Source organism: Curtobacterium sp. MCJR17_043, from assembly GCF_003224315.2.
In the GTDB taxonomy this organism is placed as follows: domain Bacteria; phylum Actinomycetota; class Actinomycetes; order Actinomycetales; family Microbacteriaceae; genus Curtobacterium.
On record NZ_CP126259.1, the window covers coordinates 3197919 to 3307813 of the forward strand.

76 protein-coding genes, 3 tRNA genes, 1 rRNA gene and 36 pseudogenes (1 of these 116 only partly in view) are annotated in these 109895 nt (G+C 71.9%); 39 read left to right on the forward strand and 77 right to left on the reverse strand.

The annotated features are described in order from the left end of the window. From DEJ15_RS16600 to infC, 16 genes and pseudogenes are all read right to left on the reverse strand, one after another. Positions 1–1328 (reverse strand): 16S ribosomal RNA (locus DEJ15_RS16600) (it extends 196 nt beyond the left edge of the window). Positions 1329–1924: 596 nt separating this feature from the next. Next, complete coding sequence (gene tyrS, locus DEJ15_RS16605) at positions 1925–3238, reverse strand: tyrosine--tRNA ligase (RefSeq protein ID WP_110824037.1); 1314 nt, start codon at positions 3236–3238, stop codon at positions 1925–1927. Then, a complete protein-coding gene (locus DEJ15_RS16610; protein ID WP_284175303.1) occupies positions 3208–3984 on the reverse strand; it encodes a DNA-3-methyladenine glycosylase in 777 nt (258 codons plus the stop codon). Before DEJ15_RS16610 ends, tyrS begins: the two co-directional genes overlap by 31 nt. Before the next feature lie 3 nt (positions 3985–3987). Further along, complete coding sequence (argH, locus tag DEJ15_RS16615) at positions 3988–5460, reverse strand: argininosuccinate lyase (RefSeq protein ID WP_284175304.1); 1473 nt, start codon at positions 5458–5460, stop codon at positions 3988–3990. A 179-nt stretch (positions 5461–5639) separates the two neighbouring features. Beyond that, positions 5640–6836, reverse strand: a complete 1197-nt coding sequence (locus DEJ15_RS16620; protein ID WP_110824039.1) for an argininosuccinate synthase — start codon at positions 6834–6836, stop codon at positions 5640–5642. 130 nt (positions 6837–6966) lie between these two features. Beyond that, positions 6967–7878: pseudogene (argF, locus tag DEJ15_RS16625) on the reverse strand (ornithine carbamoyltransferase); the annotation flags it as partial. Then, a pseudogene (locus DEJ15_RS16630) lies at positions 7875–9048 on the reverse strand (acetylornithine transaminase). The pseudogenes DEJ15_RS16630 and argF, both read right to left, overlap by 4 nt. Before the next feature lie 50 nt (positions 9049–9098). Beyond that, a complete protein-coding gene (gene argB, locus DEJ15_RS16635; protein ID WP_258366018.1) occupies positions 9099–10175 on the reverse strand; it encodes an acetylglutamate kinase in 1077 nt (358 codons plus the stop codon). Continuing rightward, a pseudogene (gene argJ, locus DEJ15_RS16640) lies at positions 10175–11336 on the reverse strand (bifunctional glutamate N-acetyltransferase/amino-acid acetyltransferase ArgJ). The gene argB and the pseudogene argJ overlap by 1 nt, the downstream one beginning before the upstream one ends. A 56-nt stretch (positions 11337–11392) precedes the next feature. Then, positions 11393–12491, reverse strand: a pseudogene (locus DEJ15_RS16645) (N-acetyl-gamma-glutamyl-phosphate reductase). Between the two features lie 73 nt (positions 12492–12564). Beyond that, positions 12565–15057, reverse strand: a complete 2493-nt coding sequence (gene pheT / locus DEJ15_RS16650; RefSeq protein WP_110824042.1) for a phenylalanine--tRNA ligase subunit beta — start codon at positions 15055–15057, stop codon at positions 12565–12567. Next, positions 15057–16097 carry a phenylalanine--tRNA ligase subunit alpha gene (gene pheS / locus DEJ15_RS16655; protein ID WP_110824424.1) on the reverse strand — a complete coding sequence of 347 codons (1041 nt, stop codon included), beginning with the start codon at positions 16095–16097 and terminating at the stop codon, positions 15057–15059. The genes pheT and pheS overlap by 1 nt, the downstream gene beginning before the upstream one ends. A 60-nt stretch (positions 16098–16157) precedes the next feature. Further along, positions 16158–16976, reverse strand: coding sequence for a TrmH family RNA methyltransferase (locus DEJ15_RS16660; RefSeq protein ID WP_284175305.1), 819 nt, complete (start codon positions 16974–16976; stop codon positions 16158–16160). A 134-nt stretch (positions 16977–17110) separates the two neighbouring features. Further along, positions 17111–17494, reverse strand: coding sequence for a 50S ribosomal protein L20 (gene rplT, locus DEJ15_RS16665; protein ID WP_110824044.1), 384 nt, complete (start codon positions 17492–17494; stop codon positions 17111–17113). Positions 17495–17523: 29 nt separating this feature from the next. Beyond that, positions 17524–17718 (reverse strand): 50S ribosomal protein L35, encoded by a 195-nt coding sequence (rpmI, locus tag DEJ15_RS16670; protein ID WP_110824045.1) that lies wholly within the window; start codon positions 17716–17718, stop codon positions 17524–17526. Between the two features lie 60 nt (positions 17719–17778). Then, positions 17779–18451: pseudogene (gene infC / locus DEJ15_RS16675) on the reverse strand (translation initiation factor IF-3). Positions 18452–18729: 278 nt separating this feature from the next. Between infC and DEJ15_RS16680 the strand changes: the two are divergent. Then, positions 18730–19110, forward strand: coding sequence for a DUF1844 domain-containing protein (locus DEJ15_RS16680; RefSeq protein ID WP_110824047.1), 381 nt, complete (start codon positions 18730–18732; stop codon positions 19108–19110). Positions 19111–19221: 111 nt separating this feature from the next. Here DEJ15_RS16680 and DEJ15_RS16685 read toward each other — a convergent pair whose 3' ends face one another. Next, positions 19222–20490, reverse strand: a complete 1269-nt coding sequence (locus DEJ15_RS16685) for a maltokinase N-terminal cap-like domain-containing protein (protein ID WP_284175306.1) — start codon at positions 20488–20490, stop codon at positions 19222–19224. An 865-nt stretch (positions 20491–21355) separates the two neighbouring features. On the opposite strand from DEJ15_RS16685, the pseudogene DEJ15_RS19805 reads away from it, so the two are divergent. Next, a pseudogene (locus DEJ15_RS19805) lies at positions 21356–21583 on the forward strand (glycoside hydrolase family 2); the annotation flags it as partial. Between the two features lie 358 nt (positions 21584–21941). Further along, positions 21942–22082: pseudogene (locus DEJ15_RS19120) on the forward strand (hypothetical protein); the annotation flags it as partial. Positions 22083–22675: 593 nt separating this feature from the next. Here DEJ15_RS19120 and DEJ15_RS16695 read toward each other — a convergent pair. Beyond that, a complete protein-coding gene (locus DEJ15_RS16695) occupies positions 22676–23527 on the reverse strand; it encodes an alpha/beta fold hydrolase (protein ID WP_110824050.1) in 852 nt (283 codons plus the stop codon). Between the two features lie 772 nt (positions 23528–24299). Between DEJ15_RS16695 and DEJ15_RS16700 the strand changes: the two genes are divergently transcribed. Continuing rightward, complete coding sequence (locus DEJ15_RS16700; protein WP_284175307.1) at positions 24300–24896, forward strand: hypothetical protein; 597 nt, start codon at positions 24300–24302, stop codon at positions 24894–24896. 42 nt (positions 24897–24938) lie between these two features. On the opposite strand, the gene DEJ15_RS16705 is transcribed toward DEJ15_RS16700, so the two are convergent. The 8 genes and pseudogenes from DEJ15_RS16705 to galU form a co-directional block, all read right to left on the reverse strand. Further along, positions 24939–25739 carry a CPBP family intramembrane glutamic endopeptidase gene (locus DEJ15_RS16705; protein ID WP_110824051.1) on the reverse strand — a complete coding sequence of 267 codons (801 nt, stop codon included), beginning with the start codon at positions 25737–25739 and terminating at the stop codon, positions 24939–24941. 84 nt (positions 25740–25823) lie between these two features. Further along, positions 25824–26894: an amidase domain-containing protein gene (locus DEJ15_RS16710; RefSeq protein ID WP_110824052.1), complete on the reverse strand. Its 1071-nt coding sequence runs from the start codon at positions 26892–26894 to the stop codon at positions 25824–25826. A 92-nt stretch (positions 26895–26986) separates the two neighbouring features. Next, a pseudogene (locus DEJ15_RS16715) lies at positions 26987–27410 on the reverse strand (VOC family protein). Between the two features lie 61 nt (positions 27411–27471). Beyond that, complete coding sequence (locus tag DEJ15_RS16720; protein WP_110824054.1) at positions 27472–28299, reverse strand: glycoside hydrolase family 25 domain-containing protein; 828 nt, start codon at positions 28297–28299, stop codon at positions 27472–27474. Between the two features lie 248 nt (positions 28300–28547). Then, positions 28548–28620, reverse strand: a tRNA-Ala gene (locus DEJ15_RS16725). A gap of 139 nt (positions 28621–28759) precedes the next feature. Further along, complete coding sequence (locus DEJ15_RS16730; RefSeq protein ID WP_284175308.1) at positions 28760–29290, reverse strand: hypothetical protein; 531 nt, start codon at positions 29288–29290, stop codon at positions 28760–28762. A gap of 704 nt (positions 29291–29994) precedes the next feature. Beyond that, the gene (locus DEJ15_RS16735; protein WP_502866128.1) at positions 29995–30570 is read right to left on the reverse strand and encodes a GNAT family N-acetyltransferase; all 576 of its coding nucleotides are present in this window, start codon (positions 30568–30570) and stop codon (positions 29995–29997) included. Between the two features lie 174 nt (positions 30571–30744). Next, positions 30745–31635 (reverse strand): UTP--glucose-1-phosphate uridylyltransferase GalU, encoded by an 891-nt coding sequence (galU, locus tag DEJ15_RS16740; RefSeq protein ID WP_110824057.1) that lies wholly within the window; start codon positions 31633–31635, stop codon positions 30745–30747. Positions 31636–31738: 103 nt separating this feature from the next. Here galU and DEJ15_RS16745 point away from each other — a divergent pair. Beyond that, a pseudogene (locus DEJ15_RS16745) lies at positions 31739–32324 on the forward strand (5-formyltetrahydrofolate cyclo-ligase). A gap of 1 nt (position 32325) precedes the next feature. Continuing rightward, a pseudogene (locus tag DEJ15_RS19125) lies at positions 32326–32418 on the forward strand (FmdB family zinc ribbon protein); the annotation flags it as partial. 62 nt (positions 32419–32480) lie between these two features. Here DEJ15_RS19125 and DEJ15_RS19130 read toward each other — a convergent pair. After that, positions 32481–32735 carry a hypothetical protein gene (locus DEJ15_RS19130; RefSeq protein ID WP_349814951.1) on the reverse strand — a complete coding sequence of 85 codons (255 nt, stop codon included), beginning with the start codon at positions 32733–32735 and terminating at the stop codon, positions 32481–32483. Positions 32736–32771: 36 nt separating this feature from the next. Between DEJ15_RS19130 and mscL the strand changes: the two genes are divergently transcribed. After that, positions 32772–33275: a large conductance mechanosensitive channel protein MscL gene (mscL, locus tag DEJ15_RS16755; protein ID WP_110824060.1), complete on the forward strand. Its 504-nt coding sequence runs from the start codon at positions 32772–32774 to the stop codon at positions 33273–33275. Between the two features lie 18 nt (positions 33276–33293). On the opposite strand, the gene DEJ15_RS16760 is transcribed toward mscL, so the two are convergent. Beyond that, the gene (locus tag DEJ15_RS16760; protein WP_284175309.1) at positions 33294–33902 is read right to left on the reverse strand and encodes a CDP-alcohol phosphatidyltransferase family protein; all 609 of its coding nucleotides are present in this window, start codon (positions 33900–33902) and stop codon (positions 33294–33296) included. 433 nt (positions 33903–34335) lie between these two features. Then, positions 34336–38036, reverse strand: a pseudogene (locus tag DEJ15_RS19810) (AAA family ATPase). Between the two features lie 234 nt (positions 38037–38270). On the opposite strand from DEJ15_RS19810, the pseudogene DEJ15_RS16770 reads away from it, so the two are divergent. Both DEJ15_RS16770 and DEJ15_RS16775 read left to right on the forward strand, forming a co-directional pair. Beyond that, a pseudogene (locus tag DEJ15_RS16770) lies at positions 38271–39145 on the forward strand (HpcH/HpaI aldolase/citrate lyase family protein). Between the two features lie 563 nt (positions 39146–39708). After that, entirely contained in the window at positions 39709–40590 is an 882-nt protein-coding gene (locus tag DEJ15_RS16775; protein WP_110824066.1) for an aldo/keto reductase, read from the forward strand. Positions 40591–40690: 100 nt separating this feature from the next. Here the strand turns inward: DEJ15_RS16775 and DEJ15_RS16780 are convergent, their stop codons facing one another. Then, entirely contained in the window at positions 40691–41194 is a 504-nt protein-coding gene (locus tag DEJ15_RS16780) for a hypothetical protein (RefSeq protein ID WP_110824067.1), read from the reverse strand. Between the two features lie 155 nt (positions 41195–41349). Between DEJ15_RS16780 and DEJ15_RS16785 the strand changes: the two are divergent. Next, positions 41350–42330, forward strand: a pseudogene (locus DEJ15_RS16785) (NAD(P)H-quinone oxidoreductase). A 38-nt stretch (positions 42331–42368) separates the two neighbouring features. On the opposite strand, the gene DEJ15_RS16790 reads toward DEJ15_RS16785, so the two are convergent. The 10 genes and pseudogenes from DEJ15_RS16790 to DEJ15_RS16830 all read right to left on the reverse strand — a co-directional run bounded on the left by DEJ15_RS16790 (position 42369) and on the right by DEJ15_RS16830 (position 49917). Continuing rightward, positions 42369–43115: an amino acid ABC transporter ATP-binding protein gene (locus DEJ15_RS16790; protein ID WP_110824069.1), complete on the reverse strand. Its 747-nt coding sequence runs from the start codon at positions 43113–43115 to the stop codon at positions 42369–42371. After that, a pseudogene (locus DEJ15_RS16795) lies at positions 43112–44009 on the reverse strand (amino acid ABC transporter permease). Before DEJ15_RS16795 ends, DEJ15_RS16790 begins: the two are co-directional and overlap by 4 nt. Positions 44010–44016: 7 nt before the next feature. Further along, entirely contained in the window at positions 44017–44712 is a 696-nt protein-coding gene (locus DEJ15_RS16800) for an ABC transporter substrate-binding protein (RefSeq protein WP_349814909.1), read from the reverse strand. A gap of 237 nt (positions 44713–44949) precedes the next feature. Next, the gene (locus DEJ15_RS16805; RefSeq protein WP_110824072.1) at positions 44950–45192 is read right to left on the reverse strand and encodes a hypothetical protein; all 243 of its coding nucleotides are present in this window, start codon (positions 45190–45192) and stop codon (positions 44950–44952) included. Between the two features lie 86 nt (positions 45193–45278). Further along, positions 45279–46415 carry a cupin domain-containing protein gene (locus DEJ15_RS16810; protein ID WP_284175310.1) on the reverse strand — a complete coding sequence of 379 codons (1137 nt, stop codon included), beginning with the start codon at positions 46413–46415 and terminating at the stop codon, positions 45279–45281. A 79-nt stretch (positions 46416–46494) separates the two neighbouring features. Continuing rightward, a complete protein-coding gene (locus tag DEJ15_RS16815; RefSeq protein WP_284175311.1) occupies positions 46495–47001 on the reverse strand; it encodes an amidohydrolase family protein in 507 nt (168 codons plus the stop codon). 168 nt (positions 47002–47169) lie between these two features. Further along, a pseudogene (locus tag DEJ15_RS16820) lies at positions 47170–47817 on the reverse strand (Rossmann-fold NAD(P)-binding domain-containing protein); the annotation flags it as partial. A 295-nt stretch (positions 47818–48112) separates the two neighbouring features. After that, positions 48113–48787 (reverse strand): annotated as a pseudogene (locus DEJ15_RS19145) (adenosylhomocysteinase); the annotation flags it as partial. Beyond that, positions 48714–48911: a hypothetical protein gene (locus DEJ15_RS16825; protein WP_284175312.1), complete on the reverse strand. Its 198-nt coding sequence runs from the start codon at positions 48909–48911 to the stop codon at positions 48714–48716. The gene DEJ15_RS16825 and the pseudogene DEJ15_RS19145, both read right to left, overlap by 74 nt. A gap of 94 nt (positions 48912–49005) precedes the next feature. Further along, a complete protein-coding gene (locus tag DEJ15_RS16830; protein ID WP_284175313.1) occupies positions 49006–49917 on the reverse strand; it encodes a PrsW family glutamic-type intramembrane protease in 912 nt (303 codons plus the stop codon). Positions 49918–50087: 170 nt separating this feature from the next. Between DEJ15_RS16830 and DEJ15_RS16835 the strand changes: the two genes are divergently transcribed. From DEJ15_RS16835 to DEJ15_RS16845, 3 genes are all read left to right on the forward strand, one after another. Then, positions 50088–50351 (forward strand): glutaredoxin family protein, encoded by a 264-nt coding sequence (locus DEJ15_RS16835; RefSeq protein ID WP_110824075.1) that lies wholly within the window; start codon positions 50088–50090, stop codon positions 50349–50351. Between the two features lie 117 nt (positions 50352–50468). Next, positions 50469–50747, forward strand: a complete 279-nt coding sequence (locus DEJ15_RS16840; protein ID WP_110824076.1) for a GlsB/YeaQ/YmgE family stress response membrane protein — start codon at positions 50469–50471, stop codon at positions 50745–50747. A 315-nt stretch (positions 50748–51062) separates the two neighbouring features. After that, positions 51063–51296, forward strand: a complete 234-nt coding sequence (locus DEJ15_RS16845) for a hypothetical protein (RefSeq protein ID WP_284175314.1) — start codon at positions 51063–51065, stop codon at positions 51294–51296. Positions 51297–51375: 79 nt separating this feature from the next. Here DEJ15_RS16845 and nadE read toward each other — a convergent pair whose 3' ends face one another. Next, on the reverse strand, positions 51376–52197 hold the full coding sequence (nadE, locus tag DEJ15_RS16850) for an NAD(+) synthase (RefSeq protein WP_110824078.1): 822 nt from the start codon (positions 52195–52197) through the stop codon (positions 51376–51378). On the opposite strand from nadE, the pseudogene DEJ15_RS19815 reads away from it, so the two are divergent. Beyond that, positions 52175–52669: pseudogene (locus DEJ15_RS19815) on the forward strand (hypothetical protein); the annotation flags it as partial. The gene nadE and the pseudogene DEJ15_RS19815 overlap by 23 nt on opposite strands. 223 nt (positions 52670–52892) lie before the next feature. Continuing rightward, complete coding sequence (locus DEJ15_RS19820) at positions 52893–53237, forward strand: DMT family transporter (RefSeq protein ID WP_502866129.1); 345 nt, start codon at positions 52893–52895, stop codon at positions 53235–53237. Between the two features lie 476 nt (positions 53238–53713). Here DEJ15_RS19820 and DEJ15_RS16860 read toward each other — a convergent pair. From DEJ15_RS16860 to DEJ15_RS16870, 3 genes are all read right to left on the reverse strand, one after another. Beyond that, positions 53714–53786: transfer RNA gene (locus tag DEJ15_RS16860), tRNA-Arg, on the reverse strand. 85 nt (positions 53787–53871) lie between these two features. Beyond that, positions 53872–54366 (reverse strand): HNH endonuclease, encoded by a 495-nt coding sequence (locus DEJ15_RS16865; protein ID WP_110824428.1) that lies wholly within the window; start codon positions 54364–54366, stop codon positions 53872–53874. Between the two features lie 433 nt (positions 54367–54799). Beyond that, on the reverse strand, positions 54800–55084 hold the full coding sequence (locus tag DEJ15_RS16870) for a C40 family peptidase (RefSeq protein ID WP_284175315.1): 285 nt from the start codon (positions 55082–55084) through the stop codon (positions 54800–54802). Positions 55085–55104: 20 nt separating this feature from the next. On the opposite strand from DEJ15_RS16870, the gene DEJ15_RS16875 reads away from it, so the two are divergent. Continuing rightward, entirely contained in the window at positions 55105–55236 is a 132-nt protein-coding gene (locus DEJ15_RS16875) for a hypothetical protein (RefSeq protein WP_284175316.1), read from the forward strand. 1116 nt (positions 55237–56352) lie between these two features. Here DEJ15_RS16875 and DEJ15_RS16880 read toward each other — a convergent pair. The 4 genes and pseudogenes from DEJ15_RS16880 to DEJ15_RS16895 all read right to left on the reverse strand — a co-directional run bounded on the left by DEJ15_RS16880 (position 56353) and on the right by DEJ15_RS16895 (position 58349). Further along, positions 56353–56895: a hypothetical protein gene (locus DEJ15_RS16880; protein WP_110824081.1), complete on the reverse strand. Its 543-nt coding sequence runs from the start codon at positions 56893–56895 to the stop codon at positions 56353–56355. Continuing rightward, positions 56892–57359, reverse strand: coding sequence for a hypothetical protein (locus DEJ15_RS16885; RefSeq protein ID WP_110824082.1), 468 nt, complete (start codon positions 57357–57359; stop codon positions 56892–56894). Before DEJ15_RS16885 ends, DEJ15_RS16880 begins: the two co-directional genes overlap by 4 nt. A gap of 103 nt (positions 57360–57462) precedes the next feature. Next, positions 57463–57600, reverse strand: coding sequence for a hypothetical protein (locus tag DEJ15_RS16890; RefSeq protein ID WP_181419630.1), 138 nt, complete (start codon positions 57598–57600; stop codon positions 57463–57465). A 52-nt stretch (positions 57601–57652) separates the two neighbouring features. Further along, positions 57653–58349 (reverse strand): annotated as a pseudogene (locus tag DEJ15_RS16895) (iron-dependent transcriptional repressor DtxR). A 173-nt stretch (positions 58350–58522) separates the two neighbouring features. On the opposite strand from DEJ15_RS16895, the pseudogene serC reads away from it, so the two are divergent. Then, a pseudogene (gene serC, locus DEJ15_RS16900) lies at positions 58523–59642 on the forward strand (phosphoserine transaminase). A 91-nt stretch (positions 59643–59733) separates the two neighbouring features. On the opposite strand, the gene DEJ15_RS16905 reads toward serC, so the two are convergent. Further along, entirely contained in the window at positions 59734–60216 is a 483-nt protein-coding gene (locus tag DEJ15_RS16905) for a DUF3027 domain-containing protein (RefSeq protein ID WP_284175317.1), read from the reverse strand. A gap of 132 nt (positions 60217–60348) precedes the next feature. Further along, entirely contained in the window at positions 60349–60726 is a 378-nt protein-coding gene (locus tag DEJ15_RS16910; protein WP_110824086.1) for a cold-shock protein, read from the reverse strand. A 143-nt stretch (positions 60727–60869) separates the two neighbouring features. On the opposite strand from DEJ15_RS16910, the gene DEJ15_RS16915 reads away from it, so the two are divergent. The 6 genes and pseudogenes from DEJ15_RS16915 (at position 60870) to DEJ15_RS16940 (ending at position 68386) form a co-directional block, all read left to right on the forward strand. After that, entirely contained in the window at positions 60870–61082 is a 213-nt protein-coding gene (locus DEJ15_RS16915; RefSeq protein WP_110824087.1) for a hypothetical protein, read from the forward strand. A gap of 28 nt (positions 61083–61110) precedes the next feature. Beyond that, positions 61111–61389, forward strand: coding sequence for a hypothetical protein (locus tag DEJ15_RS16920; RefSeq protein ID WP_284175318.1), 279 nt, complete (start codon positions 61111–61113; stop codon positions 61387–61389). A 299-nt stretch (positions 61390–61688) separates the two neighbouring features. Beyond that, positions 61689–62945 carry a helicase-associated domain-containing protein gene (locus DEJ15_RS16925; protein ID WP_284175319.1) on the forward strand — a complete coding sequence of 419 codons (1257 nt, stop codon included), beginning with the start codon at positions 61689–61691 and terminating at the stop codon, positions 62943–62945. A gap of 11 nt (positions 62946–62956) precedes the next feature. Beyond that, positions 62957–64655, forward strand: a pseudogene (locus tag DEJ15_RS16930) (DNA repair helicase XPB). Positions 64656–64735: 80 nt separating this feature from the next. Further along, positions 64736–65432: pseudogene (locus DEJ15_RS16935) on the forward strand (response regulator transcription factor). Between the two features lie 83 nt (positions 65433–65515). Next, the gene (locus DEJ15_RS16940) at positions 65516–68386 is read left to right on the forward strand and encodes a sensor histidine kinase (RefSeq protein ID WP_284175320.1); all 2871 of its coding nucleotides are present in this window, start codon (positions 65516–65518) and stop codon (positions 68384–68386) included. A 208-nt stretch (positions 68387–68594) separates the two neighbouring features. Here the strand turns inward: DEJ15_RS16940 and groL are convergent. The 5 genes and pseudogenes from groL to DEJ15_RS16965 form a co-directional block, all read right to left on the reverse strand. Beyond that, positions 68595–70218, reverse strand: a pseudogene (groL, locus tag DEJ15_RS16945) (chaperonin GroEL). Positions 70219–70430: 212 nt separating this feature from the next. After that, a pseudogene (locus tag DEJ15_RS16950) lies at positions 70431–70635 on the reverse strand (cold-shock protein). A gap of 259 nt (positions 70636–70894) precedes the next feature. Next, a complete protein-coding gene (locus DEJ15_RS16955; protein WP_284175321.1) occupies positions 70895–71398 on the reverse strand; it encodes a LytR C-terminal domain-containing protein in 504 nt (167 codons plus the stop codon). 136 nt (positions 71399–71534) lie between these two features. Then, positions 71535–71789, reverse strand: a pseudogene (locus DEJ15_RS16960) (DUF3263 domain-containing protein); the annotation flags it as partial. Positions 71790–71920: 131 nt separating this feature from the next. Further along, complete coding sequence (locus DEJ15_RS16965; protein WP_284175322.1) at positions 71921–73417, reverse strand: GNAT family N-acetyltransferase; 1497 nt, start codon at positions 73415–73417, stop codon at positions 71921–71923. A gap of 203 nt (positions 73418–73620) precedes the next feature. On the opposite strand from DEJ15_RS16965, the gene msrB reads away from it, so the two are divergent. Both msrB and DEJ15_RS16975 read left to right on the forward strand, forming a co-directional pair. Next, complete coding sequence (gene msrB, locus DEJ15_RS16970) at positions 73621–74022, forward strand: peptide-methionine (R)-S-oxide reductase MsrB (RefSeq protein WP_110824098.1); 402 nt, start codon at positions 73621–73623, stop codon at positions 74020–74022. Between the two features lie 71 nt (positions 74023–74093). Further along, positions 74094–74169, forward strand: a tRNA-Thr gene (locus DEJ15_RS16975). 115 nt (positions 74170–74284) lie between these two features. Here the strand turns inward: DEJ15_RS16975 and DEJ15_RS16980 are convergent. The 3 genes and pseudogenes from DEJ15_RS16980 to DEJ15_RS16990 all read right to left on the reverse strand — a co-directional run bounded on the left by DEJ15_RS16980 (position 74285) and on the right by DEJ15_RS16990 (position 77912). Next, positions 74285–75877: an ArnT family glycosyltransferase gene (locus tag DEJ15_RS16980; RefSeq protein WP_110824099.1), complete on the reverse strand. Its 1593-nt coding sequence runs from the start codon at positions 75875–75877 to the stop codon at positions 74285–74287. Positions 75878–76016: 139 nt separating this feature from the next. Beyond that, positions 76017–77049: pseudogene (locus DEJ15_RS16985) on the reverse strand (aldo/keto reductase). An 83-nt stretch (positions 77050–77132) separates the two neighbouring features. After that, positions 77133–77912: an alpha/beta fold hydrolase gene (locus DEJ15_RS16990; RefSeq protein WP_110824101.1), complete on the reverse strand. Its 780-nt coding sequence runs from the start codon at positions 77910–77912 to the stop codon at positions 77133–77135. Positions 77913–78017: 105 nt separating this feature from the next. Between DEJ15_RS16990 and DEJ15_RS16995 the strand changes: the two are divergent. From DEJ15_RS16995 to ypfJ, 3 genes and pseudogenes are all read left to right on the forward strand, one after another. Further along, a pseudogene (locus DEJ15_RS16995) lies at positions 78018–78374 on the forward strand (NAD(P)H-hydrate epimerase); the annotation flags it as partial. A 130-nt stretch (positions 78375–78504) separates the two neighbouring features. Next, entirely contained in the window at positions 78505–78714 is a 210-nt protein-coding gene (locus tag DEJ15_RS17000; RefSeq protein WP_284176249.1) for an NAD(P)H-hydrate epimerase, read from the forward strand. A 103-nt stretch (positions 78715–78817) separates the two neighbouring features. Continuing rightward, positions 78818–79711: a KPN_02809 family neutral zinc metallopeptidase gene (ypfJ, locus tag DEJ15_RS17005; RefSeq protein ID WP_110824103.1), complete on the forward strand. Its 894-nt coding sequence runs from the start codon at positions 78818–78820 to the stop codon at positions 79709–79711. Between the two features lie 261 nt (positions 79712–79972). Here ypfJ and DEJ15_RS19150 read toward each other — a convergent pair. Then, positions 79973–80527 (reverse strand): annotated as a pseudogene (locus DEJ15_RS19150) (DsbA family protein); the annotation flags it as partial. Between DEJ15_RS19150 and DEJ15_RS17015 the strand changes: the two are divergent. The 3 genes and pseudogenes from DEJ15_RS17015 to DEJ15_RS17025 all read left to right on the forward strand — a co-directional run bounded on the left by DEJ15_RS17015 (position 80418) and on the right by DEJ15_RS17025 (position 83548). After that, a complete protein-coding gene (locus DEJ15_RS17015) occupies positions 80418–80678 on the forward strand; it encodes a hypothetical protein (RefSeq protein WP_284175324.1) in 261 nt (86 codons plus the stop codon). The pseudogene DEJ15_RS19150 and the gene DEJ15_RS17015 overlap by 110 nt on opposite strands. Before the next feature lie 335 nt (positions 80679–81013). Beyond that, entirely contained in the window at positions 81014–82114 is a 1101-nt protein-coding gene (locus DEJ15_RS17020) for an ABC transporter ATP-binding protein (RefSeq protein WP_110824105.1), read from the forward strand. 158 nt (positions 82115–82272) lie between these two features. Beyond that, positions 82273–83548 (forward strand): annotated as a pseudogene (locus DEJ15_RS17025) (DUF4032 domain-containing protein). A gap of 233 nt (positions 83549–83781) precedes the next feature. On the opposite strand, the gene rlmB reads toward DEJ15_RS17025, so the two are convergent. From rlmB to DEJ15_RS17045, 6 genes and pseudogenes are all read right to left on the reverse strand, one after another. Continuing rightward, complete coding sequence (gene rlmB / locus DEJ15_RS17030) at positions 83782–84801, reverse strand: 23S rRNA (guanosine(2251)-2'-O)-methyltransferase RlmB (protein ID WP_110824107.1); 1020 nt, start codon at positions 84799–84801, stop codon at positions 83782–83784. Between the two features lie 28 nt (positions 84802–84829). Then, on the reverse strand, positions 84830–85057 hold the full coding sequence (locus DEJ15_RS19825) for a CysS/YqeB C-terminal domain-containing protein (RefSeq protein ID WP_502866177.1): 228 nt from the start codon (positions 85055–85057) through the stop codon (positions 84830–84832). Then, positions 85049–85592 (reverse strand): annotated as a pseudogene (locus tag DEJ15_RS19830) (DALR domain-containing protein); the annotation flags it as partial. The pseudogene DEJ15_RS19830 and the gene DEJ15_RS19825, both read right to left, overlap by 9 nt. A 59-nt stretch (positions 85593–85651) precedes the next feature. Beyond that, positions 85652–86242 (reverse strand): annotated as a pseudogene (locus DEJ15_RS19165) (cysteine--tRNA ligase); the annotation flags it as partial. A gap of 64 nt (positions 86243–86306) precedes the next feature. After that, positions 86307–87482 carry a 2-C-methyl-D-erythritol 4-phosphate cytidylyltransferase gene (gene ispD / locus DEJ15_RS17040; protein ID WP_110824109.1) on the reverse strand — a complete coding sequence of 392 codons (1176 nt, stop codon included), beginning with the start codon at positions 87480–87482 and terminating at the stop codon, positions 86307–86309. Between the two features lie 51 nt (positions 87483–87533). Beyond that, positions 87534–88017: pseudogene (locus DEJ15_RS17045) on the reverse strand (CarD family transcriptional regulator). A gap of 185 nt (positions 88018–88202) precedes the next feature. Between DEJ15_RS17045 and DEJ15_RS17050 the strand changes: the two are divergent. After that, positions 88203–88793, forward strand: a complete 591-nt coding sequence (locus tag DEJ15_RS17050) for a hypothetical protein (RefSeq protein ID WP_284175325.1) — start codon at positions 88203–88205, stop codon at positions 88791–88793. A gap of 74 nt (positions 88794–88867) precedes the next feature. On the opposite strand, the pseudogene DEJ15_RS17055 reads toward DEJ15_RS17050, so the two are convergent. After that, positions 88868–89549: pseudogene (locus DEJ15_RS17055) on the reverse strand (response regulator). Further along, positions 89546–90714 (reverse strand): annotated as a pseudogene (locus DEJ15_RS17060) (sensor histidine kinase). Before DEJ15_RS17060 ends, DEJ15_RS17055 begins: the two co-directional pseudogenes overlap by 4 nt. Before the next feature lie 147 nt (positions 90715–90861). Here DEJ15_RS17060 and phoU point away from each other — a divergent pair. Both phoU and DEJ15_RS17070 read left to right on the forward strand, forming a co-directional pair. Continuing rightward, positions 90862–91533, forward strand: coding sequence for a phosphate signaling complex protein PhoU (gene phoU / locus DEJ15_RS17065; protein ID WP_110824113.1), 672 nt, complete (start codon positions 90862–90864; stop codon positions 91531–91533). A 119-nt stretch (positions 91534–91652) separates the two neighbouring features. Further along, a complete protein-coding gene (locus DEJ15_RS17070; protein ID WP_110824114.1) occupies positions 91653–92195 on the forward strand; it encodes a P-loop nucleotide/nucleoside kinase family protein in 543 nt (180 codons plus the stop codon). Between the two features lie 71 nt (positions 92196–92266). Here the strand turns inward: DEJ15_RS17070 and DEJ15_RS17075 are convergent, their stop codons facing one another. After that, positions 92267–93013 carry a phosphoglyceromutase gene (locus tag DEJ15_RS17075; RefSeq protein WP_110824115.1) on the reverse strand — a complete coding sequence of 249 codons (747 nt, stop codon included), beginning with the start codon at positions 93011–93013 and terminating at the stop codon, positions 92267–92269. Between the two features lie 43 nt (positions 93014–93056). Between DEJ15_RS17075 and DEJ15_RS17080 the strand changes: the two genes are divergently transcribed. Beyond that, positions 93057–93845, forward strand: a complete 789-nt coding sequence (locus DEJ15_RS17080) for a class I SAM-dependent methyltransferase (RefSeq protein WP_110824116.1) — start codon at positions 93057–93059, stop codon at positions 93843–93845. Positions 93846–93991: 146 nt separating this feature from the next. Here DEJ15_RS17080 and ygfZ read toward each other — a convergent pair. The 3 genes and pseudogenes from ygfZ to DEJ15_RS17095 form a co-directional block, all read right to left on the reverse strand. After that, positions 93992–95070 (reverse strand): annotated as a pseudogene (gene ygfZ / locus DEJ15_RS17085) (CAF17-like 4Fe-4S cluster assembly/insertion protein YgfZ). Further along, positions 95070–95672: a heme-binding beta-barrel domain-containing protein gene (locus tag DEJ15_RS17090; protein WP_110824118.1), complete on the reverse strand. Its 603-nt coding sequence runs from the start codon at positions 95670–95672 to the stop codon at positions 95070–95072. Before DEJ15_RS17090 ends, ygfZ begins: the two are co-directional and overlap by 1 nt. Positions 95673–95825: 153 nt before the next feature. Beyond that, positions 95826–96131, reverse strand: coding sequence for a hypothetical protein (locus DEJ15_RS17095; protein WP_110824119.1), 306 nt, complete (start codon positions 96129–96131; stop codon positions 95826–95828). A 98-nt stretch (positions 96132–96229) separates the two neighbouring features. On the opposite strand from DEJ15_RS17095, the pseudogene DEJ15_RS17100 reads away from it, so the two are divergent. The 4 genes and pseudogenes from DEJ15_RS17100 to DEJ15_RS17115 all read left to right on the forward strand — a co-directional run bounded on the left by DEJ15_RS17100 (position 96230) and on the right by DEJ15_RS17115 (position 99927). Next, a pseudogene (locus DEJ15_RS17100) lies at positions 96230–96911 on the forward strand (response regulator transcription factor). 78 nt (positions 96912–96989) lie between these two features. Then, complete coding sequence (gene mshD, locus DEJ15_RS17105; protein WP_284175327.1) at positions 96990–97754, forward strand: mycothiol synthase; 765 nt, start codon at positions 96990–96992, stop codon at positions 97752–97754. Between the two features lie 7 nt (positions 97755–97761). Continuing rightward, on the forward strand, positions 97762–99279 hold the full coding sequence (locus DEJ15_RS17110; protein WP_284175328.1) for a serine/threonine-protein kinase: 1518 nt from the start codon (positions 97762–97764) through the stop codon (positions 99277–99279). Positions 99280–99753: 474 nt separating this feature from the next. Next, positions 99754–99927, forward strand: coding sequence for a hypothetical protein (locus tag DEJ15_RS17115; protein WP_284175329.1), 174 nt, complete (start codon positions 99754–99756; stop codon positions 99925–99927). Positions 99928–100219: 292 nt separating this feature from the next. Here DEJ15_RS17115 and DEJ15_RS17120 read toward each other — a convergent pair whose 3' ends face one another. The 6 genes and pseudogenes from DEJ15_RS17120 to DEJ15_RS17145 form a co-directional block, all read right to left on the reverse strand. After that, a complete protein-coding gene (locus DEJ15_RS17120) occupies positions 100220–102562 on the reverse strand; it encodes an FtsK/SpoIIIE domain-containing protein (RefSeq protein ID WP_284176250.1) in 2343 nt (780 codons plus the stop codon). Next, positions 102448–103869 carry a hypothetical protein gene (locus DEJ15_RS17125; RefSeq protein WP_284176329.1) on the reverse strand — a complete coding sequence of 474 codons (1422 nt, stop codon included), beginning with the start codon at positions 103867–103869 and terminating at the stop codon, positions 102448–102450. The genes DEJ15_RS17120 and DEJ15_RS17125 overlap by 115 nt, the downstream gene beginning before the upstream one ends. Positions 103870–104127: 258 nt before the next feature. After that, positions 104128–104463: pseudogene (locus DEJ15_RS19170) on the reverse strand (hypothetical protein); the annotation flags it as partial. Between the two features lie 153 nt (positions 104464–104616). Beyond that, entirely contained in the window at positions 104617–105237 is a 621-nt protein-coding gene (locus DEJ15_RS17135) for a hypothetical protein (RefSeq protein ID WP_284175330.1), read from the reverse strand. A 170-nt stretch (positions 105238–105407) separates the two neighbouring features. Then, positions 105408–108656: a hypothetical protein gene (locus tag DEJ15_RS17140; RefSeq protein WP_284175331.1), complete on the reverse strand. Its 3249-nt coding sequence runs from the start codon at positions 108654–108656 to the stop codon at positions 105408–105410. A 654-nt stretch (positions 108657–109310) separates the two neighbouring features. Further along, positions 109311–109622, reverse strand: a complete 312-nt coding sequence (locus DEJ15_RS17145; RefSeq protein ID WP_284175332.1) for a hypothetical protein — start codon at positions 109620–109622, stop codon at positions 109311–109313. Positions 109623–109895: the final 273 nt, after the last annotated feature.

A 109895-nucleotide genomic window follows, 5' to 3' on the forward strand; every position in this document is an offset into this window, starting at 1 on the left:
ACTAGCGACTCCGACTTCATGAGGTCGAGTTGCAGACCTCAATCCGAACTGAGACCGGCTTTTTGGGATTCGCTCCACCTTACGGTATCGCAGCCCTTTGTACCGGCCATTGTAGCATGCGTGAAGCCCAAGACATAAGGGGCATGATGATTTGACGTCATCCCCACCTTCCTCCGAGTTGACCCCGGCAGTCTCCTATGAGTCCCCGGCATAACCCGCTGGCAACATAGAACGAGGGTTGCGCTCGTTGCGGGACTTAACCCAACATCTCACGACACGAGCTGACGACAACCATGCACCACCTGTACACCGACCACAAGGGGGGCGACCATCTCTGGCCGTTTCCGGTGTATGTCAAGCCTTGGTAAGGTTCTTCGCGTTGCATCGAATTAATCCGCATGCTCCGCCGCTTGTGCGGGCCCCCGTCAATTCCTTTGAGTTTTAGCCTTGCGGCCGTACTCCCCAGGCGGGGCGCTTAATGCGTTAGCTACGACACAGAAACCGTGGAAAGGTCCCTACATCTAGCGCCCAACGTTTACGGCATGGACTACCAGGGTATCTAATCCTGTTCGCTCCCCATGCTTTCGCTCCTCAGCGTCAGTTACGGCCCAGAGATCTGCCTTCGCCATCGGTGTTCCTCCTGATATCTGCGCATTCCACCGCTACACCAGGAATTCCAATCTCCCCCTACCGCACTCTAGTCTGCCCGTACCCACTGCAAGCCCGAGGTTGAGCCTCGGGATTTCACAGCAGACGCGACAAACCGCCTACGAGCTCTTTACGCCCAATAATTCCGGACAACGCTTGCACCCTACGTATTACCGCGGCTGCTGGCACGTAGTTAGCCGGTGCTTTTTCTGCAGGTACCGTCACTTTCGCTTCTTCCCTACTAAAAGAGGTTTACAACCCGAAGGCCGTCATCCCTCACGCGGCGTTGCTGCATCAGGCTTTCGCCCATTGTGCAATATTCCCCACTGCTGCCTCCCGTAGGAGTCTGGGCCGTGTCTCAGTCCCAGTGTGGCCGGTCACCCTCTCAGGCCGGCTACCCGTCGTCGCCTTGGTGAGCCATTACCTCACCAACAAGCTGATAGGCCGCGAGTCCATCCCCAACCAAAAAATCTTTCCACCACCAGGCCATGCGACCAGTAGTCATATCCAGTATTAGACGTCGTTTCCAACGCTTATCCCAGAGTCAGGGGCAGGTTACTCACGTGTTACTCACCCGTTCGCCACTAATCACAGGAGCAAGCTCCTGATCATCGTTCGACTTGCATGTGTTAAGCACGCCGCCAGCGTTCGTCCTGAGCCAGGATCAAACTCTCCGTAAAAAATTACAACCAACACCGAAGTGCCAGCGAGTTGATCTTGACTGTTGACTGTCTACTGACAATCTTCAATCCAAAAGGAATTGCTTCATGACCCGACCGGTAAAAAACCGACCAGGCACGAGGTCAATAAAATTGGCATTGACAATGTGCACGCTGTTGAGTTCTCAAGGACCAGACGCACTCCCCACTCCACACCACCAGGATGCTTCGCCAGAGAGGCTGTCGCTCTCGATCCCACCGATGTCGTCGAACCCGCCAACACAAACCGTGCAGTCAGATCCAGTGGCTCATCCCGAAGGAGAGAACCGGTGGAGTAGTCATCCTAAGCGTCGAAGCGACCCAGCACAAGGCCAGATCTGAACTCCAGTGGAGGATGGTCCCGCTTGAGGGCCGACGTGCTCTGGGCTTCCGCTCCAGCCGCTCCGCCGCACCTTTGGGGTGACGAGGGATTACTTTACGCAGCCCCCCACACCCACCACCAACCCACCCCACATCCCGGGCGTGTCGCACCATGCAACACCGGTGCCGCTCGGCGGGACGCCGAACGCCCGGCCCCTTTCGGGACCGGGCGCCGGGAGTGGTCGGGACCGGCTGCGTCAGCCGAGCGTGACGCCGGCCAGCGTCTTCTTCCCGCGACGGAGGATGAGCACGCCACCCGGCATGGCCAGGGACGCCAGCGTCGCGGCAGCGTCCTCGGCACGCTCGTTGTTGACGTAGACGCCACCCTGGTCGACCGCACGCCGTGCTTCACCGAGGGACTTGACGAGTCCGGTCTCCACGAGGGCTCGCGCCACATCGGCATCCCCGCCCAGCGACACCGTCCCGGGCAGCTCGGCGATCGCGGCGCGCAGGGTGTCGGCGTCGAGCGCGGTCAGGTCGCCGTTCCCGAACAGCGCCGCCGACGCGTCGATCGCAGCCTGTGTCGCGGCCTCCCCGTGGACCAGGGCGGTGACCTCGAATGCGAGGGTGCGCTGGGCCTCCCGGCGGAACGGCTCGTCGGCGACGGCCTGCTCGAGGCGCTCCACCTCGGCGCGGGACAGGAACGTGAACTCGCGCAGGCGCGCGACCACGTCGGCGTCCGCCGTGTTGAGCCAGAACTGGTAGAAGGCGTACGGCGAGGTCATCGTGCCGTCGAGCCAGATCGCGTTGCCCTCGCTCTTGCCGAACTTCGTGCCGTCCGAGTTCGTGATGAGCGGCGTCCCCAGCGCGTGCGCGGACACGCCCTCGGTCCGACGGATGAGTTCCGTGCCCGAGGTGAGGTTGCCCCACTGGTCAGAGCCTCCGGTCTGCAGCGTGCACCCGTACTGGCGGTAGAGCTCGCGGAAGTCCAGGCCCTGCAGGATCTGGTAGCTGAACTCGGTGTAGCTGATGCCGGCGTCCGAGTTCAGCCGGGCGGCGACGGCGTCCTTCTTGAGCATCGAGTTGACGCGGAAGTACTTGCCGATGTCACGCAGGAAGTCGATCGCGGACAGCGGCGCGGTCCAGTCCAGGTTGTCCACCAGCCGGACGCCGTTGTCACCGTCGGCGCTGAGGAACCGGGACACCTGGCCCTGCAGCCGTCCCACCCACTCCTCGACGGTCTCGCGGGTGTTGAGCGTGCGCTCGGCCGTGGGACGCGGGTCCCCGATGAGACCGGTCGACCCGCCGACGAGCGCGAGCGGCTTGTGCCCGGCCAGCTGCAGTCGACGCATGGTCAGCAGCTGGAGCAGGTTCCCGCAGTGCAGCGACGGGGCGGTCGGGTCGAACCCGCAGTAGTAGGTCACCGGTCCGGCGTCGAGGGCCTCTTGCAGTGCGGTCTCGTCGGTGGAGACGTGCACCAGACCACGCCAGCGCAGTTCGTCCCACACCGAGGCGAAGGTGGGGTCGTTCTGCTGGCGCGTCAGGACGTCGGGATCGGTATCACTGGACACCCCGTCATCGTACCGGCGTGCTCGGCGACCCCCTCAGCCGATCGCGCCCTTGTGCCGGCGGTACGCCGACACGGTCGGGTCCCCCCGGCAGCCAGAACCGCCACGGGAACGCCGCTCCCCCCGGCCACCCCGCCCACGCCGGTCCGCGGACCGCTCGCGACCAGGCCGCCGGACAGGAGGTCGTCGACGACCTGCGCCACCGGGGCGGAGGCGAGCCGGGCTTCCAGGGCGGGAGCCAACCGCAGCGTGTACGGACCGGAACCGTCGAGGACCGAGGTGCCGTCGTCCGCACCGAGGACCGCGCCGAGCGCGACGCCGAGGTTCCCCGGTCCGCGCGCGAGCGCCACGTCGGCCACGGTGGGTCCGCGACGCTCGCGGGCGACGTCGGTGCCCGCCACCACCGCAGCCCCGCGGAGCAGGGACCCGGACGACTGGCCGGCGGGGCCGCTCACGACGTTCACGCACGTGTGGATGCCGTACGACCGGTAGGCGTACAGCGTCCCGGGCGGACCGAAGAGGTGCCGGTTGCGCGCTGTCATGCCGCGGTGTCCGTGCGAACCCGGGTCGACCGCGCCCGAGTAGGCCTCGACCTCGGTGATCCGCAGGGTCACGCCCTTGCCCGTGATCGTCGCGCCGAGGAGCGCTGGTGCGCACACCGGCGCGGGCTCGCGCAGCAGCGCGAGCAGCGCATCCGACGGCGTCGGCGTCGGCGTCGGCGTCGGCGTCGGCGTCTGCTCAGGGGACACGGTTCACCGGGTGAAGGGCGTCCCGGCCGCGATCTCCCGGACGGACCGGGTCAGGGCGGCGAGTTGCTCGGCGACCCGCTCGGGTGCCGTGCCGCCGACGCCCCGACGGGACGCGACGCTGCCCTCGATCGTGAGGACCGTGCGGACCTCCGGGGTCAGGTGCTCCGAGACCGCGGCGTACTCCGCGTCCGTCGGGTCGTCGAGGTCGATGCCGCGCTCCTCGCAGTACCGGACGAGCGCGCCCGAGACCTCGTGCGCGTCACGGAACGGGACACCCTGTCGGACCAGCCACTCCGCGACGTCGGTCGCCAGGGAGAACCCCTGCGGTGCGAGCTCCGCCATCCGGGCGGTGTCGAAGGACAGGGTCGCGATCATGCCGGTGAAGGCGGGGAGCAGGACCTCGAGCGTCGCGACCGAGTCGAAGACGGGCTCCTTGTCCTCCTGCAGGTCGCGGTTGTACGCGAGCGGCAGGCCCTTGAGGGTGGCGAGGAGGCCGGTCAGGTTGCCGATCAGCCGACCGGACTTGCCGCGTGCGAGCTCGGCGATGTCCGGGTTCTTCTTCTGCGGCATGATGCTCGACCCGGTCGAGAAGCCGTCGTGGAGCCGAACGAAGCCGAACTCCTTCGTGTTCCAGAGGACGACCTCCTCCGCCAGGCGGGAGACGTCGATGCCGATCTGGGCGAGGACGAAGGCGAACTCGGCGACGACGTCCCGAGCGGCGGTCGCGTCGATCGAGTTGTCGGCGGGCCGGTCGAAGCCCAGCTCCTGCGCGATGGCGGCCGGGTCGAGTCCGAGCGAGCTGCCCGCCAGCGCACCGGCGCCGTAGGGGCTGACACTCGCGCGGCCCGCCCAGTCGCGGAGCCGCTCGAGGTCCCGCACGAGGGGCCAGGCGTGCGCGAGCAGGTGGTGCGCGAGCAGGACCGGCTGCGCGTGCTGCAGGTGCGTCCGGCCGGGCATGATGGCGCCCTCGTGTTCGGACGCCTGCTGGCTGATCGCGTCGACGAGGTCGATGACCATCCGGCCGATCCGACGGCCGTGGTCGAGCATGTGCATCCGGCCGAGGGTCGCGATCTGGTCGTTGCGGCTGCGGCCGGCGCGGAGCTTCCCGCCCAGCTCCGGGCCGACGTCGGCGATGAGCAGGCGCTCGAGTGCGCCGTGCACGTCCTCGTCGGACTCGTCCGGCTGCAGGGAGCCGTCGGCGTGCGCGTCCTCGAGCCGGTCGAGGCCGGCGAGCATCCGCTCGAGTTCGTCGGCCGTCAGGTACCCCGCCACCTGCAGCGCCCGGGCGTGCGCGCGGGAGCCGGCGATGTCGTAGGGCGCCAGCTGCCAGTCGAAGTGCGTCGACTTCGACAGGGCGGCGAGTTCCGCGCTCGGACCGTCCGCGAACCGGCCACCCCACAGGGCGCCCGTGTTCGTCGCGTCGGTCTTGCTGCTGCTGTCGTCCGGCCGGGAGGCTCGGGGGGGGGCGTCCGTCATGAGGGTCCTGCGTCGTCTCGGGTCGGGTTGGTGGGGGGGGGTCGGGGGGTCGGTGCGGTCCGGGGTCCGCGCGGTCCGGGCGGCGCGCCTGCCGGGCCGACGGCGACGGGACGGGCGCGTGCCGCGCCTCCCGTCCGGCGAGGACGGCGGGACCGACCGGTCCCGCCGCCCTCGGTCGGTCAGTTCGCCAGGTCGCGGCGGGCGGAGATCTTGCTCGGCAGCGACCACAGTTCGATGAAGCCCTTGGAGAGCGACTGGTCGAACGTGTCACCGGTGTCGTACGTGGCGAGGTCGAAGTCGTAGAGGCTCTGCTCGGAGCGACGACCGGTCACCGTGGCACGACCGCCGTGGAGCTGCATGCGGATGTCGCCGGACACGTACTCCTGCGTCGAGTCGATGAAGGCGTCGAGGCTGCGCTTCAACCCACCGAACCACAGGCCGTCGTAGACCAGGTCGGCCCACTCCGACTCGACACCGCGCTTGTAACGGTTGACGTCGCGCTCGAGGGTCAGGCTCTCGAGCTCCTCGTGCGCGGCGATGAGCGCCATCGCGGCCGGGGCCTCGTAGACCTCGCGCGACTTGATGCCGACCAGGCGGTCCTCGACGACGTCGATGCGGCCGACGCCGTGCTTGCCGGCGAGGGCGTTGAGTTCCTGCACGACGCGCAGGACGCTGAAGCGCTGACCGTCGATCGCGACCGGCACACCCTGCTCGAACGTGATCGTGACCTCGTCGGCCTCACGGTCGACGGCGGGGTCCTGCGTGTACGCGTACAGGTCCTCGATCGGGGCGTTCCACGGGTCCTCGAGGAACCCGGTCTCCACCGCGCGACCCCAGACGTTCTGGTCGATCGAGTACGGCGACTTCTTGCTCTGCAGGATCGGCAGGTCGTGCTCCTGCGCGTAGACGATCGCCTTGTCACGGGTCAGCGCGAGGTCACGGACCGGGGCGACGCTCGTCAGGTCGGGGGCGATCGCGGCCACGGCGGCCTCGAAGCGCACCTGGTCGTTGCCCTTGCCGGTGCAGCCGTGCGCGACGCTGTCCGCGCCGAGCTGCTTCGCCGTGGTGGCGAGGTGCTTCGCGATGAGCGGCCGGCTCAGCGCCGAGACGAGCGGGTAGCGCTTCTGGTAGAGCGCGTTGGCCTTGAGGGCCGGGACGAGGTAGTCGTCCGCGAACTCGTCCTTGGCGTCGATGACGACCGACTCCACCGCGCCGCAGTCGAGCGCGCGCTGACGGATGGCGTCCATGTCCTCGCCGCCCTGGCCGACGTCGACGGCCAGCGCCACGACCTCCTTGCCGGTGGCGTCCTTGAGCCAACCGATCCCGACGGAGGTGTCGAGCCCTCCTGAGTACGCGAGTACGACGCGGTCTGCCATGGGTTCTCTCCTGTGTGGTGGTGGTTGTCAGTTGCCGGGGGGTCGCCACGTCTGCGGCGGTCGCCCCGTCTGCGGCGGTCGCCCCGTCTGCGGCGGTCGCCCCGTCTGCGGCGGTCGGGGCGTTGGCGGCGAGGAGCCAGGCGAGCAGGGCCTTCTGGGCGTGCAGGCGGTTCTCCGCCTCGTCCCAGATGATGCTGCGCGGCCCGTCGATGACCTCGGCGGTGACCTCGTAGCCGCGGTCGGCGGGCAGGCAGTGCATGAACACGGCGTCGTCCGCGGCGTGCGCGAGCAGGTCGTCGTCGACGCGGTACCCGGCGAAGGTGGCGAGCCGCTGCTGCTTCTCGTCCTCCTTGCCCATCGAGACCCAGGTGTCGGTCACGACGACGTCGGCACCGGCCACCGCGGCGACCGGGTCGGTCACGACGAGCACGGACCCGCCGGTCTCGGCGGCGCGGTGCTCCGCGTCCGTCACGACCTGCGGTGCGGGCGAGAACTCGACCGGCGACGCGACACGCACGTGCATCCCGGCCGTCGCGCAGGCGAGCAGGTACGACTGCGCCATGTTGCTCGCGCCGTCGCCGACGAACGCGATGGTCTGCCCGGCCAACGCGCCGCGGTGCTCGCGGATGGTGAGCAGGTCGGCGAGGAGCTGGCACGGGTGGAAGTCGTCGGACAGCGCGTTGACGACCGGCACCGTGGTGCTCGCCGCCATCTCCTCGAGCCCGGCCTGGCCGTAGGTGCGCCAGACGATCGCCGACACCATGCGCTCGAGCACGCGGGCGGTGTCGGTCGGGGTCTCCTTGCCGCCGAGCTGGCTGTTCGCGGTCGAGATGATGAGCGGGCTGCCGCCGAGGTCGCTGATGCCGACGTGGAAGGACACCCGGGTGCGGGTGGACGACTTGTCGAAGATCACGGCGACGCTCTGCGGACCGGCGAGGGGCTTGGCGCCCCACCGGTCGCGCTTCATCTCGACGGCGAGGTCGAGGATCGCGGACTGCTCGGCCTGCGTGAGGTCGTCGTCCCGGAGGAAGTGGCGGGTCATGCGGAGGTCTCCTGGTCGGCGCCCTCGACGGCCGCCATGCTCTGGGCGAGGATCGCGAGGAACGCGTCGATCTCGGCGTCGGACACGATGAGCGGCGGCGCGATGCGCAGGCTCGACTCGTTCGGTGCGTTGATGATGAGGCCGCGCTCGAGCGCGGCTGCCGAGACCGCGGCGGCGACCGGGCGACGGAGGCCGACACCGATGAGCAGGCCGCTCCCCCCGGACCTCCTCCACCAGGTCGGAGCCGAGTGCGGTGATCCCGGTGCGGATGCGCTCACCCTTGACGACCGCACCGGCCACCAGGTCCGCGCGCTCGATCTCGGCGAGCACCGCGTTCGCGACGCGGGTGCCGAGCGGGTTGCCGCCGAAGGTCGAGCCGTGCTGGCCCGCCGAGAACAGGTCGGACGCCCACCCGAAGGTCACGAGCGCCCCGATCGGGAAGCCACCGGCGATGCCCTTGGCCACCGTGATCGCGTCCGGGACCACGCCCGTGTTCTGGAAGGCGAACCAGGCGCCGGTGCGGCCGATGCCGGTCTGGATCTCGTCGAGGACGAGCAGTGCGCCGTGCCGCTCGGTCAGGGCCCGCGCGGCCTGCAGGAAGCCCTCGGGCAGGTCGACGACGCCGGCCTCGCCCTTGATCGGCTCGAGGATGAGCGCCGCGACGGTGTCGTCGATCGAGCGCTCGAGGGCCTCGATCGACGTCTCGATGTGCTCGACGCCCGGGATCATCGGCAGGAAGTCCTGCTGGAGGGCGGGCTTGCCGGTGAGCGCGAGCGCGCCCATGGTGCGGCCGTGGAACGCCTGCTGCAGCGCGAGGATCTTCGTCTTGCGCCCGTCCGCGCCGCGGTTCAGCCGAGCCAGCTTGAACGCCGCCTCGTTGGCCTCCGCGCCGGAGTTGCCGAAGTACACGCGGCCCGCGTAGCCCGCGCCGGAGATCCGCTTGAGGCGTTCGGCGAGCTCGAGCTGCGGCGGCGTCGCGAAGTAGTTCGACACGTGCACGAGCTTCGCTGCCTGGTCGCTGATCGCCTCGACGAGCGCCGGGTGGGCGTGGCCGAGCGAGTTCACCGCGATGCCGGCGAGGAAGTCGAGGTACTCGTTGCCGTCGACGTCCCACACCCGGCAGCCCTCGCCGCGCTCGAGCATGATCTTCGGCGGGGTCAGGGATCGCATGAGCGACGCCCCGAACCGGTCGTTCCAGGTCTCGGTCTGCGTCTCGGTGCTCACCGTGCTGTGCCCTTCTCGTCGTCGTGCGGAGTCGTGGAGTCGTCGTCGCGTCGGGCGACGTGCTGGCCGCCCGGGACGTCGTCGTGGCCGCTGCCCGGGGCGTGGACCGCCGCGCGTCGGCCGATCTCGGCGTGGGTGTTCTGGTTCTCGGTCCGGCGGCTCGGGTCCGGGATGACCTCGGTGCCGGCGCCGCGGAGGGTGAAGACCTCGAGCAGGATCGAGTGCGGGATGCGGCCGTCGATGATGGTCGCGCCACCGACGCCGCCGACCACGGCGTCGAGGCACGCGGTCATCTTCGGGATCATCCCGGACTCGAGCGACGGCAGCAGCTGGCGGAGTTCCTCGACCGCGATGAGGTCGATGATCGAGTCGCGGTCCGGCCAGTTGCGGTACAGCCCGGGCACGTCCGTCAGCATCATCAGCTTCGACGCGTTCAGCGCGATCGCGAGCGCGGCCGCTGCGGCGTCGGCGTTCACGTTGAGCGCCTGGTCCGGGTGGGCGTCGTCGATCGCGATGCTCGAGACCACCGGGATGCGGTCGGCGCGGATCGCGGCGAGGACCCCGGACGGGTCGACGTGGGTGATGTCGCCGACGTGGCCGAGGTCGAAGTGCTCGCCGTCGACGACGACGCCCTTCTTCTCGCCGGTGAACAGCGACCCGCCGTCGCCGAACACCCCGACGCCGAGGCCGTCGCCGTGCTCGTCGATGAGGTCGACGATCTCGCGGTTCACCTCGCCGGCCAGGACGTCGCGGACGACCGTGATCGCCTCGGTCGTCGTGACGCGGTAGCCGCCGCGGAACTCGGACTGGATGCCCTGCTCCTCCAGCGCCGCGGAGATCTGCGGACCGCCGCCGTGCACGACGACCGGGTGCAGGCCGGCGTACCGGAGGTAGACCATGTCCTCGGCGAACGCCCGCTTGAGGTCGTCGTTCACCATCGCGTTGCCGCCGAACTTGACGACGACGATCTTGCCCGAGAACCGCTTCAACCACGGCAGGGACTCGATGAGGGTCGCGGCCTTGACGGTCGCGAGCTCGTGCTCTTCTTCCTTCGAGAGGTCCGCGTCGCTCATCAGCTGGAGTACGCGCTGTTCTCGTGGACGTAGTCGTGCGTCAGGTCGTTCGTCAGGATGGTCGCCGCGGCGGTGCCGACCCCGAGGTCGATGAGCACGTGCGTGTCCCGCGGGCTGAGGTCGACGTCGTCGCTCGGCTGGTCGGGGGCACCGGCGTGGCACACCCGCACCCCGTTCATCGAGACGTCGACCGCGTACGGGTCGAACTCGGCGTCGGTCGTCCCGATCGCGGCGAGCACCCGCCCCCCAGTTGGGGTCGTTGCCGAAGACCGCCGCCTTGAACAGGTTGTTGCGGGCGACGCTCCGGCCGACCGTCACGGCCTCGTCCTCGCTGACCGCGCCGACGACCTCGATCGTGATGTCGTGCGCTGCGCCCTCGGCGTCCTGCTGGAGCTGGCGGGCGAGGTCGGCGCAGACGCCGGTCAGGGCCTGCTGGAAGGTCTCGGCGTCGGGGGTCGTGCCCGAAGCACCGGAGGCCATGAGCACGACGGTGTCGTTCGTGGACATGCACCCGTCGGAGTCGACGCGGTCGAAGGTGACGCGGGTCGCCGCGCGCAGGGCCCGGTCGAGCTCGTCCGCGGGCAGTGCCGCGTCGGTGGTGATCACCACGAGCATCGTCGCGAGGCCGGGTGCGAGCATGCCCGCGCCCTTCGCCATCCCGCCGACCGTCCAGCCGTCGACCGAGACGACGGACTGCTTCGGCTTCGTGTCGGTGGTCATGATGGCGGCCGCGGCGTCGGGTCCGCCGGCACCGTCGAGGGCGTCGGCGGCGAGCGTCACGCCGCGGAGCACGCCGTCGCGGAAGGTCTGGTCACCTCTGCCGATGAGCCCGGTGGAACACACGACGACGTCACCCGCTCCGATGCCCAGCGCGTCGCCCACCGCCTCCGCGGTGAGGTGGGTCGTCTGGAAGCCGAAGGGACCCGTGAAGCAGTTCGCGCCTCCCGAGTTGAGGACAACGGCACGGGCGACGCCGTCGCCGACCACCTGGCGGGACCAGATGACCGGGTGCGCCTGCGCACGGTTCGTGGTGAAGACGGCCGCCACGGCGTCCGAGGGGCCGTCGTTGACGACGAGCGCCACGTCCGGCTTGCCACTCGTCTTCAGGCCGGCGGTGACGCCGGCGGCACGGAAGCCGGCGGCGGCGGTGACGCCCTGCAGGGCACCGTCGGTCGCCGGGAGGCCCGTGGTCGCGTCGGCGCTGTCGTTGCGGTCGGTCACGGGGCGACTCCGTCCACGCTGAGGCCCAGGGTCTCGGGGAGCCCGAGCGCGATGTTCGCGGACTGCACGGCGGCACCGCCGGTCCCCTTGGCGAGGTTGTCGAGTGCGGAGACGGCGACCACCCGGCCGGCGGCCTCGTCGACCGCGATGCCCACGAGGGCGGTGTTCGCCCCGATGGTGTCGGCCACCCGGGGGGAAGACGCCCTCGGGCAGCAGGTGCACGAAGGGCTCGTCGGCGTAGGCCTGCTCCCAGGCGAGCCGGACGTCGTGCGCGGTCACCCCGGGGGCGAGCCGAGCGGTCGTGGTCGCGAGGATGCCGCGGGCCATCGGCACGAGGACGGGCGTGAACGAGACCCGGACGTCCGACGCACCGGCCACGCGGAGGTTCTGCTGGATCTCCGGGACGTGGCGGTGCTTCCCGCCCACGGCGTACGCGCTGGCGGACCCCATGATCTCCGCCGCCAGGTAGGTGGACTCGAGCTTCTTGCCGGCACCGCTCGGTCCGACGCTGAGGACCGCGACGATGTCGTCCGACTCGACGAGGCCGGCCTGCAACCCGGGCTGGATGCCGAGCGTGACCGCGGTGACGTTGCACCCGGGGACGGCGATCCGCTTGGTGGCCGCGAGTTCGGTGCGCTGCCGGCCCTGCGGCACGATGTCGTCGACGTCCCGCCACTCGTCCGCGGCACCGGGGGCGGGCGGCGCGTGCAGGAGCTCGGGCAGCCCGTAGGTCCAGGCGCCGTGGTACTCGCCGCCGTAGAACGCGGCCCACGCGGCCTCGTCCGTCAGCCGGTGGTCGGCGCCGCAGTCCACGACGAGCGTGTCCGCGTCGAGCTCCGCCGTGATCGCGCCGGACTGGCCGTGCGGCAGGGCGAGGAACACCACGTCGTGCCCACGGAGGTTCTCCGGGGTCGTCTCCACGAGGGTCAGGTGCGCGAGCGACCGCAGGTGCGGCTGCGTCGCGATGAGCGGCTGTCCGGCGTTCGAGAACGCCGTCACCGTCCGCACGTCGAACTCGGGATGAGCGGAGAGGATGCGCAGCAACTCGCCACCCGCGTAGCCGCTGGCACCAGCCACGGCGACGGATACGGACATGGGTTCCACCTTTGGTCGGACTGTTCGTCGAGGGAGTCGGAGGCGGCGACCCCGGGCGGTGATCCGTCGTGGATCAGTCGCGCAGGGTCGCCCCGAATCGCTCGCCGGCACGTCGGACAGCGCCGTCACGGGCCTCGGAGGCCTCGGCAGCGGTCAGCGTGCGGTCCGTGGCGCGGAAGCGCAGCGCGAACGTCAGGGACTTCTGTCCCTCGTCCAGGCCGGCGCCGCGGTAGTCGTCCACGAGCCGAGCATACTCCAACAGCTCCCCGGCACCAGCGCGCACCTCGGCGAGGACGTCGCCGGCCGGGGTCGCGACGTCGACCACGAGGGAGAGGTCCTGCGTCGCCGCCGGGTAGGAGACGATCGCCGCGACCTCGACGACGTCCGGCGCCGCGGCCACGAGGGCGTCGAGGTCGAGTTCGACGACCGCGACCACCCGGGGCAGGTCGGCGTCCGCCGCCAGCTCCGGGAGCAGCTCGCCGGCGACGCCGACGACGGTGTCGCCGACCAGGAGCGACGCCGCACGACCGGGGTGCAGCGAGGGGTGGGTCGTCTGCGCCACGGTGAGCTCGACCCCGACCGCCCAGGCGACGGTCCGCGCGACGTCGAGGGCGTCGGCGATGCCGAACGGTTCCGCGACGACACCCGGCTGCTTCACGACCGCGTTGCCGAGCAGGAGCGCGCTCAGGTGGAACGGCTGCGCGGGCAGGGCGGCGTCGAGCGCGGCGAGGGTCTCGGGTGTCGGACGCTGCGCGCCGACCGGTACCTCCGCGGTCCCGAGCGCGACACCCTGCTCGGGCAGGAAGACACGGGACGTCTCGTACACGGCGAGGTCGACGAGTCCGCGCGACACGTTGCGACGCGCCACGTCGACGAGGGCCGGCACGCCGCTGCGGCGGAGGTGGTCCTGCGCGCTGTCGAGCGCGTTCGCGAGCACGACGCTCGGTCCGCCGGCGGCGTCGATGCCCGGGTACGCGGCAGCGGTCGCGGCGGAGACGAACGGAGCGGTCACGACCTCGGTGAGCCCGGCGGCCGCGAGGGCTGCCGACACCCGACGGCGGGCCTGCTGGTGCAACGTGAGACCACGACCGGGAGGCGCGACGGGCAGCACGCTCGGGATGCGGTCGTACCCGACGATGCGGGCGATCTCCTCGACCAGGGAGACGTCGTCCACCAGGTCGGGGCGCCAGGTCGGCGGCGTGACGGCGAGCACGTCGCCGTCGACCTCCACCGTGGCGCCGATCGCCCGGAGCGTGTCGAGGACCTCGGCGTCGGTGTAGGCGACACCGATGAGCTCGGCGGCCCGACCGGCGCGCATCGCGACGGTCGGACGGGGGCGGTCGTCGACCAGGGTCGACCCGAGCGGGTCCGGCGTGCCGCCGGCGAGGTCGACGAGGAGCTCGACGGCCCGGTTCGCCGCGGCCTCGGCGACGAGCGGGTCGACGCCGCGCTCGAACCGGCGCGAGGCCTCGCTGGGCAGCTTGTGTCGCCGGGCCGAGCGGGCGATCGACACCTGGTCGAAGCCGGCGGCCTCGATGAGGACGTCGGTGGTCGCCGCGGTGATCTCGGTCCGGGCACCGCCCATGACGCCCGCGAGACCGACGGCGCCGGCGTCGTCCGCGATGACGAGGTCCTCTGTGTCGAGCGTGCGTTCGACGTCGTCGAGGGTGGTCAGGCGCTCCCCGGGGGTGGCCCGACGGACGGTCAGGCCGCCCTGCAGCGTCGCGAGGTCGTACCCGTGCAGCGGCTGCCCGAGTTCGAACATGACGTAGTTCGTGATGTCGACGGGCAGCGAGATCGAACGCACGCCGGCCAGGGTCAGGCGGGCGACCATCCACGCCGGGGTCGGCCGGGTCGCGTCGATGCCGCGGACGACCCGGGTGACGAAGGTGTGCGCGCCGACACGACCACGGATCGGGGCGGCGTCGTCCACGGTCACCGTGAAGCCGTCGCCGGTGCGCGGCAGGACTCGGTCGACCGGGTCGGAGAAGGTCGCACCGGTGGCGTGCGCGTACTCGCGGGCGACGCCGCGCATGCTCATGGCGTAGCCGCGGTCGGGCGTCACGTTGATCTCGACCGCGGCGTCGTCGAGGCCGAGCAGCGCGATCGCGTCCGCCCCGACCTCGGGCTCCATGCCGAGGTCGGCGAAGCGGAGGATGCCGTCGTGCTCGTCGCCGAGACCGAGCTCACGTGCGGAGGCGATCATGCCGTCCGACACGTGGCCGTACGTCTTCCGGGCCGCGATCGGGAACGGACCGGGGAGCACGGCGCCGGGCAGGGTCACGACGACGAGGTCGCCGACGTCGAAGTTGTGGGCACCGCACACGATGCCGCGGGGCTCGGACTCGCCGACGTCCACCTGGCACCAGTTGATGGTCTTGCCGTTCTTCTGCGGCTCGGGCACGCGCTCGAGCACCCGACCGACCACGACGGGCCCGGTCAGGTCGAAGGTGTGCACGGACTCCTCCTCGAACCCGACCGACACCAGGGCGGCGTGGACGTGCTCGAGCGAGACGTCGTCGGGCAGGTCGACGGACTCGCCGAGCCAGCGGAGTGGGACGCGCATCAGACCACCGTTCCGAACTGCTGCGAGAAGCGGATGTCGCCCTCGAGGAAGTCACGCATGTCGTTCAGGCCGTTGCGGAACTGGAGCGTCCGCTCGATGCCCATACCGAAGGCGAAGCCCTGGTACTCGTCCGGGTCGATGCCCGCGGCGCGCAGGACGTTGGGGTTGACCATGCCGCAGCCACCCCACTCGACCCACCGCGCGCCGCCCTTGGCGTTCGGCTGCCAGACGTCCATCTCGGCGCTCGGCTCGGTGAACGGGAAGTAGTTGGGGCGGAGCCGGATCTGCGCTTCGGCCCCGAACACCTGACGCGCGAAGTGCTCGAGCGTGCCGCGCAGGTGCGCCATCGTGAGGCCCTTGTCGATCGCGATGCCCTCGACCTGGGTGAAGACCGGCAGGTGCGTGGCGTCGAGCTCGTCGGCGCGGTACACACGGCCCGGCGCGATCACGTAGAGCGGGAGCGCACGCGTGAGCAGGGAGCGGATCTGCACCGGTGAGGTGTGCGTCCGCATGAGCAGGTGCCGGTCGACCGGCTCGACGAAGACGGTGTCGGCCATCGCCCGGGCCGGGTGGTCCTGGTCGAAGTTCAGGGCGTCGAAGTTGAACCACTCGTGCTCGAGCTCCGGCCCCTCCGCGACCTCCCACCCCATGCCGACGAAGACGTCGGCCACGGTCTCGTTGAGGAGCGAGAGCGGGTGGCGCGAGCCCGGCGTCCGGCGGGACGGCAGCGCGGTCACGTCGACGCGCTCCGACTCGAGCCGCGCACGTTCCTCGGCCTCGGCCAGCACGGACTCCTGCGCGGCGACCACCTGGGCCACCTGCCCGCGGGCCTGTCCGACGAGCTTGCCCGCCGCGGCCTTCTGCTCCGGCGGGACACTGCGCATCGACGCGTTCATCCGGGCGAGCGTCGACTGCTCACCGGTGTGCTCGGCACGGGCCTGCTTCAGCTCCGCGACGGTGGTCGTGGCGCGGACGGCGGCGAGGGCCGCGTCCACGGCGTCGGCGACCGCCGATTCGCTGATCTCGAGAGGTTCTGACACGAGACCCAAGCCTACCGGCCGTCGGGATACCGCCGTCCTGCACCAGGCGGACGGTCGCCGTCAGTCCGTGGCTGTGGAGGGACGGGTCCGCTGTGCGAACGCGCTCTCGTAGAGGCACACCGACGCCGCGGTCGCGAGGTTCATCGACTCGGCCCGCCCGTAGATCGGCACCTTGACCGCGCGGTCGACGAGTGCCAGGTCCTCCGCCGTCAGTCCGCGGGCCTCGTTGCCGAACACCCACACGGTCGGTCCGTCGAGCATGCCGTCGGCGCGCACGTCCGGCAGGTCGTCGCCGGAGACGTCGGCGGCCAGGATCGTGTAGCCGAGCCCGCGGGCACGCTCGACCGCGTCGGCCAGGGTCACCCCGACGGAGACCGGGACGTGGAACAGCGACCCCGTGGTCGAGCGCACGACCTTCGGGTTGTACGGGTCGACACTGCGTCCGGTCAGCACCACGGCGTCCGCCCCGGCGGAGTCGGCGGCCCGGATGATCGTGCCGGCGTTCCCCGGGTCACGGACCTCCTCGAGGATCGCGACCAGTCCGGGCAGGGCCTCCGAGGCGTCGGCGTCGGCGTCGACCCGGGCCTCCGCCCGGGCGTCGGGGAAGACGTCCTTCACGGACGTCGGGAACTGCTGGCACACGGCGACGACGCCCTGCGGCGTGACGGTGTCCGCCATCGCGTCGAGCACCTGCTCGGTGACGAACCACGTGTCCACGGGAGCGTCGTCCAGCCCGTGGCGCGCCGCAGCGGTCGGGGTGACGTACAGCTCGCGGAGGAGCTCGGGGCGGTACTCGATCGCCTCGCGCACCGCCTGCGGCCCTTCGAGCAGGAACAGCCCGGTCTCGGCGCGGACGTCCTTCTTGGCCAGGGCGGCCACGGCCTTGACACGGCCGGCACGGGGGGTTCTCGAGGAGATCGCTCACGTGCTCAGTCTAGGAACGACCCGACCCCGGGAACGACGGGACCCCCCACTCCGACGGAGTGGGGGGTCCCGGTGCACGGTGACGTGGCTCAGGCTGCCTTCGGCGCCGAGGTGTCGGCCGGCAGGGCCTTCTTGGCGGTCTCGACGAGCGCCGCGAACGTCTCGGCGTTGTTCACCGCGAGGTCCGCGAGGATGCGACGGTCGACCTCGACGCCGGCCAGGTTGAGACCCTGGATGAGGCGGTTGTAGGTCAGGCCGTTCGCACGCGACGCGGCGTTGATGCGCTGGATCCACAGGCGACGGAACTCGCCCTTCTTCGCGTGACGGTCCCGGTACGCGTAGACGAGGGAGTGGGTGACCTGCTCCTTCGCCTTGCGGTACAGGCGCGAACGCTGGCCGCGGTAGCCCTCGGCGCGCTCGAGGATGACGCGGCGCTTCTTGGCGGCGTTGACCGCTCTCTTCACTCTTGCCATTGATCTGTTCCTTTACGTTCCGGGACGGCTCAGTGGCCGAGGAGCTTCTTGACGGCCTTGACGTCGGCCTTGGCGAGGACCTGGTCCTCGTTGAGGCGGGCCTTGCGCTTGGCGGACTTGACCTCGAGGTTGTGGCGCATACCGGCCTGCTGCTTCATGATCTTGCCGCTGCCGGTGACCTTGAAGCGCTTCTTCGACCCGGAGTGGGTCTTCTGCTTGGGCATCGTGTGCCTTTCCGTGGGGTGGATGGGGGCCGCGCGAGCGCGGGATCGGTCTGGGAGGACCTATTCGGCCGAGGAGTCGGCCGGAGCTGCTGCGGCGGTCCCGGACGTGGTCTCGTCCGCCGGCTTGGTCTTCGCGGAGTGCTCGGAGGCCTTGCGCTCCGCCTTCTCGGCGGCACGCTTGGCGTTGAGCTCGCCCTTGACGTCCGACTTGTTCTTCAGCGGCGCGATGATCATCGTCATGTTGCGGCCGTCCTGGGTCGGACGCGACTCGACGACGCCGAACTCGGCGATCTCCTCCGCGAACTTCTGGAGGAGTCGGACACCCTGCTCGGGACGCGACTGCTCGCGACCGCGGAAGAGGATCATCGCCTTCACCTTGTCGCCACCGAGGAGGAACCCCCTCGGCACGCTTGCGCTTCGTCTCGTAGTCGTGCACGTCGATCTTCAGGCGGAAGCGGACCTCTTTCAGGTCGGTGTTGACCTGGTTGCGGCGGGCTTCCTTGGCCTTCTGAGCGGCTTCGTACTTGAACTTGCCGTAGTCCATGATCTTGGCGACGGGCGGCTTCGAGTTCGGCGCGACCTCGACCAGATCCAGCTCGGCTTCCTGCGCGAGGCGCAGTGCGACGGCGATGGGGACAACGCCGACCTGCTCGCCCTGGGGACCGACGAGTCGGACCTCGGGGACGCGGATTCGGTCGTTGGTACGGGGATCGGTGATGCGGAGCTCCTTCAATCAGGTGGTGGCCGTCCGGGGCGTGTGCCCGGGACGACGGCACGAGAGAGGAGATCTGACGCACGGATCGCAGACCCGTTCGGCAGCCGCCCGACGCCGACCCTTGCGGTCCGGCCGACCGGGGCCCACGTCGTGAGCACCGGCGGAGCGGTGGTGACCCGGTAGCCTTGGTGCAGCCACGGGTGGGAGGAACTCCTCTTTCGTGACACCGTCCTGACTCCCGGAAGGATCCGGGCGCGGACAGCGTCTGCCGTCGGCGAGTCTAGCAGAGGAGCACCGTGACCGACACCCCGAGCAACCAGGCCCCCGGATCCGACGAGGACGGGCTCGACGGCGCGGGCGATGCCGCCAGGGACATCTCCGAGGTCCCCGCGATCGAGCTCGTCAACACCGTGGCCGTCCACCTGCTCAGTGCCGCCGCCGTCAAGGTCGGCCTGGCGGACGACCCCGAGCGACAGACCGACCTGGACGAGGCCCGCAAGCTCATCACCTCGCTCGCCGGCCTGGTCACCGCTGCGGCCACCGAGATCGGCGACCAGCACGCCCGTCCGCTGCGCGACGGGCTGCGCTCCGTGCAGCTCGCGTTCCGCGAGGCCTCGGCCATCCCGGACGCGCCGGGCAAGGGGCCGGGCGAGAAGTACACCGGTCCCGTCAACTAGCCCCGGACCTCCCCGGTCGGACCCGGGCACGGACCGGACGCGGACGGACCGGACGTGGACGGACGGGAGGCCCGTGGCGGTGTCGCCACGGGCCTCCCGTCCGGTGTGCGGTCAGCCCGCCGAGCGGGCGACCAGTCGGTCCACGGCCGCGACCGGGATCCCGACCCACGTCGGACGGTTGCGCGCCTCGTACACGACCTCGTACACGGCCTTGTCGAGCTCGAACGCGTCCAGCAGTGCCCGGTGCGCGCGCAGGTCGGCACCGCTGCCCCGCGCGTAGCCGTCGAGGAAGGCGTTCCGCGCCTCCTGCGCCCAGTCCCCGGTGTCCACGGGATCGTCGTCGTGTGCGAGCGCACCCGCGACGTAGTCGAACGAGCGCAGCATGCCGGCGACGTCCCGGAGCGCGACGTCCGGACGCGAGCGTTCGGGCATCGGGCGGAGCGGCTCGCCCTCGAAGTCGAGGAACACCCAGCCGCGGGGCTCCGGGGCCGACAGGACCTGCCCGAGGTGCAGGTCACCGTGGATGCGCTGCATGGTCGGCCACGGCACGGACGCCGCACGGTCGTACACGCGGGCGACGGCGGCGGCGTGGTCGGCGACCTGCGGCACCTCGGCCGCGGCGGTCTCGAGTCGGCGGCGCATGGTCGCGACGGCCTCGTCCACCTGCTCCGGGCCGGCGGTCGCGGTCGGCATGGCGTCGGCGAGGACGGTGTGCACCTCGGCGAGGGCCGCACCGAGGCGGTCCGCGGCGCTCGCGAAGGACTCGCCGCCACGGGCCGCGGTCAGGGCCACGCGCCAGGCGTCCTCGAGGCCGGGCAGGAACTCCTGCGCGAAGGCCAGGTGGCCGTGTGCGGTGCCGCCCGGCTGCCCGTCGTCCGGCCACTCCCCGGCGAGCGCGCCGAAGGTCCGGGGCACACGCTCGGACCCGGCCGCCGAGAGCGCCCGCTGCGTGGTCACGTCGGGGTTGGCGCCGTCGTGCAGCACACGGAAGACCTTCGTGATGACCTGGCCGCTCTCCTCGGTCCCGCAGATCACCGAGGTGTTCGACTGCTCGCCGCTGAGGACACGGGCGTCGGTGACGGGGCCGATGTGGTCGCCGTCGGCCTCGATGCGTCCGAGCAACCAGCGTGCGTAGGCGACGTCGTGCGGGCCGTCGTAGACGTGTGCGCCGTCGACCTCGGCCACGAGGGCGTGCGCGAGCTCGGGGACGGGCGTCTGCCGGATCGTGAGCGGCACCTGGTACAGGACCGGTCCGGTCGGGGCGTCGTCGAGCACGTAGAGGGTGCGGATGCGGGCCTCGGCGGTGTCGTCGCTGTCCTCGGCGAGGACGCGGACCCGCGGGGTCCCGCCCTTCGCCGCGTACCAGCGTTGGTCGGCCATCCAGCCGGCGACGGCTGTCTCGAGGGGGGTCGGCGTGCACGGCGTCGGTCATGTCGGGGACGGTACCCGTCGCGGCTGCACCGGTCCGGGGGGTTCGGCCACTCCGTGCCGTCCGCCCGCCACTCCCGTGCGCTGTCCGGTCTGCATGCGCCGCCTTTACATCGATGTACCGCACGACCAGCATGGAGCCATGAACGCGTACCCCGGCAACGACGCCGCACCCGCACTCCCCGTCGCGACCCGCCAGGACGGCGAGTACCCGCGGCCGCAGATGATGCGGTCCCACTGGGCGGACCTCGACGGCACCTGGTCGTTCCGGAACACCGGGGACGACCCCTCGTGGCGGGACGGGTTCCCCGACGCCCGGGACATCATCGTCCCGTTTCCGCCGGAGTCCGTGGCGTCCGGCATCGACGAGCCCGGGTTCCACCCCGTGGTCTGGTACGCGCGGACGATCACCGCCGCCGACCTCGCGGCCGCCGGCCACGGCACCGATGCCCCGCGCCTCCTCCTGCACTTCGGCGCCGTGGACCACCGCGCACGCGTCTGGGTCGACGGCCGGTTCGTCGGCGACCACGAGGGCGGCCACATCCCGTTCACCCTCGACGTCACCGACGCCCTGACCGGCGACGGCACCGGCATCGGCACCGGCACCGGCACCGGCACCGACGACCACACGCTCGTCGTCCGCGCCGAGGACGACCCGCACGACCTCACCCAGCCCCGCGGCAAGCAGGACTGGCACGAGCAGCCGCACGACATCTGGTACCGCCGGACCACGGGGATCTGGCAGACCGTCTGGCTCGAGGCGGTCCCGAGCACGGCCGTCCGCTCCGTCCGGTGGACGAACGTCGACCACGAGACGATGCGGCTCACCGTCCGGCTGGCGGGCCCGCACCCGGCCGGGACGCGGCTCCGGGTCGAGGCGCACTGGGCGGAGCACGACGAGCACCTCGCCACGGTGGAGGTCGCCGTCCAGCCGACCGCGCACGAGGTCGACCTCGTCGTGCCGATCGCCCGGCAGGCGAACGGGCAGGCCGAGCAGGAGCTGCAGTGGAGCCCGGACGCACCGCACCTCGTCGACGCGGTGGTGTCCCTGGTGTCCGCCGACGGCGCACCGCTCGATGCCGTGAGCTCGTACTTCGGCATCCGCACCACCGCGGTCGGCAGTGGCCGGTTCCTGCTCAACGACCGCAGCATCGACGTGCGCAGCGTGCTGAACCAGGGCTACTGGCCGGAGTCGCACCTGACCGCACCGACCCGCCAGGCCCTCCGCCGCGAGGTCGAGCTCATCAAGGACCTCGGCTTCAACGCGGCGCGGAACCACCAGAAGATCGAGGACCCACGGTTCCTGTACTGGGCCGACCGGCTCGGCCTCATGGTCTGGGGTGAAGCACCCGGTGCGTACGCCTTCTCCCCCCACGGCCGTGCAACGCCTGATGCGCGAGTGGATGGACGCGGTGGAGCGGGACGCCTCGCACCCCTCGGTCGTCACCTGGGTGCCGGCGAACGAGAGCTGGGGCGTGCAGCACATCGCCACGGACCCCGCGCAGCAGGCGTACGCGCGTGCCCTCGCGGACGTCACGCGGGCGCTCGACCCGACCCGGCCGGTGATCTCGAACGACGGGTGGGAGCACCCCGACTCGGACATCCTGTCGGTGCACGACTACGAGGGCGACGGGGAGCGGCTCGCCCGCACGTACGCCGACGACACCGCGCGGGCCCGGCTGCTCGCCGGCATCGGTCCGGCGGACCGTCCGATCCTGGTCGGTGGGGCGGTGGACCGCGGCCAGCCGGTGATGCTGACCGAGTTCGGCGGCGTGAACCACCAGCCGGGCGTGCAGCGCGACGACGCCTGGGGGGTACACGACCGCGGCGGACGGCGACGACTGGATCGCCAGGATCACCGCCCTCTACGACGCGGTGCGCGCGAGCTCGTTCCTCGCCGGCAGCTGCTGGACCCAGCTCACCGACACGATGCAGGAGACGAACGGTCTGCTCAACGCGGACCGGAGCCCGAAGGAGCCGATCGAGCGGATCCGCCGGGCCGTGCTCGGCCGCTGACCGCGGCGGTCCGCCGAACGGGTGGCGGAACCGACGGGTGGCGGAACGGACGGGAGGCCCGTGACCAGTCGGTCACGGGCCTCCCGTCCGTCTGCCGGCACCGAGGCGCCGACGGACGCGACTACCCCGCGAGGAAGCGGAGCACCGCCTCGTTCCACTCGTCGCGGTGTGACGCGAGCACGCCGTGCGGGCCGCCCTCGATGACGTGCAGCTGCGCGTCCGGGATCGCCTCGGCGGTCCGCTTGCCGGACACCTCGAACGGCACGATGCCGTCGGCGTCGCCGTGGATGACGAGCGTCGGGACGTCGACCTTCGTCAGGTCGTCGCGGAAGTCGGTCGTCGCGAACGCCGCCGTGCAGTCGAGCGTGCCCTTCGGCGAGGCGAGCTCGGCGATCGCGAGGTCGTAGGCGCGCTGGTCCTCGCTCACGAGCGGCTTGTGGGTCAGCGAGACCTTGCCGCCGGCGGTGTAGAACATGTCCACGAACTCGTGCAGGAACGCCGGGCGGTCGCCCGTGATGCCCGTCGCGAACCAGTCGGCGAGGTCCTGGTCGACGCCGCCCTCGGGGTTGTCGTCGGACTTCCACAGGTACGGCGGGACGGCGCTGGCGAAGACGAGCTTCGCGACCTTGCCGGTGCCGTAGGTCGACACGTAGCGGGCGAGCTCGCCGCCGCCCATCGAGAACCCGATGAGCGTGACGTCCGTCAGCCCGAGCTCCGTGATGAGCTTGTCGAGGTCCGCGGCGAACGTGTCGTAGTCGTACCCGTTCCACGGCTGCGAGGACTGACCGAACCCGCGGCGGTCGTAGGCGATGACGCGGTGCCCGGCGGCGACGAGGGCCGGGACCTGGCCCTCCCACGAGCGGCCCGACAGCGGCCAGCCGTGGATCAGGACGACGGGGTCGCCCGTGCCGAAGTCGTCGTAGTGCAGGTCGATGTCGTGCCCGTTCTCGGCTCCGACGGTGATGAACGGCATGCTGCCTCCGTGGTGGTGGTTTCCAGGGAACGACCGCGATGCAACGCCCGGCCTCTGGACGCGACCTGGCCGGTGCGGCGAACGGACAGCGGACCGTCTGCCAGGATCGGGCAGGTGACGGACCCGGCGGCGACGACCCGAGCCTCCCGGCGGGCCCGCGTGGGGCGGACGGTGACGGCCGTCCTGGAGGCCCGCCACAGCGGGTGGACGACTCCCCTCCTCCTGTGGCTGGCCTCGCGCATCGTCAGCACGGTGCTCCTCGGTTCGGTCTACTGGCTCGCGACGGCGAACGGGTGGCACTTCGCCTCGTACCGGCGTGACCCGTCGTTCGCCACCTTCTCGGGCTCGTGGGACGCGTCCTTCTACCGGACCATCGCCGAGCACGGGTACCCGCGCGACCTGCCCACCGACGGCGACGGGCACGTCCTCCCGAACCCGTGGGCGTTCCTGCCGCTGTTCCCCGGCGTCGTCCGGGTCCTCATGGCGCTGACGGGGTCGTCGTTCTGGGTGGCGGGGCTCGTCGTCGCCACCCTGTGCGGTGCCGGGGCGTGCGTGGTCCTGTTCCGCCTCGTCCTCGCGGTCGCGGACGCCCGACGTGCGCGATGGGCGACCGCGTTCTTCGCATTCGGCGCGACGGGCTTCCTGCTGCAGGTCGCGTACGCCGAGAGCATGTTCCTGGTCCTGCTCTTCGGCGCACTGCTCGCGCTCGTGCGCCGGCGGTACTGGCTGGTCGCCGTCCTCGGTGTGCTCGCGGCGGCCGCCCGCCCGGGGGGTGCTGGCGCTCGCCGTCGCCCTCGCCGTGCACCTCGTCGTGCGGGAGGTCGCCGCCCGGCGTGCGGAAGGCGGCCGACCCGGTGGGGAGCCGTTCCGGTGGCGGGATCGCGGCGCGGTCGTCGCCGCAGGGCTCGTCGTCGCGGCGGCGGGGCTCGCGTGGCCGGTGGTCGCGAGCGCGGTGACCGGTCGTCCGGACGCGTACCTCGAGACGGAGTTGTCGTGGTGGGTCGGGTTCGTCGGCCGGCAGCACTTCGCACCGCTGACGCCGTGGTTCCTCATGGCGGGGACCTGGCTCGGGCCCGCGGGCATCGTGCTCGTGGTGCTCGTGCTCGCCGGGGCCGCGTGGTTGTCCTGCCGACGGGGCGTCCGCGCGCTCGGGCCCGACGTCCTCGGCTTCGCGGTCGCCTACGTGGCGTACCTGGTGGCGGTGTTCCTGCCGCAGCAGAGCCTGCCCCGCCTGCTCATGCCGGTCGCGCCGCTGCTCGCCGCCGACACGTTCACCGCGACCCGGCGACGGGCGACCGGGTGGCTCGTGGTCGGCGTGTGCCTGCAGGCGGTCGCGGTCGTCCTGCTCTGGTTCCTCGGGTTCCCCTGAACCCGGGCACCGGCGCCCGACCACGGACGCGGGCCTCGTGCCTCAGGCGCCGGTGCCGGACCCGCGGCGCGGTCCCGGGGTGCGGAGTGCGACCACGAAGCCGATGACGGCTGCCACGGCCACCGCCAGGGTGGCCCCGGCGTTGAGCAGGAACGGCATCCCGTCGACCGTCTGGCTCCGGAAACCGAGGAACGCGTCGTACAGCACGTGGAGCAACACGGCCCCGAGGAGCGACCCGGTGACCCGACGGGCGAGGTGACAGGCGGAACCGAGCAGGAACGTCGTGAGGACCTGGAACGCGCTGCCGTCCGCGTTGAAGGCGTGTGCCAGGGCGAAGGTCGCGGTGGCGACGAGCCACACCACCCACTCGGGCGCGACCCGGCGGAACCCCGCGACGAGGACCCCGCGGAAGACGAGCTCCTCGACGAGGGCCACGGCGAGCACGCCGACGAGGAGCGCGCCGAGGTACCCACCGGCATCGGCCCGCAGGGGTGTCGTGAACGCGACGAGCGTCACCGCGGTGAACACGACGAGCACGCCGACACCCCACCACGACCGAGCGCGAGCGGGCTCGGTCAGGACGGACCGCCACCCGCCGAGCGCGGACACCACCACGACGAGGACCACCAGCACGAGCCCGTCGCCCAGGGCCTGTCGGAGCAGTCCGGCCGTCGAGCCGAGCGGGTTGCCGCCGGCCCCGCCGAGCAGTGAGCCGACGACGAGCAACAGGACCGGCAGGAGCACGGCGAGCCCCGCGCTGACCACGGCGGCCACGACGTCGGACCGGACGCGGGCGGGGAAGGCCGGACCGCGGTCGGTCTCGCGGAGTGCAGGTCCGGGCACGGGATCCCCTCTCGTCGCGGTACGAGGACACCCGTGATGGTACCGACGCGCCGCACCCTTCGTGCCGTGCGGAGGGTCCGGTCCCTACGCCGCGATCGTGTGGAACCAGGCGGTGCCGCCCGGGTGCTGCACCGTGATCATCTCGTCGAGGTCACGGTACGGCCCGTCCTGGTTGTGGCTCGCCGACTTGATGCGGATCGTGCCGTCGGCCTCGGTGAACACCTCGGACACGATGGTCGTGTGGTCCGGCGAGCCGTTGCCGTTCCAGTCGAACATGACGATGTCGCCGACCGCGACGTGCTGGCGTTCGTCAGAGGTCCGGCGGGTGAGCCCGAACGTGGCCGCGTTCCGGTCGAGCCACGGGTCCATGGCCGGGCAGTAGGTCCACGTCGAGGAGTGCTCTGCACCGCCGGCCCGGTTGTACCAGTCGGCGCGCTGCTCCCAGCCGCGGGCCTCGAGCGTCTGGTTGACGTAGTTCGCGCAGTCCCCGCCGATGGGGTTCATCGTCCCGTACTCGGCGGTGTTGTAGTCGGCCCAGTGCCGCATGGCGTACTCGAGCTGGCGGTCGACCGCGGTCTGGGCCGCGTAGGCGACGGTCGTGGTGGCGACCGCGGTGCTCGCGTCCGGAGTGGCCGAGGCCGTGGGGGTCGGCGTGCTGGCGGCACCGTCCTGTGTGGCACCCACCTGGCCGTCGTTCGCCTGGCTGCCGTTGCCGTCCGAGATCCGGTTCGCCGACGGGACCGGTTCCACGGGCTCGGTGAACAGCGCGACGTCGGCCGGCCCCGCGGTGTACATGGCCTGGTGCGGCGCCGTGAACGTGACCTTGCCCGCTCGGGCGACCACGTCCCGTGCGGCGACCCCGCCGACGGTGACGCCCTTGACGACGGCGAGCCCCGACCCGGTGACGGTCACGGTGACGCCGCCGGCGAGGGGCAGCTCCGCCGGCTCGACCGTCGTGGCCGAGGGGCGCGCACTCGCGGCTCCGGTCGGCGACGAGCCCGACGACGTCCCGCCGGCCGGTGCCGCGCCGGACGACCCCGGCGTCGACGAGGACCGGAGCCCCGGCCCGTCCGCGGAGCAGGCCGCGGCGACGAGGCCGACACCGGTGATGCCGGCGAGGGACAGGAGGGTGCGGCGCGTGATCGGAGCAGTCATGACCGGACCAGGCTATGCGACGTCGTCCCGGGATCGGCCGACCGCACCGCCGGGAGCAGCGCGGGGTCAGGCAGCGGGGTCAGGCAGCGGGGTCAGGCAGCGGGAGCGCTGACGTTCACGAGCCAGGTGATCCCGAACCGGTCGGTGACCATGCCGAACTCGTCGCCCCACGGCGCCTGCGTGAGTGGTTCGAGCACCCTCCCGCCGACGGACAGGGCCGCGAAGTACCCGCGCAGGTCCTCGGCGTCGTCAGCGTCACCGGAGACGGACAGCGAGATGTTGTTCGTCTCCGACCGCCCCATCGACGCCGGGGTGTCCGACGCCATGAGCACGTACCCCCCGCGTCGTCTCGAGCTGCCCGTGCATGACCTTGTCCGCGTCGGCCGGGTCCCCGTCGGCGCCCATCTCGGCGAAGGTGCCGATCCGCAGCTCACCGCCGAACACCGACTGGTAGAACTCGAGCGCCTGTCGGGCGTCGTCCCGGAAGCCGAGGTAGGGGTTCAGTCGCGAGGTCATGATGGGCTCCTTCGTCCGTCGCCTCATCGTGACAGCCGACCCGGAGCCCCGCAAGGACCGATCAGCGGCAGGAGACGTCGCGGTCGATCGTGGTGGAGCCGTACGCGGCCTCGATCTGGGTCATCGCGATCGTGCCGCCGGACAGCGGGGTCCCCGAGCAGGCCTGGCGCGCCTTGGTGATCGTGCTCTTGCCGAGGGCGATCCAGCTCGACCGGCCGTACAGCGTGCTCGACGAGCTGACCGACCCGGCGATGGTCTTCCACTGCGACGGCGTCGAGTAGATGCCGATCGTCCGGACCCCACCCGCCTTGAGCCCGGCGATCATGCCCTCGAGCGCGGCGCGGTTCTGCGCGGTGCTCGACTGGTAGGACAACCCGGTCTCGACGTCGAGCCACCAGCGGTACGCGGCGGGGCGGTCGATGCCGCGGATCGTCACGTCGTCGTAGCCGCGCGCGTACCCGTACATGAACGAGCACGCGAGCGTGAGCTGCTTCGCACCGCCCTTGGTCGAGCACCGACCGAACCGGTTCGCCGGCGCGGTGCCCTTGTACGTGTTCGACTTCGGCCAGACCGACGCCTGCAGGCCGGGGTTGGCGAACAGGACGTAGAGCTGGGTCTTCGGCTGGGTCGATCCGCCGACGGACCCCGCGGCCCAGGCCAGCTGCTCGGCCAGGCACGGGTTCGTCGTGTTGCCGAGCGATCCGTTCACCCCGACGATGCCGAACGCCTGTCCGGTCGGGACCGTCCCGCCACACTGCGGCCACGAGATGTCCACCCCGGTCGGGGTGACGGCGGCGGAGGCCGCGGCGGTCGGGCCGGCGACGGCGACACCTGCTGCGATGACGACGGCGGTGGCGACGGTGGCGACGAGACGACGGACGCGGTTCATGCTTCTCCCCCTGACGTGCCCGAGCGGGCGGCGTGCCCGAGCGGGCGACGGTGCTCGGTCGGGCGACGGTGCCCGGCCGAGTGGCGGCTCCCCCCCTCGGGACCACCTGTTGTGGCGCACGGGGAGTCTAGGGGCCGAGCACCCGGCTCCGACACCCCCCCGTGGCGGTCTGTGGAAGGCTGGCAACGAGAACGGCCGGCAACGAGAACGGCCCGGGACCATCGGTCCCGGGCCGTCGTGCTGCTCGGTGGAGCTAAGGGGATTCGAACCCCTGACCTTCTCATTGCGAACGAGACGCGCTACCAACTGCGCCATAGCCCCGAGTGCTCGACAACGATAGCACCGGGTCGCGGCGATCCGGTAATCGGGCCGCGGCGGTCGGGCGTGCCGTCCGGTCAGACCGCTCGACGGCGTCGCATGATCGCGTCGAGGTCCGTCTGTCCGTACGCGTCGTCGCCGATCACGCCCATCCCGACCCAGCGGCTCGGGGCGGCGGGGGGCGGCGGCCTCGTCGGTCGCGGAGGCAGCCGGACCGGGCGCAACCGGACCGGGCGCAGCCGACGCACCGGGCGCGGGCGCACTCCGGGGGAGCGGGCGACCCGGCGGTCGCGGCACGGAGCCCGAGCCGCTCCGCGAGCCGCCCCTGGTCGTGCGAGGACAGCGCCGCGGCGGCCTCCTCGACGTCGGCACGCATCCGCGACACCCGGGCGAGCGACGGGTCGGCCGCAGCGGCTCGGACGGCAGCCGCTTCTGCCTCCGCCTCGGCCTTCGCCTGGGCCACGCGGTCACGCAGCCGGGCGGCGAGTTCGGCCGACGACTCCGGGGACGGATCGGGTCGGGTCGGTGTCTGCACGTACAGCGGCTTCGGGATCGGCCCCGGCGTCCAGGTGCGGTCCGCAGGCGCGGCCGTCGGCTGGTCGGTGGAGAGCGGCGGCGCCGGGTCCGTCCACGCGGTGCTCGGCCGGGAGGCCCGGGTCTGCTCCCCCCGCACCGGCCGCGGCCCGTCGACGGCGCGCGGTCGCGACCTGGTGCAGCTGTGCGAGCACGGCCGCTGAACCACCGGCCGCGACGAGTCCGGCCACCGCGAGCAACCAGGCGCCGGGGGGCGACGACGAGCACGACCACCGCGAGCACGAGCCCGAGCGTGCCGAGCGTCGTGGCACCGAGACGTGAGCGACGCATGCGCATCGCGGTCAGGGCGGGCACCGAGGACGCTTTCTCGAGCACGGGCGCCTGGGCGGCGAGGCGACGGGTGATCTCCCGCTGCCGTGCGGCCTCGTGGGCGCGGACGATCGCGGCACGCTTCGCCTCCTCGGACCGGGCGACGCGCTGCGCCTCGGCGAGGGACTTCGCGTTCAGTTCGACGCGCACCTCGTCCGGCAGCTCGGCGGTCTGCGCCAGGATGCGGAGGGTCTGCTGCAGTCGGATCGCGTTCCGCTCGGTGGCGAGGTACTCACGACGGGCCGCCCACGCGGGCATCAGGTACACGACCCAGAGCACGGCCGCCACGAGCAGCACGACGCCGCCGCCCCAGGTCCCGATTCCCATGGGGGCAACGGTAGGGGGGAGCGCGCCGCCCGGACGCCCATTGCCGGGAGCGTGTCGAGCGAGTCGTGACGGATCCGTCGGAGGCTCGGCGGGCCTCCCGGCCACGCCGGGGTCACCGGGCCGCGACGCGACCCGTCCCGTGGGTCGTCAGCCGCGCGGCGAGACGGGCAGCGGCACGCCCGCCTCGTCCCAGGCTTCCTGCGGCACGCGGCCGGCACCGTGCGGCACCTGCCCACGGACCCAGCGGTCGAGGACGCCCTCGCGGATCTCCTCCGCGACGAGGCCGAAGCAGAAGTGGTCGCGCCAATCGCCGTTGATGTGGATGTACCGGCGGCGCAGGCCCTCGTACCGGAACCCGAGCTTCTCCACGACGCGGAGGCTCGGGGCGTTCTCGGGACGGATGCAGATCTCGAGACGGTGGATGCCGACGGAGCGGAAGCAGTGGTCGGTCGCCAGCGCGACCGCGGTCGGCGTCACGTTGTGGCCGGCGGCGTCCTGCACCACCCAGTACCCGATGGAGGCGCTCGCGAGCGACCCGTACGTGATCCCGGAGACGTTCAGCTGGCCGACGAAGCGTCCGTCCAGTTCCATCGCGAACGGGAGGCCCAACCCGGCCCGGGCGTTGGCCTGCAGCGCGCGGATGCTCCCCTTGACGTCGGCGGACGCGAACCCGGAGGGGTTCGTCGCCTCCCACGTGCGGAGCCACGAGCGGTTGCCGGCCAACGCCAGGTCGAGCTCACGGGCGTCGCGGATCCGGAGGGGGGCGGATGGTGACTCGCCCGTGGGTGAGGGTCGGGATCGTCGTCATCGCTTCTGGTTCCTCCGGGGTCCCGCGCTCGGCGGGACGGGTGTCCCGCACGGGGCCGGGGTCACCGGACCCGTGCGGGATGGGTCGACTCATTCGCCCGCGTTGAACTCCTTGAGCCAGGACTTGAGGTCCGGGCCGAGGTCCTCGCGGTCCGAGGCGAGCTGCACGATCGCCTTGATGTAGTCGAGTTTGTCACCGGTGTCGTAGCGGCGTCCACGGAAGACGACGCCGTACACGCCACCTGTCCATTCCTCGGCGCTCGCCATCTTCATGAGCGCGTCGGTGAGCTGGATCTCGCCGCCCTTGCCGGGCTCCTGCTTCTCGAGGACGTCGAAGACCTCGGGGCGGATGACGTAGCGGCCGATGATCGCCAGGTTCGACGGGGCCTCACCCTGGGCCGGCTTCTCGACCAGGCCGGTGATCTTCACGACGTCGTCGGTGTCGGTCTCCTCGACGGTCGCGATGCCGTAGAGGTGCGTCTGCGACGCCGGGACCTCGAGCAGGGCGACGACCGTGGCGTTCTTCTCGCCCTGGACCTCGATCATGCGCTTGAGCAGCGGATCGCGGGCGTCGATGATGTCGTCACCGAGGAGCACGGCGAACGGCTCGCGGCCGACGTGCATCTTCGCGCGGAGCACGGCGTGACCGAGGCCGAGCGGGTCACCCTGACGCACGTAGTGCATGTCGGCCAGGTCCGTGGACTGGTTGACCTTCTGCAGCTTCTCGTGGTCGCCCTTCTTCTTGAGGGTCTCCTCGAGCTCCGACACGTGGTCGAAGTGGTTCTCGAGCGCGTTCTTGTTGCGCCCGGTGATCATCAGCACGTCGGTGAGTCCGGCGTCGACCGCCTCCTCCACCACGTACTGGATGGCCGGCTTGTCGACGACGGGGAGCATCTCCTTCGGCATCGCCTTGGTCGCGGGGAGGAAGCGCGTGCCCAGCCCTGCGGCGGGGATCACTGCCTTCGAAATCTGGAAGCCCATGGACAGACCGTATCCGAAACGCATTTCGCGGGCATGTCAACTGATAGGAGGACAGGCAGATCAGCGGGAAGCCGCAGTACCGGCGCTCGCTACACTCTTCGCCATGACCGCCGATCTCGGGAACGAGAAGCGCGCCCTCCGAGCCGACCTCCGGCAGCGGCGACGCAGCCGGACCTCGACCGTCCGCGACGCCGACTCCCTCGCCCTGACCGCAACGCTGCAGCGCTTCGTCGAGGAACGCCAGATCACCTCGGTCGCGCTCTACCTGTCGGCGCCCGACGAACCCGACGTCCGTCCCTTCCTGGCCTGGGCGTTCGAGCGGGGCATCCGGGTGCTCCTGCCGATCACCCGCGAGGACGGGCTGCTCGACTGGGCGGTCGGCGACGGGTCCTCGGAGCGCGAGGGACCGTTCGGCATGCCGGAGGTCGTCGGCGAGGTGCTCTCCCCCCCTGGCGATCAACGACGTCGACGTGATCATCACGCCGGCCGCCGCCGTGGGGCACGACGGCGTCCGGATGGGGTGGGGACGCGGGTACTACGACAAGACCCTCGGGTCCATGGCCAACCGCCCGCCCGTCTATGCTGTGGTGTTCGACACGGAGTACCTCGACGAGGTCCCGCGCGAACCCCACGACGAACCCGTCGACGGCATCATCACGCCGTCGCGCATCATCACGTTCCGGAGCTGACGTGCCCACCTACTCGTACCGCTGCACCGAGTGCGGCAACGCGTTCGACATCAAGCAGGCCTTCTCCGACGCCACGCTCACCGAGTGCCCGGTGTGCGGCGGGGTCCTGCGGAAGGTGTTCTCGCCCGTCGGTGTGACCTTCAACGGTGGTGGCTTCTACCGGACCGACTCGCGCGCGACGCCGTCGGGGTCGGGATCCGGCTCGTCGTCTGGTTCCGGCTCGTCGTCGGGGTCGGGCTCGTCGTCGGGGTCGTCCGGCTCCTCCGGGTCCTCGTCCGGCTCCGGGTCGTCCTCCGGGTCGGGGTCGTCCTCCGGGTCCGGGTCGTCCTCCGGGTCCGGGTCGTCCTCCGGGTCGGGGTCGTCCGCGTCCTGACCGGCCCCGCGCCTCCTGGTTAGGTTGGACCGGGCCACCGCGCGGTGGCCGTCCACGACAGAAGGGGGGCTCGCGTGAAGGGCTTCAGGGAGTTCCTGCTCCGCGGGAACGTCATCGACCTCGCGGTGGCGGTCGTCATCGGTGCCGCGTTCACCGCCATCGTGACGGCGGTCGTGACGGCGTTGATCAACCCGCTCATCGGTGCGGTCTTCAACGCCTCCAGCTTGGACAAGGCCCTGATCGTGTCGTTCCCGACCGTGTCCGGTGGCGACACCGAGCTGCTGTTCGGCAAGGTGCTCGGCGCCGTCCTGAACTTCGTGATCGTCGCCGCGGTCGTCTACTTCGCGCTCGTCGTGCCGGTGAACCACCTCAAGAAGGTCGCGTTCGACCGGACGAAGCACGACGAGGAGCAACCGCCCGCGGACGTCCCGCCGACGGACGTCGAGGTGCTCCTCGAGATCCGCGACCTGCTGCGCGCCCAGCAGGGTGCCGAGCCGGGTGTCGGCGGGCACGGGGCGCACGTCGCTCCGGCGGACGCACCCGAGGGCGCCGGCATCGCCGGAACGACGAAGCTGTAGGCGGGCGCGGCGCCGGTGCTAGCGCCGGGAGGGTCGGCCTACGCCGGAGCGCGCTGCGCCCGGTGCTTCCGGGCCATCTCCCCCCGCGTACTGCAGCCCGGCGAGGACGTGCCCGACCGTGCCGAGCCAGACGAAGACGAGACCGACGTCCCGGACCCAGTGGTGGTCGGCGGCGACCGACGTCGACGAGAACAGCAGGACCGGCAGCCCGACGAACAGCAGCGCGGACCGGATCTTGCCCGTCCACGTCACGCGGAGGTCCGGGTTGCCGCGGAACCACGCGCTCGAGAGCGCCAGGAGCGCCAGGTCGACGGCCACCACGACCACGACGATGATCCACGGCAGCAGCCCGACGAGCACGAGCGACAGCACGATCGCCACGATCGCCAACCGGTCGGCGATCGGGTCGAGCGTCTTGCCGAGCTGGGACTCCTGGTGGAGTCGTCGCGCCAGGAACCCGTCGGCCCAGTCGCTCACGCCGAGGACCACCAGGGAGGCCAACGCCCATCCCGGGTGTCCGGCGACGACCAGCCCGACGTAGACCGGGATGAGGGCGAAGCGCACCAGCGTGATGAGGTTCGGCAGCGTCTGCCAGTCGGGCCGGGTCCGCCGGGAGGGCTCCGTCATCACACGCTTCCGTTCGGGGTGGGTCACTGCAAGGGTACCGGTCCGACCCGTGCACTCGTCGGTCGCACCCGACCGGCGGCAGGCCGTCCTCCGTCAGGCGGGACGGTCATCCCCAGTGCGGCGGCCGGTCGCGGAGGAGCCGGTCGTCGTTCTCGCCCGTGCCGTGGCGCGCCGGTTTCGGTTCCGGCGCCGGTGTCGGGTCGCTGCCGGGGACCGCACGGGTCGTGACGCGCCTGCCGGAGCGGGACGAGCCTCCCGGCCCGGTCGACCGCGGCAGGGCGGGTGCCGGGGTCGCCGCGGGGTCGGTGGCCGCCCCCCGACGCGTCTCCTGCCCGGGACGCACCCGCGTCCGGTGTCCACGTCCCCGTCAGGTGGTCCGTCGTCGAGGTCACCGGTCCTGCCTGCCGCGAGGCCCGGCGTGGGACCCTGGCGGTCATCGGCGTGCGGGCACCGGCGGGATCGAGATCTCCTGGGTGGCACCGCGGTCGACCCCGAGCACCTGCGCCACCGTGTTCGCCACCCGGTCCGGGTCGGAGAACAGCTGGAACGCGTGCACGCGGACGTAGTGCCAGCCGAGACGACGGAGCACCTCGGGACGGAGCCGGAGCGACTCACGCAGCGACCCCTTGACGAGCGACGCATCGGTCTCGATGGTGACGCAGACCCCGCCGTGCGCGGCGACCAGGCCGAGCTTGCCGCGGTGGCCGAGCGCGACCGGGATGCCGCGCATCTCGAGCCGCCGGGCCAGGTCGACGAGCAGCGGGTCGGAGTCGTCCGGCACGTACTCAGCGGTGGTCCGGGCGCGGACCTCGGCCAGGATCTCGGCGAGGGCGACCGTGCCGTGCCCCATGCGCTCGGCCTCGATGTCGGACGGCTGGAAGCACGTGACGATGACCATCGACCGACGGGCACGGGTCATCGCGACCGCGAGCAGCCGCTCACCGCCGGGCTTGCCGAGGGGACCGAAGTCGCGGAGGACCCGACCGTGCGGGGTCCGGCCGTAGCCGATGGAGAACACGACGCGGTCGCGGCTCTGCGCCACGGACTGCTCGAGGGTGGCGACGATGAACGGCTCCGGACGGTCACCGATGACGAACTCGGTGAGGTCCTTGTGGCCCTGCGCGGCAGCGAGCACGGCCTGCTCGACCCGGACCGCGTGCTTCGCTGAGGCCGTGATGACCATGAGCGACTCGGTCGGACGGGTGCGGGCGTGCTCGATGACGTGCCGGACGACCCGGTCCACCTCGGCGTCGACGCTCTCGACGGCACCGGACTCGGGGTCCGGCACGGCCTTGCCCTCGCTGACGTAGTCGAGCGCGATCGAGCCGTGGCCGAGGAACGAGCCGGCCCAGGGCAGCGACTCGATCCGTCCGCCGTAGAAGCGACGGTTGACCAGCTCCGCCAGGTCCTCGCCGCCGGCCCGGTACGACCGGGTCAGCGACAGGGTGGGCAGGAGCGTGGACAGCTTCGCGAGGGCCGAGTCGGCGTGCAGGGCGTCGAGCGTCTCCTCGTCCACCTGCAGCGCGCGGTGGTCCGGGTCCACGGCGATGCGGAACGGCGACGGCGTCTGCGTGACCGGGTCACCGAACACGACGGTCTGTCGGGCGCGACGGACGGCGCCGACGGTCTCGGCGATCGTCACGGCACCGGCGTCGACGAGGATCACGGTGTCGAACGGCATCGTGTCGGCGATCTGCGCGACCTCGTACGGGGGAGGCGAGCCAGACCGGGGCGATGGCGCGGGACAGGTGCGGTGCGGAGTCGTGGAGCAGACGCGACGTGATCGCGCCCTCCTTGAGCTGCGTCTTCAGCGCGGAGGACTCCTCCGGCCAGTCGACGAGCCCGACCTTCCAGTTCTCGGCGAGCTGCCACGCCAGGCCCTGGGACACCCCGGCCGCGTGCGCGTCGTCCACGAGTCGGAAGTCGGCCTCGACCCGGTCGAGCATGTCCGTGTTCGCACCGAGCAGGGCCCGGTCGGACTCGAGCATCGTCTCGAGCGCGGACTGCCACCAGGCCAGCTCGAGCTCGGCGGGCACCTGCACGTCCGGCACGTGCCGGTTCGCCAGGTCGGTGAGCAGCGGCTCGAGCTGCAGGTCGCGGAGGGTCTGCATGAGCTCGGTGCGCTCCTGCAGGTTGTGCAGGACGTCGGACTCGGCGGCCAGTTCGGCGATCGTCGGGACGAGCTCGTCGATCGGCAGGTTCGCGAGCTGCTGGTCGCGGCTGGTGCGACCGAGCGGCTCGTCCAGTCGGGACAGGTCCTCGACGACGTTCGAGAACAGCACCTGGACGTCGGCTATGCCGGTGGGGACCTCGGGGTTCACGCCCGCGGCCACGTAGCGCTGCCAGAGGACGCGCTGCTGCTGGACGCGGGTGAGGGCCTCGTGCAGGTCGGACACGTGCACGCCGGGACGGACGTACTCGCGGGCGAGCTTCTTGAGCCGACGGCGGTTCGTGCTCGACATCGGCGCGCCCTCGCCCCGGGGAGCGGTCGCGGCGACGAGTTCGGACACCGACCGGTCGAACACGATCGGCAGGAAGCGGTCGAGGGTGTCCCGGATCTCGGTGAGCAGGCGGAGGTAGATGCCGAGCTCGTTGATCGTCGTGAACTGCCGCATGTGCGTCGACGCCACGAGGTCGTGCGCGCGCTGCAGGAGGGCCGGCAGCGCGCCGCCGTCGAGTTCCCGCGCGGTCGCGTGGGCACGCTGGGCGCCGTCGCTCGAGGTGAACCTCGCGCCGTACCAGGGCGAGTCGTCGGGGCCGTAGCGGAACTCGCCGAGGTTCGCGGCGCTGACCATGGTCTCGGCGACGCGGGCGCGACCGGTGACCATCGAGACGACGGACTGCTTCGACAGCCGGGCCGTCGTGGACGGGGCGACCGGCAGCAGGGACAGGCGGGAGAGCTCGACCAGGCAGTCGAGCACGCTGACCCCGAAGTCGGGGTCGGTGCGGGTGAGGGCACCGCGGTAGTCGGTGAGGACCTTGCGGAGCCGCACCAGGGCGTCGTCGACCTCGCGGAGGTTCGGTCGGCTCGCCTTCTCGTTGCGGGCGATCGCACGGACCACGTCACGGCGGAGCGTCGCCGGGGTGACGGCGACGCCAGGCAGGTGCACCTCGCCGAAGCGGGCCGCGATGCCACGGAGCGTGGCGCGGCGCGGGCTGACGACGAGGACGCGCTTGTTCGCGGCGACCAGGCCGCCGAGGGCGTTCACGATCGTCTGCGTGCCGCCGGTGCCGGGGAGCGTCTTCACGACGATGGAGTTGCCGGCCGTGATCTGCGCGATCACGTTCTCCTGCTCGTCGTCGGCGTCGAGCAGCAGGGTGTCCGTCTCCGGGCTGCGCTCGTCCGACGGCGTCTGCTCGACCGGGTGGTACGACTGCTCGACCTGCCACTTGGCGCTCGGGTTGCCGGCGAGGGCGTCGAGCACCGGGTGCGCGAGGTCCTTCGTGTCCTCAACGAGACCGGTCGCGACCTCGGCGAACGTCGACACGACGAGCCGGGCGTGCACCGAGAAGCCGGGGATGTGCGCCGTCAGGCCGCGGAGCCGGTCGATCACCGGGTTCGGGGTGAAGGAGCCGTCCTGCTGGGCGAGGGCGACGAACGACTGCGCGTCGAGGGTGATGCCGAACTGCTCGCGCAGCGCGTCGGCCAGGCCCGGGTTGAGCACCGGTTCACCGAGCAGCCGGACCTCGAAGTCGCGGCCGTGTCGTCGGATCGCGAGCGGGCGGAGCAGGACCGGGCCCCGGTGGTGCTCGTCGCCGTGCTCCCAGTCCGCGATGCCGATGCCGAGCTTGACGGCGTCGATCCCGCGGACGGTGGCGAGCTCGGTGCCCTTCGCCTCGACGTGTCCGGCGGCGACGCGGGCGGCCCGCAGCGCGACCTCGTCGCGGATCAGGCTCGAGAGCAGCGTGGTCTTGCCGGTGATGAACTGGGCCAGACCGCCCGGATGCGTCGTCGAGAGTTCGATGCGCGCGCGGGGGGTGGTCGGCGAAGTGCACGAGCGGGCTCGTCCCACCGACGCCGGCGAGCTGCTCGCGCCACGCGTCCCACGCGGGCTCGGCCGCGTTGCCCGCGGTCAGCCGCGGGTCGCCGAGGCTGATCGCGTGCGGGCTCGTGACCTGGAGCTCGGGGCGCAGCGGGGACTGCTCGTCGGGCAGGTCGGTGCCCTCGACGGGGGCGTCGTCGTTCACGTCGTCCTCATCGTCGGTCGCCCTGTCCACTCTCCACACCCGCCCACTGTAGGCGGAAGCGCTGCGGCACTCTGGCAATGAGCCCGCTGTTTCGGCGTTTCACCCGACCCGGATGCGCTGTGGTGGACCGCCCCGCCGCCGCGCCGGGGCCGGGAGGCGCGGGTGTGGTACCAACGGTGCATGGCCACCGACGACCGTCCTGTTCCGTCCACCCCTGCCGTGTCCCGGCGTCGATCGGTCCCCGCCGAGATCTCGCGCTCCTGGCTCCTCGTCGCCGGCACCGCCGCGGAACGCTTCGAGCGGGCCACCCGCTCCCGTGCCGACCAGGTGATCCTGGACATCGAGGACGCCGTCGACCCCGCCGCGAAGCCGTCCGCCCGCACCACCGTCGCCGCCTGGCTGGCCGGTGGCGGCGAGGCCTGGGTGCGGATCAACGACGTCACGACCGAGTTCTGGGAGGACGACGTCGAGGAGCTCCGCGGCCTGCCCGGGCTGCAGGGCGTGATGCTCGCGAAGACGGAGTCCCCGGCGCAGGTCACCGACACGTGGCACCGGCTCGGCGGACACACCCCCCGTGATCGCGCTGGTCGAATCGGCGCTGGGCATCGAGGAAGCGGTGTCGATCGCCCGCGCGCAGGGGGGCGTTCCGCCTGGCCTTCGGGAGCGGCGACTACCGCCGCGACACCGGCACGAGCGCGGACACCCTCGCGATGGCGTACCCGCGGTCCCGCCTGGTGGTGGCGTCCCGTGTCGGCGACCTGCCCGGACCGATCGACGGCCCCACCGTCGGTTCCTCGCACCCGATCCTGCGCGAGCAGTCACAGGTCGCGGTGTCGCTCGGCCTGACCGGCAAGCTCTGCCTGGACACCGAGCAGCTCCCCGTCATCAACGAGGTCATCTCGCCGACCCCGACCGACGTCGCCTGGGCGCAGGACTTCCTCGACGACTTCGAGGCGCGCGGACGCGTGATCCGCGACGGGTCGGACCTGCCGCGACTCGGACGGGCGCAGAAGATCCAGCGCCTCGCCCAGGCGTTCGGGGTGGAGGCGCGGTAGGAACGGTGCCATGACCTGGTCGAACGTCCCCGGATCCGGACCGCAGCAGCACCCGGGCGCCCGGCAGCACAGCGAGGCCGAGCGCGTCGCGTGGGAGCAGGGTGCGACGTCGCTGTTCCCGCCGGCGAAGATCGCGGACCGGGTGTCCACCGTCCTGCTCCTGGCGGCCGGCGCGGTCCTCACCGCGATCGCCGCGGTCGCGGGCGTGATCGCCGTGGCCTCCACGACCGCGTCCTGCGGCGCCGACGACGGCTGCTCCCCCCGGCGGGACCGTCGGCGGTGCGGCGATCGCGGTCGGCGGAGCGTTCGTCATCGGGGTCGTCACGCTCGTGTTCGCGATCCGCGCCTGGATCCGGCGACGGACGTCGTGGTGGATCGCCGGGATCGGCTTCGTCCTGACCGTCGCCGTCGTCACGTGGGGGGACGGTGCTCGTCGTGCAGGCGCTCGACGAGCAGGGCGTCGGCCCGGGGCGCGGCTTCGACACCGCACAACTCCCCGTCCCCTGAGCCGCCCTGCGTCCACGGCTGGACGTCCGCCGACCGGCGCGGCGCATGCTGGGCCCATGAAGCAACGAGTCATCGGAGACACGTCCGTCAGCGCCATCGGACTCGGCGGCATGCCGATGTCCATCGAGGGCCGGCCGGACGAAGCGCGCTCCGTCGCCACCGTCCACGCCGCCCTCGAAGCCGGTGTCACCCTCATCGACACCGCCGACGCGTACCACCTCGCCGCCCACGACGAGGTCGGCCACAACGAGGAGCTCATCGCCCGGGCCGTCCGCGAGTACGGCGGGGACACGTCGGAGGTGCTCATCGCCACGAAGGGCGGCCACCTGCGGCCGGAACCCGGGGCCTGGGCACAGAACGGCGACCCCGCCTACCTCAAGGAGGCCGCGAAGGCCTCGGCGAAGCGTCTCGGCGTCGAGGCGATCGGCCTCTACCAGTTCCATCGCCCGGACCCGGCCGTCCCGTACGCGGACTCGGTCGGTGCGCTCGCCGAACTGCTCGACGAGGGCGTCATCCGCATGGCGGGCATCTCGAACGCCACGGTCGACCAGATCCGGCAGGCGAACGAGGTCCTCGGCGGCCGTCTCGCATCGGTGCAGAACCGGTTCTCCCCCGTCTTCCGGTCCAGCGAGCCCGAACTCGAGCTCTGCGACGAGCTCGGCATCGCGTTCCTGCCGTGGAGCCCGCTCGGCGGCATCGCCGGTGCGGCCGACCTCGGCACCACCGCCGAGGACTTCGCCGTCCTCGCCCGGGAGCGGGACGTCACCCCGCAGGTCATCGCGCTCGCGTGGGAGCTCGCGAAGAGCGACGTCGTCATCCCGATCCCGGGAGCGTCCCGCCCGCAGTCGATCCTCGACTCCGTGACGGCCGCGACCGTGAAGCTCCGTCCGGAAGAGGTCGAGCGTCTCGACGCGTCGCGTCCGGAGCAGGCCGCGTAGGTCCACCGCGCGCCGCGGCGAGCCGACCGGATCGCGCACCACGGGCCTCCCGTCCGGACGACGGGAGGCCCGTGGTGCGTCCGTCAGCGGACGGCGCCGCTCAGGACGCGCAGGTCGAGTCGAAGTCGGTCCCGGCCGTCTGGACCGCCGTGGCCGAGTCCTGGAACGCGCCGAGGTCGGCCGACTGCGGGTCCTTCGTGATCGCCTCGAGTCGCGTCACCATGTCGCCGTAGGCGCTCTGGAACGCCTCGGCCTTGCCCTTGACCTCGGTGTTGCTCACCGCGTCGACACCGGCGTCGATGTCCGCGTCGAGCTCCTTGAGCTTGGCGACCGCGGCGTCGGGGTCGGACTGCAGCTTCGTGGCCTCGGACTGCAGCCCCTCGGCCGCCGACCGCACCTTGCTCTCGAAGGCGGCGCACGCGTCGGCCTTGGACTGCGAGCCCGACTGCTCCTCGGCGGCCTTCGACGGTGCGCTCGAGGACCCGCTCGTGGCGCCCTGACCCTGGGTCCCCTCGGCCGTCGTGCTGCCGCCGGAGGAGCAACCGGCGAGCAGGACCGCGGCGAGCGCTGCGGTCGCGAGGACGGAGACGTGCTTCGTGGACATGGGATCCCCCCCTGGTCGGTGTGGGGCCGCCGACCGGAGGCCCCGTTCCGCCCCGACAGTACTGATCGGATGCTCAGGGAGTGCGGGACGGCCACCCCCCGTCCGCCCAGCCCCGTCTGCCCCGTCCCGTCCGGGGACGCGCGTACGGTCGAGGGATGCGTGCCATCACCATCTCCCAGCCCGGCGACGTCGACGTCATGTCCCTCGGTGAGCTCCCCCGACCCGGTGCCCGGCGAGGGCGAGGTCCTCGTCGAGGTCGCGGCGGCCGGCGTCAACAACGCGGACCTGCAGCAGCGCCAGGGGGAACTACCCGCCGCCGCCCGGAGCGTCCGACGTGCTCGGGCTCGAGGTGTCCGGGACGATCCGTGCGCTCGGCACCGGCGTGACGGGCTGGTCCGTCGGAGACCGCGTGTGTGCGCTCCTCAGCGGCGGTGGGTACGCGTCGCTCGCCGTGGTGCCGGTGGCACAGCTCCTGCCGGTGCCGGACGGGCTGGACCTGGTGTCCGCCGGCGCGCTCCCCGAAGCGGCCTGCACGGTGTACTCGAACATCGGGATGCTCGCCGGACTCCGGCCGGGGCAGACCCTGCTCGTCCACGGTGGGACCGGGGGGCATGGGATCGCACGCAGTGCTCTGGGCGAAGGCCCTCGGCGCCCGGGTGGTCGCGACGAGCGGTGGCGCGCGGAAGGTCGCGGCCTCCCGCGAGCTCGGCGCGGACCTGGTCGTCGACCACCGCGAGGAGGACTTCGTCGAGCGTGCCCTGGCCTTCACGGACGGTGTCGGCGTGGACGTCGTCCTCGACGTGGTCGGTCCGTCGTACCTGCACCGCAACCTCGAGGTCCTCGCGCCGAACGGGCACCTCGCGATCATCGCCGCCGGGTCCGGGCCGGACGCGACCCTGCCGATCGGCCAGCTCATGCGGAAGCGCGCCTCGGTCAGCGGCACGACCCTGCGGGCACGACCGGCTGCCGAGAAGGCCGAGATCGTCGCTGCCGTGCGGCGGGACGTGTGGCCGTTCGTCGAGGACGGCCGTGTCCGTCCGGTCGTGGACACCGTGCTGCCCCTCGCCGACGCGGCCGAGGCGCACCGGCGTCTGGCGTCCGGCGACGTCGTCGGGAAGCTGCTGCTCGCCGTGTAGCGGCGGCGGCGGTCACACCGTCGACGGCCGTGCCGCCGCTACGCGTGCACGCGCGCCAGGAACGCCCGGAGCGCCGGGTGCTGCGGGGCGTCGAGGACGGCCGCGGGAGCGCCCTGCTCGACGACCTCGCCCTCGTGCAGGAAGACGATCCGGTCGGCGACGTTCCGGGCGAAGTGCATCTCGTGCGTCGTCATGAGGATCGTCGACCCCTGCTGCTTGAGCTCGGTGACGAGGTCGAGCACCTCGCCGACGAGCTGCGGGTCGAGGGCGCTCGTCACCTCGTCGAGCAGGAGCAGCTCCGGGTCCGACGCGACGGCCCGGACGATCGCGACGCGCTGCTGCTGCCCACCCGACAGACGGTCCGGGTACGAAACGGCGAAGTCGCCGAGCCCGATCCGGTCGAGCAGGCGGCGAGCCGTCGCCTCGGCGTCCGCACGGGAGGCCCGGTGCACCTTGCGCGATGCGAGGGTCACGTTGTCGAGGACGCTCATGTGCGGGAACAGGTTGAACTGCTGGAAGACGACGCCGATCCGTGCGCGGGTGGCGTCGACGTCGACGCGGGGGTCCGAGACGTCCTGGCCCTGGAGGAGGACCTGCCCGTCGTCGATGCCCTCGAGCAGGTTCACGGTCTTGAGCAACGTCGACTTGCCGGAGCCGGACGCCCCGATGACGCAGATCACCTCGTGTCGGTGCACGGTCAGGTCGATCCCGCGCAGGACAGGTCGGTCGCCGAAGGACTTGCGCAACCCACGCAGTTCGAGGACGGGAGCGGTCTGCTCGGTCACACCGTGCCTCCGATCTGTTCACGCTGCTGCTGCTTCCGGGCGACGGCATCCGTGACCCGGATGAGCGGCAGGCTGATGAGGACGAAGAGCAGGCCGGCGACCAGGTAGGGCGTGAAGTTCGTCTGCTCAGCCTGCGCGATCTGGGCGCTGCGGACGGCGTCGACGGCGCCGAGGATCGAGACGAGCCCGACGTCCTTCTGCATCGACACGAAGTCGTTCATGAGCGCCGGCGTGACCTTGCGGATCGCCTGCGGCAGCACGACGAGCCGCAGCGTCTGCGCGTGGGACAGGCCGAGCGACCGGGCGGCCAGGCGCTGGGACGGGTGCACCGCCTCCATGCCGGCGCGGAGCACTTCGGCGACGTACGACGAGTAGGTCAGCACGATCGCGATGGTGCCCCAGAACTCGGGCGCCAGCCGCGGGAAGACCCCGAGCCCGGGCAGGCCGAACCCGACCAGGTACAGCACGATGATGAGCGGCAGGCCGCGGAACAGGTCCGTGTACCCGGTCGCGAGCATCCGGAGCGGGAAGAACACCGGGCTCCGCAGGCCGCGGACGACCGCGAGCAGGGTGCCGAGCACGGCGACGCCGATGCTGGCGGCGAACAGGATCCGGACGTTCAGCCAGAGCCCGAGCAGGATGTCGGGCAGGGTCTCCCACGCCACCTGCGGGTCGAAGAACGACCGCTGCACCGCGGCCCACCCGGGGGGTGTTGACCACGCCGACCCAGACGAGCGCGACGACCACGAGCGTCGAGACGACGGACACCACGACGGAACGGCGGCCGCGCTGCTGGCGGTAGAGCTGCCGCTCGCGTTCGACCTGGCTGGGTGCCGGGGCGGCGACGGGCGCGCCCACGCCCGCCGGACCGCCCGCACCGGCGGGCAGGGTCATGCCCGCGTCACTTCAGGACCGGGGTGTTCGTCTCGGAGGAGAGCCACTTCGTCTGCAGCTGCTCGAGCGTGCCGTCCTCCTCGAGCGACTCGAGGGCGTCGTCGACCTTGCTCGTCAACGCCGAGTCCTTCGGCAGGACGAAGCCGAACTGGTCGCCTGCGTCGTCGGACGGGAACTGCGCCGACACGGTGCCGTCGTCGAGCTGGGCGGCGGACATGTAGAAGGCGGTCGGCAGGTCGGTGACGATCGCGTCGATCTGGGCCGACTTGAGCGCGAGCACGGCGTCGTCGTTCGAGTTGAACACCTGCGGGGTGACGCCGAGCACGGACTTGACGCTCTGGATGCTCGTCGACCCGGCGGCGACGCCGATCGTGTCCTGCTTCAGCGCGGCGATGGTCGTGTCACCGGCGGCCTCCGACCCGGTGGTCGTCACGACGGCCTGCGTGGTCGTGTAGTACGGCGTCGACATGTCGACGGCCTTCTTGCGCTTGGCGTCGATCGAGAACTGCTGGATGTTGAGGTCCCAGTCCTTCGCACCAGGGGCGATCGCGCTGTCGAAGGTGCTGCGCTCCCACACGACGTCGCTCTTCGCGTAGCCCATCTCCTCCGCGACGGCGTAGGCCACGGCGGACTCGAAGCCCTTGCCGGACTCGGGCTGGTTGTCCTCGACCCAGGGCGAGTACGCCGGGTCGCCGGTGGCGATCGTGAGCTTGCCGTCGGTGACGGTGCCGTCGGCGTTGTCGCTGCTGCCCCCCTGCGGAGCATGCGGCGAGGGCGAGCGCGGCGACGGCGGTGGTCGCGACGGCGATGGTCAGGCGGAGGGGACGGGTCACGGTCTGGCCTTCGTCAGGGGGGAACAGGGCAGGACCCGAGTGTACTGGGCCGTGGGATACCAACGACCGGTCGACGCGGTTCCTGCCCTGCCGACGCTCGGCTGGTGTCAGCGACGCCGACGCTCGTTGATCGCCGCGCCGGTGTAGGTGATCGCCAGGAACATCGCCGCACTCGCCGCGAGCCCCGCGACCCAACGGTCGGACGCCGGCGGGCTGGTCATGACGGCAACGCTGACCGCGACCGACGACGCGCTCACCGGGAGTGCGACCGGGAGCCGGAGCAGCAGGCCGACGGCGGCGATCAGCGCCGCAGCAGCGACGGCTGCAGCACCGGTTCGAAGTCGTGCCATGGGCGGTTCCTCCCGTTGTGATCCTGGCCGGACGGCCAGCGATGCCAACGTAGGACCGCCTCCTTCACGGGGTCAAGTACAGTACATCAGTCGAGCATCGTGAAGTCGTCGAACGAGAACCCGGGCGACACCAGGCAGCTGAGGAGCACCTCGCCGTCACCCGGGAGCGTCCGCTGCCACACGCCTCCGCGGACGAACGCCTGTGCGTCGTTCACGCGGTCACGGCCGGCGTCCGGGCCGAGGGTGATGCGTGCGCCGGGCTCCGGCTGGTCGCCGGACCCACCGAGTTCGAGCTCGACGGCGTCCGGCCCGTGCCACATCCAGATCTCGTCGCTCGTCACGCGGTGCCACGCGGAGGCCTCGCCCGGCGGCAGGAGGAAGTGGATGAGCGTCGCGGCGGGGCGCTCACCGGCGGGCGTGGTCACGGTCGCCGGCGACGTCCACGTGCGGACGTACCAACCACCCTCGGGGTGCGGCTCCATGCCGAGCGCGGCAGCGCGCTGCGGGACGTCGAGCCACTCGACGACGTCGCCGGCGACGGTGCGGCGAGCGGCCATGCCGGGGCGGGGTGCGGTGTCGGTCATCGGGACTCCTTGCTCGGGGTGGGTGCCGCGCCTGCGGCGGACGGGGTCAGGGGGGACACGGGCAGCAGCATCGGTGGTCCGGACCACCCCGCGGACGACGGTCGCCACCGCACGCCCGGCTCCGTCCTCCACGAGTTCGGCGAGCGCGTCCGGCACGGTCCGGGCGTCGACGTCGAACACCGCGAGGTCGGCGCGGGCTCCGACGGCCAGGTGTCCGATCCGGTCCGGTCCGACCGCGAGTCCCATCGCGTGGGCGCCACCGAGGGTCGCCGCCGCGAGCAGCCGCTCGTGCAGGTCGCGTCCGCTGTAGCCCTGTGCGCGGGCGATGCGGTGCAGTGCGGTGACGTCCGCCATCGGGTCGAGCGACGGCGAGGACGACAGCGAGTCGGTGCCCACGGCGATCGGGCTGCCCTCGCGCAGGTAGTCGGCGACCGGCGGCGGGTCGAGCCCGATGACGGCGTTCGAGCGCGGGCAGAGCGCGACCGCGGTGCCGCGCGCGCGGAGCAGGGCCCGGTCGGCGGCGGTCATGTAGACGCCGTGCGCGATGTGGCAGTCCGGCCCGAGCACGCCGAGGCGGTCCACGAACGAGGTCGCACTCGCGCCGAACCCGAGCGCGCGCATGGCCCGGAAGGACGGCACGTTCGCCAGGTGCCAGTCCGCACCGTGGCCGACGCCGACGACGCCCGCGAAGCCGGGGATCGGTTCGATCGCGGTGCGCTCACCCTCGAACGCGGCTTCGCCGAGGTGCAGGTGCAGCCGGAGTCCGCGCTGCCGGACGATGTCGGGCAGTTCGAGCAGCGGCGCGACGTCGAGCGAGTACGGGGCGTGCGGGGGAGAGCCCGGCGCCGGGGGTGGTGGGCACCCGCTCGAGTTCGGCGAGGACCTGGTCGCGCCCGTGCTCCTGCCAGGCGGCGTTCTCCCAGTCCATCACCTCCCAGTAGGCGATGCCGCCGAGACCGGCGTCCTCGAGCGCGGTCACCGCATCGATGTCGGTCACCACGTCGGCGATGCTCGTCACCCCGGCCGCCACCGACTGTGCCGCACCGGCCGCGGCCTCGGCCCGCCAGTCGTGTGGCTGCGCGTAGACGGCGTTGAACGCGGCGGCCCAGTCCTCGAATCCGGCGTACCGGCCGCGCCCGACACCGGCCATGCCCGTGTACTGCAGGTGCGTGTGCGCGTTGACGAGCCCCGGGAGGAGCGCACCCCGCCACCGCCGCTCGGTCACGGGGGGTGCCGTCGAGCTGGTCCACCACCCAGGAGCGTTCGCCGACGTGCAGGATCCGGCCGTCGCGCACCGCGACGGCGCCGTCCGCGATCGGCGGCGCGGTCATCGGCACGACGATCCGCGCGGAGTGCACCGTCGTCTGCCCGGGTGCCGCCGGCCGCCGGCCCGTCACGTCGGGTCCCCGAACCGTCGGGTCCGGACGTCCGGCTCGCGGTCCACGGGCTGCGCGGCGAGCGTCGCGGCGGACGTGCCGCCCACGTCGGTACCACCGCCGGGAGGCCCGCCCCGCGCCCCGAACGCGGCGAGCGCCACGCGGGCGGTCGCCTCGTCCACCTCGGGGTCGATCGGCACGACGGCGCGGTCCAGCTCGTCGCCCCGCTCGACGAGCATCCGCACGGCACCGAGCTGCGCCGCGAAGGACAGGTCCATCACCTCGATCGGGTTGCCCTCGGCCGCGGTGATGTTGATGCACCCGCCGCCGTCGAGCAGCAGCACGCCGGGACCGTCCGGGAGCGTGAGGCGCTCGACCCGTCGACCCACCGTCGTCCGCTCGGCCCCCGCTGCGACGGCGTCCTCGACCGCGATCTCCTGGTCCACCCCGCCCGCGACCGACAGGACCGCTCCGGGAGCGCACGCACGGAGCACCGTCAGGCTGACCGTGTCCGCCACCCCGGTCGCGCTCACCACCAGGTCGGCGGTGCGGACGGCGTCGACGAGGGGAGCGACCTCGTACCCGGCGAACACGGCCTGCAGCGCCCGGACCGGGTCGGTGTCGGCGACGGTGACCCAGAACCCGAGCGCCCGGAGGACCAGGGCGACCCCCTCCCCCCACGTGACCGAACCCGGCGACGACCACCCGGCCTCCCGTCAGGTCGGGCCGGACGCCGGGGTCGAGCGCGTCGACCAGGTCGAGTGTCGCGAACACCGTCGACTGCCCCGTGCCGTACCGGTTGTCGAAGAACGTCTTGGTGCGGGCGTCGTTCACCGCGACGACCGGGATCCCGAGCTGGCCGCGGGCCGCCATCACGCGCAGCGGGCGGAGGCCGCTCGTGGTCTCCTCGGCGGCTCCGAGCATCGTCGGCAGCAGGTCGGGGCGCTCCTGGTGCACGAGCCGGATGACGTGCGACCCGTCGTCGACGAGCACGTGCGGCCGGGTGTCGAGCATCGCGAGCGCGAGCGCGCGCTGTTCCGCCACGGTCGCGGTGCTGCTCGCGTGCACGGGGACGCCGGCCCGGCGGAGGACCGCGGCGACGGCGTCGTCCGTCTCGTCCGCATGTGCGTAGACGACCACCTCGGCGCCGGCGTCCTGCAGCAGGAGGGACAGCACGGCGGTCTTCGGCTCGAGGAACAGGCTCACCCCGACGCGGGTGCCCCGGAGCAGGCCGCCCTGCCGGAGCTCGTCGGCGACGGCACGGGACACCGGCATGGAGCGGCGGGCCCAGCGGATGCGGGCCTCGGCGGCAGGGTCGCCCTCGGGCTCGCGGCCGGTCGACACGAGGAACACGTCGTCGGAGAGCGTCGGCACGCCGAGGACGCCGGGGCGGGCGAGCACGGTCGGGCCGAAGGCGTCCTCGTCGACGGCGGGGACGTGGCGGCCGGCATCGACCACGAGCAGCAGCGCGCCGCGGGGACGGTCCGCGGTGGCGTCCTCCACGGCGGCGGCGCTCTGTTCGGGCGTGCCGAGACACCAGAGCTGGTCGACGGCCGCGCCGTCACCGGCGTCCGCGGGTCGGGCTCCGAGCCCGACGAGCGATGCGTGCAGGGCGGCGGCGTCCCGGGGGATCACCGCCGACGACGCGGAAGCGCCGGGCGGCGAGGAGTGTGTTCGTCACGCGGGCGGTGTGCCGGACCGCGGCGGACGCCCAGGCCGACGTTGCGGGGTCGGCGCGGGTCGGGTCGGCGCGCGGCATGGGGACATCGTAGGGCGGGCCGGTGGCCCGGCGGTGCCGGCGGTGCCGGCGGTCGAGGCTGGCCGTGGCGCACGGGCGCGCCGGGCCCGCACGGTCAGAGCACGTGCGGCGGCGGCGTCCGGTGCCAGACCTGCTCGGCACCGTCGTCGGGGACACCCCACGGTCCGGCGGGGACCTGCCACGAACCGACGGCCGGCACCTGCTGCGCCTCGATCCGTCGCGTCAGCCGTCGGTGGTGCAGGAGCACCCCGACCAGGACGGCGACGCCGATCACGCTCACGACGGCGAGGCCGGCGACGTACAGCGTCGTCACGACACCGGCGAGCGCGGGGGGCACGGTCCCGTCCTGCGCCGCCGAGAACGGCGTCCCGGTGATCACGAACGCGAGCAGGGTCGAGATCGTCGAGTTCGAGTCCCACAGCCCGTGCAGCACCGACACCACGACGTAGGCGACCAGCACCGACCACGTCCACCGGAACCGGGGACGACCGTGCGCCGCCCCGAAGAGCACCGCCCCGAGGATCGCCGTCCACAGCACGTGCCCCACCGGCGAGAGCACGGCGCGGGCCACCTCGGTCTGCAGGAGCGACACGAGGTCGATGCCGCGGGTGGTGATCGCCGCGTTGAACGCGTACCCGGCCGACTCGAACGCCGAGAACCCGGCACCCACCGTCGCCCCGAGCAGTGCGCCCTGCCGTGCCGTCTTCGGTCGGACCCGCCAGCCGACCACGACCAGCAGCAGGCCCTTCACGAGTTCCTCGGCGAAGCCGACGAGCAGGTACAGGGTCGCCCCGGGGCGCAGGTCGGACTCGAGCAGGGACGCCCCGAGCACCCCGAGGACCCCGCCGACGAAGAACGCCGTGACCAGCTGCATCGTGCTCACCGTGCCGGTGACGCGTTCGATGACGAACAGCACCACGGTGAAGGGCACGAGGAAGCTGCCGAGCAGGATGATGGTCGGCACCAGGTTCGTGTTCTGCGTGGCGACGGTGACGATGATCGTCACGACCCACAGCAGGAACCCGCTGAGGAGGGTCTTCCACCACCAGCCGTGCCGGTGGTGGGGGGTGGGCGCCGACGTGCGCGGTCTCGAGCGTCATGTGCCTCATCGTGCTCCGCGCCGCATGCCGAGGGTCTCCGGGAATACGGATGACGCGGTTCGCGTAGTCCCCCCGCATGACCGATGAGACGTTCGACAAGGTCACCGTGTTCGGCGCGGACTGGTGCCGCGACTGCCGCCGCTCCAAGGCGCTGCTGGACCGACTGGGCGTGGACTACGAGTACGTGGACGTCGAGGCCGACCTGTCCGCCGCCGACCGCGCGCAGGCGATCAGTGGCCGGAAGAACATCCCCGTCGTGGTGCTGCCGGACGGCAAGCACTTCGTCGAGCCGTCCGACGCCGAGCTGCAGGCGGAGCTGGAGTCGTCGGGCGTGGTCTGACCGTCCGTCCGACGAACCTGGGAACGTGCTGAGCCGGAGGCGTGTTCACTCGGGCGTCGGCCCTGAGCTCGGTGCACCGCCGAGGCCTCGGACCGGCCGCAGAACAAGGAGGACACCGTGATCGGTCTCATCATCAGCCTCATCATCGTCGGGCTCATCGCCGGCGCCCTCGCCCGCCTCATCATCCCCGGCAAGCAGCACATGTCCATCCTGATGACCATCGTCCTCGGGATCGTCGGCTCGTTCGTCGGTGGTCTGCTCGGGTTCCTGATCTTCCAGCACGACCCGCAGGACGGCTTCTTCCAGCCGGCCGGCATCATCGGGTCGATCATCGGTGCCGTCATCGTGCTGTTCCTCTACACGCGCTTCGCGGGTCGGGGTGCCAACCGCCGCTGACGGCGCACCCTGCGCTGACGCGCTGACCACACGACGGGAGGCCCGGTACCAGCTGGTACCGGGCCTCCCGTCGTCCTGTGCCCCGGAAGTCCGGAACGCGCGCAGGCGGCCGGCGTACGGTCCACGACATGACTGATGCGAACGACACCCGTCGCCCGGAGCAGGACGCAGCACGGCTCGGCCTCGTCGTGGTCGGTGAGGCCGCCGCGCTGCAGTCCGGCGACGAAGCCGCGATGGACGCAAGCGAGGCGAACATCCGCGAGACCGTCGACGAACTCGTGGACGTCCCCCCTGACCGAGCGCCAGGAGGAGGTCGTGGAGCGGCTCGCGCAGGCCGGCGGGACCCTGACCGCCGGGCTCAGTGGCGCGCTCGCCGCCCGGGCCGGCAACAGCGTCGACGACGTCCTCGAGGGCGCCGCGCGGAGCATCGTCTGGCAGGAGCGCCTCACCGAGGAGCGCGAGGACGCCGGGCCCCACGACATCGGGCGACAGGACATCGGGCGACAGGACATCGGGCGCGACGACCAGGACGGCCGCCACTCCGCCTGACTCCGGACCACGGACACACGGGAGGCCCGTCACCAGCTGGTGACGGGCCTCCCGTGTGTCCCCGGGCCCCGGAGTGACGTCAGCGACGCCACCACTCGTCGAACGGCGACGCGGGTACCTGGCGCTTGTGCTCGGTCGCGCGGTACCGCGCCTCGATCGCCTCGGCGACCTCGACCGGGACGTCGTGTCCCTGCAGGTAGGCGTCGAGCTCGGCGTAGGTGAGGCCGAGGTTCGCCTCGTCGGTCTGGCCGGGCAGGTCGTCGAGCAGGTCCGCGGTCGGCGCCTTCTCGTACAGGCGGGCCGGCGCACCGAGGTGCTCGAGCAGCTGGCGCCCCTGGCTCTTCGTCAGACCGGTCAGCGGCGTGAGGTCGACGCCGCCGTCGCCGTACTTCGTGAAGAAGCCGGTCACGGCCTCGGCCGCGTGGTCGGTGCCGACGACCAGGAGCCCGCGCTGCCCGGCGACGGCGTACTGCGCGACCATGCGCATGCGGGCCTTCACGTTGCCCTTCACGAAGTCGCTCAGGGCGACGCCGGCCTCCGCGGTGTCCTGCACCACGCCGTCCACCCCGTGCTCGATGTTCACGACGATGCCGGGGTCCGCGGCGATGAACTGCAGGGCGAGCTGCGCGTCGTCCTCGTCGGCCTGCACCCGGTAGGGCATCCGCACGGTGACGAACTCGGCGGCGTGCCCCTCGGAGCGGAGCGACTCGACCGCGAGCTGCGTCAGGCGGCCGGCGAGCGTGGAGTCCTGTCCGCCGCTGACGGCGAGGACGTAGCCGTTCGCGCCGGTGGTCAGCAGGTAGTCACGCAGGAAGCCCACGCGTCGGGCGATCTCCTGCTCCGGGTCGATGGTCGGCTGGACGTTGAGGTCCGCGGCGATGGCGGCTTGGAGTTCTCGCACGCACCCAGTATCCGCCCGAGCCGCGCCGGGCGCACGGACACCGTGGAGGTGCTCACTAGAGTGGCGGCCACACCGGTCGGAGCCGCACCTGCACCGGAGACGACGGAGGTCGATCGTGAGGGACGAGCGCCGCGCCGGACTGCTCGCCGTCACCGTCACCGCCTTGCTCTGGGGCACCACCGGCACCGCCGCGACCTTCGCGCCCGACGTCGGCCCGCTCGCGATCGGTGCCGCGGCGCTCGGCGTCGGCGGGATCCTGCAGGCGGTCGTCGGCGCGCGGGCCCTCCGAGCGGCTGCTCCATTGCTCGTGCGGAGCCGCGCACTCGTCCTCGTCGGCGCGGTCGCCGTCGCGGTGTACCCGCTCGCGTTCTACAGCTCGATGCACACCGCCGGGGTGGCCGTCGGCTCCGTGGTGTCGTTGGCGTCCGCTCCCCTGGCGTCCGGGGTCCTGGAGCGGGTCGTCGACCGGCGGCCGCTCAGCCGGTGGTGGGTGCTCGCCGCGGCGCTCGGTGTCGTCGGGAGCGTGCTGCTCTGCCTGTCCAGCCTGGCGGGGTCGGCGGACTCGGCCGGCGTCGGGTCGCCCGGGTCAACGGTCCTCGGGGTCGTGCTCGGTCTCGTGGCCGGGGCCACGTACGCGGTCTACTCGTGGGCGTCACGTCGGCTCATGGTCGACGGCGTCCCCCCGCGCGGCCGCGATGGGCGCCGTGTTCGGCGGCGGTGGGCTGCTCCTCATGCCGGTGCTCGCCGTCACCGGAGCGCCCCTGCTCGCGTCGCCGCAGAACGCCGCGGTCGGCGTGTACATGGCGATCGTGCCGATGTTCCTCGGGTACCTGCTGTTCGGGTACGGCCTCGCGAGGATCCCGGCGAGCACCGCCACCACCGTCACCCTCACCGAACCGGCGGTCGCTGCCGTGCTCGCGGTGCTGGTGGTCGGCGAGCGGCTCACCGCGGTCGGGTGGGCCGGACTGGGCGTGATCGCGATCGTGCTCGTCGTCCTGGCGGTCGCGCCGACGAACACCCGGGCTGGTTCGCGTTCCTGAGGACGGGACCGGACGGACCACCGAGGTGCCCCTGGAGGGACTCGAACCCCCCAACCCGTTCCTGAGGACGGGACCGGACGGACCACCGAAGTGCCCCTGGAGGGACTCGAACCCTCAACCCTTTCCTGAGGACGGGACCGGACGGACCACCGAGGTGCCCCTGGAGGGACTCGAACCCTCAACCCTTTCCTGAGGACGGGACCGGACGGACCACCGAGGTGCCCCTGGAGGGACTCGAACCCTCAACCCTTTCCTGAGGACGGGACCGGACGGACCACCGAGGTGCCCCTGGAGGGACTCGAACCCTCAACCCTTTCCTGAGGACGGGACCGGACGGACCACCGAGGTGCCCCTGGAGGGACTCGAACCCTCAACCCTTTCCTGAGGACGGGACCGGACGGACCACCGAGGTGCCCCTGGAGGGACTCGAACCCCCCAACCCTTTCCTGAGGACGGGACCGGACGGACCACCGAGGTGCCCCTGGAGGGACTCGAACCCCCCAACCCTTTCCTTAGGACGGAACTGCTCTTCCATTGAGCTACAGAGGCCGGCCCGACCACTCTAGCGGGAGCCGGGACGCGCCGGACGAGAGGCGTGGGGCGGGCGCACCCGGGGCCTCCCGTCCGGCCCCGCCTACGCGGCGACCAGGTACTCGTCCCAGTCCGGCTGCGGCCGCTCGATGCCGCGGACGACCCAGGCCGAACCGTGCGGGGCCTTCGGCGGGAACCGCAGCGTCCACCCCATCTCGCGCGGGGTGCGGTCGCCCTTGACGTTGTTGCAGGCGAGGCAGCAGGCGACGAGGTTCTCCCACGAGTCTCGACCGCCACGGGACTTCGGCTGGACGTGGTCGATCGTGGTCGCGTTCCGGCCGCAGTAGGCGCACCGGTTGGCGTCTCGGCGGAGCACACCGCGCCGGGACACCGGGATCAGCCGGGACTGCGGGATGCGCACGTACCGGGTCAGGATGATGACGGACGGACGGTCGTAGCTGACGGCGGCACCGGTGACGGGGTGCAGGGTGTCGGCGGCGACGACGGAGGCCTTCTGGTTCATGACGAGGACCAGGGCTCGACGGAACGAGATCACCGCGAGGGGCTCGTAACCGGCGTTGAGGACGAGAGTGCGCATGGGTTCCCTTCCGACGTGCCTGGACGGCTTCCAGGCGGTGCGGGCACCGGGTCGGTCGGCGTCGAGCGGGTGGTCACGGCCTCCGGGCCCGAGGGCGGGTCCGGCCGGCCCACCCGGTCGGAGCGGGCCGTCCTGCCGGAGCGGGGCGGTCCCACCGTCGTGGCGGGCCGGATACACGAAGAGCACCACCCGTCAGGGCGGTGCTCCGGTCAGTCGCGCGCGAGTTGCGGCTCGCAGGCTGTGGTCGTCCGTATGTCGACATGCGCGCGCCGACCCATGGTGCGGGTCGTGCGTGACGTCGACATGTGGTCTCCCGTTCGGGTCGAGGCGATCCGATGCGTGCAGGCTAACCCAGAAACCGGCCCCGCACGAGGGGTGCGGGGCCGGTTCGGACGCTGTTCACATGCGCGCCCGCAGGGTGTCGTCCGGGGTGTCAGATCCCGAAGCGGACGATGTGGTAATTGCTCGACCAGATCGGGCGGATCGAGACGGAGCCGCCGGGCTTCGGGGCGTCCATGATCATGCCGTTGCCCATGTAGAAGCCGTCGTGCGAGTCGTCGTTGAAGACGACCACGTCGCCCGGCTGCGCTTCCGACTCGGGGATCGTGGTGCCGACCTGGTCCTGCAGCGTGACCGAGTGGGCGAGGCTGATGCCGTGCTGCGCGTAGACGTACATGACGTAGCCCGAGCAGTCGAACCCGGCGGGGGGTGGCGCCACCGAACACGTAGGGCGTCCCGATGTACTGCTTCGCCGTGGCGACGACGGCCGGCAGCGAGAACGGGGTCCCCGCGGCGGGGGCCGCACTCGTCGCGGCGGCGTCCGCGGCCGAGGCGGTCGTGGCCGCTCCGGTCGAGTCGTCGGCGAGGTAGTCCTCGGCCGTCTTGCCGTCGTAGGCGTACTCCGCTGCCTTCGCGGCACGAGCGGCCTCGAGCTCGGCGGCGGCCTTCGCCGCTGCCTTCGCGGCGGCCTGCGCCTCGAGGGTCGCGGTCGAGGTGGCGCTGAAGCCGTCGCGCGAGGTGTCGGCTGCGCCGGCCGCGGCGGACACGTCGAACTGCTGCGCCTGCACCGTGAGGTCGGAGGCCGCGTCGGTCTGCGCGGCTCCGGCCTGCGACGTGGAGGTGGTCGCGAAGGCGGCCGGGACGGCCATCGTGCCGAACATCCCCGCCGCGACGGCCAGGACGACGGGAGCCATGAACCGGCGCTTCCGGGACGACGCTGACGGAGCGGCCGCGCGGGTGACGCCGAGGGCGCGGCCGTCACGGGTCGCGGCAGCGCGGGTGGCGGGCGTCCGGGCGGCTGCCGGACGGGCTGCGCTCGTGCGGGGTGCGGTCGGGGCGGACGCCGTGCGGGCGAGCGGGCGACGTGCGGCACGCTCGGCTGCTTCGCGTGCTGCCCTGCGGGTCAGGGGAGCTGCGACGGTGTCACCGGTGGTCGTCGGGTTCGCGGTCGGGTCGTCCGCGGCGGTTCCGGTGTAGGTCAAGTGGGTCTCCGGCGCCTCGTGACACGCGCCCGGTCGAGGACGGTCGCGTGCAACCCCATCCGTTCGTCATCGTTTCCGATCGAGGCAGGAGACGGGTCACGAGACGTCCTGCCACGGGTCCCGAGATCGCTGCTCGCGGGACTCGACGAGTGTACGGGCGCACCGCGGACATGTCGAGACGAAACCGTGACCTGGTAACGGATAGGGGAAGAACCCCTGGTCAGAGCGTATGATTTGGTCACCACGATGGCCTGCTGCTTCTTGTACGTCCACTCAGGTCTTGTCCCCCCGCGGCCGTACCCCCCCTATGGTTCGCCCACCACGAGGACCCAGGCGCGAGCTCACCGCGGCGATCCCGGTCCATCAACGGACCCTCGTGCTGTGACGCCCGGCACCTGCACCGAGCGATCGCAGCGAACGAGGACGGGATGCAGGTACCCCGGAGTGCGGGCTCCGATGCACCCCGACGCGGCGCCTGGCCCGGGCTGTGCCGGCGGGCGACAGGTCACTCGCCGGAGAGGTCCTCGGCGATGTCGTCGGCGTTGCCGGGGAAGCACAGCGAGACCGCCTGCACGGTGTAGTTCCCGGGGTACGCGTACGCGCTGATCGACGCGATCTTCCCGCCACCGCTGCCGATGACCGCCGGACCGTCGCTCGACTCGCGGCGGACTACCTGCATCCCCTGGGACTTCCAGTGCTCCTCCATGCGCGTGGCGTCCTCGTCGGGCGACCCCTCGAGCGTGCTCCCGGTCAGGTAGCGCCACTGCGCCCCTCCCGTGCCGTCCTCGAGTTCGCAGTCTTCCGGGTAGTCCGGGCCGGTGCGCGCCTTCCACTCCCCACCGAGTCGCTCGGTGGCGTCGTCGACGGCTTCGATCATCTGCTGCTTCGCGGTGTCGGCGTCCACGGTCGGCTCCGTTCGTCCTGGTGCTGCGGTGTCGGGTCCCCGCAGGACACAGCCTGCGAGCACGGTGGTGGTGGCCGTCATGACGAGGACGCCCGCGACGGCACGCCTCGCCGTGGTCCATCGTGCGGTGGTCGTCGTCGTCATCGTCCCGCCATCCACCAGGGCTTCCCGTCGATCAGGTCCTGGTCTCGCTTCGTCGGTGGTTCCGGGTGGTACGCGGTCGCATCGTCCTCGTGCCCCGTCGTGACCCGCCCCACGTTGTACACGGACTCGGTGTCGGCGTCCAGGTAGCCGGACCTGTCACCGGTGAGCGGGTCGTGGTCGAGGACCGGCTTCCGGTCCGCCGCGTCGGCGGGGTTCGAGTCCGTCCCGAAGACCGTCGCACCGAAGGCCTCTCGGAACGGATCCACGTGGTGCCCGGGTGCCGTGCGTCCCAGCGCTGCGAGGTGGTCGCCCTGTCCGGCCTCGTCGGGGAGGACGTTCCGTGCCTGGCCGACGTAGACGTGCTCGGCGTGCACCTTGCCGGCCGAGTCGACCGCGTTCGACAGGCCGGCGGACCCCAGTGCGACCGCCTTCGCGTCGCCTGCGTCGAACTCGATGTCCGTCACTGTGCCTCCCCCCGGTCGGCGTTGCAGTTCCCCCCGCGACGCAGTCCTGCTCACCGGTGTGCCGGTGAGCAGGACCGCCGCTCCGATCGCCGGAGCACGGCGCTCAGAGCACGTCGTCCCTGCCGCTGATCTCGAGCGAGCCCACCACGTCCTTCACCCGCCGCCCGTCCGGTCCTGCCGTCGGCACGTCCTCGCCGACGATGACCCGCGTCCGACGGGCGTCCAGGGAACGGACGGGCACGCCCGGACAGGGCAGACCGTTCCTGCCCCTGGGTGCGGCGGGCGAGGAGACGTCAGTCGGTGCTGATGTAGACGTGCTGCGCGACCTCGGTCGGCAGCTCGATCCCGGCGTCCTCGCCGTCGACGCGGACCGCCACGTAGGCGCCCGCGCGCTGCACGCTGGCCGTGCGTCCGGGCATGACCCCGGCGGCGCGGAGCTGGTGCAGCAGCTCCGGCTCGAACTGCACCGGCTCGCCCAGACGGCGGATGACGCCGGTCGCGATCGCGTCGGTGTCGTCGGTGGCCACCACGATGTTGCGCACCCCGTCGAGGAAGCCGGCCGCCGTGGGTCCCCCCGATTTCCGCGAGGCCGGGGATCGGGTTGCCGTACGGGGACTCCGTCGGGTTCCCGAGCATCTCGAGCAGGCGGACCTCCACCTGCTCGCTCATCACGTGCTCCCACCGACAGGCCTCGTCGTGGACGAAGGCCCAGTCGAGGCCGATCACGTCGGCCAGGAGCCGCTCGGCCAGACGGTGCTTGCGCATCACGTGCGTGGCGCGGGACCGACCGGTGTCGGTGAGTTCGAGGTGCCGGTCGCCCGAGACGACGACGAGGCCGTCCCGCTCCATGCGGGCGATGGTCTGCGAGACCGTGGGGCCCGAGTGCCCGAGGCGCTCCGAGATCCGGGCGCGCAGCGGGACGATGCCCTCTTCTTCGAGGTCGAGGATGGTGCGGAGGTACATCTCCGTGGTGTCGACGAGATCGGTCACGCCTCCGCCTCTCCTGATGTGGACCCAGCCCGACCCACACTACTTGCTGGCGCCGACGCACCGGGACCGACACCGTGCGCTCTGCGCGGACGCCGGCCGGGAGGCCCGTCCCGGCCCCGCCCCGTCCGGCCGGTCCATGGGGGCGACCGCAGGGCCGTCGGTAGGATCGGCCCATGGCAGACATCGTCATCCCAGCCGACCTCCTCCCCACCGACGGCCGCTTCGGATGTGGTCCGTCGAAGATCCGCGGAGCGCAGCTCGAGACCCTCGTCACCCGCGGAGCGACCGTCCTCGGGACCTCGCACCGCCAGAAGCCCGTCAAGGACCTGGTCGGCTCCGTCCGGCAGGGCCTCGCCGACCTGTTCCAGGTGCCGGACGGCTACGAGGTCGTGCTCGGCAACGGCGGGTCGACCGCGTTCTGGGACGCCGCCGCCTTCGGTCTCATCGAGCGCCGGGCGGAGAACCTGTCCTTCGGTGAGTTCGGGTCGAAGTTCGCCAAGGCCGCCGCCGCCCCGTGGCTCGAGGCACCGCACGTCGTGGAGGCCCCGGGCGGGTCCCGCGCCGAACTCGAGATCGTCGAGGGTGTCGACGTCTACGCCTACCCGCACAACGAGACCTCGACCGGCGTCATGACCCCGGTCGTGCGGGCCGCGGGCGACCCCGGCGCACTGACCGTCGTCGACGCCACGAGCGCTGCCGGTGGTGCCGCGTTCGACGTCGACCAGACCGACGTCTACTACTTCGCCCCGCAGAAGAACTTCGCTTCGGACGGCGGGCTCTGGCTCGCGCTGTTCTCCCCCCGCGGCGATCGAGCGTGTCGAGCGGATCGCCGCGTCCGACCGCTACATCCCGGAGTTCCTGTCGCTGAAGAACGCCGTGGACAACTCCCGGTTGGACCAGACGCTGAACACCCCGGCGATCACGACCCTGCTGCTCCTCGACGACCAGGTGCGGTGGATCAACCAGTCCGGTGGTCTGGCGTGGGCCGACGGCCGCACGAAGACGTCGTCCTCGACGCTCTACGACTGGGCCGAGGCCTCCGACTACGCGACGCCGTTCGTCACCGACCCGGCGCACCGGTCGCAGGTCGTCGTGACGATCGACCTCGACGACTCGATCGACGCCAAGGCCGTGGCCGCGACGCTCCGGCAGAACGGCATCGTCGACACGGAGCCGTACCGGAAGCTCGGCCGGAACCAGCTCCGTGTCGCGACCTTCACGGCGATCGACCCCGACGACGTCAGCAAGCTCTCGCGGGCGATCGACCACGTGGTGGCTGCCCTGGCGAGCTGACCCCGCCGCCGCGAGACGCAACGAGGGCGGTGTCACGCAACGGTGTTCCGTTGCGCGACACCGCCCTCGTTGCGTGAGGTGGACCGACGGGTCAGGACCGGTGGAAGCCGGGGTCGGTCTCGCCGGCGTCGAGCTGGTCCAGGTCCAGGTCGTCGTCCGGGTCGACGGGACGGACGCGGCGGGTGCGGCGACGACCACGGGTGCGGGCGGGCGGGGCGACGGGCTCGTCATCGTCCGACTCCTCGTCGTCGTCGTCATCCGAGTCGTCGTCCGACTCGTCGTCGTCGTCGGACTCGTCGTCGTCGTCGGACTCGTCATCGTCGTCCGACTCGTCGTCGTCCTCGTCCGCATCGTCGTCGAAGTCGTCCTCGTCCTCGTCCGACTCCTCGTCCTCGTCCGACTCCTCGTCGTCCTGCGCGGCCCGGTACTCGGCCAGTCGCTCCGACCACGGCACCCACTCCGGCGCGAGCAACGAGCCGTCACCCGGCATCAGTTCGACCTCGAGCACGGTGGGCTCGTCACCCTCGACCTGGGCGATGCTGACGGTCCAGCGCCACCCCGGGTACCCCGGCATGCGGTTGGCGAAGAGGACGGAGACGACGCCGTCGCCCTCCTCGACGGTGCCGACGGGGCTCCCGACGGTGGCTTCGGGGGGTGATCTCGAGCAGTGCGCCGCGGGCGAGCTCGGTGAGGTCGGTGGTCATGTTCACGCGTCCAACTGGTCGGCGACGTGTCGCAGGATGGTGGCGATCCGCTCACCGTTCTTCGGGTAGCGGCCCCGCTTGAGGTCACCGCTGATGCGGTCGAGTTCCTTCACCAGGTCCTCGACGATGACGGCCATGTCGTCGGCGGAGCGACGGGTCATCTTGGAGAGCGACGCCGGCGCTTCGAGGATCCGCACGGTCAGCGCCTGCGAACCCTTCTTGCCCTGCACCACGCCGTACTCGAGCTTGGTGCCGGCCTTCACCGTGGCCACACCGTCGGGCAGGGAGGAGGCGTGCAGGAAGACCTGGTCGCCGTCGTCTCCGGTGATGAAGCCGAAGCCCTTCTGGTCGTCGTAGAACTTGACCTTGCCGGTGGGCATGCTGGGACTCCTCGATACATGGACGGCCGCGGTGCGTCGGATATCCTGGGCCGATGGCCAAGCCGACCCGATCCACCGGGGACCCCCGCACTGCTGCGGAACCCCCGGCGACGTCCAATCGTACCGAACGCACACTCGCGTTCATGGTCGGTGGGATCGTCCTCCTCATCCTGGCGAGCTTCATCGTCATGATCACCGGGTGGCTGACGATGAAGCAGATCCCCGGGGACGGCATCTGGCCGGTCGCCCTCGGCGTCGTCTACTTCGGCCCTCCGGTCGCCTTCGTCCTCATGCTGGCGCTCCTGGCCCTCACCTGGACCCGCAAGGCCCGGCAGCACCGCGCAGAGGCCCGCTGACGTCCGCCACGGACGCCAGCCGAGGACGATGACGACCACGACGGACCTCGCCGCACGCCTGCGCGAGCTCCCCGACGACGCACTCGAGCAGCTCGTGCTCGCGCGCGCCCTCCCCACCGCCGCGCTCGGCGAGTCCGGACCGCAGCACATCGCGGACTTCTTCGACCTCGCCGAGGCGCTCCGCACCGACGACGCGGTGGACGCCGCCGTCGAACGGCTCCCGCGCCGCACGCTCGTCGCACTCCGCGACGGGGGGCCCCGCCGAGGACCTCGCGCCGGCCGTCGCACTCGGGCTCGTCGGCCGTGACGGCGCCGTCGACGACGCGGTCACCTCCCGGCTCGCGGCCCGCCCGGACCTCGTCCCCGACGGCCCGGGAGGCCCGGCTCCGGTCCGCCCCGCAGCCGCCGCCCAGCAGGGTGCCGACGGCGGCACCGACGACGCCCGCGCCCGCGCGACCGGAGCGGAGCACGCGTTCGAGACGCTCACGGTGCTCGCGGAGCTCCTCCGCGCGGCCGACGACGGCGCCGTCCGCGAGCTCGCGAAGGGCGGGATCGGAGCGCCCCTCGCCCGACAGCTCGCCGAACGCACGGGGGGCCGACGCCGCCGTGGTCGCGGACCGCCTCGCCCTGCTCGACCGGATCGGTGCCGCCCACCCCGTGGACGGGTCCTGGACGGTCTCGGACCGCGGCCGGACCTGGCTGCACGCCACGTGGCCGGAGCGGTGGGCATCGCTCGTGCACGACTGGCGCGACGCCCTCGCCCCCGCCGTGGTCGAGGTCCTCACGCTCGCGGACGACGACCTCACCGACCTCGTGACGCTGGGCCGGTGGGCGTACCCGGCCGGCTCGCGCTGGCTCGACGCGGCCCTGCTCGACGCGGCCGGCGCCGCGGGTGTCCTCGGGCTCGCGGTGGCCGGGCGCCTGACGTCCACCGGGCACGCACTGCTCGGCGACGACCGCGACGCCGCCCTGGCCGCGGCCGTCGCCGACCTGCCGGGGACGGTCGACGGCGTGTACCTCCAGCCGGACCTGACGGTCATCGCGCCGGGTCCGCTGTCGCCCGCCGACGACGACGACCTCCGTGCCGTCGCCGATCTCGAGGCACCGGGGCTCGCCGCTCGGTACCGGGTGTCCGAGGACTCGCTCCGCCGGGCGCTCCGGGCCGGACGGACCCGCGACGAGGTCGTGGCGCTCTTCACCCGGCTCGGCGCCACGGACGTCCCGCAGCCCCTCACGTACCTCATCGACCAGGTCGCGACCCGGGACGGCAGTGTCGTCGTCGGTCGTGGCGAGGGCGACCTCGGGTCGGTCGTGCACGGGACGCCCGAGCAGCTCGACCTCGTCGGGGTCGACGCCGAGCTCCGGCAGCTGGCGTGGGAGCGACCCGACCTCACGACCCTCGTGACGAAGTACCCGCCGCACGTCGTGGCCAGTGCACTCGAGGACCAGCGCTACCCGGCCGTGCTCGCAGCCGACGCCCGCCCGGAGACGCGATCCGGGCCTCCCGTCCGACGGCGGACGCCGAGCCGCTCACCGGAGCAGGCGGCCCGCGCCCTGGTGGAGCGACTGCGACTGACGACGGAACGCGGCGACGCGGAGCCGGAGCAGGAGTGGATGGCCCGCCAGATCGACATGGCCGTGCGCGGCCGGACCCCGATCCGCGTGACCGTCCGGATGCCGGACGGGTCGGAGAAGCCGTTCTCGATCGTCCCGACGTCGGTCGCGGCCGGTCGGGTGCGGGGGGAAGGACACCGCGGTCGACGTCGAGCGGACCCTCCCGCTCTCCCTCGTGGTCACGATCGAGAGCGATGCCTGACGGCCGTCCTGTGGACAACCGGGCGACGCACCAGCTGCGCCGCCTAGGCTGACCCGTCATGAACGGACCGCTGATCGTGCAGAGTGACCGCACCGTGCTGCTCGAGGTCGCGCACCCCGACGCCGAGGACGCCCGCCACGCGCTCGCGGTGTTCGCCGAGCTCGAGCGGGCACCCGAGCACGTGCACACGTACCGCATCACGCGGCTCGGCCTCTGGAACGCCCGGGCGGCCGGACACGACGCCGCGTCCATGGTCGACACCCTCGAACGGTTCGCCAAGTTCCCGGTGCCGCAGAGCGTCACGGTCGACATCGAGGACACCGTCTCCCGGTACGGCCGTCTGGTGATCCGGCGCGAGGAGCGCGAGGACGCCCCCGTCATCGCGAACTCCCCGACCGAGGAGCTCGAGCAGCAGCCCGCTCTCGTGCTGACCGCGTCGGACCCCGCGCTCCTGGCCGAGGTCACCCGGTCCAAGCGCATCCAGCCGCTCCTCGGTGAGCGCCGCTCGGACACGGCCGTCGAGCTGCAGGCCTGGGCCCGCGGGCAGGTCAAGCAGGAGCTCGTGAAGATCGGGTGGCCCGCCGAGGACCTCGCCGGTTACACGCCCGGTCAGCCGCACGACATCGACCTCGACACCTCGGACTGGGACCTCCGGCCGTACCAGCACGACGCCGTGGACAGCTTCTTCCAGCAGGGGTCCGGCGTCGTCGTGCTGCCCTGTGGTGCCGGCAAGACGCTGGTCGGTGCCGGAGCGATGGCGACCGTGAAGGCGACGACACTCATCCTCGTCACGAACACCGTCTCCGCCCGGCAGTGGCGGACCGAGCTGCTCAAGCGGACGACCCTCACCGAGGACGAGATCGGAGAGTACTCCGGCAGCGTCAAGGAGATCCGGCCGGTCACGATCGCGACCTACCAGATCCTCACCGCCCGACGGAAGGGCGCGTACACGCACCTGTCGCTGCTCGACGCCCTCGACTGGGGGGCTCGTGGTCTACGACGAGGTGCACCTGCTCCCCGCCCCGGTGTTCAAGCTGACCGCAGACCTCCAGGCACGTCGTCGCCTCGGGCTCACCGCGACGCTCGTGCGCGAGGACGGCCGCGAAGGGGACGTGTTCTCCCTGATCGGGCCGAAGCGCTACGACGCACCGTGGAAGGAGATCGAGGCCCAGGGCTACATCTCCCCCGCCGAGTGCTACGAGGTCCGGATCGACCTCGCACACGAAGACCGGCTGGAGTACGCGGCGTCGAGCGACGACGAGCGGTACCGGCTCGCGGCGACCTCACCGGCCAAGACCCCGGTCGTGCGGGACCTCATCGAGAAGCACCACGGTGAGCAGATCCTGGTGATCGGCCAGTACATCGACCAGCTCGACGAGCTCGCGGCCTCCCTGGACGCCGCCGAGATCACGGGCGCGACGCCGGTCGAGGAACGGGAGCGGTTGTACCAGGCGTTCCGCGAGGGCTCGATCGACGTGCTCGTGGTGTCCAAGGTCGCGAACTTCTCGGTCGACCTGCCGGACGCGACCGTGGCGATCCAGGTGTCGGGCTCGTTCGGGTCCCGCCAAGAAGAAGCACAGCGGCTCGGCCGCCTCCTCCGCCCGAACAAGGACGGCGTCCCGGCGTCGTTCTACACGCTCGTCACGCGGGACACGGTCGACCAGGACTTCGCGCAGAACCGGCAGCGGTTCCTCGCGGAGCAGGGGTACTCGTACACGATCCTCGACGCGGACCAGATCGCCCCGGCCGTGGCCTAGCACCCGGACTCCAGACCATCTCTGGCCAACACACGAACTGCTCCCAGGAAGCAACCAGGGAACAGTCAGAGGATGGTCGCATGACCGACGGACCCAAGATCCTCATCGTCGACGACGAGCCGAACATCCGCGATCTCCTCACGACCTCGCTGCGCTTCGCCGGATTCGCGGTGCGTGCGGTCGGGAACGGCGCACAGGCGATCTCCGCCGTGCTCGAGGAGGAGCCGGACCTCATCATCCTCGACGTCATGCTCCCCGACATGAACGGATTCGGCGTGACCAAGCGCCTCCGCTCGTCGGGCTACACCTCGCCGATCCTCTTCCTCACGGCGAAGGACGACACCGAGGACAAGATCACTGGTCTCACGGTCGGAGGTGACGACTACGTCACCAAGCCGTTCTCGCTCGACGAGATCGTCGCCCGCATCAAGGCGATCCTCCGTCGCACGATGAACGACGAAGAGGACGCGATCATCCGCGCCGGTGAGCTCACGATGGACCAGGACACGCACGAGGTCACCATCGGCGACGCGCAGATCGAACTCTCCCCCCACCGAGTTCAAGCTCCTCCGCTACCTCATGCTCAACCCGAACCGCGTGCTCTCGAAGGCGCAGATCCTCGACCACGTGTGGGAGTACGACTTCAACGGCGACGCCGGGATCGTCGAGTCCTACATCTCCTACCTGCGCCGCAAGCTCGACCAGTACTCGGCCGAGCCGATCATCCAGACCAAGCGCGGGTTCGGCTACATGCTCAAGGCGACCAAGGCCTCCTGAGCGTCGGACCGCGCAGGTCGCACAGCTGACTGTCGGCGGCCGTCGGGATCTTCCCGACGGCCGCCGCTTACTGTTGGGGAAGCATGCACGAGCGAATGAGCCACTGGTGGGACGGGATCTCCCTCCGCACCAAGATCACCGGGATCACCGTCCTCCTGGTCGCCCTCGGCCTGCTCGTCGCCGGCCTCGGCACGATGACCGTCCTGAGCACATACCTCAACCTGCGACTCGACACGCAGGTCGAGACCACGAGCTCGCAGCTCGAGGGGCAGAACGTCAGCGACGGCGAGCAGTACTGCAACCTGTCCGTCGTCCTCGAGAAGAGCTCCTACGTGGCCGCGTACGACGGCAACGGCGAGCAGATCTGCGACACCCAGTCCTCGTCCCAGCCGGACATCTCCCGCGTGGACTTCACGGCCGCCGCGTCGGCTGCGCATCCGTTCAGCCTGTACGACCGGCAGCACAGCCACGAGTGGCGCGCCCAGGTCATCCCCGCGAACCTGCAGAACCTGTCGAACGGCGCCACCGAGACCGGGTACGTCCTCGTCGCCGTGTCCAGCGCGGACACCGACCAGACCATCCTCCGGTTCACCGTCATCTTCCTGTTCTTCGGCATCGCGGTGATCCTGCTCGGGGCGATGCTCACGCGCCTCCTCGTGACGGCGACGTTCGACCCGCTCCGCAACGTCGAGGACACGGCCGCCCGCTTCGCCGCCGGCGACTTCAACCAGCGCCTCGACGCCGACACCCCGAACACCGAGGTCGGGCGCCTCAACCGGTCCCTGAACGCCATGCTCGAACGCATCGACGACGCCTTCGAGGACCGGCAGCGCACCATCGACCAGATGCGCCGCTTCGTCGGTGACGCCTCCCACGAACTCCGGACGCCGCTCGTGTCGCTCCGCGGGTACGCCGAGCTCTACCGGATGGGCGCCCTCCGCAAGGAGGAGGACGTCGCCCAGGCCATGGACCGGATCGAGAAGGAAGCCCAGCGCATGGGCCTGCTCGTGCAGGACCTGCTCCAGCTCGCCCGCATCGACGAGTCGAAGCCCCTCGAGCTCGGGCCCGTCGACCTCGTCGCCATCGCCCGCGACTCGGCCCTCGACACGATGGCCTCGAACCCGGACCGCGAGATCCAGGTCCTCGTCGAGGACGCCGTGACCGGCGAGAACGTCCCGCAGGCCGTCCGCCCCGCCAGCTCCTTCGGTCCGGCAGCCGACGGCGAGGCCGGTGGTCCCGCCCCGGTGTCGCCGTCGCTCAACACCACCGGGCCGATCGCCTTCTCGCGGCAGACGATCGCCAGACTGCGTGCTCGACGGACCCGGGCCATGAACGTCGACGCGAAGCCGACGGACGAGACCACCCCGCTGCCGACGATCGTGCTGCCGAAGCGTCCGCCGATCGTCCTGGCCGAGGAGAACAAGATCCGGCAGGTCATCACGAACCTGATGGGCAACGCGATGCGGTTCACCGAGCACGACGACCCGATCGAGATCGGCATCGGCGTGGACGACGACCGCGGCATGGCGCACATCGACGTCATCGACCACGGCGAGGGCATCCCGCCGCAGCTGCGCGACAAGATCTTCCAGCGCTTCTGGCGGGCCGACACCTCGCGCGCGCGGGACACCGGCGGCTCGGGGCTCGGTCTCGCGATCGTGTCGGGCATCGTGCACGCGCACCACGGGTCGGTCGAGGTGTTCGACACCCCGGGCGGCGGCGCGACCTTCCGCGTCTGGCTCCCGCTCCTGCCCCGCGACGCCGACCCCGCGGCCCCCCACCCTGTCCTGACGCCCGGCCGGGCGCCCGTCGCCCGGCGGCGGCGGTCGGCTCCCCGCCGAGGTCGCACGAACTGCCTGCTCACCGACCGTGCGGCGGCAGTCCGCGCGACCTCGGCGCATCGGCCGCGGCATGTCCTGCGACTTCAGGAAAACGGTAGCCGGGGGGGAACGGACGGCATGGCCTGGGCGCCAACATCAAGCGCCACGACTCCGAGCGGCGAACGCCTGCCGGAGTCGCTCGAAGACCAGAGCCGGACGTGCTGCATCCACCGCTGTGGCGTGCACCACCAACCAGTCGTTGACGACGAACCCGTTGTCACGCCGGTGGTCGTGGTGGAAGACGTCCCGGTCGCGATGATGGTCACCGTCGTACTCGAAGGCGATGCGTTGCTCAGGCCAGGCCATGTCGACCCGGCCGAGGAAGACTCCACCTGCGTCGAAGACCTCGACGTTCAAGTCGGGCTCCGGGAACCCCGCGTCGACGATCGCAAGACGGAACCACGTCTCCATCGGAGATTCCGCTCCGACCCGCACGAGTTCCAGCGCTGCTCGCGCCACCCTGACGTGGCGATGTCCCGGACGGATGGCAGCCGCGAGGCGGTCGATCGTCGTCAGCGACCTCCTGCCGACGAGGGCATCGCCCACCGCGACGAGTTCCCTGACGGTCAGGACGCTCGCGCACTCCCACCAACTCCGCTCGGGCGTGCTGAGACGGGTTCCGAACGCGGTGACGGCGGGAACGTCGGGTCGGGCACGATGCGCGGTGATGCCGGGGCGCCGCATCAAGGCGGCGGTCCCCGCGGTGGTGACGTGGACCTCCGCTCGGACGCGTCGCGGGAGTGGTGCTCCCCACAGGGCAGCAGCCGTGGTGTGACTGAAGAACTGGTCGGGCCGGAGGAGCGGCGTGAGCACGTCGACCGTGGTGGCGTCGCTCCCGCGTACCACCCGGACGCCGTGGACGGGACGTTGCAGGTCCATCCGGCGGAGCCGACCCGGGTCGAGCCCCGACGCGAGAGCGTCCCGGACTCTGAACGGGCCGTCGGAGAACGGCGCGGGCAGCGGTCGTGGTTCCACCATCACCGCAGCATCGGGCAGCCGCGTCCGGTGCTCCGCCTGTGTCCCGAGCTTGTGGACGGAAGCTGCCTCCGTGCCTCCAGTGCAGGGCAGGCGTGAGCGATGGCTGCAAGGGGTCCTGATGACACGTTTGGAGTCGCACGACACGCCGCGCTGGCGTCACCGAGGTCGCACGATGTGCCGCGCCGCAGGCAGGCAGGCGGCACTTCGTGCGACTTCGGCGCCACAGCACCGGCCGCAACACGGCCGCGCACGCGGAAGGGCCCCCGCACGCGCAGCGTACGAGGGCCCTTGCCGGCAGGACGGACTAGAAGTCCATGCCACCCGTGGGGTCGCCGGCCGGCATGGCCGGGGTCTTCTCCGGCTTGTCGGCGACGACGGCCTCGGTGGTGAGGAACAGACCGGCGATCGACGCGGCGTTCTGCAGCGCCGAGCGCGTGACCTTGGCCGGGTCGATGATGCCCGCGGCGATGAGGTCGACGTACTCACCCGTCGCAGCGTTGAGGCCGTGGCCGGCCTCGAGCTCGCGGACACGAGCGGCGACGACACCCGGCTCGAGACCGGCGTTCAGCGCGATCTGCTTGAGCGGGGCGTCGATGGCGACGCGCACGATGTTCGCACCCGTGGCCTCGTCACCCTCGAGCGAGAGACCGTCGAGCGCGACCTTGCCGGCCTGGATGAGGGCGACGCCACCACCGGCGACGATGCCCTCTTCGACGGCGGCCTTCGCGTTGCGGACGGCGTCCTCGATGCGGTGCTTGCGCTCCTTGAGCTCGACCTCGGTCGCGGCACCCGCCTTGATGACGGCGACGCCACCGGCGAGCTTCGCGAGGCGCTCCTGGAGCTTCTCGCGGTCGTAGTCGGAGTCGGTCGCCTCGATCTCGGCGCGGATCTGCTTGACGCGGCCCGCGATCTGGTCGGCGTCGCCGGCACCCTCGACGATCGTGGTCTCGTCCTTGGTGATGACGACCTTGCGGGCACGACCGAGCAGGTCGAGCGTCGCGTTCTCGAGCTTGAGGCCGACCTCTTCCGAGATGACCTGGCCGCCGGTGAGGATCGCGATGTCCTGCAGCATGGCCTTGCGGCGGTCGCCGAAGCCCGGGGCCTTGACGGCGACGGACTTGAAGATGCCGCGGATCTTGTTCACGACGAGCGTGGCCAGGGCCTCGCCGTCGACGTCCTCGGCGATGATCAGGAGCTGCTTGCCCGCCTGGATCACCTTGTCGACGACCGGCAGGAGGTCCTTGATGTTCGAGATCTTCGAGTTGACGATCAGGACGTACGCGTCCTCGAAGACGGCTTCCTGGCGCTCGGGGTCGGTGACGAAGTACTGCGACAGGTAGCCCTTGTCGAAGCGCATGCCCTCGGTGAGCTCGAGCTCGGTGCCGAAGGTGTTCGACTCCTCGACGGTGACGACGCCTTCCTTGCCGACCTTGTCGATGGCCTCGGCGATGAGCGCGCCGATGGTCGGGTCAGCGGCCGAGATCGACGCGGTGGCGGCGATCTGGTCCTTGGTCTCGATCTCCTTGGCGTCGGCGAGCAGCTGCTCGGAGACGGCCGCGACGGCCTTCTCGATGCCGCGCTTCAGGGAGATGGGGTCGGCGCCGGCGGCGACGTTGCGGAGGCCTTCGCGGACGAGGGCCTGGGCGAGGACGGTCGCGGTGGTCGTACCGTCACCGGCGACGTCGTCGGTCTTCTTGGCGACCTCCTTGACGAGCTCCGCACCGATCTTCTCGTACGGGTCGTCGAGCTCGATCTCCTTGGCGATGGAGACACCGTCGTTCGTGATCGTGGGGGGCGCCCCACTTCTTCTCGAGGACGACGTTGCGGCCGCGCGGGCCGAGCGTCACCTTCACGGCGTCGGCCAGCTGGTTGAGGCCGCGCTCGAGGCCGCGTCGGGCCTCTTCGTTGAAAGCAATGATCTTTGCCATGTGAGTTCTTCGTCCCTCCCGGACGTCGTCATCGGGGTCGTTCTGGCACTCAGCCTGGCCGAGTGCCAAGCCCGATTCTGGCACTCGCCACCCGAGAGTGCAACACAGTGGGGAGGCTCTGCCCCACTCCACAGGTCGACCCACCGCGTCCCGGCGGACGACGAACGCGCCGTCCCCGAGGGGACGGCGCGTCCGCGAGTGGTTCCGGACGACTACGCGGGACGGACCGACTCGGCCTGCGGGCCCTTCGACCCGGTGCCGACGTCGAACGTCACCGCCTGGCCCTCCTCGAGGACCTTGTAGCCGCTCATGTCGATGGCCGAGTAGTGCACGAACACGTCCTGGCCCCCCTCCATCCACGGTGATGAAGCCGAAGCCCTTCTCGGCGTTGAACCACTTCACGGTTCCGTTGGCCATGATCCTTGCTCCCTGCGGTACTGCTGTTGCGAACGACGGCCCCCCCTCGCGCGAGGTGGCCGCCGGGTCCGAGCGCATGTCGACTCACCCGCTCCCGGACGGCAACATGAGGCGTCGTCGCGATCACGGGGTGACCACTGGTGACTCTGACCGAAGGACGGCATTTCGGCAAGGGGTGTGACACGCATTTCACGCGGAGAACCCCGATCCGCAACGTGACGGAAACACGACGACCACGGAGGACCGCCGCGGACCCCGGTCAGCCCGTGTAGTCGGAGCCGAGCACGACCGAGACGTCCGCGTTCGGGAACGCCGCCGACTGCTGCACCGCGCTGACCCCGAGCGCCTGCGCGACGCCCTGTGCGACGGCCGCCTGCGACTCCTGCTGGTAGTAGACGATCGTCTGCGTCGCCCCGGTCGTCCCGGCGTCCCCGGTCGAGCTCACGGTCCACCCGGCGGTCCCGAGCCGCGTCGAGGCGTTCGCGGCCAGACCGGTCGTCGAGGTCCCGTTGAGCACGACGAGCGTCGTCGCACCCTGGTCGGCAGCAGATGCGCCGGCCGCTGCCGACGGCGACTGCGTCGCTCCGCCGTCGTCCGAGCCGGAGTCCGCGTCAGCGCCGGCACCCGAGTCGGAGTCCGAGTCCGAGGATGCGCTGGCCGAGGGCGTCGAGGTCGCGGACGCCGTCGACCCACCGCTCCCCTCCGTGAACTGCACGCTGCCGTTCAGCAGGGCGAGGACGAGGACCCCGATGCCGACCAGCACGCCGGTCGCGAGTGCGGCCCACGCGAAGACGACCCACCCGCCACCCCGGCGGGCAGCACCACGGTGGGCGCCGACCCGGGGGGCCGTCTGCGACGTCGTCGAACCGGTCTCGCGGGAATCTCGTCATCGTTCCTCTTCACGTCCTTCGGGGTCGGCCGGGGGGCGCGACGAAACTGCGGGCAGCGCGTGCGCTCGTCCGGGCGCTGCGGAGCCGCTGCAGCCGGGTGACGAGCTGCGGGTCGTACGCGAGGGCGGCCGGTGTGTCGATCACGCGGTTGAGCACCTGGTAGTACCGCGTCGGCGACATGTCGAACTCGACCCGGATCTCCGCTTCCTTGGTCCGGTCGTGCCGCGCCCGGTCGTGCTCGAACGCGAGCACGTGCTTGGCGAGCTCGGTGAGCTCGTCGGCGGGGGAGGGCGGTCACAGGCTGGTCCGATCGCGAAGGGGTTGCAGGTCTCGCACATCGTAGGGGTGCGCGGCATGTCGACCCTGGCACGGTGCTGGACTGTCGCGGAACCCGCTCACCCCACGGTCTCCGCCAGCACCTCGGGCGGGGCGGACCACCGGACGCGGGTGCCGAAGGCGTCCGACACGGCGAGCGCCCGGCCGTCGAGCGAGAGCGTCGCGAAGGCGTCCGGGTCCGCGGGGTCGACGTCCTCCGGCAGGGTCGCCGCGACCCCGGTGAGGACACCGGTGCGTTCGAGCGCCACCCAGCGGACGCCCCGCTCGCGGAGCCGGTCGACGAAGCGCTGCCGCCCAGCGCCCGGCACGTAGACGAGCGTCCCCGTGGTCATGACGACCGGCTCGCAGTCGTCCGGCAGGGCGTCGAGGGCCCGGTCGAGGTCGTCCGGCACGCTGCCGCGGACCCGGACGGGAGGCTCGACCAGCGTCGCCCGCAGCGCGTCCCGCATCAGGGCGGTCCGGTCCGTCGCCTCGGGCGGGACGGCCTCGGCGAGTCGGGCGAACGCGTCCGGCGCCGCGGGGTCGATCGGGTTCGGGTCGAGGGCGACGCGGGCACCGATCCGGATCGGGGTCGTCGCGGGAGCGGGTGGTGTCCCCACGACCTCGGCGACGAGGTGCACCGCGGGCCCCTCGACCGCCGTGTGCACCCGGACGAGGTCGCCCGCCGTCGCGCTCCGTCGTCCGCGCTGCGTCGACCCGGGGCCGGACGGCACGGATCCAGACGGCACAGATCCCGACAGGATGTGCCCCGACGGGATCTGCCCGGACGGGACCGGACCGGCCGGACGCGCACGGTCGACGAGCCGGTGGTCGAGCGTCACGCGGTCCGGGATCGAGCAGAGTCCGGCCGCCGCTCCGACGTCGAGCAGACCGAGGGGTCGCGCCGAGGCCGCCGAGAGCGCGGCGAGCACCGGGACGACGGGGGCGAGCCGTCGCGGGTCGTTGGCCTGCACCGTGGCGCTGGTGAGGGCCGCGACGAGGGCGGGTCGGGCCTCCCGGCCGAGTGCGCGGAGCGCTGCCGGGTCAGCGGGGTCGGCGCCCAGCCGTCGCGCGACCGCGAACAGGAGCTCGGGCTGGCGCTTCGGCTCCGGCACGGCGTCGAGCAGGTCGACGAGCGGACCCTCGACCGAGCGCGCCCAGGCGGCGTACGTCGGGGAGACCCCGTCGATCCGGTCGGCGTAGGCGCGGTAGCGGTCCCGCGTGTCCATCAGGCCCCGGGGCGGTACATGCCGACGTGGGTGATGCCGGCCTCGTCGTAGGGGGGCGCCGAAGCGGACGAACCCGTGCCGTTCGTACAGTCCGGCGACGTACTGCTGGGCGTGCAGGACGAACGGCTCGGCGCCGTGCGACCCGAGCACCGCCGCCACCAGGCCGCCGGCGATCCCCTGGCCGCGGTGGTCGGGGTGGGTGGCGACGCGGCCGATCACTCGGGTCGGCACAGAGGTCCCCGCTGGGTGCGGCTCGTCCGGGGCCGGCCGGACCAGGCGGAGGTACCCGACGACCGGTCCGTCCGCGCCCCCCGACCCACCAGTGCTCGGTGTCCGGGTCGCGGTCACGGCCGTCGAAGTCCTCGGCCGAGACCCGCTGTTCGAGGGCGAACACCCGGTTCCGGAGCCGCACGATGTCGTACAGTTCGTCGGTCGTCAGGTGCTCCCAGCGGGCACGGCGGACGGAATGCTCGGACATCGGTCGGAGTTTACTGGTGTGACGCACGATGACCGGCGGGCACGAGCCCCGGTCGGAACCAGGAGGTACGCACATGGCTTACAAGGTCGACAAGTCCGACGCCCAGTGGCGCGAGGAGCTCTCCCCTGACCAGTACGCCGTGCTGCGCCAGGCCGGGACGGAGCGCCCGTGGACCGGTGAACTCCTCGACGAGGAACGTGCCGGCGTCTACACGTGTGCGGCGTGTGGTGCGGAGCTGTTCAAGAGCGGCACGAAGTTCGACTCCGGCTGCGGCTGGCCGTCGTTCTACGAGTCGGTCGATCCCGACGCGGTGCAGCTCATCGAAGACAACTCGCTCGGCATGGCCCGCACCGAGGTCCGCTGCGCGAACTGCGGCGGCCACCTTGGCCACGTGTTCCCGGACGGCTTCGGGACGCCCACGGGCGACCGCTACTGCATGAACTCGATCTCGCTCAACTTCTCGGCGCAGGAGTAGGCGGGTGTGACGGCGCTCGGGCTGCGGCCCGGGCGCCGTCGTCGTGTCCGCCCGGTACGATGGGCGGGTCAGCCGGCATGGCGCAATTGGTAGCGCACCGTACTTGTAATACGGGGGTTGCGGGTTCAAGTCCCGCTGCCGGCCCCAGATCACGGCTTCCCGTGCAGCCGAAGGCGGAGCCGTCGCTCACGGCCACCCACACCGGGGCGGCGCCCGACGGTCAGCGCCCGACGGTCAGCGCCCGACGGTCAGCGCCCGACGGTCAGCGCCGCACGGTCAGCCCGCCGTCGGACGTCCGGACGATCTCCCCGTCCGGGATCCACGCCACGACGCGGTCGAGTCGCACCCGCTCGAACGACGACCGCTCGGACGTCAGCAGATCCTGCACCTCCGGCGGCAGCGGGAAGCGACGGTCCCGGCCGACGACGATCGCGACGAACGGTGCATCGACCACGTCACGGACCCCGCGGTCCCCGACGTACTGGTCGTAGTCGCTCGGGGTGATCGCGCCGAAGAAGACCTGACCGTCCCGGATGCCCTCGTGCCGCAGGAGCGGGAGCAACCGGGCGACGCCGGTGGCACGTGCCTCCCAGATCGTCCGGGCGGTCGGGATGCTCCCGACCAGTGCCACCAGGACGAGCACGACGGCGATGCTGCTCGTCAGCCACCGTGGTCGCAGGCGGCTGAGCTGCCCGAGCCCCACGGCGGCGAGCATCACGATGAACGGCATCCACGCCGCGTAGTAGGTCGGCAGCGCGATCTCGGCGGCGAGCGAGTAGAACGCCACGAGCAGGACCAGCGGCGCGAGGAGGAACACCACGAGCCTGCCCGGACGCACGACCACCGCGAGCACCACGGCGACGGCGAGCACCACCACGACGGGCGTGCCGACCCCGCGGAGCAGGAACCACCAGTTCGCCCACCACGGAGCGAACTGGTACGTGTGGCCGGCGATCGAGATGAGGTGTCCGTGCTCGTTCTGTCCGGACTGGAAGGTGAGCATGTACTGCACCGCGGAGCGCATCCCCATCGGGGCGTAGAGCGCGACGACGGCGACGACGAACGTGGCCGCCCACACCGCTCCGCCGACGACGAGCGCACGCCACCGGCCGAACAACACCGGGGCCAGGACGAAGACCGGCAGCAGCACGAGGGTCGACGCCTTCGACGTGACCGACGCCGCCATGAGCACCGCTGACACGGGCACCCACCACCAGCGGTCGGTACGGATCCACACCCAGATCGCGAAGAGTGCCGCCAGGGCGAAGAACACCATCACCGGGTCGAGCAGCGCCACCCGGTCCAGGCGGGCACCGGCACCGCCGCGAGGGGTGATGGTCCAGAGTGCGGCGGCCGCGAACCCGGTCCAGAAGCCGACCTCCGCGCGCAGCCAGACGAACATGACCGCCGCGCCGAGGACGACGAGCGACGCGACCAGGACCCGGGGTGCGACGGCACCCGGCCCACCGACCAGCTGCGCGAGGCCGAACAGGTACTTGGCGGTCGGTGGGTGCTCACGGTTCTGGTCGAACGCCCCGTGCACGTACGCGAGGCCGGCCTTGACGTAGGTGGCCTCGTCCCCGCCGATGTTGCCGGCGCCGATGCGCCAGAAGCACTGGTAGGCGGCCGCGACGGCGAGCAGCACGAGGGCCGTGACGCGCAGCCACGCCCGGTCGAGCACGCCGCGGTCGAGCGCTCGCCGAGCCAGTGGTCCGCGGTGCTGCGCTGCGTGGTGCGGCGCTCCGCGGTGCTGGACCGGACCGTCCGTGGCGCGATCGTCGGTCAGCGCTCGTGCCGCGTCGGGGTCGTCGACCGACCGGCGGTCCGGGGACCAGGGGGCTCGGCGACTGGGCACCCCGAGATCCTACGCAGGCGGCGAGCGTCTCCCACCGATGCAGCCGAGCCCCGGCGCGGCGGGGCCTCCGAGCGCCCGCCCACCACGCGCCACCGGGGGCCCGTCGGGGTGACGGACCCCCCGGTGACGCGTGGCGCCGTCAGCGACCGCCGGTGATCTTCCGCTCGCGCTGCGCGACGCCGGCCGTGCCGTACGGGTAGTCGTCGATGCGGGGAGCGCTCGCCTCGGTGAGCGTCTGCAGCTCGGCCTGGTCGAGCACGAGGTCCGCGGCGCCGAGGTTGTCCTGCAGCTGCTCGACGGTCCGTGCGCCGAGGATGACGCTCGTCACCGCCGGCCGGGCGAGGAGCCAGGCCAGGGCGACCTGGGAGCGCGAGGCGCCGTGCGCGTCCGCGACGGCGGACACCGCGTCGAGCACCTTCCACGTGCGCTCGTCGGCGTTGCGGGCCTCCCACGCCTCCATGCCGCGCTTCGGGTCCTCACCGAGTCGGGTCGACCCGGTCGGGGCCTCGTCGCGCTGGTACTTGCCGGAGAGCCAGCCACCGGCGAGCGGGGACCACGGGAGCAGCCCGATCCCGGCGTCGAGGCAGGCAGGCACGACCTCGTGCTCGATGTCGCGGACGAGCAGGTTGTACTGCGGCTGGAGCGTGACCGGGGGGCGCCCAGTCGTGCAGACGGGCCTCGTAGACCGCCTTCGTGACCTGGTAGCCCAGGTAGTTCGAGAACCCGTAGGAGCCGATCTTGCCTGCCGACACGGCGTCGTCGAGGAAGCGCAGGGTCTCCTCGATCGGGGTGAGGGCGTCCCACGCGTGCATCTGGTAGAGGTCGATGTGGTCGACGCCGAGCCGCTCCAGCGACGCGTCGAGGGCCACGCGGAGGTGGCGGCGCGAGAGGCCGAGGTCGTTCGGGCCGTCGCCCTGCGGGAAGCGCCCCTTCGTGGTGAGCACCACCTGCTGCGCGTCGGTGGGGTGGTCGCGGAGCCACCGTCCGATGATGCGCTCGGACTCGTTGCCCGAGTACACGTCGGCGGTGTCGATGAACGTGCCACCGCCCGCGACGAAGGCGTCGATGATGGCGTGGGAGGTCGGTTCGTCGGCTTCGCTGCCGAAGGTCATGGTGCCGAGGGTCAGCGACGACACCACTGTCCCGCTGTTGCCGAGGAGTCTGTAGTCCATGCGGCGGACGCTACGCCGCGCCCCCCTCGACGGCGGGAGGGTCCACGAGTACCGGTCAACGGTCTGCAGACGCGAGCGCCCCGCTACCGCCCCAGGAACGCGATCGCCGCCTCCCGGAAGTGCCGCGACGTGGGGGCGTTGAAGTGGTTCCGCCCCGGGATCTCGACGAAGGTCGCGTGCGGCGCTGTCTCGGCGAGCCGGAGCGCGCTGTCCTTGATCCCGTCCTCGCTGCCGGCGGCCAGCAGCAGCGGCTGCGTCGGCGCGTTCGCCGGCGTCGGCTCGACGCTGTCGCGCATCCCCTCCACCATCGCGACGAGCGCGCGGAGGTCGTTGCCCTCGACGTTCGCCGCCATCGTGAGGTACCCGTTCGTGACGCGGTCCTCGACCGGGGTGCCGTCGGTGATGAACGCCCACGCCTGGTCGACGCGGACGCGCCGCATCGGGTCCGCGTCCGGGATCCCGCCGAGCACCGCGCGCGAGATCCGGTCCGACATCCGCTCGGCGGCGTGCCACCCGACCCGAGCACCGAGGGAGTAGCCCAGGAACGCGACGTCGTCGAGCAGGTAGGTGTCCACCACCGCTGTGACGTCGTCGACGAGCAGGTCCATCGAGTAGCTGTGCGGCTCGTGCGGCTTCCCGCTCGCACCGTGGCCGCGCTGGTCGAACGCGATGACGCGGTGACCGGCGCGGACGAGGTCACGGGTCCAGCCGGATGCGTGCCAGTTCAGCACGGCCCCGGATGCGAACCCGTGCACGGCGAGGACCGCGGGTGCGTCGGGGTCGCCGAAGTCGTAGGTGGCGAGCGGCAGGCCGTCCGGGGACATCACGACGCGGGGGCGGGGCGCTTCGGGGACGAGTGACATGGCCCGTCCAGGGTAGTGGGGCCACAGTGGCGGGTATGGACGGCTACGGCGGCGACCAGATCCGAGCGGCGGAACGCCCCCCACCTCCAGGCGGGTGAGCCGCTCATGCAGCGTGCCGCCGACGGGCTCGCCACGGTGGTCACCGACCTGCTCGACGACCCCGCGGTCCGTCCGGGCGACGGCCCGGGCTCGGTCCTCGTCCTGGTCGGCAGCGGGGACAACGGCGGGGACGCCCTGTTCGCCGCTGCGCGGCTGGCCGCTGCCGGGAGGCACGTCACGGTCCTCCGCGTCGGCTCCCGTGTCCACGAGGCGGGCCTGGCAGCAGCTCGGGAGGCCGGGGCGCGTCTCCTGGACGACCCCGCGGACGGCGGTCCGGTCCCCTCCGCGGCGGGTGCCGCCGACATCCTGCGCGCGGCGACGCCCTCGGCGGGCGACCGGCTCGCGGAGCTGGCGCGGGAGGCGGCGCTCGACGCCGACCTGGTGCTCGACGGCATCCTGGGGATCGGCGGCGGCGGACCGCTGCGTTCCCCCCGCGCGCGACGTCGTCGCGGCGCTCCGGGAGCTCGCCCGCGAACAGCGGGCCCCGTTCGTCGTGGCCGTCGACGTGCCGAGCGGCATCGACGTGGACACCGGCGGCATCGCGGACGACCACGTGCTCCACGCCGACGTCACCGTGACGTTCGGCGGGGTGAAGGCCGGGCTCCTCCGCGGCCCGGCGGCGACGCTCGCCGGGCGCATCGAGCTGGTCGACGTCGGGATCGGCGCGGGCCTGGCGACCGTGGAGCCGCTGGTCAGCACCTGAGCCGCGTCGTCCGGGCCGGCCTGGACCGACGCCGGTGTCCGCGCAACGCCCGGACGGCACACCGGAACGGACGTCCGCCGATGACGTCCGTAGGTTCGACGCCATGACGTTCAACGACGACTCGCAGCTCAGTGGCGGCAAGGTCAAGCGGCGCGGGCGCACAGCAGGGATCGCGGGCGGCGGCATTGGCGTCGCCGGCATCGTGGTGTTCCTCATCGCACAGTTCACCGGGGTCGACCTCAGCGGCGTCGTCGGCGGTGGCGGCGGACTGACGACCATCCAGCAGGGCGGCGCGGAGGCCTCGCCGGTCGCCGAGTGCCGCACCGGTCGCGACGCGAACGCGAGCATCGACTGCCGCATGGAGGGCGCTGCGGAGTCCCTCGACGCGTACTGGTCCGCCGAGGCCGAGCAGCTCGGGATCAGCTATTCGACGCCGGAGTTCTTCCTGTTCACCGGGTCGACCGACACCGGGTGCGGGACGGCCTCGGCGTCGACGGGGCCGTTCTACTGTCCGCCCGACCGTGCCCTCTACGTCGACACGGACTTCTACGACGAGCTCCGCTCCACGTACGGGGCGTCCGGCGGACCGCTCGCGGAGATGTACGTCGTCGCGCACGAGTGGGGCCACCACGTCCAGCAGCTCGAGGGCACCTTCGCCGAGACCGACCGCAGCGGCAGCGGGGCCGCGTCGGACAGCGTCCGCGTCGAGCTCCAGGCGGACTGCTACGCCGGCGCCTGGGTCGGTGACGCGGCGACCACGGAGTCGGCGAACGGGGAGACGTTCTTCGAGCCCGTCACCCGCGCCCAGGTCGCGGACGCACTGTCGGCGGCGAGCGCGGTCGGCGACGACAGCATCCAGGAGCGCGCCACCGGCCGGGTCGACCCCGACTCGTTCACGCACGGCACGAGCGAGCAGCGTCAGGACTGGTTCGAGCGGGGCTACGAGCGGGGTGCGACGAGCTGCGACACGCTCACCGTGCCCGCGTCGGCCCTCTGAACGGCGACGGCCGGGACGCCTCGTGGAGGCGTCCCGGCCGTCGTGCGCGTCCGACACGTGGTCGGTCGTGCTGGTCAGCTCGTGTGCGGTGTCAGCCGGCGGTCGGCGACGCGGACCCGGTCGGCGTCGCGGACGCGGTGGGGGGTCGCGCTCGGGGTCGGCGTGGGGGGTCGTCTCGGTGCTGCCCGCGGCGCTGACGACGAAGGTCCGGAACTCGTCGTTCGTCGAGGCGGTGGAGTACGGGTACTGCTTGCCGTTGACGAGCACGAGCGGGGTCCCCGGGAAGGTCGTGAGCTCCGAGCCGGGGATGTCCCCGCCCGTCACGGCGGTGGTGCGCTCGTCGACCCACTTGCCGTACCGCTGGTCCTCGATGCACTGCTCGATCGTCGAGCCCTTGCGCACACCGGGCACGGTCGTGACGACGTCGGCGAGCTGCTCGTCGGTGAGGCCCGGCGTGCCCTCCTCCGGCTGCGCGGCGAACAGTGCGCGGTTCACGGCGAAGAACGAGTCCGGGGACTCCTGCGCGACGCAGGCCGCCGCGTTCGCGGCACGGAGGGAGTACTTCGTGCCCTGGGAGCGGTTCGTCAGGATCGCGACGGGGTGCACGTCGAGGGTCGCGGCACCGGAGTCGACGAGCCCCTCGATGTACTCGCTGTTCGTCTGCTCGAACGAACCGCAGATCGGGCAGAGGTAGTCCACGTAGAGGGTGATCCGGACCTGTTCGGCCGAGGCGGTCGAGCTCGGCGACGGCGTGGACGCGGCACCGGGCTCGACGGCCTTCAGCCCGGCGCCGATCGTGATCCCGCCGTCGGCCATGGTGTCCGGCCCGGGGCCGGCCGGACGCGAGGAGTTCACGAGCACCAGCGTGACGATGGTGGCGGCGGCGATCAGCACGACGCCCAGTCCGACCTGGAGCCCGATGCGGACACCCCGCTGGCGTCGCTTCTGCTGGGTACGGGTTCGCTGAGCTCGCTCGCGCGCGGCGGCACGACGCGCGTTGCGCTCGGCGCGGGCGTCGCCTTCGGGGCGGTTGGTCATCGTGCGGTCGTCCTCCTGGTCGGTGTCCGCCGGCCTCCCCCCCGGTCGGCGGACGGACCCGGCGATTGTAGTGGCGGCCGATGGGAACCAGCCAACCAGCCGACGACGCCCGGAGCCCGCGTGCCCCCCCGCACTGGCGCCAGCCGGAGAACTCGTGTTGTATGAGGCATGACGGTCGACGGCGACCGTCCGGGGCCCGACTGGGCCGCCGCTTCACCACGGATCGTCCGGCACGTACCTGCCGGTGGAGAGGACCGAACGCTCATGGCGTCCGTCACCTATGACAAGGCAACCCGTCTCTACCCCGGGGGCAACCGCCCCGCGGTGGACTCCCTCGACCTGGACGTCGCCGACGGCGAGTTCCTCGTCCTCGTCGGCCCGTCGGGCTGTGGCAAGTCCACGTCCCTGCGCATGCTCGCCGGCCTCGAAGAGGTCAACTCCGGTGCCATCCGCATCGGCGACCGTGACGTCACCGACGTCCCGCCGAAGGACCGCGACATCGCGATGGTGTTCCAGAACTACGCGCTGTACCCGCACATGACCGTCGCCGAGAACATGGGCTTCGCTCTCAAGATCGCCGGCGTCGGCAAGGAGGAGCGCGCCACCCGCGTGCAGGAGGCCGCCAAGCTCCTCGACCTCGAGCAGTACCTCGGTCGCAAGCCGAAGGCGCTCTCCGGTGGTCAGCGTCAGCGCGTCGCGATGGGCCGTGCGATCGTCCGTCAGCCGCAGGTGTTCCTCATGGACGAGCCGCTGTCGAACCTCGACGCCAAGCTCCGCGTCCAGACCCGTACCCAGATCGCGTCGCTGCAGCGTCGTCTCGGCGTCACCACGGTCTACGTCACGCACGACCAGACCGAGGCACTGACGATGGGTGACCGCATCGCGGTGCTCAAGGACGGCATCCTGCAGCAGGTCGGCACCCCGCGCGACCTCTACGAGAAGCCGAACAACGTGTTCGTCGCCGGCTTCATCGGCTCGCCGGCCATGAACCTCCTGCCGGCGTCGGTGCTCGAGGGCGGCATCAGCTTCGGGTCGCTCAACCACCCGATCGACCGCGACACCCTGTCGAACGCCCGCTCGGGTGCCGTCACGGTGGGCGTTCGCCCCGAGGACATCATCGTGTCCCAGTCCGGCGAGGGCCTGCCCGTCACGGTCGACGTCGTCGAGGAGCTCGGCGCCGACGGCTACCTCTACGGCCACGCCGACGTGAACGGCACGCGCACCGACATCGTCACGCGCGTCGACGGTCGCAACCACCCCTCGATCGGTGACACGATCGTCGTGAGCCCGAAGCAGGGTCACGTGCACGTGTTCGACGCCGAGTCGGGCGAGCGCCTCGACGACAAGGCCGTCATCAGCGCCTGATCGTCACCCCCCGGGAGCCCGTCATCCGCCGTCACCGGCGCCTGGCGGGCTCCCGTCGTTCCCACCTGCGGGACGGGAGGCTCGGTGCGGGCCCGCACCGTGCCTCCCGTCCCGCAGACCCACCGCCGAGCACCTGAGGACCCGTCGTGCCCGACTCCATGACCATCACCGCCGCCACCGTCGACCCCGGCCTGCTCGACCTTCCCTGGGACCTGCCGCTCGAGGCCTGGCCCGACGAGACGATCGTCGCGCTGCCGAAGGGCATCTCGCGGCACCTGGTGCGGTTCGTGCACCTCAGCGGCTACGTCGTCGCGGTCAAGGAGACGAGCGCCGAACTCGCGCGCTCCGAGTACGACATGCTCCGGACCCTGCAGCGCATGGACGTGCCGTGCGTGGACCCCGTCGCGGTCATCACGAACCGCGTCGGCCGCGAGGGCGAGGAGCTCCAACCCGTCCTCGTCACCCGCCACCTGCGCTTCTCGCTGCCATACCGGGCGCTGTACTCGCAGACGCTGCGCCCGGACACGGCCACCCGCCTGGTGGACGCCCTGGCGCTCCTGCTCGTCCGGCTGCACGTCATCGGCTTCTACTGGGGCGACGTCTCGCTCTCGAACACGCTGTTCCGCCGCGACGCCGGCTCGTTCGCCGCGTACCTGGTGGACGCCGAGACCGGGAAGCTCTACCCGGGCGGGCTGTCGAACGGGCAGCGGGAGAACGACCTCGAGGTCGCCCGCGTCAACATCGCCGGCGAGCTCCTCGACCTGGAGGCCGGCGGACGTCTCGACGAGAACGCCGACCCCCCTGGACGTGTCGAACCGCATCGTGGCGCAGTACCGGACCCTCTGGACGGAGCTCACCGGCACGGAGCAGTTCGACGCGGCGGAGCGCTGGCGCATCAACGACCGCGTGGAGCGGCTCAACGCGCTCGGCTTCGACATCGAGGAGCTGTCGATCCGCACCGCGGAGTCCGGCGCACAGGTCCGCATCCAGCCGAAGGTCGTCGACGCCGGACACCACCAGCGCCGTCTGCTGCGTCTGACCGGCCTCGACGCCGAGGAGAACCAGGCCCGACGACTGCTCAACGACCTGGACGCGTACCGTGCCCGCAACGGCCGCGAGGAGCTCGACGAGGAGATGGTCGCGCACGAGTGGGTCTCGCGGGTGTTCGAGCCCGTCGTGCGGGCGATCCCGCGGGACCTGCGCGGCCGGCTCGAACCCGCCGAGGTGTTCCACGAGTTGCTCGAGCACCGCTGGTTCATGTCGCAGCAGGAGGAGCGATCGGTGTCGCTCCCCGAGGCCACGACCGCCTACATCAACGACGTGCTGCGGCACCGGCGGGACGAGCGCACGCTCATCAACCCGCCGACGTCGTCGATCGCGCTGCCGCTCGACGGCGAGGACGAGGACGACGAGGACTGGCGCGCGTCCGTCTGAGCCGTCCCCCCCTCCCCCCCCCCCAGGTTCCGGAATTCACGCATCTCGCGCGTCGAGATCCCGCGATCGCGGGATCTCGGCGGACGTGAGCGGCAGGTCGTGCGACCGCGGCAGACGCGGTCGGGCGGGGTGGGCGGGCTGGGCGGGGCGGCGCCCTCCAGGCAGACGGACGGGAGGCCCGGCGCCGGTCGCGTGGACCGGCACCGGGCCTCCCGGATGTCGCTGGTGCGGCGCTACTCGGCGCGTCGGCGCCGGGCGACCTCCCACAGGGTCACGCTCGCGGCGATGCCCGCGTTGAGGGACTCGGTCGCGCTCGAGATCGGGATGGAGACGATCGCGTCGCACGTCTCGGTGACGAGGCGGGAGAGGCCTTTGCCCTCCGAGCCGACGACGATGACGATCGGCCGGTCGGCGAGTTCGAGGGCGTCCAGCTCGACGTCCCCACCACCGTCGAGGCCGAGGACGAACAGCCCCATCGACTTCAGCGACTTGAGGGTCTGCGTCAGGTTCGGCGCCATCGCGACGGGGGTCCGGGCAGCGGCACCCGCGGACGTCTTCCACGCCGACGCGGTCACGCCGACGGAGCGACGCTGCGGCACGATGACCCCGTGCCCACCGAACGCGGCCGTCGACCGGATGATCGCACCGAGGTTGCGCGGGTCGGTGATGCCGTCGAGCGCGACGATGAGCGGGACCTGGTCGCGCGAGAACGCCCGCTCGACGAGGTCCTCGGCGACCGCGTACTCGTACGCCGGCACCTTGAGCGCGACACCCTGGTGCACGCTGTCGTGCCCCGTGATGCGGTCGAGCTCCGGACGCATGATCTCCATGATCGGCACGCCGCGGTGGTTGGCGAGCGCCAGGATCTCCTTGACGCGGTCGTCGACCTCGATCCGGGCGGCGATGTAGAGCGTCGTCGACGGCGTCTTCGTCCGGAGCGCCTCGAGCACCGAGTTGCGGCCGGTCACCAGCTCGCTGTCGTCGGTCTTGCGTGCGGGCGGTCGACCACCCGAGCGGGTCTGCGGCGCCGAGGCGCTGCTGCCGCCACGACGGGCACGCGCAGCCTCGAAGCGCTCCTTGGCGGCCTTGCGCTTGCCGGCCGGGTGGTACGGGCGGTCCTCGGCCTTCGGCGTCGGCTTGCGGCCCTCGAGCGCCTGCGCGCCCTGCCCGCCGGAACCGACCTGCTTGTTGCCCTTGCGGCCGGTCCGGACGGCGCCCGGACGACCCTTCTTGCTCCCCGAGACGTTCTTCATGCAGTTCTCCTGTTCGGCACTGCCGTGTTCAGGCGATGCTCCAGCGTGTTCCGGACGGTGTGTCCTCGATCGTGATGCCCGCGCCTGCGAGGTCGTCCCGGACGCGGTCGGCCGTGGCGAAGTCCCGTGCGGCCCTGGCGTCGGCGCGTTCCTGCACGAGGCGTTCGACGAGGGCGGCGAGCGGTGCTGCGGCGGTGTCGTGCGCACCACCCGACCAGTGCGGCGCCCGCGGGTCGATGCCGAGCACCTCCACCATCGCGGCCACCTGATGGTACGCGACACCGAGCGCTTCCGCATCGTCGGCGTCGAGCGCTGCGTTCCCGGACCGGACGGTCTCGTGCAGGACGGCCAGCGCCTGGGGCACCGCGAGGTCGTCGTCCATGGCGTCGGCGAACGCCTGCGGCACCGTCGGGGCGTCGGCGAGGCGGACCCCTTCGAGTCGTGCGGCACCGCGGTCGAGGAACCCCTCGATGCGGTCGAGCGCGGCCTCGGCCTCGGCGAGGGAGCCCTCGTGGTGGTCGATCGTGGACCGGTAGTGGGCGGCGCCGAGGAAGTAGCGGACGACGACGGGGCGTGCGGCCGCCAGGAAGTCCGCGGCGAAGATCGAGTTGCCGAGGGACTTGGACATCTTCTGCCCACCGACGGTCACGAGCCCGTTGTGCAGCCAGTACGAGGCGAAGGCGTCCCCCCGCCGCGGTGGACTGTGCGAGTTCGTTCTCGTGGTGCGGGAACCGCAGGTCGAGGCCGCCGCCGTGGATGTCGAACGCTGGGCCGAGGTAGCGCCGGGACATCGCCGAGCACTCGATGTGCCACCCCGGGCGGCCGGCACCCCACGGCGAGTCCCAGCTGGCGGTGGATGGCTCCCCCCCGCCTTGCTGCCCTTCCACAGGGCGAAGTCGCGGGCGTCCCGCTTGCCCCGGGGATCGGCGTCGGTGGCGTCGACCATGTCGTCACGTCGCTGACGGGTCAGGGCGCCGTACTCCGGCCAGCTCGCGGTGTCGAAGTACACGTCACCGCTGCCGTCCGCTGCCGGGTAGGCGTGCCCGCGCTCGATGAGGCTCGTGATGATGTCCTGCATCTGCGGGATGCTCGCCGTCGCGCGGGGCTCGTACGTCGGCGGCAGGATGCCGAGCGCGGCGTAGGCGGCGGTGAACTCGAGTTCGACGCGGTAGGCCCGGGCCCACCACGCCTCGTCGGAGCCCGCGGCGAGGTCGAGCACCTTGTCGTCGATGTCGGTGACGTTCCGCACCAGGGTGACCCGGTACCCGCGGTGACTCAACCAGCGACGCCAGATGTCGTAGACGAGCGCGGACCGGAGGTGTCCGATGTGCGGGGAGGACTGCACGGTCGGCCCACACACGTACATGCTGACCTGTCCGTCGACCAGGGGCACGAGGTCGACGACGTCGGCGGCGCGGGAGTCGTACAGGCGAACGGTCACAGGACAAGCCTAGAGGGGGGACGCCCCCCCACCGCGACGGAACAGGGCAGGGCCTGTGGAGTGTTCAGACGGCCCGGACGACGGCCGTGGCGATCGCGGTGAGCCCCTCGCCCCGCCCGGTGAAGCCGAGCCCGTCGGTCGTCGTGCCGGAGACCGCGACGGGCGCGCCGACGACCGCGGCGAGGGCGTCCTGCATCTCCTTGCGACGAGCCCCGATGCGCGGGCGGTTCCCGACGACCTGGACCGTGACACGGACGGGGACGAGGCCCTCCGCGCGGAGCAGCTCGACGGCCCCGCGGACGAAGACGTCCCCGGTCGCTCCGGCGTACCGCGGGTCGGACGTGCCGAACCGCCCGCCGATGTCCCCGAGGCCGCCTGCGGAGAGCAGCGCGTCGCACACCGCGTGCGCGACGGCGTCCCCGTCGCTGTGTCCGGAGAGGCCCGCTTCACCCGGGAAGTCGAGCAGGCCGACGCGGCACGGGCTCGCGGCGTCGAAGGCGTGCACGTCGACACCGAGCCCGACCCTGAGGTCGAGCGACGGAGGCGTCGACGCGGCCGCCGCACGCTCGGCGACGACGGCCTCGGCACGACCGAGGTCCCACCGCGTGGTGATCTTGAACGCGTCGGCGTCACCGGGCACGGTCCGGACCGTCCCGCCGGCCGCCTGGAACACCCCGGCGTCGTCGGTCTCGGCGCGGGCGGCCCCGGCGTAGGCGCGGCGGAGGTCCGCGAGCGGGAAGCCCTGCGGCGTCTGCACCCCGACCAGCGCCGACCGGTCGACGGTCTCGACCACGGTGTCCCCGTCGACACGCTTCACGGTGTCGGTGACCGGCAGGCCCGGGACGACCCCGGCGCCCGACGCCAGCACCGCGGCGAAGACCCGCTCGAACTGGCTCGCCGGGGTGAGGCACCGCGCGGCGTCGTGCACGAGGACCGTGACGACGGAGTCCGGCAGGGCTGCCAGGCCGGCCTCGACCGACGCGTGGCGATCCGCGCCTCCCGGCACGACCGCCGTGTACGCGACCGCGCCGCCCGCGACGGAGGTGACGAGTTCCCGGCACTCGTCGAGCCGGTCCGCCGGTGCCACGACCGCGACGAACGTCGGCTCGGTCAGCGCGAGCACCGTCCGCAGTGCGCGGACGAGCATGCGTTCACCGGCGACGGGGACGAACGCCTTGGCCGTCCCGAGCCCGAGGCGGGTGCCGGAACCCGCCGCGACGACGACGACCGCCCTGCTCACCCGATCGGGGAGCAGGACGGTCGTCGTCGTGTGGTCCAGCTGCGGTTCGCCCTAGGAGGCGAGGACCTCGTCGAGGACGGTCGATGCCTTGTCCTCGTCGGTCTTCTCCGCCAGGGCCAGCTCGGAGATGAGGATCTGCCGAGCCTTGGCCAGCATCCGCTTCTCGCCCGCGGAGAGCCCGCGGTCCTGGTCGCGGCGCCAGAGGTCGCGCACGACCTCGGACACCTTGATGACGTCCCCCCGAAGCGAGCTTCTCGAGGTTCGCCTTGTAGCGGCGCGACCAGTTGGTCGGCTCCTCGGTGAACGGTGCCCGCAGGACCTCGAAGACCTTGTCGAGGCCTTCCTTGCCGATCACGTCGCGGACGCCGACCAGGTCGACGTTGTCCGCCGGGACCTCGATCGTGAGGTCACCCTGCGTGACGCGCAGCTTCAGGTAGACCTTCTCCTCGCCCTTGATGACGCGAGTCTTGACTTCAGAGATGGTTGCCGCCCCGTGATGGGGGTAGACGACGGTCTCGCCGACCTCGAATTGCATGTATCAGGCTCCGTTCCCAGACCTTCAGTTTACCACAAGGCCCGTTCGGGTAATGGGCCGGGCCCGCGGCGACGGGCCGGGGCGCGCGGGGCACCGCCGACCCTGACCTCCGGCCGTCCCGGGGCCTGGGTAGGATGATCGCCAGGGCCGCACGGTCCGCCATCGTTGACTTCCGGAGGAACCTCTTGCGAGCTCGGGTACTCGTTTCCGTCGCCGTCGCCGCGTCCATCGCCCTCGGCGCCACCGGCTGCGAGTTCTTGTCGCCGGCGCGCACCAAGGAGATCCGCCAGATCACCGACGGCGTGGACGTGTCGACGGGCAGCATCGACGTGCGCAACGCCCTGCTCATCACGGACACCGGCGAGGACGCCCGCTTCGTCGGCACCCTGGTCAACACCGGGGAGCGCGACCGCACCGTCACGCTCGAGCTCGACGGCACCGACCAGACCGTCGAGGTCCCGAGCAACTCGACCGTCGTGCTCGCCGACGACGAGCAGCACGACACGGTCGACTTCGACGACGTCACCGCGGAGCCGGGCTCGCTCGTGAAGATGTACTTCTCGTACCAGGGCGCCGAGGGCGCGTCGGCCACCGTGCCGGTCCTCACGAGCGCGCAGGAGGAGTACCAGACCCTCGCGCCGTCCCCCCACGCCGACGCCGACCGAGACCTCCCCCCTCCGTCAGCGGCACGCAGCCGACCGGTGGCGCCGACGCCCCCCGGCACGCAGGAGGGTCCGCAGACCGACTCGTCCGAGGGCGACAACGGCACGAACTGACGCAGCAGACACCCGGGAGGCCCGGGGCTGGTCCCGCAGGACCGGCTCCGGGCCTCCTGTCTGTCCGGACGCGGCTACGCCTCGATGCGGTAGCCGAGCCCGCGGACCGTCACGAGGACCTCCGGGGTGCTCGGCACGCGCTCGATCTTCGAGCGGATGCGCTTGATGTGCACGTCGAGCGTCTTCGTGTCGCCGAAGTAGTCCGACCCCCCACACCCGGTCGATGAGCTGCCCGCGGGTGAGCACGCGGCCGGCGTTGCGCAGCAGCAGCTCGAGGAGCTCGAACTCCTTGAGCGGCATCGGCGTCTCCGAGCCGTCGACCGACACCGTGTGGCGCTCGACGTCCATCCGGATGCCGCCCACCTGCAGGATGCCGACGTCGCCCGGGTCGTCCTCGGTGCGACGGCGGAGGACGGCACGGAGCCGGGCCAGGAGCTCCCGCGTCGAGTACGGCTTCGTCACGTAGTCGTCCGCGCCGAGCTCCAGCCCGACGACGATGTCCACCTCGGAGTCCTTCGCGGTGAGCATGATGATGGGGACGTTCGACCGGGTGCGGATCTGCCGGCACACCTCGGTGCCGCTCAGGCCGGGGAGCATGAGGTCCAGCAGGACGAGGTCGGGGTCGTCCGTGTCGAACTTCGACAGCGCGGTGACGCCGTCGGCAGCGACGGAGGTGTCGTACCCCTCGCGCTGCAGCAGGAACTCCAGGGGTTCGCTCAGGGCCGGCTCGTCGTCGACGATGAGGATCTTGGTCACGATGGCTGCTCTTCCAGTTGCTCTTCGAGTGCTGTGGTCAGTTCGGGGTCTGCTTCGGGGAGCCGGATGGTGAACGTCGAGCCCTTGCCGGGCTGCGACCACACGCGGACGTCACCGCCGTGGTTGCTCACGATGTGCTTCACGATCGCGAGGCCGAGGCCGGTCCCGCCGGTCGCACGGGACCGTGCGGGGTCGACGCGGTAGAACCGCTCGAACACGCGGTCGAGGTCGGACTGCGGGATGCCGACGCCCTGGTCGGTGACCGCGATCTCCACGAAGCCCTTCACCCGCCGGACGCCGACGCCGACGCGGGTGTGGTCCGGGGAGTACTTGACCGCGTTCGCGATGAGGTTCGACACCGCCACCTGCAGCAGGCCGGGGTCGCCGATCACCCGCAGCTTCGACCGCTTCGCACGGACGAGCTCGATGTCGCGGGCCCGGGCGACGACCTCGTTGCCGTCGATCGCGGCCTGCACGACCGCGTCGATCGCGGTCTCCTCGCTGGCCTCGAGCGCGTCGACGGACTGCAGGCGGGACAGCTCGATGATGTCCTTGGTCAGGGCGCCGAGCCGCTCCGACTCGGAGACGAGCTGCGCGGCGAACTTCCGCACGTGCGCGGGTTCGTCGGCGGCGAGCACCAGGGTCTCGGAGAGCAGGCCGATCGCGCCGATCGGGGTCTTCAGCTCGTGCGAGATGTTGGCGAGGAAGTCCCGTCGGACCTCGTCGATCCGCCGGCTCTCGGTGAGGTCGTCGGCCGTGACGAGCACGTACCGGTTGCCGAGCTGTGCCGCGCGGAAGCTGAGGTAGCCGATGACGTCGCCCCGTCCCCCCGCGCGGGAGTTCGAGGTCCTCCGACCCCATCTCCCCGCTGCGCCGCACCTGGTCCACGAGTTCGGCGAGCTCGGCGTGCACGAGCTTGCGCCGGACCACCAGTCCGACCGCGAGTGCCTGCGGGGGAGGCGGCGACGACGGTGTTCGACGGGTCGACGACGACGGCGGGGTTGTGCATCGTGGCGATCACTGCGGCGACGCCGTCGGGGAGGGTCCGTTCCGCCACGTCGGCAGCCCGTGCCGTGCGCTCGGCGGTGATGATCAGCACCACGACGCCCGCTCCGAACACACCGCCGAGGAGCATCGACAGTGGCACGAGCCACGCGTTGTCCATGCCGTCAGTGTAGGAGTGGTCACACGCGGTTCGGATCCCGTTCGCCGCCCTCTCCGGGCCGGAACGCGAACCGTTCAGCCGCAGGTCACCGATCGTTCACCTGGGCTGACGACACTCGTCCGGTACGCAGAGAGAGGTTCTCCCCCCATGCGCGAAGTGTTCCAGCAGGAGCTGCAGGACGTCCAAGAGCGTCTGACCGAGATCGCCGGACTCGTCGAGTCCGCGATCACCCGAGCGACCCAGGCGTTCAGCGACTCCGACGTCGCACTCGCCGAGGAGGTGATCGCCGACGACCAGAAGATCGACGAGGCCGCCTCGAACCTCGACGAGGTCGCGATCGACATCCTCGCCCGCCAGGCCCCGGTCGCGCGCGACCTCCGTGTCGTCGTGACCGCCCTCCGCGTGAGCTCCTCGCTCGAGCGCATGGGTGACATGGCCGAGCACATCGCGCAGCTCACGCGCCAGCGCTTCCCCGAGAAGGTCGTCCCGAAGGGCCTGCGCGGCACCTTCAAGCAGATGGGCGCACACGACGTCGCGATGTCGCAGAAGCTCACGCGCCTGCTCGCGACCGAGGACATCGCCCTCGCTGCCGAGATCCGCGACGAGGACGACGCCGTCGACGAGCTGCACGCGAGCGTCTTCGACTTCGTGCTCGGCGAGGCCTGGAAGGGCGGGCCGGTCGACACGGTCGACGCCACCCTGGCCTCCCGCTACCACGAGCGCTTCGCCGACCACGCGGTCTCCATCGCGAAGAAGGTCGAGTACCTGGCGACCGGCGACTGGGCCGGCGCCGCGGCGGTCACGACCTCGCCGGCCTGACGACTCCGGCTGCCGGACGACTCCGGCCGCCCGTCAGCTCCGGCTGCCCGTCAGCTCCGGCTGCCGCTCACGCCTGTCCCGGCGGTGTGCTGCGGTCGGAGACCTGGGAGGATCAGGGCATGGCCCAGGTCGCGATCATCGTCAACGGCATGCCCGGTTCCGGCAAGAGCACGGTGGGGGCAGCCCTCGCCGAGGTGCTCGGCTGCCCCTTCCTGTCGAAGGACCGGATCAAGGAGCCCCTGGCCGACATCGCCGGTCCGATGATCGCCTCGCGCACGCTCGGCGGTGTCGCCCTGGACACGATGTGGTCGATGGCCGGGGCGGTCGAGAACGGGGTCGTCCTCGACGCCGTCTGGCTGCCGTCCCGCGACCGCGCCTTCCTGGAGGCCGGGCTCACCACCGCCGGGTCGCCGCGCGCGGTCGAGGTGTGGTGCGACGTCGACCGCGCCACGGCCGAGGAGCGCCTCCGCGACCGGTACGACCCGGGCACGCTGCCGGTGCGCCACGACGTGCACGGGGACCTGGCGTCGGTGCTCGCCTTCTGGGACGAGCACGGCGACGCGGCCGGTCCGGTCGGGGTGACGCCCGTCGTCCGGGTCGACACCGCCCGTCCCTACGACGTGGGCATGCTCGTGCAGGAGATCGCCGCGCACTTCGCCTGACGGCGAGGAGGCCCGCCCCGGCCGGGGACGGGCCTCCTGTCCGGACGCGACGCACGTCGCCCCGGGTGGTCCTACTTCTTCGCGCCCTGCGCGGCGACGGCCGCGGCGCCGGCAGCGGCGGCCTCGGGGTCGAGGTACACCGCGGGCTTCGTCGGACGGTGGTCGTCGTCGAGCTCGTACACGAGCGGGATGCCCGTCGGGATGTTCAGCCCCGCGATGTCGTCGTCCGAGATGCCGTCGAGGTGCTTCACGAGCGCGCGCAGCGAGTTGCCGTGCGCGGTGACGAGGACGGTCTTCCCCGCGGCGAGGTCCTGCGTGATGTCGGACTCCCAGTACGGCAGCAGGCGCTCGATGACGAGCTTGAGCGACTCGGTGCGGGGCAGCTGGTCGCCGAGTCCGGCGTAGCGGCGGTCACCGGCCTGCGACCACTCGGCGTCGTCGGCGATGGGGGGCGGCGGCACGTCGAACGAGCGGCGCCACTCCATGAACTGCTCCTCGCCGTACTGCTCGAGGGTCTGCGCCTTGTCCTTGCCCTGCAGGTCGCCGTAGTGGCGCTCGTTGAGGCGCCAGTCGCGCTTCACCGGCAGCCAGGCGAGGTCCGCCTCGAGCAGGGCGATGTCGGCCGTCTGGATCGCACGGGTCAGGAGCGACGTGTACAGGACGTCGGGCACGATGCCCGACTCGGCGATGAGCTCGCCGGCGCGCTTCGCCTCCTTCTCGCCGAGCTCGGAGAGCCGGACGTCGACCCAACCGGTGAACAGGTTCTTCTGGTTCCAGTCACTGTTGCCGTGACGCAGCAGGACGAGCGTGGAGGTCATGCGCCGAGTCTACCGAGCGGCGCTCCACCCGTACCCTGGTCCCATGCCCGGGAACGCCTCGCCGATCGGCACCGTCACACGCGGGACGACCGGGCACAACCGCCTCCGCCGCGTCGACCGCTGGATCGCCACGCTCCCGGTGCTCCGCCGGACCGACGACCCGCTCGTCGCCGACGTCGGCTACGGCGCGAGCCCGACGACGACGCTCGAGCTCCGCGACCGGCTGGCCCGCGTCCGACCGGACGTCGAGGTCACCGGCATCGAGATCGAGCCCTCGCGCGTGGCCCTCGCGAACGCCGGCACCCGTGATGCCGTCACCTTCCGGCTCGGCGGCTTCGAGACCCCGACACCGGGCGGACGGCGGCCCGCCGTGATCCGCGCGTTCAACGTGCTGCGGCAGTACGACGAGTCGGCAGTCGTCGGCTCGTGGCGGATCATGCAGGACCGGCTCCAGCCCGGCGGCCAGCTCGTCGAGGGCACCTGCAACGAGGTCGGTCGCGTCGCCTCGTGGGTCACGCTCGACCGGGAGGCCCCGCACACCTTCACGGTCGCGCTGCGGCTGGCCGGGCTCGACGTCCCGAGCATCGTGGCCGAACGCCTGCCGAAGGCGCTCATCCACCGGAACGTCCCCGGGGAGCGCGTGCACGCGTTCCTCCGCGACCTCGACCTGGCCTGGGCGGTCGCGGCCCCGCTCGGCACGTACGGCCCGCGGCAGCGCTGGATCGCGACCGTCCGCGGGGTGCGGGACCGCGGGTGGCCGGTGCTGCACGGGGTGACGCGCTGGCGCCTCGGCGAACTCAGCGTCCCCTGGTCGGCGGTCGCTCCGGCGTGAGCGACGTCGGTGGGCGCGTCGCACCCGCCGACGGACATCGCACCCCGTCAGGACCGGGCGTGATGAGCGGGACGGGGCTCGGTGCGGGGCGCGGGCGGGGTGTCGGGCGCGGACGGGGGGTGTGGGGCGCGGCCGCGCTCGGCCGGTCAGCCGCGGCGGACGGCCCCGAGCCGCGGGAGGCGCGGCACGTCGGCGGTCGCACCGGCCCCGGGAGGCACGATGACCTCCTGCGCGGCGGTCACCACGACGTCGTCGGCCGGAAGGGTCAGCACCGCCGACGGGTCCAGCGAACGCTTGACCACGGCGAGCCCCACCGGCCCGAGCTCGTGGTGCGTGGCCGAGGCGACGAGCCGCCCGACCTCGGTGCCGTCGAGCGTGACGGGGGGTGCCCGGTGCGGGGACCACGCCGTCGGAGCCGTCGAGGTGCAGCATCACGAGCCGCCGCGGCGGACGCCCGAGGTTGTGCACCTTCGCGACGGTCTCCTGCCCGCGGTAGCAGCCCTTCGACAGGTGCACGGCGGAGCGGAGCCAGTCGAGCTCGTGCGGGATCGTCCGCTCGTCGACGTCGGTGAGCGCCGGGCGCCAGGCGGCGATCCGCAGGGCCTCGAGCGCGAGGAGGCCGGCGACCGGCACGTCCGAGGCCGCGACGGCAGCGGCGGTGTCGGGGGGTGACCACGGCGATGCGGAGGGTCCAGTCGGAGCCGGGGTGGGCCTCCAGGTCGGCGTAGCCCCAGCCGCCCGGCGTGACGGACGACCACGGGTCGACCCAGGTCGTGAGCGGCGCGGCGCCACCGAGCGGGTCCGCACCCGCGAACCAGCCGAGCGTGACGAGGTCGGCCGAGCGGTCGGTGACCTCGACGCGGAGCATGAACCGCATCGACGACAGCCACGCGGCGAGCGGCGCGGCGTCGTCCGGCTCGGTGAGGAGCCAGGTCGTCTCGCCGTCGTCGACGACACGGGCGGCGTGTTCGACCCGACCGGACGCGTCGAGCACGAGTGTCTCGGTGCTGACGCCCGGCGCCAGGCCGAGCAGCAACTGCGACGTGATCGAGTTCAGCCAGGACAGCCGGTCCGGGCCCGACACCGTGACGACCCCGAGCCCGAGTTCCACGACCGCGCGGCCCCGGGCGAGCAGGCGCTGCTCGCCGAGCGGGTTGCCGAGGTGCGCGGCCGGACCGGCCTCGGACGCCACGAAGCCGTCGTGTCCGGCGAACGGGGACGGCATCAGTCGACCTTCGCGAGCTGCCCCGAGGCGTGCGAGGTGAGCTCACGGCCGAGCGCGGCGATGTCCCACGCCCAGAACAGCTTGCCCTCGACGAGGCCGTACATGCGCGTCGCCGCCGAGTACTCCTTGGCGTTGGCGGAGCGCATCACGGCGTCGGTGGCGAGGTCGATGCGGCCCTGCTTCACCCGGCCCACGTAGAGCTCGTTGACGCCCGTGGGGTGGATGATCGCCGCTTCGACGTCGAACCCGTCGGTCTGGTTGCGCAGCGTCTCGACGCTCTGCGTGGTCGAGAACGGCACCGGTCCGTCGCCGAGCAGCATCGCCGGACCGCGGTCACCGGGCTCGGACGGACGGTCGAGTCGCCAGTAGCCCACCTCGGCGGCGAGCGGCGTGCGGTCCTCGTCGAGCAGCCACGTCGTGGACGAGTAGTTGAGGTACGGCAGACCGTCGTGGCTGAAGCTCACGCGCTGGCCGAACTCGTACGTACGGACGGTGTCGTCCTCGCCCACGGGGTACTCGACCACCCCGGTGCCCTCCCACACGCCGACCAGCCACGACAGCGGGACGAGTTCGGCCGAGAGGCCCTCCGGCAGTTCGATCACCGCTGGCCCTTGAAGAGCTTGACGATGACCGTCACCGAGATGAACGCGATGGCGAGCGACGCCAGGCCGAGCAGGCCCACGTAGAAGAGCTCGAGCGCAAGCAGCGAATCCATGCCGCAACTCTACGCGGCCGGCACCGACAGCGCAGGACGCTCAGCGAGCCAGCAGGACGAGCGCGGTGACGAGCACGACCACGAACGACCCGGACGAGGCGATGCTGATCCGCTCGACCAGACCGTCCTTCGTCTGCGTCGCGAGCTGGAGCACGAAGCTGACGAACACCGCCGCGACGAACACGAGCAGGAGCCAGGCGAACGAGTCCTTCGCCGTCAGGGTGAGCACGAGCACCGCTCCGACCACCGCGAGCAACCAGACCGGCACGACGGACGCCAGCCGCAGTCGGCGCTGGCTCGGCCCGACGGGCGGCTCGGCCGTCGCGGGGTCGCTCGTCTCGCTCACGTCCCCATCATGACAGTCCCGCGCTGGACCGTCCGTCCGGGTGGGTTCTGCGGGCTCACTAGGATGGCGCAACGACGTCTTCTCCCTCTGGAGGTCCTGTGGCACAGCTCCTGGTACTCACCTCGGCCGCGCCCGGCGACGTCCTCCCGAGCCTCGGCCTGCTGAGCCACCGGATCCGCCACGTCCCGGCCGAGGCCGCGCAGCTGGTGAACGCGCCGCAGAGCGACCTCATGTTCGTCGACGCCCGCACCGACCTGGTCAGCGCCAAGGCCCTGTGCAAGATCCTCGCCACGAGCGGCTCGACCACCCCCGTCGTCCTCGTGGTCACCGAGGGCGGCCTCACCGCGGTGACGACCGAGTGGAACATCGACGACGTCGTGCTCGAGTCCGCCGGCCCCGCGGAGGTCGACGCCCGCATCCGCCTCAACGCCGGTCGCGCGTCGAAGAACCCGACCGGGTCGAAGATCCAGGCCTCCGGCGTCGTCATCGACGAGGCGAGCTACTCCGCCAAGGTGCGTGGCCGGCCGCTCGACCTGACGTTCAAGGAGTTCGAGCTCCTCCGGTTCTTCGCGTCGCACCCCGCCCGGGTCTTCACCCGCGAGCAGCTGCTCAGCGAGGTCTGGGGGGTACGACTACTTCGGCGGCACCCGGACGGTCGACGTGCACGTCCGACGCCTGCGCGCCAAGCTCGGCGACCTCGAGTCGCTCATCGGCACCGTCCGCAACGTCGGCTACCGCTTCAACGTCCACGACGACGACGAACGGCTGCAGGGGCAGTGATGCTCGCCGTCGTCGAGCAGCTCGCCGACGCCGCGGTCGCGGACGGCGAGGCTCCCCCCGTTCTCCGACCAGACGCTCGTGGACCTGCGGGCCGGTCGGGCGCGCGTGCTCGGTGACGACTCCGGCGTCGCGGTCGTCCGGGACGACGAGGTCGAGGTCGTCGTCCGCCGGGAGGCCCGGGGGCGCGGCATCGGGACCAGCCTCGTCGAGCAGGTGCTCGCCCTCGGCGACGACGCCCCGGTCCGCGCGTGGGCGCACGGCGACCACCCGGCCGCACGCGCCCTCGCGGCCCGGTACGGCTGGTCCGCGGAGCGGACGCTGCTGCAGTTGCGCGCACCGGTGCCGACCGCGGCACCGGAGACGGGCCTCCCGGACGGCTACCGACTCGACGCCTTCCGCGCGGGCTCCACGGAGGACGAGACCGACTGGCTCGCGCTCAACGCGGCCGCCTTCGCCACGCACCCGGAGCAGGGCCGGATGACGCTCGAGGACCTGCGGGCCCGCGAGTCCGACGCCTGGTTCTCCGGCGACGACCTCGTGCTGCTGCGCGACGCCGACGGCCGCCTGGCCGGCTCGTGCTGGCTCAAGGTGGAGGACGGCGTCGGCGAGTTCTACGCCGTCGCCGTCCGCCCCGACCTGCAGGGGCAGGGCCTCGGCGGCGTGCTCATGCGTGCGGGGTCCGCCCGGCTCGTCGGCCGCGGGCTCGACGCCGTCGCCCTGTACGTCGAGGGCGACAACACCCCCCGCGCTGGCGCTCTACCGACGGCAGGGGTTCGTCGCCCACACGATCGACGTCCAGTACGCGGCGCCGGGGTCCGGCCGGTAACATGGGGCGGCCGGTGACGCGCCGGTGATCGTGGGTCTGGGGGGATCTGTGGCGGAGGACGGACAGCACGCGCAGTACGGCCGTGGTGAGCCGCTCGGTGCGTCCTACCGCCTGGTCGAGCTGCTCGGGACCGGAGCGTCCGGCGAGGTCTGGCGGACCGAGCACACCGCGACCGGCGAGCAGTTCGCCGCGAAGCTCCTGCGCGCCGAACTCGCCGCGGAGCCCGACGTCGTCGAGCGGTTCGTCCGCGAGCGTTCGGTGCTCCTCGCCCTCCGACACCCCTCGATCGTCCGGGTCCGTGACCTCGTCGTCGAGGGTGACCGGCTCGCGATCGTCATGGACCTGGTCCGTGGGGGTTCGGCCCGGGACCTGCTGCTCGCCGTCGGCACGCTCCCGCCGGCCGACGCGCTGACGATCACCGCGGAGACACTCGACGCCCTCGCCGCCGCACACGAGCAGGACGTCAGCCACCGCGACGTCAAGCCGGACAACGTGCTCCTCGACTCCGCGTGGACCGCGGGCAGGACCGGCGACGTGCGGGTGTCGGACTTCGGCATCGCCTCGGTCGTGGCCGAACGGGACCGCAAGACGACCGGGCTCCTCGGCACGCCGCAGTACATGGCGCCGGAGTCGATCAGCCAGGGCCGGTCCGGTCCGGCTTCGGACGTGTACGGCGCCGGCGTCATGCTCTACGAACTCCTGTCCGGGCGGACACCGTTCGCCGGACCGGGCACCGACTTCGCCGTCGCCTACCGGCACGTGACCTCGACCCCGCCGCGGCTCGACGTGCCCGACGCGCTGTGGTCGACGCTCTCGTCGCTCCTGGCCAAGGACCCGGCAGCGCGACCCTCCGCGGTCGACGCCGCGGCCACCCTCCGCCGGCTGGCACGCTCGCTCCGGGACGCGCCGGCCCTGCCGCGGGCGGACGACCCGGACTCGTTCGACGAGGTCGAGCGGCCGGCGACCGTGGTGCGCGGTGGGTCCGGCGCCGCGGGTGGCGCCGGTGGTGTGGGCGCCGGCGCTCTCTCGGCGGGTGCGTCCACGGCCGGTGCGGGTGACGGGGACGCGGGCAGCGCGCTCGCAGCCGTCGACGCCGGCCCCGAACCCGAGCTCGGGCAGGCCGGTTCGCAGACCGTCATCCGACCCCTCGCCCGCCCGCCGGTCGCCGTCGCCGCCGCCGAACCCGAGCCGCCCCGACGCCGCCTCCGTCGGCCGGACTGGCTGACGAACCGGATGCTCGCCCTCGGCGTCGTCGGGGTCGTCCTCGTCGTGGTGCTCGTCGTCGCCGCCGTCGTGTGGCTGCCCGGCGCCGGCCGGAAGGGCGCCCGCACCGGCACCGGCACCGCGCAGGCAGCGAGCGCGTACCAGCAGGACCGACCGCTCCCCACGGGGCTGACGACCACGCGCAAGGCCGTCGTCGATCCCCAGGCCGGCACCGTCGAGGTCTCGATCACGTACAGCGCGCAGACCGCACCGCTCAGCGGCCCCCCCTGCTCGAGGTCCTCCCCGGCGCGGACGAGAACGCCGAGTGCCCGGCAGTGACGTGGAACGGCGAGGGTGTGACGGCCAAGCGGAACCAGCCGTCCCTGACCGGGGTCGACACCGCGTGCGCGTGGAGCCTGACCGGGGTCGAGATCGAGGCGGGCGGCTCCGTCACCGTGCAGGCCTCCGTGCCGCAGGACGTCGTGGCGGCCGGTGGCTCGGAGGCGGGCGTCACGGGGGCTGGCGGTTCCGGGTCTGGCGGTTCCGGGTCTGGCGGTTCCGGCCTGCAGGAGTGGCTCGACGCCGTCGGCGAGGCGACCACCGCAGCGGTGACCGACCAGGAGGTGACCGGTACCGCGTACCCGGTGCAGCGCCTCCAGGGTGTCGACGTCCGCACCCCCGACCGCACCGTCAGCCAGACCACGCTGCCCGTGACGCTCGTGCCCGTGTGGCCGAGCGGTGCGGACGAGCTGAACCCGCTGTACCGCAGCCCGAGCGCCGGGAAGCCCTCGGAGATGCTGACCGACGTCGCGGGTGGAGAGTCCGGCGTGCGGTTCGCCGACGGCTGCTCGGGGGGCGCTCGCGGTGTCGTCGGACGGGCTCGTCGTGACCGCGCTGTCGGTCGCGCCGTCGTGCACGGTGCGGGCGACCGTGGGGAACTTCACGAACCTCGAGAGCCAGCCGTTCGGGATCACCACGCGCGACTGACCGGCGGGCCGCGGCGTCGGCGGGCTCGGATCGGCGGCGGCCGGCGGCCTGGGCAGTCGGCAGCCTCGGCGGTCGGGGCCTCGGCGGGAGCCGCCCGGGCGGTCGATCTGGGCGCGGAACCGACAGATCAGCCCGGGACTTCCGCGGTGATCTGTCGGTTTGATGCCTGGGTCCGGCTCTGGCCTCGGCCGCGGCCGCGCGCCGGGCCGGCCGGCCAGTCGCGCCCGGCCGCCGGGCCGTGCTGGCCCGTCCGGGCTGGGCCGGGCGGCTGTTCCGAGGTGGGCGGAGGGGATCAGCTCGCGGCGGACGCTGTCTGCACGAGCCGCACCGCGCCTCCCGAGGCCGCGTACCCGCGTCCGGTCGTCAGCGCGACCGGGGAACGTCGAGGCAGCGTGACGCCGAGGAGCTCGCCGTCGTAGTCGACGTCGGGCTGCAGGAGGACCCCGCAACGGGCCTTCCGGACCGCTCGGGTCCAGTGGCTGTACATCGAACGGAGGTCCGCCGACCGCCCGGCGGCGACCACGCAGAGCCCGGGGCGCTCGGACGTCAGGAGCGACGCGATGCTCTGGTCGCCGTCGTCGAACCGTTCGGCGTCGTCGATGAGCAGCAGCACCGGTCCACGCTCGAGCCGGAGGCCGGCGAGCAGCGCCGGGACCTCGTCGGCACCGACGGCGAGACGGTCGACCGCACCGGTGTCGAGCGCGCTCGCGAGCGGTGAGCGTCGGTCGCAGACGGCCCACACTGCGGGTCGGGTCCCCTCAGCGCTCCGTGCGGCTGCGGCCAGGGCGAGGAGCACCGAGGACTTGCCGGAGCGCGCGGGTCCGGCGACGAGGACGTGCTCGCCGTCGTACACCTCGAGCACGGCGGTGCCGAGGTCGTCCTCCGCGATGCCGACCGGGAGCTGCCACGGCTCGGTGTCGAAGCGGGCGGGGACGGCGAGGTCGGTGACCGCGACCGAGCCCGGGAGCCGACCGACCGCGCTGGCCTTCGGCGTGACGTCGCCCCACTGCTCGCGGACCGCGCGGACCGCCTCGGCGAGGGAGCCCGTCGGCGTGCCCACGTGCGACTGCAGCTTCGCCGTCGAGTCGATGAACCGGCCGGGGACGGGCGGCGGCACGTCCTTCGGTCGGACGCCGATGGTCGCGTAGTCGTACGGGTCCGCGAGGCGGAAGAGCCACTTCTGCGTCGTCACCTCGTCCATCGCCGAGGGGACGGCCTTCGCCCGGGTGGTGGACACGGCGAACGAGATGCCGAGCGCCGGCCCCTCGGCGTAGACGCGGTAGAGCGCGTCGAGCAGCTGCTGTCCCTCGAAGTCCTGGTACTCGTCGCGGAGCGCCGCCAGACCGTCGAGGAGCACGACGGCACGACGACCACCCGGCGCAGCACGGCGGCGGTCGAGCTCGGTGCGGAGGTGTCGGAGCATGCGGGTCTGCAGCTCGGCAGCACCGGCACCGGACCCGACGTAGGCGCTCGTGTGCGGGAGGTCCGCCAGGGGCGCGAGGTCGCCGGCACCCATGTCGAGGACGAGCAGGTCGAGGTCGTCGGGGCTCGTCGTGCGGGCCAGCTGCAGCGCGATCGACGCGAGGGCCGTGCTCGTCCCGCTGCCGGGGATGCCCATGAGCATGAGGTTGCCCTCGGCGAGGTCCCACCCGGTCCGGACCTGGCGCTGGTTGTCGGGGTCGTCGGCCAGGGCCACCGGGACGCGGGTCGGTGCGGACGTCTGATGTGTCGTGTCGGGTGCCGGCAGGAGCGCGTCGAGCGGGACGGACGTGCCGAGCGCTTCCGGCCAGATCGGCCGTGGCGGTGCGTAGCCGGCCTCGTCGTTGGCCGTGCGGATCGCGTCGATGAGGACGTCGAGGTCGGTGAGGTCGTTCGACGCCGGTGCGGAGAACGCCACGGGCGCGGGGACGCCGAAGACGTCGGTGGGGCGGACCGTGACGGGCTGCTCGGCGCGGGCGTCGCGGGCGCGACCGGTGACGAGCGCGGTCTGCACCGGCGTGATGTCGTCCTGGCCGAGCTTCACGTAGGCACGACCGGTCTGCTGCCGTCCGATGCCGGCGGCCGACGGCACGCCGATGACGTTCGTCGAGTCCTCACGACTCTGCACGCGCAGGGCCACGCGCATGTTCGTGTTGGCGAGGATGTCCTCGCTGACGACACCCGCCGGCCGCTGCGTGGCGAGGACCATGTGCACGCCGAGGGTACGACCCACCGCGGCGATCGCCACGAGGGACGTCAGGACGTCCGGGAAGTCCTTCGCCAGCATCGCGAACTCGTCGACCACGAAGAGCAGTCGGGGCATCGGCTCGGACGGCTTGGTCGCCAGGTAGGCGTCGAGGTTGTCGATGTCGGCACCGGCGGCGGCGAACACCCGCTGCCGTCGCCCGAGCTCGGCCTCGAGCGCCCGGATGGCGCGGTCGGCCAGCTGCTCGTCGAGGTTCGAGATCGTGCCGATCGTGTGCGGCAGACGCTCACACGCGGCGAAGGCGGCGCCGCCCTTGAAGTCCACGAGCAGGAAGTTCAGGCGCGTCGGGTCGTTGCGCGCGGCGAGCCCGGCGACGAAGGAGCGTAGGAACTCGCTCTTGCCGGAACCCGTCGTCCCACCGACCAGGCCGTGTGGGCCGTCGCGGACCAGGTCGATCTCGAGGACGCCGCTCTCCGACGACCCGATCGGCGTCGAGAAGCCGGTCCGGGCCTCCCAGGCGGCACGGATGGCCGCGGGACCGCTCGGCTCGGAAGCAGAGTCGGGGGGCGGCGCTCGCGAGCAGGTCGGGCAGCCGCACGAGCGACGGCAGCGAGGCACCCGGCACCAGGAGTTCCGGGTCGTCGAAGTGCGAGACGTGCCGGGCGCACTGCTCGGCGTCCGCCGGGCTGAGACCGGCGAGCACGACGTCGTCGACGCGCGTGCGGTCCTCCGGGCGGTACACCGTCGCGGCCGCGTCGGCCCCCCACCGTGATGATCGTCGTGCACGCGGCGGGGAGTTGCTGCTCGTTCGTCGCGATGACGATCCCGCTCACCCGGCGGGGCCGCTCGCCCGGACGACGCACCTGGCCGAGCGCTGCCCGACCATGGCCGAGCAGGCTCCGGGCCGGGGCGTCGCGCCCCTCGGTGAGGACCTCGGAGTCGATGAGCACGAGGAGCTCCGGGGTCGGTAGCTCGTCGATGGACTCGCGCAGGCCGCGGAGCACCGCGGCGCCCTGGTCACGCTGCGCGGACATCCACCGCTGGCCGGTGCTGCTCCCCGCGACGCGGGTGTGCGGCAGCCAGGAGGCCCAGGACCAGTCGTCCTCGCGGCCCCTGTCGCAGAACACACCGACGGTCAGGTCGGCGGGTCCGCAGTGCACCGTCGCCTGGACCAGGAGGCTCCGGGCCAGTGCGAGGGCACCCTCGCGGTCGCCGACGATGCCCACGACGCCGGCGTCGCTGAGGTCCGCGACGACCGGGGCCGCCGTCAGCTTGCTCTCCTCGATGGCGGTCTTCGCCGCCTCCTCGAGCTTCATCTGCGTCGCGCGGGAGTCGAGCTGGGGACGCCAGGGCGCGTCGCCCGTGCCGGCGTGCAGGCTGAGGAAGTCGACGTCGTCGGCCCGGCGCTGCCACAGTGTCGTCGCGGGCAACAGCGCGCGCCGGACCACGGTCGCCGGATCGGGGACCAGTTCCTGGCGACGGGCGGCCTCGATCGCGGCGGCAGCGGTGATCTCCCCGCTGAAGTCGCGGACCGCCTCCGCGAAGCGCTCGTCCTCCTCCTTCAGGTTCTTCGCGCGCCGGTGCTTCTGCTCGAACCACATGCCGATCGCCGTGACGGGGCTGAGCAGGGCGAAGAGCGCGAAGCGGGCGTCCCCGAGCAGTGCGACCATCGCACCGGCGAGGACCAGCGGTGCGGCGACCGTGATCCAGCTGAACTTCGACGCCGGCGGCACGTCCCGCTTGCTCGGCGGCGACACGGGCTCCACGTCCCGGTTGCGCCCCGGCCGCGGAGGACGGTTGAACGGCGCCGTGGCCGCGGGGGGTGAGGTTCGGGAGCGAACCCGGAGCAGGAACCGGCGTCTCGTGCAGGTCCGGGCGCACGAGCAACACCGCGCCACCCACGATGACGCTCGTGCCGACCTCGACGAGGACGCCCTCCTCGTCGAGTCGCTCCCCCCCGCCACGACGGTGCCGTTCGTCGACCCGGAGTCCCGGATCCGGACCCCGTCGTCCTCGAGCTCGAGCGTGCAGTGCTCCCACGAGGCGCTCTCGGTGGGCAGGACCAGGTCGGCCTGCGGCGCCCGACCGACCACGAGCCTCCTGGACCGGGGGGATCGGGACGACTGCCCCGGTGTCGAGACCGCCGGCCAAGGTGACGGTCCAGCCGTCGACCAGCTGGGGGGCGTTCCTCGGGCGTCCGGGCGATGCGGGAGCCCTCGAGCAGGACGAGGTCGCGGATCGGGGTGTCCACGCTCGTCCGGTGTCCGTCGACCGCCAGGGTCGTGCCGGGCTCGAGGCTGATGCCCACGGCGGACTGGACGAGTTCGCCGAGACACGACGTGGCTGCCCACCCGTCGACCTCGACCGCTTCACGTCGGTCGTCGAGCTCGATCAACAGTCGCATGCTCGCTCCTCCTGGTCCGTGCGGTGGGGCGGGTACCGGCGGTCCGGTTGCCCGTCGTCTGGGGTGCCGGCGACTCGTGCGCCGGTGCGCCGGTGCGTGGTCAGCGAGCGGTGGAGTCCTGGAACCACACGAGCGACGCGGTCGGTTCCGCGGTCGCCGGTCGGAGCCCGAGGGTCTGCGACGAGGCTGCGAGGACCGTCGCATCCGTCCGGAGTGCCTGCTGCTGGCGGAAGTCGAGCGCAGGTCCTGCGATCCCGTCGCCGGCGTCCAGACGCAGAGTGGCGAGCGCGTCGGTCACATCGGACGGGTCGTCGCTGCGAGCCGAGCCGACGGCTCGCACCAAGGCCACGACCGCGTCATGGCTCCGCGAGTCAGCAGCCCAGGCCACCGCGGAGAACGGCTGGTCCGCGGTGAGGTTCTGCGCATCCGGGTCGTCAGCGAGCACCCGGACGCCGCCGAGGAACGCCGACATCGCACGGCCCTGCTCGTCGGAGGTGAGCGCACGCGCGTCGTCGGTCGCGACGCCCGCGGAGACGAACGTGCCCGACAGGCTGCCGTTCGCGTCGGCGAGCGCGGTGCCGAACGCCGGACTGGTCGCCTGCGGGGTGAGGACGACGGGCACCGTCACGTCCGCGGACTGCAGGGCGGCGACGAACGCCCCCTGTCGAGCCGCCGAGCCGCTGACGACGACCGCGTCCGAGTCCGCCGGAGCGGGGGGCATCGGCCTGGTCGTCACCGGCTGCGGGCGTGGCGTCCGCCGTCACGGCACCGGTCCGCTCGGCGACGGTCGTCGCGAGCGCGGTGTCGTCGGCGGCGGCATCCGCGGTGAGCACGTGGGCGACCTCCAGCCCGGAGGGCGCACCGCCGCCGAGGTCGACCAGCAGCGGGGAGTCAGCGCCTCGGAGCGCGCGTTCCATGGCGGCGGTCGTGGAGGCCGGCGACGGCGCCGTCGACCACGAGTCGCTGCCACTGGATGCGTACGGGAGGACGACCGGCACCCCGGCGTCGGCGGCGGCCTCGAGCGCGCCGGAGACGTGCGCACCGGACGAGGCGACCACGATGCCCGAGACGCCGCTGTCGACGAGTGCCTCGACGGCACGCTCCCCACCGCCGGCGCTGCCGCCGTCGTTCCGCGTCACGAGTTCGACGTCCGTCCCGCCCAGCGTGAGACGACGTTCCGCGACGAGGGCACCTTGCGCCGCTTCGTCCCAGTCGGCCCCCCTCGCCGTCGCCGAGCGTGACGACCACACCGATCTTCGTGCCCTCGGGCACATGGGCGACCCGGATCGGGACCGGCACGGTCGCCGGGACGGCCTCGGCCGCGGGCGTGTTCCGGTCGACCACGAACACCACGACCGCGAGGACCACCGCGATGACGAGCACCGCGATTGCGACGATCACGAGCGGCTGGCGCGGCCGCCGGTCGTGCTGCATGTCGTCGACGGCGTGAGTCATCGTGTGCCCCCCGATGGTGAAGGTGTACAGCGTCGTCGAGGTCGCGCTCTCCGGCACGTCCATCCGGAACGCCGGCAGAGTGGTCGCCGCGTCGAGCGATGCGCGGAACTGCTCCTGCTGGAGGAGGATGCCCGCCACGTCCTCGGCGCGCACGTTGGCGTACCCAGCTGCGTTCTGCGAGGCCAGGGCGAGCTGGTAGTCGGCGGAGTCGGACTTCGCCGCGCTCGTCGCCATCGCGCCGAGGATGCCGGAGCCGTTGACCTTGCGGTCGCCCAGGTCGAGCATCACGCGGTTGAGGTCTCCGGTCAGCAGCGTGCTCGCGCCCTCGACGTCGCGGGTCGACGCCGTGGTGCTCGCGTCGATCCGCGCCAGGCTCTGCTTCGTCTGCTCGTCCACTGCGGTCGCGAGGGCCGAGTTCTCCCGCTCGAGCTTGCCGCGCTGCTCGTCGATCGTGCCCTTGGCTCCGGATGTCACCTGCTTCGACGTCGAGCGGAGGCCGGCGATCGACTGGTCGAACGCCTTCAGCACGGCGGCGTTGCTGGTTCCGGCCTGCTCCGACACTTCGCGGACCTGCTCGTCGATGAGCTCGTCGATCTTCTCCGCTGTATCGTCGTTCGCCTTGGCAAAGGCGTCCTTCACCTTCTGGCCCAGGGACTCCTGCTCGTCACGGACCGAGGTCAGTGCCGTCGCAAGCTTGTCTCCGGCTTCGTTCGCGTCGTCGACCGCGGTCTGCATCTGCTCGACCGACGACGTCACGTCGCCGCCGCTCGTGCTGATGCTGTCGTACACCGCACGACGAGCGTCTTCGATCGTGCGAAAACGATCGCGCAGCTCGCGGGTCGCGGCGCCGAGACCGGCCGTCTCGTCATCGAGGTCCGTGGCCTTGATCAACTCGTCCCAGGCGACAGACTGGTCGGCGAGACGTGCGTCCATCGGCTTGTCGAACGGGATCGCCGTGTCCAGCTTGGCACCGTCACCCTCGTCGACGCACGGTGTCGCCGTCAGGTACGAACGGAGTTCGTCGGCTTGCTGCTCGGTGAGACCTGGTCCGACCGGCAGCGATGGGACGATACCACCGTCATCGGTGGGCACGACCATCTGGCAGATCCGTTCCGCGAGCGCCGCATTCTGCGCTTGCATAGTCTTGGAAAGGCGCGGGTCGCCGATGTTCCCGATGACGCCCCGAGCGGCCTTGGCACGACCATGCACAGCGACGATCTTGTCGCTGAGGTCCTTCACACCGACGCCCGCGACCCGGACTGCCTCCTCGAGAGCGTCCAGCTGCTGTTTGACCGTTGCCGTGCCATTCCCCGAGCGCGTTGAGAGCGCGTCGAGAGCCGTCTGCACCTCGCCCAGCCCCGTGTCCACCTTCCCGTATTCATTGATGGCGGCCTCCGCCAAGTCGGGCTGCAGACCGTTTGCCAGATCGGCGCCGGTCTTCACCAGTCCGGCGAGCGCCTCCGTGATGCTGGTCGACGACGAGAACAGTGCGCACGTCAGGGAGAAGCGGGCGGTCTCGACGGCGCACTTCTCTGCCGTTGGTTCGCGGGGGCCGATCGAGGACGCGAGCTGGTCGCTGACCTGCTGCTTGCACTCCTCGCTCGCCGTCGCGTACCCCTCCAACTGCGACGACACCCGCAGGAGGTTGCCGTAGACGCTCGCGCCACCATCCGCCTGCTGCGGAGCTGCCGCGCAGCCCTCGCCGTCGATCGCCGGACGGGGAGCGGTGGCGGAGGTGTCACCGAGCAACGCGTCGAGGCTCGTGGTCGTCTCCTGCAGCTGCTGCAAGACAGTGGACTGCGTTGCACCGACCGTCGAGCCGAGGTCGGACTTCAACGAGCCGAGCTGGCCGGACAGCGATTTCATCGTGCTGGCGAGCGAGGTGCTGCTCTCCTTGAGCCGGTCAGCCGTCCGGACACCGAGTGTGGACGACGTCGTCTCGAGGTTCGACCGGACCTCGGTGATCGTGCTCCCGGCGCGCGCGAGCACCTCGTTCACCTGCGAGATGAGGTCGATCGTGCGCCGCTGCAGCGCCAGTTCGGAGTCGGTGTCGGACCCGAAGGCCGCGTTCACCACACCGGTCGAGGACAGGTCGGTCGAGATGCCCGGCTGCGCGGCCAGGTCGAAGGTGGGTGCCGCGAAATCGTCGACGTTCGCCACCAGGTGCAGGGTCGTGCTCGCTCCCGACATGGGCGGCGCGAGCAGGCGTCCCCACTGCACGACGGCATCGCCGTCACCGTTCGCGCTGACGACACCGTCGGTCGCGGTGCCGTCGTCAGCAGTCTCGGTGACGACACTGTTCGGTCGGGTACCCGGCAGCACCGTCGACGCGGCGATGCTGAAGGGAGCGCCGACGAGCGCCGGCGTCGTCCGGGAGGCCCCGGCCACGTCGTAGGTCAAGTTCCGCGATCGGACGGTCAGGTTCTCGACGGTGAGGTCGATCTCGACCCGGCCGGAGTAGCCCGCCAGGTCCGCGAGGTCGGTTCCGCTCTTCTTCGCCGTCGTGTACTGCGTGGTCACGCGCAACGGCAGGTCACCCGCGGCCTTCGCCGCCTCGTGCTCCGTGACGGAGGACGACGAGTCGTCCGCGCCGACCGAGATGGCGGTGTCGGAGATCGTGGTGATCGACCCGTCCGCAGCGAGGCGCGTGTCCACGGTCTGCAGGACGCGAGACGGGCTCTCCACCGCGCGATCCGTGGACGTGCACCCCGCCAGGACCACCGCAGCAGCGCCCGCCATCGCGACAACGGCGAGCGCACGGCCGTTCTTCGTTCGTACCCCTGGATGCAGCATGCGCAACGACATTGGCGATCGTCCCCCCTCAAGAACCGACAAGCGACTCGATCCTAACGGCGCTGCATCGCCGAGGGACGACTGTCCACAGACCCACGAGTCCCCCCGTTCGGGCGACACGATCAGCGGTGACGACACGGAGCCGTTCGACAACCCGTGAAGCGATCACCGAGACCGGGACTACGCCGATCGCGAGAACGTCAGCACCAGCGCGCCGAGCTCGCTCTGGAGAGGCCAGGAGTCCGCGACCGTCCGTCCGGCCTCCCGCACGATCGACCGGGAAACTGGACTCCCCCTGTTCCTGCGCCAGAGCACGGGCGAGGACCGACCGCACCGCATGGATCTGTTCGGCTGAGGCTGCGTCCTCAGCGCCGCGCCGGTCCAGGGTGTCGATCAGGTCAAGCAAGCTCATGTCGTCCATCCGGTCGCGTCCGCGCAGACCATGCGGCGACCTCAAGAACGACGGCATCCGAGGAGTCCCGGCGAAGCGCCGAATCTGCGCGACTGAGCCCTCACCTCGAGGGAGCCGTCACTCCTGAAAGGCCATCAACAGCTGCAGGCCCCTGTCACGGTTCCGCCGAGAAACCGAAGACGACCCACCTTCTCGCGCACGCGAACGAGGGCCTCCCGGTGTCGGAATGATGCTTCGCCGATCTGGAACCGAGTCGAGCCTCCTGCTTCGAGCCTCGAGGCGATCGCGTCTTTGTTGTCGGCCGTCACGCCCCGCCTGAGGACGAGCGGACCACATTCCTTCGTCATGATCGCGACCTGGTCGAACGACGATCCGATTCCCTTACCGGAAGCGCTCGACCCGATGTCTCCTTCGGCACCCGTCACGGTGCACATGACGGAGATCACGTGCGCGTCGTCGTAGGCCTTCCACGCCCGTGAGCCCCCCGAGGACCAGCGCGGTGACAAGCACCATCGCGCTCAACATCGAGATCACCAGCACGTTCCCGCGGCGCCGTTTCGCTCCCACGTTGCTCCTTGTCGATGTCCCGCCGGGGACCATCATCGTCGTAGCCCTCTGCCGGCCGCCGGATCGGTCCCATTGCATGGCGCGGCTCACCTTCCACGCTCGGCTCGCACATCGAGCACATTGGGTGCGACGCCGACCGCTTGGAACCATCC

Coding starts and splice junctions, on each gene's coding strand:
- argH (WP_284175304.1), bottom strand. CDS start 5,460: ATGACGGACGCCCCCCCCCGAGCCTCCCGGCCGGACGACAGCAGCAGC.
- DEJ15_RS16620 (WP_110824039.1), bottom strand. CDS start 6,836: ATGGCAGACCGCGTCGTACTCGCGTACTCAGGAGGGCTCGACACCTCC.
- argB (WP_258366018.1), bottom strand. CDS start 10,175: ATGAGCGACGCGGACCTCTCGAAGGAAGAAGAGCACGAGCTCGCGACC.
- pheT (WP_110824042.1), bottom strand. CDS start 15,057: ATGCGCGTCCCACTCCGCTGGCTCGGCGAGTCCGTCGACCTGCCCGAC.
- rplT (WP_110824044.1), bottom strand. CDS start 17,494: ATGGCAAGAGTGAAGAGAGCGGTCAACGCCGCCAAGAAGCGCCGCGTC.
- rpmI (WP_110824045.1), bottom strand. CDS start 17,718: ATGCCCAAGCAGAAGACCCACTCCGGGTCGAAGAAGCGCTTCAAGGTC.
- DEJ15_RS16685 (WP_284175306.1), bottom strand. CDS start 20,490: ATGGCCGACCAACGCTGGTACGCGGCGAAGGGCGGGACCCCGCGGGTC.
- DEJ15_RS16695 (WP_110824050.1), bottom strand. CDS start 23,527: ATGCCGTTCATCACCGTCGGAGCCGAGAACGGGCACGACATCGACCTG.
- DEJ15_RS16710 (WP_110824052.1), bottom strand. CDS start 26,894: ATGACTGCTCCGATCACGCGCCGCACCCTCCTGTCCCTCGCCGGCATC.
- DEJ15_RS16720 (WP_110824054.1), bottom strand. CDS start 28,299: ATGAACCGCGTCCGTCGTCTCGTCGCCACCGTCGCCACCGCCGTCGTC.
- galU (WP_110824057.1), bottom strand. CDS start 31,635: ATGGGCTTCCAGATTTCGAAGGCAGTGATCCCCGCCGCAGGGCTGGGC.
- DEJ15_RS16760 (WP_284175309.1), bottom strand. CDS start 33,902: ATGACGGAGCCCTCCCGGCGGACCCGGCCCGACTGGCAGACGCTGCCG.
- DEJ15_RS16775 (WP_110824066.1), top strand. CDS start 39,709: ATGAAGCAACGAGTCATCGGAGACACGTCCGTCAGCGCCATCGGACTC.
- DEJ15_RS16780 (WP_110824067.1), bottom strand. CDS start 41,194: ATGTCCACGAAGCACGTCTCCGTCCTCGCGACCGCAGCGCTCGCCGCG.
- DEJ15_RS16805 (WP_110824072.1), bottom strand. CDS start 45,192: ATGGCACGACTTCGAACCGGTGCTGCAGCCGTCGCTGCTGCGGCGCTG.
- DEJ15_RS16825 (WP_284175312.1), bottom strand. CDS start 48,911: ATGCCGCGCGCCGACCCGACCCGCGCCGACCCCGCAACGTCGGCCTGG.
- DEJ15_RS16835 (WP_110824075.1), top strand. CDS start 50,088: ATGACCGATGAGACGTTCGACAAGGTCACCGTGTTCGGCGCGGACTGG.
- DEJ15_RS19820 (WP_502866129.1), top strand. CDS start 52,893: ATGGGCGCCGTGTTCGGCGGCGGTGGGCTGCTCCTCATGCCGGTGCTC.
- DEJ15_RS16865 (WP_110824428.1), bottom strand. CDS start 54,366: ATGCGCACTCTCGTCCTCAACGCCGGTTACGAGCCCCTCGCGGTGATC.
- DEJ15_RS16875 (WP_284175316.1), top strand. CDS start 55,105: ATGTACTGCTTCGCCGTGGCGACGACGGCCGGCAGCGAGAACGGGGTC.
- DEJ15_RS16880 (WP_110824081.1), bottom strand. CDS start 56,895: ATGACGACGACGACCACCGCACGATGGACCACGGCGAGGCGTGCCGTC.
- DEJ15_RS16905 (WP_284175317.1), bottom strand. CDS start 60,216: ATGCCGGGGTACCCGGGGTGGCGCTGGACCGTCAGCATCGCCCAGGTC.
- DEJ15_RS16910 (WP_110824086.1), bottom strand. CDS start 60,726: ATGCCCACCGGCAAGGTCAAGTTCTACGACGACCAGAAGGGCTTCGGC.
- DEJ15_RS16915 (WP_110824087.1), top strand. CDS start 60,870: ATGGTCGGTGGGATCGTCCTCCTCATCCTGGCGAGCTTCATCGTCATG.
- DEJ15_RS16920 (WP_284175318.1), top strand. CDS start 61,111: ATGACGACCACGACGGACCTCGCCGCACGCCTGCGCGAGCTCCCCGAC.
- DEJ15_RS16940 (WP_284175320.1), top strand. CDS start 65,516: ATGCACGAGCGAATGAGCCACTGGTGGGACGGGATCTCCCTCCGCACC.
- msrB (WP_110824098.1), top strand. CDS start 73,621: ATGGCTTACAAGGTCGACAAGTCCGACGCCCAGTGGCGCGAGGAGCTC.
- DEJ15_RS16990 (WP_110824101.1), bottom strand. CDS start 77,912: ATGTCACTCGTCCCCGAAGCGCCCCGCCCCCGCGTCGTGATGTCCCCG.
- ypfJ (WP_110824103.1), top strand. CDS start 78,818: ATGACGTTCAACGACGACTCGCAGCTCAGTGGCGGCAAGGTCAAGCGG.
- DEJ15_RS17020 (WP_110824105.1), top strand. CDS start 81,014: ATGGCGTCCGTCACCTATGACAAGGCAACCCGTCTCTACCCCGGGGGC.
- rlmB (WP_110824107.1), bottom strand. CDS start 84,801: ATGAAGAACGTCTCGGGGAGCAAGAAGGGTCGTCCGGGCGCCGTCCGG.
- DEJ15_RS19825 (WP_502866177.1), bottom strand. CDS start 85,057: ATGGTGGAGGTGCTCGGCATCGACCCGCGGGCGCCGCACTGGTCGGGT.
- phoU (WP_110824113.1), top strand. CDS start 90,862: ATGCGCGAAGTGTTCCAGCAGGAGCTGCAGGACGTCCAAGAGCGTCTG.
- DEJ15_RS17070 (WP_110824114.1), top strand. CDS start 91,653: ATGGCCCAGGTCGCGATCATCGTCAACGGCATGCCCGGTTCCGGCAAG.
- DEJ15_RS17075 (WP_110824115.1), bottom strand. CDS start 93,013: ATGACCTCCACGCTCGTCCTGCTGCGTCACGGCAACAGTGACTGGAAC.
- DEJ15_RS17080 (WP_110824116.1), top strand. CDS start 93,057: ATGCCCGGGAACGCCTCGCCGATCGGCACCGTCACACGCGGGACGACC.
- DEJ15_RS17135 (WP_284175330.1), bottom strand. CDS start 105,237: ATGCCCCCCGCTCCGGCGGACTCGGACGCGGTCGTCGTCAGCGGCTCG.